Annotated in this window: 95 protein-coding genes and 2 pseudogenes (2 of these 97 running past the window's edge); 44 read left to right on the forward strand and 53 right to left on the reverse strand. The window is 72.2% G+C overall.

Features of this window, described 5'->3' with window-relative positions:
* Window positions 1-253: the 5' portion of a GreA/GreB family elongation factor gene (locus WME98_RS21170; RefSeq protein WP_437316766.1), read on the reverse strand. It extends 239 nt beyond the left edge of the window; only the first 253 of its 492 coding nucleotides appear in the window; its start codon is at window positions 251-253; the stop codon falls past the left edge of the window.
* 36 nt (window positions 254-289) lie between these two features.
* Complete coding sequence (locus WME98_RS21175; RefSeq protein ID WP_437952922.1) at window positions 290-487, reverse strand: hypothetical protein; 198 nt, start codon at window positions 485-487, stop codon at window positions 290-292.
* Between the two features lie 577 nt (window positions 488-1064).
* Here WME98_RS21175 and WME98_RS21180 point away from each other — a divergent pair.
* From WME98_RS21180 to WME98_RS21200, 5 genes are read left to right on the forward strand one after another with little or no spacing between them, the layout of a single operon-like run.
* Window positions 1065-1670, forward strand: a complete 606-nt coding sequence (locus WME98_RS21180) for a response regulator (protein ID WP_437952923.1) — start codon at window positions 1065-1067, stop codon at window positions 1668-1670.
* 55 nt (window positions 1671-1725) lie between these two features.
* Window positions 1726-2466, forward strand: a complete 741-nt coding sequence (locus WME98_RS21185) for an ATP-binding protein (protein WP_437952925.1) — start codon at window positions 1726-1728, stop codon at window positions 2464-2466.
* Between the two features lie 25 nt (window positions 2467-2491).
* Complete coding sequence (locus WME98_RS21190; protein ID WP_437952927.1) at window positions 2492-4009, forward strand: sensor histidine kinase; 1518 nt, start codon at window positions 2492-2494, stop codon at window positions 4007-4009.
* Between the two features lie 21 nt (window positions 4010-4030).
* On the forward strand, window positions 4031-4765 hold the full coding sequence (locus tag WME98_RS21195) for a response regulator (protein ID WP_061623967.1): 735 nt from the start codon (window positions 4031-4033) through the stop codon (window positions 4763-4765).
* 16 nt (window positions 4766-4781) lie between these two features.
* Window positions 4782-5138, forward strand: a complete 357-nt coding sequence (locus tag WME98_RS21200) for a response regulator (protein ID WP_437952928.1) — start codon at window positions 4782-4784, stop codon at window positions 5136-5138.
* Window positions 5139-5155: 17 nt separating this feature from the next.
* On the opposite strand, the gene WME98_RS21205 is transcribed toward WME98_RS21200, so the two are convergent.
* From WME98_RS21205 to WME98_RS21230, 6 genes are all read right to left on the reverse strand, one after another.
* Window positions 5156-5638 carry a hypothetical protein gene (locus WME98_RS21205; protein WP_437952929.1) on the reverse strand — a complete coding sequence of 161 codons (483 nt, stop codon included), beginning with the start codon at window positions 5636-5638 and terminating at the stop codon, window positions 5156-5158.
* Between the two features lie 209 nt (window positions 5639-5847).
* Entirely contained in the window at window positions 5848-6999 is a 1152-nt protein-coding gene (locus WME98_RS21210) for a methionine aminotransferase (protein ID WP_437952930.1), read from the reverse strand.
* 155 nt (window positions 7000-7154) lie between these two features.
* Window positions 7155-8615: a DUF3526 domain-containing protein gene (locus tag WME98_RS21215; protein WP_437952931.1), complete on the reverse strand. Its 1461-nt coding sequence runs from the start codon at window positions 8613-8615 to the stop codon at window positions 7155-7157.
* Entirely contained in the window at window positions 8612-10045 is a 1434-nt protein-coding gene (locus WME98_RS21220) for a DUF3526 domain-containing protein (protein ID WP_437952932.1), read from the reverse strand. Before WME98_RS21220 ends, WME98_RS21215 begins: the two co-directional genes overlap by 4 nt.
* A 39-nt stretch (window positions 10046-10084) precedes the next feature.
* The gene (locus WME98_RS21225; protein ID WP_437952933.1) at window positions 10085-12193 is read right to left on the reverse strand and encodes a TonB-dependent receptor; all 2109 of its coding nucleotides are present in this window, start codon (window positions 12191-12193) and stop codon (window positions 10085-10087) included.
* Entirely contained in the window at window positions 12190-12966 is a 777-nt protein-coding gene (locus WME98_RS21230) for an ABC transporter ATP-binding protein (protein WP_437952934.1), read from the reverse strand. The genes WME98_RS21225 and WME98_RS21230 overlap by 4 nt, the downstream gene beginning before the upstream one ends.
* A gap of 56 nt (window positions 12967-13022) precedes the next feature.
* Between WME98_RS21230 and WME98_RS21235 the strand changes: the two genes are divergently transcribed.
* From WME98_RS21235 to WME98_RS21265, 7 genes are all read left to right on the forward strand, one after another.
* Window positions 13023-13289, forward strand: a complete 267-nt coding sequence (locus WME98_RS21235; protein ID WP_437952935.1) for a hypothetical protein — start codon at window positions 13023-13025, stop codon at window positions 13287-13289.
* A 71-nt stretch (window positions 13290-13360) separates the two neighbouring features.
* Window positions 13361-14086: an SDR family oxidoreductase gene (locus WME98_RS21240; protein WP_020741903.1), complete on the forward strand. Its 726-nt coding sequence runs from the start codon at window positions 13361-13363 to the stop codon at window positions 14084-14086.
* Between the two features lie 145 nt (window positions 14087-14231).
* Window positions 14232-15347, forward strand: a complete 1116-nt coding sequence (locus WME98_RS21245) for a hypothetical protein (protein ID WP_437952936.1) — start codon at window positions 14232-14234, stop codon at window positions 15345-15347.
* A 37-nt stretch (window positions 15348-15384) separates the two neighbouring features.
* Window positions 15385-16017, forward strand: coding sequence for an RNA polymerase sigma factor (locus WME98_RS21250; protein ID WP_437952937.1), 633 nt, complete (start codon window positions 15385-15387; stop codon window positions 16015-16017).
* The gene (locus WME98_RS21255) at window positions 16014-16841 is read left to right on the forward strand and encodes a hypothetical protein (protein ID WP_437952938.1); all 828 of its coding nucleotides are present in this window, start codon (window positions 16014-16016) and stop codon (window positions 16839-16841) included. Before WME98_RS21250 ends, WME98_RS21255 begins: the two co-directional genes overlap by 4 nt.
* Before the next feature lie 155 nt (window positions 16842-16996).
* A complete protein-coding gene (locus WME98_RS21260) occupies window positions 16997-17923 on the forward strand; it encodes a hypothetical protein (protein ID WP_437952939.1) in 927 nt (308 codons plus the stop codon).
* Window positions 17924-18101: 178 nt separating this feature from the next.
* Window positions 18102-18455 carry a hypothetical protein gene (locus WME98_RS21265; protein WP_437952940.1) on the forward strand — a complete coding sequence of 118 codons (354 nt, stop codon included), beginning with the start codon at window positions 18102-18104 and terminating at the stop codon, window positions 18453-18455.
* Window positions 18456-18695: 240 nt separating this feature from the next.
* Here the strand turns inward: WME98_RS21265 and WME98_RS21270 are convergent, their stop codons facing one another.
* Complete coding sequence (locus tag WME98_RS21270) at window positions 18696-19328, reverse strand: HupE/UreJ family protein (RefSeq protein WP_437334828.1); 633 nt, start codon at window positions 19326-19328, stop codon at window positions 18696-18698.
* 16 nt (window positions 19329-19344) lie between these two features.
* A complete protein-coding gene (locus tag WME98_RS21275; RefSeq protein WP_437952941.1) occupies window positions 19345-20052 on the reverse strand; it encodes a DUF6640 family protein in 708 nt (235 codons plus the stop codon).
* A 114-nt stretch (window positions 20053-20166) separates the two neighbouring features.
* Between WME98_RS21275 and WME98_RS21280 the strand changes: the two genes are divergently transcribed.
* Window positions 20167-21072, forward strand: coding sequence for a LysR substrate-binding domain-containing protein (locus WME98_RS21280; RefSeq protein ID WP_437954015.1), 906 nt, complete (start codon window positions 20167-20169; stop codon window positions 21070-21072).
* Between the two features lie 250 nt (window positions 21073-21322).
* Here the strand turns inward: WME98_RS21280 and WME98_RS21285 are convergent, their stop codons facing one another.
* From WME98_RS21285 to WME98_RS21295, 3 genes are all read right to left on the reverse strand, one after another.
* Window positions 21323-22288, reverse strand: a complete 966-nt coding sequence (locus tag WME98_RS21285) for a class I SAM-dependent methyltransferase (RefSeq protein ID WP_437952942.1) — start codon at window positions 22286-22288, stop codon at window positions 21323-21325.
* Between the two features lie 160 nt (window positions 22289-22448).
* Window positions 22449-24644 carry a cytochrome C peroxidase gene (locus WME98_RS21290; RefSeq protein ID WP_437952943.1) on the reverse strand — a complete coding sequence of 732 codons (2196 nt, stop codon included), beginning with the start codon at window positions 24642-24644 and terminating at the stop codon, window positions 22449-22451.
* A 143-nt stretch (window positions 24645-24787) separates the two neighbouring features.
* Entirely contained in the window at window positions 24788-25330 is a 543-nt protein-coding gene (locus tag WME98_RS21295) for a zinc-binding dehydrogenase (RefSeq protein ID WP_437952944.1), read from the reverse strand.
* A 369-nt stretch (window positions 25331-25699) separates the two neighbouring features.
* Here WME98_RS21295 and WME98_RS21300 point away from each other — a divergent pair, with 369 nt between their 5' ends.
* Entirely contained in the window at window positions 25700-26545 is an 846-nt protein-coding gene (locus WME98_RS21300; protein ID WP_437952945.1) for an exonuclease domain-containing protein, read from the forward strand.
* Window positions 26546-26598: 53 nt separating this feature from the next.
* Here the strand turns inward: WME98_RS21300 and WME98_RS21305 are convergent, their stop codons facing one another.
* Both WME98_RS21305 and WME98_RS21310 read right to left on the reverse strand, forming a co-directional pair.
* Window positions 26599-26799: a sigma factor-like helix-turn-helix DNA-binding protein gene (locus WME98_RS21305; RefSeq protein WP_437952946.1), complete on the reverse strand. Its 201-nt coding sequence runs from the start codon at window positions 26797-26799 to the stop codon at window positions 26599-26601.
* Entirely contained in the window at window positions 26730-27017 is a 288-nt protein-coding gene (locus tag WME98_RS21310) for a hypothetical protein (protein WP_437954183.1), read from the reverse strand. The genes WME98_RS21305 and WME98_RS21310 overlap by 70 nt, the downstream gene beginning before the upstream one ends.
* Window positions 27018-28645: 1628 nt before the next feature.
* Here WME98_RS21310 and WME98_RS21315 point away from each other — a divergent pair.
* Window positions 28646-29254, forward strand: a pseudogene (locus WME98_RS21315) (pectate lyase); the annotation flags it as partial.
* An 80-nt stretch (window positions 29255-29334) separates the two neighbouring features.
* On the opposite strand, the gene WME98_RS21320 reads toward WME98_RS21315, so the two are convergent.
* The gene (locus tag WME98_RS21320) at window positions 29335-29964 is read right to left on the reverse strand and encodes a TetR/AcrR family transcriptional regulator (protein ID WP_437952947.1); all 630 of its coding nucleotides are present in this window, start codon (window positions 29962-29964) and stop codon (window positions 29335-29337) included.
* A 103-nt stretch (window positions 29965-30067) separates the two neighbouring features.
* On the opposite strand from WME98_RS21320, the gene WME98_RS21325 reads away from it, so the two are divergent.
* Together WME98_RS21325 and WME98_RS21330 are read left to right on the forward strand one after the other, a co-directional pair.
* Window positions 30068-30649, forward strand: coding sequence for a peroxiredoxin-like family protein (locus WME98_RS21325; protein WP_437952948.1), 582 nt, complete (start codon window positions 30068-30070; stop codon window positions 30647-30649).
* Between the two features lie 513 nt (window positions 30650-31162).
* Entirely contained in the window at window positions 31163-32689 is a 1527-nt protein-coding gene (locus WME98_RS21330; RefSeq protein ID WP_437952949.1) for a PAS domain-containing protein, read from the forward strand.
* A 54-nt stretch (window positions 32690-32743) separates the two neighbouring features.
* Here WME98_RS21330 and WME98_RS21335 read toward each other — a convergent pair whose 3' ends face one another.
* The 4 genes from WME98_RS21335 to WME98_RS21350 all read right to left on the reverse strand — a co-directional run bounded on the left by WME98_RS21335 (window position 32744) and on the right by WME98_RS21350 (window position 39864).
* Window positions 32744-35521: a hypothetical protein gene (locus WME98_RS21335; protein ID WP_437952950.1), complete on the reverse strand. Its 2778-nt coding sequence runs from the start codon at window positions 35519-35521 to the stop codon at window positions 32744-32746.
* A gap of 229 nt (window positions 35522-35750) precedes the next feature.
* The gene (locus WME98_RS21340; RefSeq protein WP_437952951.1) at window positions 35751-37967 is read right to left on the reverse strand and encodes a peptidase domain-containing ABC transporter; all 2217 of its coding nucleotides are present in this window, start codon (window positions 37965-37967) and stop codon (window positions 35751-35753) included.
* Window positions 37964-38908, reverse strand: a complete 945-nt coding sequence (locus tag WME98_RS21345) for an HlyD family efflux transporter periplasmic adaptor subunit (RefSeq protein WP_437952952.1) — start codon at window positions 38906-38908, stop codon at window positions 37964-37966. Before WME98_RS21345 ends, WME98_RS21340 begins: the two co-directional genes overlap by 4 nt.
* Window positions 38905-39864, reverse strand: a complete 960-nt coding sequence (locus tag WME98_RS21350) for an efflux RND transporter periplasmic adaptor subunit (RefSeq protein WP_437952953.1) — start codon at window positions 39862-39864, stop codon at window positions 38905-38907. Before WME98_RS21350 ends, WME98_RS21345 begins: the two co-directional genes overlap by 4 nt.
* A gap of 280 nt (window positions 39865-40144) precedes the next feature.
* Between WME98_RS21350 and WME98_RS21355 the strand changes: the two genes are divergently transcribed.
* The 3 genes from WME98_RS21355 (at window position 40145) to WME98_RS21365 (ending at window position 41391) form a co-directional block, all read left to right on the forward strand.
* Window positions 40145-40309, forward strand: a complete 165-nt coding sequence (locus WME98_RS21355; protein ID WP_437952954.1) for a hypothetical protein — start codon at window positions 40145-40147, stop codon at window positions 40307-40309.
* 204 nt (window positions 40310-40513) lie between these two features.
* The gene (locus tag WME98_RS21360) at window positions 40514-40891 is read left to right on the forward strand and encodes a metalloregulator ArsR/SmtB family transcription factor (protein WP_437952955.1); all 378 of its coding nucleotides are present in this window, start codon (window positions 40514-40516) and stop codon (window positions 40889-40891) included.
* Window positions 40888-41391 carry an SRPBCC family protein gene (locus WME98_RS21365; protein WP_437608813.1) on the forward strand — a complete coding sequence of 168 codons (504 nt, stop codon included), beginning with the start codon at window positions 40888-40890 and terminating at the stop codon, window positions 41389-41391. The genes WME98_RS21360 and WME98_RS21365 overlap by 4 nt, the downstream gene beginning before the upstream one ends.
* Here the strand turns inward: WME98_RS21365 and WME98_RS21370 are convergent.
* From WME98_RS21370 to WME98_RS21380, 3 genes are all read right to left on the reverse strand, one after another.
* Window positions 41361-43400 carry a hypothetical protein gene (locus WME98_RS21370; RefSeq protein ID WP_437952956.1) on the reverse strand — a complete coding sequence of 680 codons (2040 nt, stop codon included), beginning with the start codon at window positions 43398-43400 and terminating at the stop codon, window positions 41361-41363. The two genes, WME98_RS21365 and WME98_RS21370, sit on opposite strands and share 31 nt — an antisense overlap.
* Window positions 43401-43525: 125 nt before the next feature.
* A complete protein-coding gene (locus WME98_RS21375; protein WP_437952957.1) occupies window positions 43526-46552 on the reverse strand; it encodes an outer membrane protein assembly factor BamB family protein in 3027 nt (1008 codons plus the stop codon).
* 333 nt (window positions 46553-46885) lie between these two features.
* Window positions 46886-48961, reverse strand: coding sequence for a hypothetical protein (locus WME98_RS21380; protein WP_437952958.1), 2076 nt, complete (start codon window positions 48959-48961; stop codon window positions 46886-46888).
* A gap of 180 nt (window positions 48962-49141) precedes the next feature.
* Here WME98_RS21380 and WME98_RS21385 point away from each other — a divergent pair, with 180 nt between their 5' ends.
* The 3 genes from WME98_RS21385 to WME98_RS21395 all read left to right on the forward strand — a co-directional run bounded on the left by WME98_RS21385 (window position 49142) and on the right by WME98_RS21395 (window position 51439).
* Window positions 49142-49693, forward strand: coding sequence for a GNAT family N-acetyltransferase (locus tag WME98_RS21385; RefSeq protein WP_437952959.1), 552 nt, complete (start codon window positions 49142-49144; stop codon window positions 49691-49693).
* 157 nt (window positions 49694-49850) lie between these two features.
* On the forward strand, window positions 49851-50417 hold the full coding sequence (locus WME98_RS21390; protein WP_437952960.1) for a hypothetical protein: 567 nt from the start codon (window positions 49851-49853) through the stop codon (window positions 50415-50417).
* Window positions 50414-51439: a 5'-nucleotidase C-terminal domain-containing protein gene (locus WME98_RS21395; RefSeq protein WP_437952961.1), complete on the forward strand. Its 1026-nt coding sequence runs from the start codon at window positions 50414-50416 to the stop codon at window positions 51437-51439. Before WME98_RS21390 ends, WME98_RS21395 begins: the two co-directional genes overlap by 4 nt.
* On the opposite strand, the gene WME98_RS21400 is transcribed toward WME98_RS21395, so the two are convergent.
* Together WME98_RS21400 and WME98_RS21405 are read right to left on the reverse strand one after the other, a co-directional pair.
* A complete protein-coding gene (locus tag WME98_RS21400) occupies window positions 51424-52101 on the reverse strand; it encodes a glutathione S-transferase family protein (RefSeq protein ID WP_437952962.1) in 678 nt (225 codons plus the stop codon). The two genes, WME98_RS21395 and WME98_RS21400, sit on opposite strands and share 16 nt — an antisense overlap.
* A gap of 104 nt (window positions 52102-52205) precedes the next feature.
* Window positions 52206-54977: a DUF2961 domain-containing protein gene (locus tag WME98_RS21405; protein ID WP_437952963.1), complete on the reverse strand. Its 2772-nt coding sequence runs from the start codon at window positions 54975-54977 to the stop codon at window positions 52206-52208.
* 114 nt (window positions 54978-55091) lie between these two features.
* On the opposite strand from WME98_RS21405, the gene WME98_RS21410 reads away from it, so the two are divergent.
* The gene (locus WME98_RS21410) at window positions 55092-56444 is read left to right on the forward strand and encodes an ADP-ribosylglycohydrolase family protein (protein WP_061622309.1); all 1353 of its coding nucleotides are present in this window, start codon (window positions 55092-55094) and stop codon (window positions 56442-56444) included.
* Between the two features lie 46 nt (window positions 56445-56490).
* On the opposite strand, the pseudogene WME98_RS21415 reads toward WME98_RS21410, so the two are convergent.
* The 4 genes and pseudogenes from WME98_RS21415 to WME98_RS21430 form a co-directional block, all read right to left on the reverse strand.
* A pseudogene (locus tag WME98_RS21415) lies at window positions 56491-57207 on the reverse strand (ABC transporter permease); the annotation flags it as partial.
* A gap of 107 nt (window positions 57208-57314) precedes the next feature.
* Window positions 57315-58814 carry a sugar ABC transporter ATP-binding protein gene (locus WME98_RS21420; RefSeq protein WP_437952964.1) on the reverse strand — a complete coding sequence of 500 codons (1500 nt, stop codon included), beginning with the start codon at window positions 58812-58814 and terminating at the stop codon, window positions 57315-57317.
* A 10-nt stretch (window positions 58815-58824) separates the two neighbouring features.
* A complete protein-coding gene (locus tag WME98_RS21425) occupies window positions 58825-59844 on the reverse strand; it encodes an ABC transporter substrate-binding protein (RefSeq protein WP_437952965.1) in 1020 nt (339 codons plus the stop codon).
* 294 nt (window positions 59845-60138) lie between these two features.
* Entirely contained in the window at window positions 60139-61104 is a 966-nt protein-coding gene (locus tag WME98_RS21430) for an endo alpha-1,4 polygalactosaminidase (RefSeq protein ID WP_437952966.1), read from the reverse strand.
* Window positions 61105-61727: 623 nt separating this feature from the next.
* On the opposite strand from WME98_RS21430, the gene WME98_RS21435 reads away from it, so the two are divergent.
* On the forward strand, window positions 61728-62030 hold the full coding sequence (locus WME98_RS21435) for a sensor histidine kinase (RefSeq protein ID WP_437952967.1): 303 nt from the start codon (window positions 61728-61730) through the stop codon (window positions 62028-62030).
* Between the two features lie 48 nt (window positions 62031-62078).
* Here the strand turns inward: WME98_RS21435 and WME98_RS21440 are convergent, their stop codons facing one another.
* Window positions 62079-62672: a helix-turn-helix domain-containing protein gene (locus WME98_RS21440; RefSeq protein ID WP_437952968.1), complete on the reverse strand. Its 594-nt coding sequence runs from the start codon at window positions 62670-62672 to the stop codon at window positions 62079-62081.
* Window positions 62673-63714: 1042 nt separating this feature from the next.
* Here WME98_RS21440 and WME98_RS21445 point away from each other — a divergent pair.
* From WME98_RS21445 to WME98_RS21455, 3 genes are all read left to right on the forward strand, one after another.
* Window positions 63715-64818 carry a hypothetical protein gene (locus tag WME98_RS21445; protein WP_437952969.1) on the forward strand — a complete coding sequence of 368 codons (1104 nt, stop codon included), beginning with the start codon at window positions 63715-63717 and terminating at the stop codon, window positions 64816-64818.
* Window positions 64819-65281: 463 nt separating this feature from the next.
* A complete protein-coding gene (locus WME98_RS21450) occupies window positions 65282-67426 on the forward strand; it encodes a leucine-rich repeat domain-containing protein (protein ID WP_437952970.1) in 2145 nt (714 codons plus the stop codon).
* A 49-nt stretch (window positions 67427-67475) separates the two neighbouring features.
* Entirely contained in the window at window positions 67476-68354 is an 879-nt protein-coding gene (locus tag WME98_RS21455) for a hypothetical protein (RefSeq protein ID WP_437952971.1), read from the forward strand.
* 34 nt (window positions 68355-68388) lie between these two features.
* On the opposite strand, the gene WME98_RS21460 is transcribed toward WME98_RS21455, so the two are convergent.
* Window positions 68389-69129, reverse strand: a complete 741-nt coding sequence (locus WME98_RS21460; RefSeq protein WP_437952972.1) for a 3-oxoacyl-ACP reductase family protein — start codon at window positions 69127-69129, stop codon at window positions 68389-68391.
* Between the two features lie 94 nt (window positions 69130-69223).
* Between WME98_RS21460 and WME98_RS21465 the strand changes: the two genes are divergently transcribed.
* On the forward strand, window positions 69224-69901 hold the full coding sequence (locus tag WME98_RS21465) for a TetR/AcrR family transcriptional regulator (protein ID WP_061628134.1): 678 nt from the start codon (window positions 69224-69226) through the stop codon (window positions 69899-69901).
* On the opposite strand, the gene WME98_RS21470 is transcribed toward WME98_RS21465, so the two are convergent.
* Window positions 69870-70481, reverse strand: a complete 612-nt coding sequence (locus WME98_RS21470) for an NADPH-dependent FMN reductase (RefSeq protein WP_437334860.1) — start codon at window positions 70479-70481, stop codon at window positions 69870-69872. The genes WME98_RS21465 and WME98_RS21470 overlap by 32 nt on opposite strands.
* Before the next feature lie 517 nt (window positions 70482-70998).
* Here WME98_RS21470 and WME98_RS21475 point away from each other — a divergent pair.
* The gene (locus tag WME98_RS21475) at window positions 70999-72978 is read left to right on the forward strand and encodes a PAS domain S-box protein (RefSeq protein ID WP_437952973.1); all 1980 of its coding nucleotides are present in this window, start codon (window positions 70999-71001) and stop codon (window positions 72976-72978) included.
* Window positions 72979-73022: 44 nt separating this feature from the next.
* On the opposite strand, the gene WME98_RS21480 is transcribed toward WME98_RS21475, so the two are convergent.
* The 4 genes from WME98_RS21480 to WME98_RS21495 all read right to left on the reverse strand — a co-directional run bounded on the left by WME98_RS21480 (window position 73023) and on the right by WME98_RS21495 (window position 79604).
* Entirely contained in the window at window positions 73023-76841 is a 3819-nt protein-coding gene (locus WME98_RS21480) for an SDR family oxidoreductase (RefSeq protein WP_437952974.1), read from the reverse strand.
* Window positions 76842-76935: 94 nt separating this feature from the next.
* The gene (locus WME98_RS21485; protein WP_437952975.1) at window positions 76936-77658 is read right to left on the reverse strand and encodes an HAD family hydrolase; all 723 of its coding nucleotides are present in this window, start codon (window positions 77656-77658) and stop codon (window positions 76936-76938) included.
* 111 nt (window positions 77659-77769) lie between these two features.
* Complete coding sequence (locus WME98_RS21490; protein ID WP_061628140.1) at window positions 77770-78126, reverse strand: c-type cytochrome; 357 nt, start codon at window positions 78124-78126, stop codon at window positions 77770-77772.
* 14 nt (window positions 78127-78140) lie between these two features.
* Window positions 78141-79604 (reverse strand): PQQ-dependent sugar dehydrogenase, encoded by a 1464-nt coding sequence (locus tag WME98_RS21495; protein ID WP_437952976.1) that lies wholly within the window; start codon window positions 79602-79604, stop codon window positions 78141-78143.
* Window positions 79605-79982: 378 nt separating this feature from the next.
* Here WME98_RS21495 and tam point away from each other — a divergent pair, with 378 nt between their 5' ends.
* Window positions 79983-80756 carry a trans-aconitate 2-methyltransferase gene (gene tam, locus WME98_RS21500; protein ID WP_437952977.1) on the forward strand — a complete coding sequence of 258 codons (774 nt, stop codon included), beginning with the start codon at window positions 79983-79985 and terminating at the stop codon, window positions 80754-80756.
* Between the two features lie 63 nt (window positions 80757-80819).
* Here the strand turns inward: tam and WME98_RS21505 are convergent, their stop codons facing one another.
* From WME98_RS21505 to WME98_RS21515, 3 genes are all read right to left on the reverse strand, one after another.
* Window positions 80820-81197 (reverse strand): hypothetical protein, encoded by a 378-nt coding sequence (locus tag WME98_RS21505; protein WP_437952978.1) that lies wholly within the window; start codon window positions 81195-81197, stop codon window positions 80820-80822.
* Window positions 81198-81827: 630 nt separating this feature from the next.
* Window positions 81828-82616 carry an SDR family oxidoreductase gene (locus tag WME98_RS21510; RefSeq protein ID WP_437952979.1) on the reverse strand — a complete coding sequence of 263 codons (789 nt, stop codon included), beginning with the start codon at window positions 82614-82616 and terminating at the stop codon, window positions 81828-81830.
* A complete protein-coding gene (locus WME98_RS21515) occupies window positions 82613-82942 on the reverse strand; it encodes a nuclear transport factor 2 family protein (RefSeq protein ID WP_437952980.1) in 330 nt (109 codons plus the stop codon). Before WME98_RS21515 ends, WME98_RS21510 begins: the two co-directional genes overlap by 4 nt.
* Before the next feature lie 101 nt (window positions 82943-83043).
* Here WME98_RS21515 and WME98_RS21520 point away from each other — a divergent pair, with 101 nt between their 5' ends.
* On the forward strand, window positions 83044-83952 hold the full coding sequence (locus tag WME98_RS21520; protein WP_437952981.1) for a LysR family transcriptional regulator: 909 nt from the start codon (window positions 83044-83046) through the stop codon (window positions 83950-83952).
* Window positions 83953-83970: 18 nt separating this feature from the next.
* Here WME98_RS21520 and WME98_RS21525 read toward each other — a convergent pair whose 3' ends face one another.
* The gene (locus WME98_RS21525) at window positions 83971-84459 is read right to left on the reverse strand and encodes a MarR family winged helix-turn-helix transcriptional regulator (RefSeq protein ID WP_437952982.1); all 489 of its coding nucleotides are present in this window, start codon (window positions 84457-84459) and stop codon (window positions 83971-83973) included.
* Between the two features lie 50 nt (window positions 84460-84509).
* Between WME98_RS21525 and WME98_RS21530 the strand changes: the two genes are divergently transcribed.
* Window positions 84510-85187: a DUF4336 domain-containing protein gene (locus WME98_RS21530; protein WP_437952983.1), complete on the forward strand. Its 678-nt coding sequence runs from the start codon at window positions 84510-84512 to the stop codon at window positions 85185-85187.
* 19 nt (window positions 85188-85206) lie between these two features.
* Here WME98_RS21530 and WME98_RS21535 read toward each other — a convergent pair whose 3' ends face one another.
* From WME98_RS21535 to hisC, 3 genes are all read right to left on the reverse strand, one after another.
* Window positions 85207-85506, reverse strand: coding sequence for a hypothetical protein (locus tag WME98_RS21535; protein WP_437334872.1), 300 nt, complete (start codon window positions 85504-85506; stop codon window positions 85207-85209).
* 146 nt (window positions 85507-85652) lie between these two features.
* Window positions 85653-87227: a DUF4832 domain-containing protein gene (locus tag WME98_RS21540; protein WP_437952984.1), complete on the reverse strand. Its 1575-nt coding sequence runs from the start codon at window positions 87225-87227 to the stop codon at window positions 85653-85655.
* A 190-nt stretch (window positions 87228-87417) separates the two neighbouring features.
* Window positions 87418-88506 carry a histidinol-phosphate transaminase gene (gene hisC / locus WME98_RS21545; protein WP_437952985.1) on the reverse strand — a complete coding sequence of 363 codons (1089 nt, stop codon included), beginning with the start codon at window positions 88504-88506 and terminating at the stop codon, window positions 87418-87420.
* A 242-nt stretch (window positions 88507-88748) separates the two neighbouring features.
* On the opposite strand from hisC, the gene WME98_RS21550 reads away from it, so the two are divergent.
* Window positions 88749-89306, forward strand: a complete 558-nt coding sequence (locus WME98_RS21550; protein WP_236644327.1) for a glycine cleavage system protein R — start codon at window positions 88749-88751, stop codon at window positions 89304-89306.
* 34 nt (window positions 89307-89340) lie between these two features.
* A complete protein-coding gene (locus WME98_RS21555; protein ID WP_437952986.1) occupies window positions 89341-90279 on the forward strand; it encodes a hypothetical protein in 939 nt (312 codons plus the stop codon).
* A gap of 184 nt (window positions 90280-90463) precedes the next feature.
* Here WME98_RS21555 and WME98_RS21560 read toward each other — a convergent pair whose 3' ends face one another.
* Window positions 90464-91246: an HAD family hydrolase gene (locus WME98_RS21560; RefSeq protein WP_437952987.1), complete on the reverse strand. Its 783-nt coding sequence runs from the start codon at window positions 91244-91246 to the stop codon at window positions 90464-90466.
* A gap of 174 nt (window positions 91247-91420) precedes the next feature.
* Here WME98_RS21560 and WME98_RS21565 point away from each other — a divergent pair, with 174 nt between their 5' ends.
* The 3 genes from WME98_RS21565 to WME98_RS21575 all read left to right on the forward strand — a co-directional run bounded on the left by WME98_RS21565 (window position 91421) and on the right by WME98_RS21575 (window position 93305).
* A complete protein-coding gene (locus WME98_RS21565) occupies window positions 91421-92227 on the forward strand; it encodes a Uma2 family endonuclease (protein ID WP_437952988.1) in 807 nt (268 codons plus the stop codon).
* Between the two features lie 126 nt (window positions 92228-92353).
* Window positions 92354-92623, forward strand: coding sequence for a DUF2277 domain-containing protein (locus WME98_RS21570; RefSeq protein WP_020741965.1), 270 nt, complete (start codon window positions 92354-92356; stop codon window positions 92621-92623).
* Between the two features lie 103 nt (window positions 92624-92726).
* On the forward strand, window positions 92727-93305 hold the full coding sequence (locus WME98_RS21575) for a Uma2 family endonuclease (RefSeq protein WP_437952989.1): 579 nt from the start codon (window positions 92727-92729) through the stop codon (window positions 93303-93305).
* A 60-nt stretch (window positions 93306-93365) separates the two neighbouring features.
* Here the strand turns inward: WME98_RS21575 and WME98_RS21580 are convergent, their stop codons facing one another.
* Entirely contained in the window at window positions 93366-95825 is a 2460-nt protein-coding gene (locus WME98_RS21580) for a substrate-binding domain-containing protein (protein WP_437952990.1), read from the reverse strand.
* A gap of 267 nt (window positions 95826-96092) precedes the next feature.
* On the opposite strand from WME98_RS21580, the gene WME98_RS21585 reads away from it, so the two are divergent.
* The 3 genes from WME98_RS21585 (at window position 96093) to WME98_RS21595 (ending at window position 99085) form a co-directional block, all read left to right on the forward strand.
* On the forward strand, window positions 96093-97664 hold the full coding sequence (locus tag WME98_RS21585; protein ID WP_437952991.1) for a hypothetical protein: 1572 nt from the start codon (window positions 96093-96095) through the stop codon (window positions 97662-97664).
* 126 nt (window positions 97665-97790) lie between these two features.
* Entirely contained in the window at window positions 97791-98744 is a 954-nt protein-coding gene (locus tag WME98_RS21590) for an esterase/lipase family protein (RefSeq protein ID WP_437952992.1), read from the forward strand.
* Window positions 98744-99085, forward strand: coding sequence for a hypothetical protein (locus WME98_RS21595; RefSeq protein WP_437952993.1), 342 nt, complete (start codon window positions 98744-98746; stop codon window positions 99083-99085). Before WME98_RS21590 ends, WME98_RS21595 begins: the two co-directional genes overlap by 1 nt.
* A 118-nt stretch (window positions 99086-99203) precedes the next feature.
* Here the strand turns inward: WME98_RS21595 and WME98_RS21600 are convergent, their stop codons facing one another.
* Window positions 99204-99929, reverse strand: coding sequence for a helix-turn-helix transcriptional regulator (locus WME98_RS21600; RefSeq protein ID WP_437334886.1), 726 nt, complete (start codon window positions 99927-99929; stop codon window positions 99204-99206).
* Window positions 99930-100011: 82 nt separating this feature from the next.
* Between WME98_RS21600 and WME98_RS21605 the strand changes: the two genes are divergently transcribed.
* Window positions 100012-100743 carry a glutathione S-transferase family protein gene (locus WME98_RS21605; RefSeq protein ID WP_437952994.1) on the forward strand — a complete coding sequence of 244 codons (732 nt, stop codon included), beginning with the start codon at window positions 100012-100014 and terminating at the stop codon, window positions 100741-100743.
* A gap of 71 nt (window positions 100744-100814) precedes the next feature.
* On the opposite strand, the gene WME98_RS21610 is transcribed toward WME98_RS21605, so the two are convergent.
* A complete protein-coding gene (locus WME98_RS21610) occupies window positions 100815-103103 on the reverse strand; it encodes a beta-propeller domain-containing protein (protein ID WP_437952995.1) in 2289 nt (762 codons plus the stop codon).
* A gap of 480 nt (window positions 103104-103583) precedes the next feature.
* Window positions 103584-105437, reverse strand: coding sequence for a hypothetical protein (locus WME98_RS21615; RefSeq protein WP_437952996.1), 1854 nt, complete (start codon window positions 105435-105437; stop codon window positions 103584-103586).
* A 422-nt stretch (window positions 105438-105859) separates the two neighbouring features.
* Between WME98_RS21615 and WME98_RS21620 the strand changes: the two genes are divergently transcribed.
* The gene (locus WME98_RS21620) at window positions 105860-106702 is read left to right on the forward strand and encodes a Uma2 family endonuclease (RefSeq protein WP_437952997.1); all 843 of its coding nucleotides are present in this window, start codon (window positions 105860-105862) and stop codon (window positions 106700-106702) included.
* A 73-nt stretch (window positions 106703-106775) separates the two neighbouring features.
* Here the strand turns inward: WME98_RS21620 and WME98_RS21625 are convergent, their stop codons facing one another.
* The 3 genes from WME98_RS21625 to WME98_RS21635 form a co-directional block, all read right to left on the reverse strand.
* Window positions 106776-107870 (reverse strand): hypothetical protein, encoded by a 1095-nt coding sequence (locus WME98_RS21625; RefSeq protein ID WP_061621235.1) that lies wholly within the window; start codon window positions 107868-107870, stop codon window positions 106776-106778.
* A 321-nt stretch (window positions 107871-108191) separates the two neighbouring features.
* On the reverse strand, window positions 108192-109250 hold the full coding sequence (locus WME98_RS21630; RefSeq protein ID WP_437952998.1) for a tetratricopeptide repeat protein: 1059 nt from the start codon (window positions 109248-109250) through the stop codon (window positions 108192-108194).
* Entirely contained in the window at window positions 109247-110482 is a 1236-nt protein-coding gene (locus tag WME98_RS21635; protein WP_437952999.1) for a hypothetical protein, read from the reverse strand. The genes WME98_RS21630 and WME98_RS21635 overlap by 4 nt, the downstream gene beginning before the upstream one ends.
* Window positions 110483-110677: 195 nt before the next feature.
* Between WME98_RS21635 and WME98_RS21640 the strand changes: the two genes are divergently transcribed.
* Window positions 110678-111346, forward strand: a complete 669-nt coding sequence (locus WME98_RS21640; protein ID WP_020741980.1) for a hypothetical protein — start codon at window positions 110678-110680, stop codon at window positions 111344-111346.
* 104 nt (window positions 111347-111450) lie between these two features.
* Here WME98_RS21640 and WME98_RS21645 read toward each other — a convergent pair whose 3' ends face one another.
* Both WME98_RS21645 and WME98_RS21650 read right to left on the reverse strand, forming a co-directional pair.
* Entirely contained in the window at window positions 111451-112365 is a 915-nt protein-coding gene (locus WME98_RS21645; protein WP_437953000.1) for a DUF4142 domain-containing protein, read from the reverse strand.
* A gap of 443 nt (window positions 112366-112808) precedes the next feature.
* Window positions 112809-113268, reverse strand: partial view of a class I SAM-dependent methyltransferase gene (locus tag WME98_RS21650; protein ID WP_437953001.1) — the 3' portion only. 356 nt of this gene lie beyond the right edge of the window; the window shows 460 of its 816 coding nt (coding positions 357-816); its start codon lies off the right edge, out of view; its stop codon occupies window positions 112809-112811.

Here is a 113268-nt window from a genome sequence, read left to right on the forward strand (position 1 = left end):
GGCCGAAGTCGCGCACCGCGCAGGCGCCGAGCTTCGCGAGCGCCTGCTCGAGCTGATGCACGCGCTCGCTGTGGCCCCGCGCCACGTACGACGCCTCGGTGGCGCGCATGTCCTTGTCGCCCTCGGCGCGGTTCTCCTCGTGCGTCGCCGCGCTTGCGGCGTCGCGCGCCCGCTCGGTCGAGCGCTCGAGCTCGCGGGCGAGCTGGTCCTTGAGGGCCGCGAGCAGCGCACGCTTGTCGATGGCCGGAGGCATGGACGGCCGACACCCTACCAGACCGGATCGCGGCGGTCACTCCGCTGTCAGCCAGGAGCGCTGCCCGGGACGGGCGGGGGCTGGCGCGCTCCGGAGCGCCCCTCGCCCCGGGGCGCTGAGCGCGATGTCGCCGGTATCGGTGACCGACCCGGCGAGCGGGAGATCGACGCCGAGGTGAGCGTAGAAGTGACGCCCGCGCACCGTGTTCCCACCGCGCTCGAGCCGGGCGAGCACATCGACCTTCGGGCCGACCTTCCCGGAGGAGCCGCGCTCGACGGCGGCCGAGAACGACAGGAGGCGACCGAGGACCGACGAGCGACATCGAGGCGCTCCTTGCGGATCTGCAATGGAGGCCTCTTTCGTGGAGCAGAGTTGAAATCACGCGTTCCTTGCAGAGGTGCAATCCATGAGCGCTGGCTGCAGACGCGCTTATCGTTCGCGTGAATCGAGTGTTTCAAAACGGTGAACAACGCAGTGAGCAAGAGCGGCCAGGAGCAGCCCGGAGCGGCCAGGATCAGCCTGGAGCAACGGGCGCTCCTTTCGCGACGAGGCACCCGCACGATGACGATCGCGCACGAGCTCAGGAATTCCTTTACCGAGTAGGGTCGGTGGTGTAGATTCCTAATCTGCCAACGCCGCTGCTCCGAGGTGGAATGCAGCGGCACGAGGGCGCGAGGCCGCGGCGCGGTTGCGCCGTGAGACCTCGCTCTGGCGAGCGATCCGAGCGGCATGCGGGACATGACGCGAGGGCTCCCGTGATCGCTCGCCAGGCCGGCGTTCCATCCCCGTACGAGCACACAAGAGGAGTATCGTGAGCCTGAATGCCCAGGAGCGGCTGCGCGTGCTCGTCGTCGACGACGAGCAGAGGATGCTGGACAGCATCGCGGCGATCCTCGCCGATGACGTCGACGTCACGACCTGCATGTCCGCCCACCGGGCGCTCGAGCTGCTGCACACAGGCCAGTTCCACGTGGTCTGCTCCGATTACAAGATGCCGGGGATGAACGGCGAAGAACTCCTCAAGCGCGTCGCCGCCCTGCCGCTCTACACGAGCTGCCTGCTGATCACCGGCGCCGAGGAGTTCATCCGCTCCAGCGAGGGCGGCCGTCACTACGTCATCCTCAAGCCGTTCGATCCCGCCCGGACCACCCGGATCGTCCTGGAGCTCGCGCGCCTCGCCAGCACGAGGCGGTCGGTCGAGGCGCTCGCGGGCTCGTCGTCCACGCCGCGCGAGACCGTCGCGCCCCCCTCGCTGCGGAGCGCGCCGTCGCACAGGTCGCCGGAGACCCGCGACGCGCCGGAGTCCTCGCAGCGCGCCAGGGTGAGCTCGTACCCGCCCCCGTCCTCCCGCACGTCGATCTCCCTCGGCGGGGCGCGGCTCGTGGACGCCGGGCTCCCGGCCCGAACCCTCAAGTGACGGCCCGCCGCGGCGTGCACGGCGCCGAGAGGGCCGGCGGAGGTGGCGCCCCGCGATGATGAGCCGAGATCCGCTCGGCGCGGCGGAGCAGATCGCGACGGCCGAGGAGATCGTCGCGGCGATGCGCCACGATCTGCGCAACTGCTTCGGGACGATCCGCAACGCGGCGTTCTTCCTCAAGCGCAAGATCGCCCGGGAGCAGGCCTTCCAGGGCGATCCGCGGGTCGAGCAGTTCCTCCACGTCATCGACGAGGAGGCGATCGCGGCGAGCGCGCTCGTCGACGGCGTCACCGACGCGAGGCCGCACCTCCGGCGCAGGCCGGTGAGCGCGAGCGCCCTCGAGTGCGTCCGCCTGGCCGCGGCGTGCGCGCGCATCGCCGAGCCCGAGGTCCGCGTCGATCTCGACGCGGTGGACGGCGTGGTCGAGCTCGATCCTGCCGAGCTGTCCGTGGCGGTGCGGTGCCTCGTGGAGAACGCGGCGGAGTCGATGCCCGGCGGCGGGGTGGTCACGCTGCGCGGGCGCGTGGTCGGCGCGCGCTACCGCATCGAGGTCAGCGACGCCGGGGCCGGCGTGCCCGAGGCGGAGCGCGAGGCGATCGCGCGCCCGTTCTACACCACCAAGCCCGGCCGCCTCGGCCTCGGGCTCAACATCGCCGGGCGCGTGGCGCGCCGCTACTACGGCACGCTCACCATCGCCGACGCCGCGCCCCGCGGCACGCGGGCGTGCATCGAGCTGCCCCTCGCGGCCACGCCGGGGCCGCCGCCCGCGGCCGGCCCCGCGGAGCCGCCGCCGTGACGGCGGGCGCGCCGGAGGCGCCGCGATGAGCATCCGCGCTACCCTCGCGCTGATCTTCGCCGTGGCCGCGGCGGTCGTCCTGCTCGCCTCGGGCGCGCTCTACGTGACGTCCGACCGGCTCTCGCTGCTCCAGCGGCGCTCCGAGCTGTCGTACGAGCAGCTCACCCGCCACATCACGCTCGCCAACCACGCCGGCCGCTACATGCGGGAGGCGGCGGAGATCTCCCTCGGCGGCGGCGACACCGAGGAGCTCCGCTACCTGACCGAGGTCGTCGCGCGGGACCTCGCCGCGGTGGAGGCGATCGAGCGGGCGTGGGTCGCGGATCCGCGCCTCCGCGAGGAGCCGGGCGAGGCGCAGGAAGGGGACGAGCGGCTGCGCAAGATGCGCGCGAGCCTCGCGACGATCGCCGGGGACGTGGGGGAGGTGACCCGCATGGCGACCGGCGGGGAGCGGCTCGCCGCCCACCGGCGGTTCGTGGAGCGACCCGAGGACGAGTACGAGCGCGGGTTCTTGCCCCACATCGACGCGGCCATCCTCGACGCGCGGCGCGACGTCGCGCGGAACGCCGCCGCGGCGGGCCGCGAGAGCGCGCGGATCCGGATCGCCAGCGTCGCCTCGATGACGGCGGCGCTCGTGCTCCTCGTCGCGCTCCTCGGCGGGCTCCTGCGCGCGATGGCGCGGGGGTTCAGCGCGCTCGCCGAGTGCTCGCGGCGCATCGCCGGCGGCGACCTCGACTACCGCGTGCCCGACCTCGGGAAGCACGAGTTCGGGCGCATCGGCGCCGCGCTCCGCCACATGGCCGAGCGCCTGCGCGAGGCCCAGGAGTCGCGGCTGCGCGTCGAGCGGCTCGCCGCCATCGGGCAGCTCGCGGCGAGCGTCGGCCACGAGCTCCGCAACCCGCTCGGCGCCATCCGGAACGCGGCGTACTACCTCAAGAAGCGCCTCGCCGGCACCGAGCTCGGCGCCGACCCGCGCGTCGCCCAGTTCCTCGTCCTCATGGAGAAGGAGCTGCTCTCGTGCACCCGGATCATCGGCGATCTCCTGGACTTCGCGCGGGAGCGCAGGCTCTGCCGCTCCGCGTGCCCGCTCGCGCCCCTCGTCGACGACGCGATGTCGGTCGTCGAGGCGCCCGCGCACGTGCGCCTCGTGAACCAGGTGCCGACCGCGCTGCCCGTGCCGAGCCTCGACAAGGACCAGTTCCGTCAGGTGCTCGTCAACCTGATCCAGAACGCGGCCGAGGCGATCCCGGCCGGGCGCGAGGGCCGCGTGGTCGCGTCTGCGCGGGTGTGCGACGGCGCGCTGGTCCTGACGGTGGAGGACGACGGGGCGGGGATCGAGCGAGAGCACCTCGCGAAGATCTTCGAGCCGCTCTTCAGCACGAAGCTGAAGGGGACGGGCCTCGGCCTCGCCATCACCGCCGGCATCGTCCGGCTGCACGGCGGCGCGATCGGGGTGGAGAGCGCGCCCGGCGCGGGGACGACGTTCATCATCCGGCTGCCGCTCGCGGCGGCGCCGGAGGTACACTCGGCGCAGCCCGCGTGAGCGGGGAAGGGACAGCCGTCGATGGAAGCGACCAGGCGGGTGCTCGTGGTGGACGACGAAGAGGGGATGCGCGCCACCGTCGCCGCGAACCTCGAGCTCGAAGGGTACGAGGTCGTCGAGGCGCGCGACGGCGCGCACGCCCTCGAGCTCGTGCGGCAGCAGCGCTTCGCGCTCGTGCTGACCGACGTGAAGATGCCCGGCCTCAACGGGGTCGAGACGTTCCGGGAGCTCCGGCGGGTCCAGCCGGATCTCACGGTGGTGCTGATGACCGCGTTCGCGATCGAGCAGCTCATCGAGGAGGGCATCGGCGAGGGGGTGTACGCGGTCATCTACAAGCCGTTCTCGATGGATCACCTCATGCGGATCGTCGCGCGGGCGCTCGGGTCGCGCGGCGTGCTCGTGGTGGACGACCTCCCCGCCGTGGCGGAGTCGATCGTGGCGGGGCTCAACGCGGCGGGGCTGCGCGCCGAGGCCGTGTACGACGGGCAGACGGCGATCCAGCGCGCGCGCGACGAGGCGGTCGACGTGTGCGTGCTCGACCTGCTCATGCCGTCCCTGGACGGGATGAAGACGTACGAGCAGCTCCGGCGGATGAGCAGGCCGATCACGGTGATCGCGATGACCGGCCACGCGGCGCCGGAGCTGATCCACGCGTTCACGAGCCGGGGCGGGTACGCCTGCCTGCACAAGCCGTTCGGCGTGCGCGAGCTGATGCACACGATCGCGCGCGCCAGGAGCGATCCAGGGACGTGCTGAGGGCGGAGGGGGTCGCATGCGCTTGACGGTGCTGCTCGTGGACGACGACGCGTCGTCGCGGATGGTGCTCGCGACGCTGCTCGAGGACGAGGGCTTCCAGGTCGACCTGGCCGGCTCGTTCGCCGAGGCCGGCCGGATGCTCGCGGCGGAGGGCGCGGCGTACGATCTCGCGCTGCTCGATCAGAACCTCGGCGACGGCTTCGGCACCGACCTCTTGCCGGCGCTGCGGGCGCGCCTGCCGGCCGTGAAGGCGGTGCTGCTCAGCGGCAGCGGCGGCGACGACCTCGGCGGGGCGCCGCCGCCCGACGCGGTGCTCTCCAAGGGGATCGGCTTCCCGGAGCTGCTTGAGCGGCTCCGGCACCTCGTCGGCTGACGCCTCGGGCGCGCGGCTTATCGCGCTTCGGGCGGCTGCACGTCGCGGGGGTGGAGCGGGGCGGCCCCGGTCTCGGCGCAATCGCAGACCTGGCAGCCGTTCCGGTCGGTCACGCAGCGGGGTTCCAGGCCCGGGCACAGGGGGCGATACTCGGTCGGGCAGGTGCCCTTCGCGGCCGCCGAGCTCGACACCGTGGTCGCGGGGGACACCGCCGGGCACGGCGAGAAGCCGTGGTTGCACGCGTGGCCGCACCCGAGGGCGCCGCCGGCGGCGAGCGCGGCGAGCGCGGCGAGCAGCACGAGCAGCATGTCGGAGCGGACGGCGCGCGCCGTGACGCAGCGCCGCGCGGGGGCGGGCTTGAGGCGGCCCTCGCCGGGCGGGGCGGCGTCGCGCGGGCCGGCGAGCCGCTCCCGCTCCGATCGGGCCGGAGGGCGCGCCTCGGCGCCGGTCAGCGAGAGGTCGTCCAGCGCGCCTGCCTGTGCGTGTTTGATCCTAAGCATGATCCGCCCGTCCTCTCGAAGCGCGGAGGCTCCGCGAGCCCGCAACCGTTCATGCTATGGGGGGCCGGCTTCGCTGGCAAGCAGGCTCATTTTTCCGTTCGCAGCGCCGCTTCCACCGCCGGACGCGCGGTGCGATGGCCGATGTGGGTGATCCTGGGGCTCGACGGGAGCGGACGCCGATAGGCCGCGGGGCCGCAGCGGTGGGCCGTTTAGACCCGGCGCAGCCTCTCCGCCGCGCGCTCCAGCGTCTCGTCCCGCTTGGCGAAGCAGAACCGCAGGACGGGCCCTGGCTCCACGCCGGAGAGGAACGGGGAGATGGGAATCGAGGCGACGCCGTGCTCGCGGATGAGGCGCAGCGCGAAATCGGCGTCTCGCTCGGCCGTGATCGCCGAGTAATCGACCAGCTGGAAATACGTGCCCTCGCACGGCAGCGGGCGGAACCGCGAGCCCTCGATGAGCCTCAGGAAGAGATCCCGCTTCGCCTGATAGAAGGCCGCGAGATCGGCGGCGAGCGGGTCGCGCATCACGACCTCGGCATACGCGTGCTGGATGGCGGCGTTCACCGCGAACGTCACGAACTGGTGCACCCGCTGGATCTCGGCCGAGAGCTGCCGCGGCGCCGCGCAATAGCCCACCTTCCAGCCGGTCGTGTGGTGCGTCTTGCCGAAGGAGCTGATGACGACGGAGCGATCCGAGAGCTCCGGATACCGCGCGAGGCTCTCGTGCCGGCGCCCGTCGAAGAGGATGTGCTCGTAGACCTCGTCGCCGACGACGAGGACGTCCCGCCCGTCCACCACCTTCGCGAGCTCGCGCATGTCGTCGGCCGACAGCGCCGTCCCGGTCGGGTTGTGCGGCGAGTTGATGAGCAAGAGCCGCGTGCGCGGCGTGAGCGCGCGCCGCACCTCGTCCCAGTCGACGCGGTACTCCGGAAAACGGAGCGTGACGAACACGGGGGTTCCGCCGTTCAGCTGCACGGCCGGCGCGTACGAGTCGTAACAGGGCTGGAACAGGATGACCTCGTCCCCGGGCCGGACGAACGCGGTGATCGTGCTGAAGATGCCCTCGGTCGCGCCCGAGGTGACCGTGATCTCCGTCGCCGGGTCGTAGCGGCGGCCATAGAGCCGCTCGATCTTCATCGCCAGCGCCTCGCGCAGGGCCAGCACGCCCTGCATGGGGGCATACTGGTTGTGGCCGGCGCGCATGTGGCGCGCCACGGCCTCGACGAGCTCCGGCGCGCAGTCGAAATCCGGGAAGCCCTGCGACAGGTTGATGGCGCCGTGCTCGTTCGCGAGGCGCGTCATCTCCGTGAAGATGCTGACGCCGGTCGACGGCAGCTTCGATGGGAACGCGGGCGTGGTCATGAGAGGCTCTATATCACCCCTTCTGCGCGGCCGCGCGCCGCGGAGCGCGAGCGCCGCAGCCGAGGCCAGCCCGCAGGCATCCGTCGCGCTCTCCAGACCGGGCGCGCGTGGCGCGGGAGCTCCGCCGCGCGGCTCCGAAAGTCGCCCGTCGCGCGTCAGCAATCCGCAGCGGGGACCCGGGGCTCCTTTCCGGCGGCCTGCCGGAGCGGGCGTCTCAGCGCGGCGTCCGCATCCTCGCGCTCCGGGGTCGCGTCGATGCGCCGGATGGCCCGCGGGATCATGACACCCAAGAGCGCGACGAAGCCTAGGAGCCCCTCGAGCGCGGAGAGGTGCACCGGCTGCCCGGCGCCCGCGAAGCGGTGGCGCGGGACGGCGTCGACGTCGAACGCCGCGAGGCCCTTGTCGTTGAAGATGAGCGGATAAAAATAGCGCTTCAGCTGCTCGTGGTAGGCGGCGATGCTGTCCCGGAAGGCGAGCTCCGTGGCCATGTCCGTGCCCGCCATCCGGTCGAGCAGGAGCTGCAGCGCGAGGGGCGGAAGGGCCAGGGCGGCCCGCTCGGTCCAGCGCTCCCGGCGCGCGAGCGCCGCGTGGTACGCCTCGACCTCCCGGGCGACGTGCGCGTCGCCCATCTCGTGCATGGCGTAGTACCAGGGCCAGGAGAACCGGTCCTCGGGCACGGGGGTAGAGGCCCACTCGGGGCGCCGCGCGAAGAACGGATCGAGCGTGGCGCGCTTCGGCCGGTCCCATCCGGCGTTCATCTCCTGGCGCTGCGCGAGCGTGAGCTCGACGCCGCCGCGGGCGGGAGAGGCCGTGAGGATCGCGAGGTTGACGAGCGCGGGCAGGAGGACGCAAAAGGCCATCCAGGCGCCCACGAGCGCGATGGCGTTCCACGCGGACGAGCGGCGCAGCGAGGCCACGAGGAACACGAGGACGAACCAGAGCGCGACGTACGCGAGCGAGGCGAGCGCGAAGGCGCCGGCGCGCTCGTCGAGCGGGAGCCGGAGCCAGGCGGCGGCGAAGGCGAGCAGCGCGAGCGCGACGGCCGAGACGAGCGCGGCGCGTAGCGCGAGCCGGACGGCGAGCAGGCGCGACAGGCGCGTCGGCTGCGAGCAGACGAGCGCCTCGGTGCCGAGGTCGTCGTCGCGCGAGCGGACGTCGTAGCTCACGCCGATGATGAACAGCGGGACGAGGAAGATGAGGACGAACCCGCAATCGAAGCTGCCGGCGAGCTGCTTGAGCGGGTTGGCGATGTCCGTCTGGTAGAGCTGGGGCACGAGGCCGATGAAGCGCAGGTGCCGGCTGTAGGGGTGCACGTCGCGCAGCCCGGTCGACAGCGCCGTCCATTCGTTCGGCGCGTGCGCGATAGGCATCGCGAGGTAATAGAGGACGAGGCCGAGATCGTCGTTCGGCGCGTGGGTCTCGCGGAGATAGCGCTCCTCCTCCCGGAGCGCGGGCTCGAGCGCCGCGATGACCTCGCGCTCGGCGGCCACGCGGGCCGCGCCGTCCACGATGGCGGCGGCGCCGGCCGCGAGCAGGAGGGCGGCGGTGACGAGGAGCACCCGCGCGCGGAGCAGCTGGCGGAGCTCGAGGCGGGCCCACGCGAGGAAGGGGCTCATGTCGCCTCTCCGTTTCGGCGGGTGAAGAGCGCGACGCCGAGCGAGAGCGCCGCCGCCCAGGCGAGCACGGCGAGCCCCGCCGGGGCGACGCGCGACAGCGCCCAGCCGGCGGGAGGCCGCCTGTGCTGGAAGGGGGAGAACTCGCCCCACTCGGCCCGATCGACCCGCTGCGCCTTGTCGTCGTGCCAGCGGATCTTGGTGGTGTGCAGGTGATTCAGGTGCTGGATGAAGGCGTAGCGGTGCGCCTCGGCCTGCTGCTCGAAGTCGACGAGGTGGTGGGCGTCGGTGCCCGCGAGCCCCATCGAGAACGACCGGATCGCGAGCAGCGGCGTGAACAGGCCCGCTCGGAGCGCGAGCCCGTCCTGGGCGCGGTGCGCGTCGAACAGGCGCGTATAATACTCATTGAACAGCTCGGTGGTGATCCGCTCCCCCTCGCGCATGACGATGCCTCCGTAGTTCACCGGGAGGTCCTCGACCCGCGCGGCGCCGTGCTCGGCCAGGGTGCGGCGCTGCAGCTCCTGGAAATGGGGGTTCTTGGGATCGTGGCTGTCGCCGACGTCGCGGATGGCGCGCGCGAGGTCGAGCTCGACCTGGGCCCGCGAGGGCGTCGGGTGGAGGCGGCTCGCGGCCTGGGTGGCGAGCCGCGGCACGACGATCCAGAGCGCGACCCAGAGGCCGAGCAGCGTGAGGAGGGCGGCCTGCGCGCGGCGGTGGAACGACGAGACGAGCACGCCGAGCGCCGCGCAGGCGACCAGATAGACGGCGTAGCCGCCCGCGAGGAGGGCGGCGCGCAGGAGCGTGTCCCCGGAGGCGTCGAGGACGCCTGTGAGCAGCGCGCCCGCGAACGCGAGCGCGAGGAGCGGCGCGAGCCACAGCGCGACGGCGAGCAGCGCCCCGAGGGCCTTGCCGGCGATGAGGACGCGCGCGGTGACGCCCTGCGAGAGCGCGAGGGCCCAGGTGCCCGCCTCACGCTCGCCGGCGACGCTGGCGAAGGTCATGCAGAAGAGGAGCAGCGGGAGCAGCGCCTGGAGGACGAAGGCGGCGCTCGGGGTCCCGAACCGCGCGAGCTCGCTCGACTGCGCGGCCTCGCTGAAGCTCAGGGCGTTGCGCTGGTGCGGCTCGAGGAAGATGGATGTGCCGGCGAAGGACTCGAGCCCGGGATCGAAGAAGCCGAGCGGGCTCGGGGGGCGGAAGGCGAAGGACCCATAATGGGCGGCGCGGTGCGGGTGGCGGTCGGGCTGCTCGACCCACTGGCGGTGGACGAGCTCCTGGAGGGCGGCGCGCTGGCGGGCCTCGGCGGTGTGGCGCGCGGCCTCGAGCAGGAACGCCGCGACGAGGAGCGCCGCGACGAGCGCGGCGGCGACGCGGAAGGTGCGGTTGCGGAAAGCGCGGATCGCCTCGTGCCGCGCCGCTGTGAAGAGGGCTCTCATGCGCTGACTCCCTGAGGGTCTCGTCGGACCGCGGCAGCGTCAGAAGCTCAAGGTGCCAGTCACGTACGCCGAGCGACCGTTACCCGGGTTGTGCTGGGACCCTACGGCGCCGAAGTCCTTGTACCAGATGGACGTGTCGTACGACCGGTCGAGCAGGTTGTTCACCTCGGCGCCGACCGAGAGGGCCTCGGTGACGTCGTAGGCCGCGCTCGCGTTGACGACGACGTAGTCGCCGACCTTCCGCGCGCCGTGCTCCTCGGTGAAGTTCTCCTTGTTCAGGTAGTAATCGCCCTGCGCGTAGCAGAAGAGCGAGACGAGCAGATCCTGCACGGGGTGGAGGTCGATTCCCCCCTTGGCGCTGAAGCTCGGGACGTGGTTGAGCTCCTTGCCCTTGTTCGCGGCGAGCGCCGGCCCGGGCTCGACCTGCTCGGAGAGGGTGCGGCTGAACGCGCCCCACACCGAGAGGAAATCGAACGGCCGCAGCGTGAGCTCGACGTCGAAGCCGCGCCGCAGCGTCTCGCCGACGTTCTCGACGTCGCCGGAGCCGTCGCCCTTGTCCCGCACCTCGCCGCTCGCGCGCTGCTCCCAATAGGCGAGGTGGCTCGTGACCCACGGGAAGACGCTCGATCGATGGCCGACCTCCCAGCCGTCGTTGATCGACGGATCGAGCGGCGTGCCCTGAACGGCATAGGCGCCCTTGCCCGTGCCGATCTGGAACGTGCGCCCGTAATTCGCGTACACGCTCTGCCCCTTGACGGGCGTGACCATGACGCTCGCCTTCGGCTGCCAGATGAAGCCGTAGTCGTTGAGGTCGTAATCGACCCTGCGGGCGGCCTCGCCCTCGGGCTGCTCGAGGAAGCTGCCGGCGCCGGCCAGGCGATCGGCCCGCAGCGCGGCGACGAGCTTGATCGGCTTGATCGGGCTCGCGCTCGCCTGCACGTAGGAGCCGACGGCGTGGAGGGCGAAGTCCTCGTCGCGGAACGCGGGGCTCTGCCGTTTCCGCTCGACCGTGGGGATGCGCTGGTATCGACTGTCCTGGAGCTGGTAGTCGACCCCCCACTCGACGGTGAGGCCGAGCGCCCGGGGGTCGCGCGCGCGGTACGTGAGCACCGAGATCGCGCCGTACTGCCGGTCGTCCTCGACCCGGAGCTGCTGGTCGAGGTCGGGATCGAACTTCACCCACCGGTCCCGCAGGAACGCCTGCCCATAGCCCTTCAGCTGCCACGAGAGGCCGTCGGCGAGCTCGCGATCCAGGTGGACGCTCGCGTGGAGGGTCGTCTGCCGGCCGCCGTCGGTGGCCGCGTGGGCGGGCGACGTCGTGGGGCGCGCGCGCGCGTCGTCGCCGGACAGGTAGCCGGGGGCGTCGGCGTCGAGGAGCATGCCGCGCAAGATGAGCCCGACCCGGAGCTCCCTGGACGGCTCGTAAAACCACTTGGCCGAGCCGGCGACCCGGTCGGTCCTCGCGTGATCGCGGTAGCTGTCCGAGCCGCGGTAGCCGGCGAAGTAGGTCTGGCTGAGCGCGTCGCGCTCGGTCGCGACGAGCACCTGGGGCTCGACGGTCCAGAAGCTCCCGGCGAGGAGCCGGGCGATGCGCTCGTTCCCCGTCTTGCGGGTGATGACGTTGATGTTGCCAGCGACGTTGTTCAGCCCGTAGCGCGGGTCGTTCGTGCCCTTGACGACCTCCATCCGCTCGATCTCGAGCGGGAAGACGGCCTTCATGTCGGGGAGGCCGACGTGGTGGTTGCTGGGGATGCCGTCGATGAGGAGCTTCGTGTGGGCGACGTCGCCCTGCGTGTTGAAGCCGCGGAGCCCGATGTCGGCGTTGATGATGCCCTGGTTGAAGGACTCGATGGTAACCGCCGGCACGCGCCGGAGCAGCTCGAGCGGCTCGGCCGCGCTCTGCTCCTGGATCTGTTCGCCGCCGAGGATATCGACCGATGCCACGACGTCGGCGCTGTCGAGCGGGCCGATCCGGTGGCCGACGACGACGACCTCCTCGCCGAGGTCGGCGGGCGCCTCGGGCGCCGCGGTCTCGAGGGCGCCTTCCGGCGGCGCCGCGCCTTCGGGGGGCGCCGCCGCGGCGGCGGGGGTCGAGAGCAGCGCGGCGAGCGCGGCGGCGAGGCCGGAGGTGCGCGCGCGCGGGGTCATGACAGGGCCTCGGGCGCGGGAGCGGCGGTCGCGCCGCTGCGCGGGGGGAGCGGGGGAGCGGCGTCGCCGGGAGGGTCGAAGTGCCGGCGGTACAGCGCGAGGACGTCGGCCTCGGACATGCCGGCGGCGCCCGTGACCTCGACGAGCCGGCCGGCCTTCATGACGCCGATCCGGTGCGCGATGCTCGCGACGGCGCCGAGGTCGTGGGTCACCATCAGCACGGCGGCGCCGCGGTCGCTCTCGCGCCGGATCGCGGCGCAGAGCTCGCGGACGGCGCCGGGGTCCAGCCCGGAGGTCGGCTCGTCGAGGAGCAGGGCGCCGGCGCCCTTCGCCTGCGAGAGGGCGAGGACGACCTTCTGCCGCATGCCCTTCGAGTAGCCGCTCGCCGGGCGGTGCACGGCGCGCTCGGGCAGGCCGGCCGCGGTGAGCAGCCGCGAGAGCTCCGCGGAAGAGGGCACGCGCGCCCGCGACAGGCCGAGGAAATACGCGAGGTTCTCGCAGCCGGTGAGGTGCGGATAGAGCCGCACCTGCTCCGGGACGTAGGCGATCTGCCGCCGCGCCGCGATGGGGTCGGGCTCCACGTGGGTGGAGCCCACGTGGGCGGCGCCGGAGGAAGGCCTGATGAAGCCGAGGAAGAGGCTCAGCGTGGTGGTCTTGCCCGCCCCGTTGGGGCCGAGGAGGCAAAACACCTCTCCGGCCGGGACCTCGAGATCGAGCGCGTCGAGCGCGGGGATTCCCCCGTAGGACTTCGAAAGCTTGTTCGCCGTAAGCATGGCAGGTCCGCCGGGGGCGATCGCCGCCGGCGGCGCACGCTATGCGATCGGCACAATTGAAAGTCAATTGCAAATGTTATGCATTTGTATTCACGTCTTTACTGAGCCTGGCGGTCGACGCGGCGCCGCCGCAGCTCCGCCGACCTCCCCTGGACGACGCGGCCCGAGGCCTGTTCGCCGGCGCCTCGCGGCGGGTCCGTTCGCTCCGGACGATCGTGTGGGTCAACCCGGGGAGCGAGGGCGATCGCGCCCGGGCCTGGCTGGATGGCGGCGCTCCGCCCGAGGTCGCCTACCGGCTCCGCCCCGGCGCCCCGCGCGCGTGATACGGTCCCCGCCGCCGGCGCCCGAGGGGAGCGACGCCTCGCTCGCCTCCGCGCGGCAGACAGGGGGACACATGCGGCTCAAGGACAAGATCGCGCTCATCACCGGGGCGAGCAGGGGAATCGGGAGGGCCAGCGCGCTCGCGCTGGGCCGCGAGGGGGCCGTCGTGGTCGGGGTGGCGCGCACCGCGGCGGACCTGTCGGCGCTCGAGCGGGAGCTCGGCGCCGCGGGCGGGCGCGGGCTCATGATCGAGGCCGACGTCACCCGCGCCGCCTCCGTGGCCGCGTGCGTGGAGCGGGCGATCCGCGAGCTCGGGCGGATCGACATCCTCGTCAACAACGCGGGCATCGGCGGCTACCGGCCCTTCCTCGAGTGGTCCGAGGAGGACTACGACCGCATCATGGCGACCAACATGAAGGGGACGTGGCTGTTCTGCCGCGAGGTCATCCCCCACATGCGCCGCCAGGGCGGCGGCCACATCATCAACGTCGCCAGCGTCGCCGGCCTGCAGGGCTATCCCAACGAGGCCATCTACTGCGCGTCCAAGTTCGCGCAGGTCGGCCTGACGCAGGCGCTCGACCGCGAGTTCTGGCAGGAGAACATCAAGGTGAGCGCCGTCTGCCCGGGCGGCGTCGAGACCCACTTCGCCCTCGGCGACGGGCGCACCGCGGGCTCGGAGCGCATGCAGGGCTTCTCCACCGCGGAGGACGTCGCCGAGGCCGTGGTGCTCGCCGCGCTGCCGCGCGACCGCTCGCGCATCGTGCAGATCGTGATGCGGCCGATGAACGAGGCCACGTAGCGCCGCCCGCTCCGCGTGGACGACGGGCACATGACGTCTTCTTCTTCAGGCGATTGGCCGACGGTCACTCGATGAAGACCACGTGCCAGAGCGCCCTTGAATCCTCCATCCCAGCGGACGGCGGCCCGCGGTGGACGAGCGATCCGTGACGCGTCGCCCGAACCGTTCGATCGTCGTCATCCCGGTCCTGCGGTGCCATAGTGGCTTCCACGTGAGGTCACGCTGCGCCGCGGCACGGCTCTTCCTGGTCTCGGCGGCGCTCGCCGGCGGCGCGGTCGCGCGCGCTCAGCCGCCCGCTGCGCCCTTGCGCGTCGAGTATCGCGCGGAGGCTGGATGCCCGACGGAGGCGGATTTTCGCGCGCGCGTCGGCGCCCGCCTCCGCCGGCAGGTCGGGGAGGGGGACGCGGCGAGCGCGTATGTGGTGACCATCGAGCGGCGCGAGCGCCGCTTCACCGGGCGCCTCGGCGTCCGCGCGGCGGGCGGGGCGGTGTCCGATCGCGATGTCGCGGGTGACACCTGCGACGATGTCGTCGCCGCGCTCGCGGTGGTGACCGCGCTCGCCATCGACGCCCAGGCCGGGGAGGCGCCCGCCGCGGTCGCGGCGCCGATGCCTTCCGCGTCCGCGAGCGCCGCCGCCGCGCCGACGCCGCCGGCCAGCGCCCCGCTGGCAGGTACCCCGCGGGAAAGCGCCCCGCGGGCCGACAGCGCGTGGGCGCGGCCGCCCGCGCCAGCGGCGGACGTCGCGGCGCGCCTGACGCTCGGCGCGCAGCTCCTCTTCGGCGCGATGATCGGCCCGCCGTCCTTCGGCGCGCGCGTCTTCGCGGAGCCCCCGTTCGCCGCGACCGATGGCGGCGTCGGCCCGCTGCGCTTCGGCGCGGCCCTCGAGGCGTCCTCCGACACCCCGTCGACGGGCGGCGCGGCGTCGTTTCTGCTCGCCGCCCTCGCCGCCGACGCGTGTCCGATCGGCGCGGGGCTCGGCCCCGTGCGCCTCTCCCCCTGCGCGCGCGTCGAGGGCGGCCTCGTCGCGGCGCGCCGCCGAGGCGTCGCCCCGGCGCGCGAGGCGACGCGCGGGTGGCTCGCGTTCGCCCTGCCGGTGCGCGCTCGGCTGCCGCTCTGGGGCCCGCTCGCGCTCGACGCCGAGGCCGGGCTCCGCATGCCGCTGCTGCGCGACGGCTTCTTCGCCGAGGGCGCCGAGGTCGTCGCCCGCCCGCCGCCGATCGAGGGCGTCTCCGCGCTCGGGCTCGGGCTCACGATTCCGTGATCCCGGCGCCCGCCTCCGAACATAGCTGCAGCAAACCATGATCAGCGCGATCTCAGCCGACCACCCTGTGCGCGCGGAGGCGGCGCGCGACGCGGCCATGACGGCGCACGCGGAGCGCGCCGAGCAGGGCGCGCCGCCGCCCTCCGCGGAGCGCTACCGCGCGCTGGTCGACGCGCATTTCGACTTCATCTGGCGCTCGCTGCGCGGGCTGGGCGTCCCCGCCGGGTCGGCCGACGACGCCGCGCAGCACGTCTTCCTGATCGCGTACCAGAAGCTCGGCGAGATCGCGCCCGGCCGCGAGCGCTCGTTCCTCTTCGGGACGGCGCTGGGGGTCGCGGCGAACGCGCGCCGGGCCGGGGCGCGCCGGCGTGAGCTCTGCGACGACGAGGCGACGGCGATCGCGGCCGACGGCGCGCCGAACCCGGAGCAGCTCGTCGAGATGAAGCAGGCGCGCGCGCTGCTCGACGAGGTGCTCGACGCGATGGAGGAGGACCTCCGCGTCGTCTTCGTCCTCTTCGAGCTCGAGGGCGTGCCGACGGAGGAGATCGCCGCGATGCTCGGGCTCCCGAAGGGGACCGTGGCGTCCCGCCTCCGCCGCGCGCGAGAGGAGTTTCGGGCGATCGCGAGGCGCGTCCAGGCGAGGGCGCTGCACGGCGGAGGCAAGCGATGACCGATCCGAAGCGGCTCGGAGAAGAGGAGACGACCGAGTTCGAGCGCGCGCTGCTCCGCTCGTGGAAGCGCGAGTCGCCGCCTGCTTCGGCGCGCGCGCGCGCGCTCGCCATCGCCGGGCTCGCTGTGGGGACGAGCGCCGCGCCCGGCGCGCCCGCCGCACCCGGCGCATCCGCCGCGCCCGCGCCGAAGGCGGCGGCCGGCAAGCTGCTTTCGCTCGCGAAGTGGAGCCTCGGGGCGGCGATCGGCGTCGGGCTCGTCGGCGCGGGCGTCGCGCTCCTCCGTCCCTCGGCGCCCTCCTCCGCGGCGGCGACCTCGAGCGAGCCGCCGGCCGTGAGCGCGCCGCCCACCGCGGGCGAGCCGCCGGCCGTGAGCGCACCGCCCGTCGCGCCCGCGCCGGCGCCGGCGCCCTCCGAGCCTGCGACGCGCGCGCCGATCCCGGTCCAGGCGAGCGCCCCGCCGGGCCCAGCGCCCGCTGCCGCCGCGAGCCCGCCGCGCCCGAAGAGCGCGGCGCCGCGCTCGCGCTCCGCCCCTGTCGCGTCGACCGACACGCTCGGCGAGCAGGTCGCCATGATCGATCGCGCGCGCGACGCCCTTGGCGCCGGCGACGCGGCGGGGTGTCTCTCGGCGCTCGACGCCTACGACAGGAGGTTCCCCCGGAGCGCGATGGGCGAGGAGGCCACGGTGCTCCGCATCGAAGCGCTGATCCGCCTCGGCGATCGGGCCCGCGCGGCCGATCTCGGCCAGCGATTCCTCGCCTCGCGCCCGACGAGCCCGCACGCCGCCGGCGTGCGCGCGCTCCTCGGCGCGACGACGGAGCCGTGATCGAGCGGCGCGCGCGGACATGGCTCCTCGCGCGCGCGGCGCGCGCGCCGCCGGCAACGTGCTTTTGAGGGCCCCGGAGAGTGGGCCTATCGTGGTCGGTTCGTCTGACGTGTCGAGCGCAGTCGACACGCGGTAGCTCAGCGGAGAGGTCTCTCATGGTTTGGTCATCATGGATCATGCGCCGCGCGCGGAAGGCAGCCGCGCTCGGAGCGGCGGTGGCGGGCCTCTCGCTGCCGGCGAGCGCCGCGGCGCAGCAGGCGCTCGCTCCCGGGTGGGAAGAGACCGAGCTCCGGGACGACATCGCCGAGCGGCGCGAGCGCGCCGCGCTCCTGGCCACGCACTTCCACGACGCGATCAGGCTGCACTCCATGGGGAAAAGGCTGCCGATCCTCGTCAGCGGTATCGGCGGGGTGAGCCTCGCGATGAGCCTGGCCGGGGACCTGGGTGCGCCGCCGCTCATCGCCTTCGCCTCCGGCTCCGCGACGTTGCTCGCCGGAGGCCTCGCCTCGCTGGCCGTGCCGGAGACCTACCGGCTCAACACCCTCGCGGCCACCACGCTGCTCTCGCAAGGGAGCTTGTGGCTCGGGCTCGCGTTCATCGAGGACGCCCCGTCCGCGAGGGTGACGCCGGTCGCGCTCTCGGCGGGCTGTTACGCGGCCGGCCTGCTCTCCGGTCTGAACCTGGCGCTGTCCGACTACACGCCAGTCTCCCGGCTTCGCGAAGACCACGCGCTGGTGGCGACGCCCGCGTGGCGCGCGCGGCTGTCCGGCGCGCAGATCGCGAGCATCGAGCGGGACCTTTTGGGCACCGCGCCTGCGATCCCGAGCTGGGCGATCTACCTTCCGGTCGCTCTCGGCAGTGTCGCGGCCACCGTGCCGGCGCTCGACGGCGATTTGCCGGTGGGACAGCGGATGTGGAGCTTGTCGCTCGGTCTCCTCAACGCCACCTGGTCGATCGCCGCCATGTTCGAGCGCGAGCATCCGGCGCAGTCCTACGAGCGGGACCTGCGCAGGGCCGGCCTGCGCGTCGCGCCGTCGGGACCCGACGGCAGCGCGGGCCTCACGGCCTCGGGCACGTTCTGATGGGTTGTCCCTCGAGCGCCTCCCAAGCTGCTCTCTCCGGGGCCGGCGCCCGGTGGGCCCCTGTCGTGGCCCGCCATCGCTCCGGGCTCTCCTCGGTCGATTGGGGAGGGCCCAGCGGGGGCTGCAGTGATCGTCACCATTTCGCGCCTCTTTGGGCGCTGATCAAGGAGGATTCGTCATGCGCAACATTCTTATCACCGTCTTCGTGTTCATCGCAGGGTGTGGCGGTGATGGTCAGGTCGCGGGCAAGGTCGCTTGCGACTTCATCGGCACCGCCAGCGGTGTGGCGGTCCATAGCTGCGGTGAGATCGACGACGACGGCACGGGTGAACAGGAGAGCCAGTGCAAGAGCTCCGGAGACGTCGAGGCCAAGCTCGTCGATAGCTGCTCTAGGGACGACGTCCTCGGCACCTGCATCCTCACCCGCGACGGCGAGACGATGACGCTGTATTATTATAGTTCGGAGATAGTCACGGAGGATGTCGTGAAGCCGATCTGCGAAGGAGTGAATGGCACCTGGACGGCGAGCTGACCACCTGTCGCGGCGCCGCCGCTCGGCGCACCTCCGTAGGCGCGAGCCCGGGGGCAAAGTGCAGCGATCCTTTCGGCGTGCACGGGAGGGGTGGACGACCTCCCTCTGACCGAGACGGACGTCGCGTCCGAGGCCCGCCGGTGCGGCGCCCTGCGGCACGCAGATGATGGCGAAGTTCATCGCGGATCCCGAGGCCCCCCCTCTTCGCCTTCCGCATCCGTCGCGGCGAGCCGCTTCCAGTCAGATGCCGGCTCCGCGCACCAGAAGGACCATCCCCGTCCCCATCACGGCGGCGCCGGCATAGCGCAGCCCCCGCGACAGGGACTCTCGACCAGCGGCGAGCTCGCCGAGGACGAGACCGCAGAGATGAAGCACGGTCGTGCTCAGCAGAAAGCCCATGGCATACAGCGCCGGGCTGACCGCATGAGGCATCTCCAGGCCGTGGGCATGTCCGTGAAAGACACCGAACATCGCCACGCATCCGGAGAGCAGGAACGGTGAGGAGCCACGGGTCGTGGTGACGATGCCGAGGCCGAGCGCCGCGACCGACGCCGCGATGCAAAGCTCGCCCAGGGGCATGGGCCATCGCGCCATTCCCAGGAGGCCGCCGACCAGCATCGCGGCGACGAACGTGGCGGGGATCCGGAGGAGGTGCTTTCCGCCGAGCTGCGAGCTGACGACACCAACGCTCACCATCGCGAGCAGGTGGTCCGCGCCGAACACCGGATGAAAGAGGCCCTTCAGAAATCCCGCATCGGCGCCGCCCGGGTGCGCCCAGCTCACGGTGGGCCACGAGACGAGCGTGGCGACGAGCAGGGCGCGCGCGCCGGGACGTGAGGCCCATCCCATCGTCTTTTGGATCGTGGATTTCATGAAGCGCCTCTCCTCGTCAGGCGTTCGCCGCGCGCGCTGCCGTCGATGCAGGATCGCTGTGGAAGAGCTTGTAGGCGAGCGCCGCGAGCAAGAGCTCGGTACCTGCGATGAGCACGTTCGGGTAGAGCGGGACGCCCGCGACGACCGGGAGCGGCACGTCGGGTCCCGCGAGCAGGCTGGTCCCCGGGATGAGCCACGTAATGTAGAAGAAGGGCGTCCAGATGATGACGACGATCCAGGCCGCCACGTTGAACCCGACCTGCGGCTCCATGGACCGCCGCCACATCATCCACAATCCGACGATCGTCACGCCACACAGGATGAGCAGCATGAGGGCGTCATGAAAGCGCGCATGCTCATGCCATGCAGGGTTGAACAGGTGGGTTTTATTCCAGTCCACGCCGACAGCGACGATGGCGCCGCTCGCCAGAACGAACGTGAGAACGACTCTTCCAAGGGTACTTCGGTTCATGGTGGTAGGCTCCTGACTCACGTTGTTTGAAATAGCCCGCTTCCCTCGTCGGCGCGGCCACCTTGCGTTGAAATTCATAGTAACCTCGCCGAGGATCGCGAGCGGACCGGCCCCGTCGGCATTGCCGATCTTGATGAAGCCAGCCCCCCTCGAACCAGGGTCTTCGCAGCTGCACAAGGCCAACGTCCCTGAGATCGATGCGACCGACATGGCCGTGAGCCCGACCTTTCCCTCCCGCACATGATTATTCATGGGCTCTCCGCGGTGAGTCGCGAAGACCATAGCCGTCCATTTGCAAAAATAACAATATATTGATCCAATCGATCGATTTGATCTGCTGATTGATCCATGGTACGGTCGAATGTCGTGGACCTACGACACCTTCGCTATTTCCTGGCCGTCGCCGAAGAACGCCATTTTGGCCGCGCCGCGCAGCGTCTGCACATCGTTCAGCCGGCGCTGAGCATGCAGATTCGGGCGCTCGAAGACGAGATCGGCGGCGCGCTGTTCGTGCGGACGAGTCGGCGCGTGGAGCTGACCGAAGCCGGCGCATTGCTGGTCGTCGAGGCGCAGCGGGCGGTCGCGCAGGCGGAGCGGGCCAAGGCGATCGTCCAGCAATCGCTGCGCGGCGACATCGGCAAAGTTCGCATCGGTTACGCGGGCAACGCGATCCTCACTGGCAAGACGACGGACCACCTGCGAGCGTTCCGCAAAGCCCATCCTGCCGCGGAGATCGAGCTGCGCGAGATGCCACCTTCGAGGCAGGCGGAAGCCGTGCTGACCGGCGAGGTTGACGTCGGCTACTGCCCGGCGTTCGCTCTCAAGGCAGATCCGCGGTTGAGCGTCCAACCGATCGGCGCTTGGTCGCTGGTGGTCGCGATGGCAGAGGAGCACACGCTCGCGGCGCACAGGCGCGTGACGCCGAAGATGCTCGCTGGAGAGCCGCTCATCATGTTCCCATCGGAAGAGGCCGGTGGCGACGTGCTGAAGAGATTAACTCTCATGATAGGACGCGAGCCGCGCCGAGTCCACCGCGCCGACACCACCTTGAGCATGCTGTCGTTGGCCGGCGCAGGCCTGGGCGTGGCGCTGGCTCCAAAACCGCTGATTCAGGTGAAGGTTCCCCGCATCGTCTATCGTCCGTTCGTCGCGCCGAAGAACGTCTTCGCCGAGCTGCTCCTGATCGGCCGCGCTGACGAGACCTCCGGCGCTGTACGCGCCTTCGTGAAGCTAGCATCCGGCTCCTCGGATCGCGCCACCTCACGGTCGTAAGCGCCCTTTCGTCGACGTCGTCACGCACGCACAGCGTGGTGGTGTGTCTTCCTCCGTTCGTTTTCACCGGTCGGTCGGCGGCGCGGCGGAGGCTACCAGGGGCCGGCCCCGTTGGGCGCGGGAGGACCCGGAACGTCGTCGAGCTCGAGAAGGCGAAGATGGTCACCGCTCGATTGACCGGTTTCTCTGGCCGGATTTCTGACGCGCGGAACCAGCGCGGGGCCCGGGGTCGGCGGTCACCTCGCCGGCGTCATCGATCCCGGCGCAGGTCCGGGGAGCTCAGGTGTCGGCTCGACGGCGGCGACGGCTTGGTCCCGGACACGATGTATCCGACGCTGCCGCCGGCGCTCGCGTACGTCTTCTGGGCGATCGCCTCCGCGTTGCTGCGGACGGCGGCCATCGCCGCCGCCCAGCAGTCGTCGAACGCGCGCTCCTCGCCGCCGCCGGCGAGGAAATAGCGATGCGTGTCGGCGCGGCTCCAGATCCAGAAGTCGCGCCGGGCGAAGTCGGCGATCTCCTCCACGGTCGCGCGCTGCTCCGCGGACGCATAGGGCGGCAGGACCGCGCCCGCCTTGTCGTTGAGATAGACCTGGATGTCGATGAGACCGTGCCTGGCGAAGAGCTCGGGGACGAGCTCGCCCATCGAGTTGTTCCCTTCGCCGAGGGCCGCCTTGCCCCGCTCGCACAGGAGCTGGAAGCGGACGAGGGTGACGGTCTGCTCCACCGGCGCCCGCAGCGCGGCCGCGTCGAGCAGGGCGCCGGCCAGGTTGTTCGGCTCGGCCGCGGCCACGAGCCCGCCCGGCCTCGCGACCCGGACCATCTCGGCGATCATCGCGCCCGGATCCGCGGCGTGGATCAGCACCGTCTGGCACGTCACGAGATCGAACGTGTCGGCCTCGAACGGCAGCCGCTCGGCGACCGCGATCTGATAGCGAAACCGCTCCGCGTCCCCGCGCGCCGCCGCGCGCTCGGCGGCCTTTTCGACCCAGACGGGATCGCGGTCCACGCCGGTGATGCGGGCCGCCCTGGGCAGAACGCCGCCGAGCACGCGCCCCCAGTGCCCGACGCCGCACCCGACGTCGAGCACCTCGCGCACGCGGCTCAGGCCCCAGCGCCGCGCGAGGAGCTCGACGTAGTCGCGATTCCACCAGCCGTCGCGCGTGTCGCCGAAATACTCGGCCGAATGCGAGGGGTTACCGGAGAACTCATTTCCCATGACAGCACACCTTGGTCGGGCCTCACGAGCAGGGGAGTCCAAGGTATCGCCTCCGGTGCGCTCTCGGCAACTCGTGGCCGCCGGGAGCGCGCGCGTTGGGGCGGCGCGCGGGAGCGCGCGCGTTGGGGCGGCGCGCGGGAGCGCGCGCGTCGCGACGCCGTCACAGGGACTCGAGATAGGCGACGAGGGCGCGCCGATCCTCGGCCGACAGGTGGGCGGTGTGTCCCATGGAGCCGTCCACCCCCTGGAGCAGCGCGAGCAGCGTCGGGTAGCGGCCGTCGTGGTAGTACGGCGCGGACCTGCCGACGAAGCGCAGCGAGGGGGTATCGAAGGCGCGCACGGCCTCGAAGCGGGTCGCGCTCCGCACGTCGTGGCGCGCGCCGTCGGTGGTCAGCTCGTCGCCCAGGTGGCAGCTCGAGCAGCCCGCCTCGCGGGCGTGGAACAGCGCCTCGCCGCGCGCGGCGAGGGCGGCGCGCGCGCTGGCCGCCATGGCGCCCGCGTGTGCGGCGCCTGCCCCGTCTGCGCCGGCCGGCGATGGCGCCACGAGCGCGGCGCGCTCCTCGGCCGTGAGGTCCTCCGCGCCGCCGGGCGGATCCATGGCGCGGAGGTAGGCGAAGATCGCGTCGCGCTCGCCCGCGGTCAGCCCGGCGCCTCCGAGCCGCGACAGGGTCCGGGCGAAGTGGCCCTCCAGGTCCTTCTTGTCCCCCAACCACCCGTACGGCGCGGTGCCGACGAGCCGCCCCATCAGCATCGGCGTCTGGCGCGGGCCCTCGGGCGTCGACCACGTGAGCGCGTCGTCGCGGCCGTCGGGGTGGCAGCTCGCGCACGCTCGGCCGTCGAACGCGATGCGCCGCCCGCCGGCCGCGTGAAAGAGCCGCTGGCCCTCCGCGCGCTGCTCGTCGAGGCGCGACGCGCGGGGCAGGACCACGACCGGCAGCTCGCCCGAGAGCTCCTTGCTGGGGGCGCTCATCACGGCCGACGCCGGGGCGCGGACGGCGGGCAGGATCGTCAGCTCGCCGTCGAACCGGGTGAAGACCACGGCGCGCCCGCGCGCGCCGTCGACGGCGATGGCGGTGGGCCCGAAGCCCACGCGGGCGCGGTAGAGCTCGCGATCCCGCGCCGACCCGGCCGCGCCCGGCTGGCCGGGGATCGCGGCGCGGGCGTCGTAGGCGATCACCTCGTCGCGGCCGAGGCAGGCGACGAGCAAGACCTCCTCGGCGGGCGCGATCGCGGCCGCGCGCGGGAGCTGGCAGCCGTGGGTCCCGAGGTGGGTCGACACCGGCGGGACGTCCGCGCGCTCGCCCGCCGCGTCGACGACCGCGATCTGATGGATCACGGTCTGGGCGAGCGCGGCCCCGTAGCCGCCGCTGCTCGCCTCGCGCCCCGGGTCCACGAGCGCGATGGGCGCGAACACCGCGCCGCTCGGCGCGCGCGCCAGCGCGAAGCCCTGCGAGCCGCGGCGCTCGACGCGCACCCGCGCGGGCGCGTCGGACGGCAGGAGGCCCTCCAGCCCGCGGGGCGCGCTCCGAGCCGCCTCGCTCGGCATGAGACGCGGAGCCGTGGGCTTCTTCCCGACGACGGCCCGAGGGCGCCACTCCACGCCGTCGGTCGAGAGCTCCCGCGCCGCGGTCGGGGCGCCGCCGTCGCCGAGCGCCACGGCGCTGATGCGTCCGCCCACCGCGTGGGCGACGAGCGCGCGCCGGCCGTCGGCCGACGCGACGACCGCGGCGGGATCCCGCGCGAGCGGGAGCTCGCCGAGGCGCCGGAGATCGGCGGTCGCGAAGCTGGTGAGCGCGGGCTCCCACCGGCTCGCGACGAGCAGCGTCGCGCGGTCCGGCGTCATCGCGAGGCCCACCGGCTCGCGCGCCACGGGCACGAGGCAGCGGCGCGCGAGCGGGGCGGCGGCGCCGATCGGCTCGAGCACCTCGAGCAGGCCGCGATCGCGCAGCGAGGCCACGACGCGGCCGTCGCCCAGCACGATCACCTGGGCGGGCCGGCCCGCGAGCGGGGTGCGCGCGAGGGCGGCGCGGGCGTCGAGGTCGACCGTGTGGAGGGCGCGATCGTCCTCGTCGGCGACGAAGGCGAGGGTGCGGCCGTCGAGCTCGGCGAGGGCGACGCCGGAGCCGGTATGGGTCGGATCGAGCGGCGCGGGCGCGGGGGCAGGGGCGCGCCGGGCGCAGGAGGGGGGAGGGGAGGGCGGAGGCGGCGAGCCGGCGGTGGGGGCGCTCGGTGGGGTCGAGCCGGCCGCGGCGGGGGCGCTCGGCGGAGGTAGCGGCGACGGCGGGGACGCGTCGCGCGGGGCGGGGGTGCAGGCGGAGAGGACGAGGGCGAGGGCGGTCGGGGCGGCGGCTCTCATGCCCGGACCATCGGGGCGGCGGGCGGGAGTGTGACCGGCGTCCCGACGGATCTGGTGTGAACCGCGAGCAGACGGTCCGGCGGCTCATTCCCTGCTGGGTGGCGCGAGGATGGCGATCGCCCTCGCCCTTCGCTGGAGAGGCCTCACATCGTCACGATCACCCGTCCCGAACCGCGTCGTGTTTCGAGGTGCTCGTGTGCGTCGGCGATCTCCGCCAGGGGAACGCGCCTGTCGATGCTGAAACCCGGCCATCCAGCGCGGAGCATCTCGTTCAGGGCGTCAGCCGCCGCAGCCTTCGTTTCCGGCTGGAAGTCATCGCTGCCCAGAAAGAAGACGTGGATGTTCTTGAACAGAAGCTGCCAGAAGGGGATCGCGGGCGTCCCGTTTCCCGTCGCGTACGTGGCAAGGGAGCCACCGACCTTCAAGAGCTTCTCATCGACGCCGATGTTTGCATCGAATGCGACCTCCACGACATGACTTACGCCATCGGGAGCCAGCGCACGAATCTGGTCGACGACCTCCTCCGTGGAAAGGCCGTCTGTCCGAATGACCTCGTGGGCGCCCGCTCGCGCCGCCACCGCCGCATCGGCTTCGGAGCGGACGGTTGCGATGACGCGTGCGCCGGCCTGCCGTGCCAGGCCCACGGCGCAGCAACCGACTGCGCCGGCTCCGCCCTGCACCAGCACCGGACGCCCCGCGACGAGATCGGGGAGGCGTGATGCCTTGCCTCGAGGCAGGCGGGATCCGGAAGCCCCACATACGGCTACATCGGAACGACCAGGAACCGCTCGACGGGAGCACGGTGCTGGCAGCCTCCCCCTGCGGGAGCACCGGAGGTAGATGCACCTCCTCTTGACACGGGACGGCATCTCGGATGGCCTCAGAGCAGGTGGCGCTCATGGGGGGTAGCGGGAGAGGCAGCGAGGCTCGGGCGGGGCCTCAAGCACACGCGTCATCAGATGAGCGCTTCCCCGCTCCCGTTCTCTCCTGTCTGCCTCACCAGCCATGTTGTCCCGACCAGCCCGACTGAAGATTCAAGGGAAAAGGAGCAGTGGATGAGCTTCGTAGTGATTGACGTCGAGACAGCGAATCCCGACCTGTCGAGCATTTGCCAAGTTGGCATCGCTTCGTTTCGGGATGGCAAGCTACACGAGTCGTGGGGTTCGTTGGTCAATCCAGAAGACTTCTTTCATGCGATCAACGTCTCTATTCATGGCATTGACGAGAGCTCGGTTTGCTCCGCTCCAAAGTGGACCTCGGTCTATGAAACGCTGAGACCTTGGCTAGCCCAACGCCTCGTGGTGAGTCATACCGCGTTCGATCGTGCTGCCTTGCTCCGTGCATGTCAGAAACACGGTCTCGCCCCACACCAATGCAGTTGGATTGATTCGGCGAGAATCGCAAGGCGTGCATGGCCATCGTTCGCTAGGTCGGGATATGGTCTCGCCAATGTTGCAAAACAGCTCGGCATAACGTTCCGCCATCACGACGCGCAGGAAGATGCTCGTGCAGCCGGGGAGATCGTGCTCCGCGCAGCCGCGGACACAGGGCTTAGCGTTGAACGCTGGATCGAACGCGTACTCCAGCCAATCAATCTGTCGGCCCCGTTAGAAGCGAATCCTAATGGGCCACTCTACGGCGAGGTGTTGGTCTTTACAGGCACACTGTCGCTTCCACGCCGTGAGGCTGCTGAGGCGGCCTCAGCCGCAGGTTGTGAAGTCACCGACAGTGTGACGAAGCGCACTACACTGCTGGTTGTCGGCGATCAGGATATACGTCGCCTCGCAGGCGAAGAAAAGAGTTCAAAGCATCGGAAGGCCGAAGAGCTGATCGCGAAGGGGCAGCAGATTCGCATCCTGTGCGAGAGCGACTTTAAACACCTCTTGCAGTCTGCTCCATAAATAATGGAGATCCGCTCTGCCTAGGTGAGGGCCGCGTCAGGAGAGATAGACCATTAACGGTTGCGACGCCACCGCTTGAGCACAGCAGCGAGGCGGCGACGGCCCCGGCGGAGCCATGAGAAGGCGGTCTCGAGAGACAGCCCGAGGCTCCGGGCGACCTCGCTCACCTGCTCGCCCTCGCCGATCAGGAGCAGTACACGGCGCTCCTGGGGTTCCACCAACCAGAGCAGCTCCAGGAGGGCGCGCGCCTCCACCTCCCCATGGGGGACGGCACCCGGCCGGCCACGTAGGCCCGCGGGTCCGGCATCGCGACCTCGTGCCGGCGGTAGGCCTCCGTACACGGCCGGTAATGTAGACCCGTGGGTCCGCCGACGGCGACCTCATGCCGGCGATACGACTTTTCGTGGTACTTCGCGCCCTGCTGGACGGCGATCTCGATCAGCCAGCGCTGGAGGATCCGACGTGGGTGCAAGCCGGGCTACGGCCGCTACCCGCCCTCGCGGACGGCCACGACAGCTCCGATGCGGTACTCCTGCAGCATGTCGTCGCGATCGTGGGCGGACACGCCGCACCTGGAGAGCATGGCGCGCAGCAGACTGCTCTCGGCGAGGATTGCCTCAGGCGGGATAGTGGTCGGCGGTGGTTTTGTCGGCACGGCGGGCGGGCACTTAGCCCCCCTCCGCCGCTTGCTCACGCAGCCGTTCCGCGTTCAGCCGGTCGGGCGGGCGTCGAACAACTGTGGGGTTCACTGGGTGACCAGTGCGGGCCCTAGCCCGACTATCGACCCGAGTGTGCTCGCCTCTCTGGTGCTGCCAGTAGGCCGAGCAGTTGCTCCATCGCTTCGTGATTGACCCGCGGTGCCGGGTCATCTCCAAGCGGCGGCTCGGGTGACCGTCTCGGCGAGCGAGGCGACCACCGCAGATCGAGGCGGCAGCTCGATGGGCGCGAGCGCAAGAGGCCCAATGCCTGGCGGCTGGACCCGGGTCGGGTCCGTGCCCTCCGGGGGGGGATCCTGGTTCAGGCGTTCCAAAAAAACGTGGAGAAATGGGACCGTCAGGCGCCGCAAATTCGGCCCAACGGATCGCGCCCGCTCGGAACGGCGCGCTTCAAGCGCCGCATGGGCTCGCGCGGTCGAGCGCTTCATGTGTCCGCATGTGCCCGCATGTGCTCCCATGCCGTCGAGCATGCCGTCGAGCGCTCCACGCGGTCCGACGCGGTCGAGCACTCGCCGCGTCAACTCCGGGTTGACACTGTGTACTGCCGCGCGTGACGACCCCGGGGGCGCCGCTGGTTCCAGGGAGCGTGATAGCGCATTCCTGGCGAAATCATCCAACGATATCGAATATCTGCCGTCATCGCCGGCGAGCTACCGTGTGGACCGTGCCTTGCTAGAAGCACGCTGTGGCGAGCGAAGCGCAGAGCTCCTCCGGACCGGGGGCGCTCGCGAGGCGCCGTCAGATCTTCAACTTACTTGGACAAAGGATTGGAACGATGAACCTTCGATCGACGTTCGCTCGTCATCTGCTGCTCACCCTCGGCGCCGCCGGTATCGTCGCGACCGGCTGCCTCTCCGAAGAGGAAGCCCTGCTCGAGATGGGCACCGTGGAGGGCGCGGCGAGCACCGCGCGCCTCGAGGGCGAGTCGCAGTCGTGGTCCACCTCGTCGGGGGACGGGATCGACGCGAGCTCGAGCTCCGTGCGGCTCAAGGCGAACGCTAGCGGCGACTACTTCCAGTTCTCGAAGTCGGTGGCCGCGGGTGAGTACAGGGTCGTGGTGCGGTATGCCCAGCGGAACATCTACGGCAACTACCGGCTCGATCTGAACGGCTCCTCCGCGGGGAACCTCGACGGCTATTCCTCCTCGTCGAGCGACAGCTGGAAGACGGTGACGCTCGGCACGAGGAGCCTCTCGGGCAACGTCGCGTTCAAGCTGGTCTCCACCGGCAAGAGCTCCAGCGCGACGGACTACGATATCAAGATCGATTACATCGAGCTCGTGCCGACGGGCAGCAGCGGCACCGGCGGAAGCGGCGGCAGCGGATCGACCAGCAGCAGCTCGACGTCGAGCTCCTCGTCGAGCGGCGCGGGCGGGAGCGGCGGCAGCACCACGACCGGGAGCGGCGGGGTCGTGGACTCGACCATCGTCGTGCGATCCGGCCAGGTCTACGACGGCGGCGGCAGGCGGTTCATCGCCGGCAGCGCGCTCGGCGACGGCAGCCAGTCCGAGAGCCAGAAGCCGGTGTTCAAGCTGGAGGACGGCGCGGTGCTGAGGAACGTGGTCCTCGGCGCGCCGGCGGCCGACGGCATCCACACCTACGGGAACGTCACGCTGGAGAACATCGTCTGGGAGGACATCGGCGAGGACGCCCTCACCGTCAAGGCCTCCGGCACCGTCGTGCTCAACGGCGGCTCGGCCGTGAACGGCGAAGACAAGGTGTTCCAGATCAACGCGGCCAGCACCTTCCGGGTCTCGAACTTCCGGGCGTCCAACGCGGGCAAGTTCATCCGGCAGAATGGCGGCACCACGTTCAAGGTCGACGTCGTCATCGATGGTTGCGACATCTCCCACATGGATGAGGCCATCTTCAGGACGGACAGCAGCACCAGCACCGTCACCATGAGGAACACGCGCTACAGCGACATCGGCGACGCGCTGTTCATCGGCCTGTCGTCGTCCCGAATCACGACCTCGAACAACACCGAGTACTGACGCCTCACAAAGGCTCGACGCGCCCCACGCAGGCTCGCGCGTCCCACGGCAGGCTCGCGCGCCCCCGCAGGCTCGCGGCGCTACCGCGAGCGCTGCTCGCCTGCGTGGAGGCCGCGCAGCACGATCGAGAGCCCACCGAAGAACTCCTGCTCCGGCGGCACGCGCCGCGCGTCGCGGGCCGTCGCCGAGAGGAACGGGTAGTCCTCCTCGGAGAGCGCCGCCAGCTGCGTCGTGCCCTCGCCCGCGAGCGGCCCGAGGTGCTCGGCCTGGAGCGCGCCGATGACGTAGCTGATCAGGCTGCGAAAGGCGATGACCCGCTGCGCCCCGGCGAAGCCCGCCTCGGTCAGCACCCCGAGCAACGCCTCGCCGAACCGGCGCACCCCCTCGGAGCTGTGCCGATGCGTCAGCGTCAACGGGACCACCGACGGGTGCGCGCGCACGGCGTCGCGCACGCGCGCGACGAGGAGCGTCACCCGCTGCGTCCACGCGGCGCGCGCCGGCACCTCGACGTCGACGGCGCCGAGCACCAGGTCGAGCACCAGCCGCTCGAGCTGCTCGCGGTCGCTCACGTACCGGTAAAGCGCCATCGTGCTCATCCCCAGCTCCCCGGCGACCGCGCGCATCGAGAGCGCCGCGAGCCCCTCTCGGTCGATGACCGCGAGCGCGGCGGCGGCGATGCCTGGCTGAGAAAGCGAGCGCGGTCGGGGCATGACCTTGACAGCGTACCGCGTACGCGTATGTTGAGTAAGTATACACCGTACGCCTACGGACCGCCGACAAGTGACGAGGCGCGTGCGGGAGGAGGAAAGCTCGATGTCCGAGCGGTTGAAGCCCGGCGCCGTCGTCGCCGGTCGGGATCTCGTGAGCGTCACCGGCGCGCCCGTCCGCGTCCCGGATCCGGCGCGGCTGACGCACCTGCAGTTCCGGCGCTTCGCCGGCTGCCCTGTCTGCAACCTGCACCTGCGCTCCTTCGCGCGTCGCCACGGCGAGGTCACCGACGCGGGCGTCGTCGAGGTGGTGCTGTTCCATTCGCCCGCCGACGAGCTGCGCGCGCACGTGGCCGACCTGCCGTTCGCGGTCGTCGCCGACCCGGACAAGCGGCTGTACGGCGAGTTCGGCGTCGAGTCCGCGCCCCGCGCGCTCCTGGATCCGCGCGCCTACTGGCCGATCCTCAGGGCGATCGCGGCGAGCCTGCCCGCGGTCCTGGCGCGGCGGCAGCCGGCCCCCTCGCGCAATCCGCACGGCGGCCGGCTCGGCCTGCCGGCCGATCTGCTGATCGCGGGCGACGGGCGGGTGCTCGCCGCGAAGTACGGCGAGCACGTCGACGATCAGTGGTCGGTCGACGAGCTCGTGGCCCTCGCGCGCGCGGAGCGGAGCCGCGGGAACTCGATGTGACCCTCGCGCGCCGCGCGACTCTGCAGGTCACGAATTCACGAAAAAATTGCGCGTCAGGGCGGGCTCGCCGAGCCCTGCACCCATGCGACGTGTGACGCCAGGGACCAGCGTGTGGGCTCCTGCGAAAGCAGGAGACCGAGGGCGTGACCGCCGAGCCGACCCCCGATGCCCACATCCGAAATCGACATGAGCGCGAGGAGAACCTCTCAACGATCTCCCACCTTTCGTCGCGCTCCCGGAGCGGGGCGGGCGCCACCCGGGTCGACCGCGCTCCATGGCAATGGATCTAGCGCCCGCGCGCTGTCAAATGGTATCACCGTGTCACGGCTCGCTTGCTGCTAGGCTCGACCGTTCCAGCATCAAGGTATTCACGGTAGTCTCCTACCTGTTCGCACCTGGTGTCTCGACGGCGATCGGCGCTCGTTTCGATCGGCGCTCGGTTGTCCCCCCATCGCGAGGGGCCTGCGGAGGCGCGCCGGGAATCGCCACTTCTGGCCGCCTTGCAAGGAACCGATGGACAACAGGCTCGGCTCGCTCTCGTCGACGACGCTGCTGAACGGCACGCCCACGCCGATGGCCCTGCTCTCCGGCACGGGGCAGGTGATCGCCTGCAGCCCCGCCTGGGAGCAGCGCGTCGGCCCTCCCGGGCTGCTCCTCGAGCGCGTCCACGAGGGCGATCGCGGCGAGCTGTCGGCGCGGATGGCGGCCGCGCGCGACGCGGCGGGCAGCACCTCCGCGACGGCGCGCCTCGTGGACGCCCGCGGCAAGGTCACCTCGATGCAATGGACCCTGTGGCGCGCCGACGACACGGCGCTCTGGGCCGCCGTGAAGCCCGATCGCGAGGCGTGGGAGACGCAGGCGCGCATCCTCGTCGACGTGTTCCAGACCATGGATGCGGTGATCTGGGCCGCCGACAAGGCGGGCGTCCTCCGGGTCTCCGACGGCAACGGGCTCGCGCACTTCGGGATCAAGCCAGGTCAGATCGTCGGAATGGCCATGCGCGATCTCTACGGCGAGGGCTCGCAGGTCCTCGAGCTGTGCAGGCGCGTGCTCGCCGGCGAGACGATCCGTACGGACACCGTGGCCGACGGCGTGCACTGGATCGTGCACTACGCGCCCCACCGCGGCGACGACGGCGAGGTCGACGGCGTCCAGACGTTCGGTATCAACCTGGCCGACCACGTGACCCTCGCCGCGCAGGCGGAGCTGCTCCGCACGTGCATCGACAGCATGCCGATCATCATTTGGGCGTTCGACAAGGACGGCATCTGCATGGTGGCGCAGGGCGGGGCGCTCGCGCAGGTCGACGCCGTGGAGCGAAACGGCGTCGGCAAGCACATGCTCGAGCTCTGCGGCAGCTCGCCCGACGTGCGCGAGGCGTTCCAGCGCGCACTCGCCGGGGAGATCGCGCACACCGAGCAGATCCGGCAGGACAGGATCTGGCGGACCAGGTTCGTCCCGCAGAAGGACGTCCTCGGCGAGATCATCGGCGTCGGCGCCATCAGCGAGGATGTCACGCAGCAGCGCCGCGTCGACCAGCAGCTGCGCGAGCAGCTGCGGCTCACCCAGCAACAGCAGGAGTCGATCGCGCGGCTGTCGAGCCCGATCATCGAGGTCTGGCAGGACGTGCTCATCGTCCCCTTGATCGGCTCGGTCGACGCCGAGCGCGCGGCGATGGTGATGGAGTCGCTGCTCGCGGCCGTCGTGGAGCGGCAGGCTGCCTTCGCCGTCCTCGACCTCACCGGCCTCGATTCGGTCGACACGACGACGGCGCAGCACCTCATCAAGATCACGAACGGGCTCACGCTGCTCGGCTGCCGGGCCGTGGTCACCGGAATCCGGCCGCCGGTCGCGCAGACGATGGTCGGGCTGGGCTTCGATCTCTCGCAGGTATGCACGCTGCGCAGCCTGAAGGAGGCGCTCCGCTGGTGCATGAGCGAGGCGCGCCGCGGGTCGAGCGACGCGCGCCTCGGGTCCGGCGCGGCGCGCCTCGGGTCCGGCGCGGCGCGCCTCGGGTCCGGCGCGGCGCGGCGCGGCTGAGGCCCCGCGCCGCGCCGGCCGGGTCGCGCGCGCGGCGAGGCGCGCGCCGCCCGCTCACCCGGGGCTCGACGGATCCGCCGGATCCGTGCCGGCGTCGCGCTCGTCGCCGTCGCGGATGCCGTCGCCGTCGCGGTCGACGCCGCACCGCGGGCCCGCGCCGGGCGGCATGCACGTGTACGTCACGCGGTGGCCGGTGAGCACCGAGAACCAGCGCAGGCCGACGTCGCCGACCGGCGGGGCCGCGCTCCGATCCGTGATGAACTGGCCACCTCCGACGTAGAGCAGGCCGACCTCCTCCAGGAGGAAGGGGACCTTCGCCACGAGATCGCACTCCCCGGCCTCGGCGCGGTCGACGAGCAGGTCGACGCGCGGCCAGGCCGCCGCCGCGTTGTGCGCGCCGAGCGTGACCTGCTGGCCGACGATCGGCGCGAGGTTCGTGTCGAACGCGAGCATGAACTCCACCGCTTGCCGGCGCAGGACCTCCCCGGAGGGGCCGAGCGGGAAGCCGTTCGGCGAGAACACGCTCTCCTCGAACCCGATCGCCTGGTGGAACCGGAAGAGCGTGTCCATGACGCCATCGTGCATGAACCCGAAGCCGCGGATCTGGTCGCCCATGAAGCCGTTGTCCCCGGGGTGGAAGAGGCTCGGGACCGCGGCCATGCCGAACATACCGACCTTCTGGTACAGGTTGCGCAGCTGGGGGTTCTTGAAGCTCTGGCCGTTCTCCTGTCCGATGCTCGAGCCGTCGGACCCGAAGAAGCCGGGGGACGGCTCGCCGGCGGCGGCGTTCCCGTCGGGGTCCAGCGTGTGGCAGGTCGCGCACGAGAACGTGCCGTCGCCGCCCTCGCGGACGAAGTGATCGCGCCCGGCCTGCTGATCGGGGGTGAGGGAGTTGTCGAGGTTCCGGATCGGGTTCGGCGGATACGTCAGCTGGAGGATGAAGTCGGTGAACGCCTCCATGTCCTCGTCCGGGATGGGCGCGTGCCGGCCGAGCAGGTTCGTGAAGCCGGTCTGGAACTTCTTGAACGCCGCGCGCTCGTCGAACGCCCCGCTGTCCGGCTGCGCCGTGGGCTCGTCGTTGCCGCCCGTGCGGTCGCCGCGCCAGTGCATCGGCCCGTGGTTGGCCATGCCGCGCAGGCTCTGCGTCGTCATCGGCCCCTTCATGGGCTTCAGCGAGGTGTCGGCGGGGAACGGCGGGTTGATGCTCGTGAACGGCCCGGGGTTCGCCTGGGTGGTCGCGTCCGGGTTGCCGAGGTCCCAGGCGATGCTGTCGAGATCGCCGAACACGTGGCAGCTCGCGCACGACGAGTCGCCGTGGCTCGACGAGAGGCGCGCGTCGTGCAGGAACACCCGCCCGCGGACCACGCTCTCCGGCTCGGGGTTGTGGAGCGGGAGGTGCGCGAGCTCGGCGCGCGTGGCCGTGTCGACGATCGAGATGGAGTTGTCGAAGCGCGTGAGGACGTACAGCCGGCCGCGCGGCTGATCGAGCGCGAGCCCGCTCGGCCCGCCGCCCGTGACCTGGATCTGGCTCGCGAGGCTCGGCGTGAAGGTGTCGCTCTCCAGCTGGGCCGTGTCGAACACGCCGACCTTGCTCGACCCGAACGCGGCCACGTAGAGCTTCGAGCCGTCGCTGGTCACCGCCATGTCGACCGGCGTGGCCAGGCTCTTCTCGCTCTCCGCGTTGGGCACGGGGGCGCAGCACGTCGAGTAATCGATGTGCTTGTTCAGGTGGCGCGGCAGGGCGGCGCCGCCGCCGAGCACGGTGATCCGGCTCTCGTGCAGGTGCCCCCGGACGCTCGAGCCGGCGAAGATGCCCGGGCCCTCGAAGCGCTCGAGGTTGAACGCCTCGGTGTTGGAGACATAGACCTTTCCGTTCGCCGGGTTGACGACCATGTTGTAGAGGATGGTGCCCACGCCGGTGAAGTAGCCGGCGCTGCCCGGGCGCTGCTGCGGGGGCGTCGCCATGGCGTCGATGACGAAGACGTCCTTGTCCGGCAGCGAGAACATGACCTCGTCGTCCCAGGCGCGGCCCGCGATATCGACCCAGTGGTCGCCGTCGTGGCGGACGATGAGCGACGTCGACGGCTGCGGCTCGCCGAGGAAGTTGGTGAGCGGCGGCGGCAGCCCGCCGCCCTCCTCCACGAGCACGCGGTGCACGGCCGTGGTGCGGTTGCCGGTGTGGAAGCCCGCGGCGTACACCGAGGCCCCGTCCGGGCTGACGGCGAGCGCCCTCGGGGTGTCGGTGAAGAAGGTGAGGATCGAGAGGGGCGAGCCGCCGAGCGAGGCGTCGTTCACGACCGTGCCGGCGTCGAACACCCAGACGTCCGCGCGGCCGACCCCGGGCGTCGTCAGCTGCGGATCGAACGGCGCGTTCTGGCCGCGGTGGGCGGTGGTGATGAAGGCGCGCGAGCGCTCGGGGCCCGCGAAGACGATGTCGCGCGGCTCGTCCCCGACGAGGAGCGTGCGCACGACGCGCGGATACCGCGGGAACGACACGTCGACGACGCTGACGCTGTCCGAGAGGTGATTGACGACCCACACCTCGTGGTTGCTGCGCGCGGCCACGGCGACGGGCTCGAGGCCCACGCTGACGGAGGAGAGGTGGGAGAGGCCGCCCGAGGTGACGCGAAAGATCTCCAGGCGATTGTCGGGCGTATTGGCCGCGAGGAGCAGGGTGCGGTCGGGCGAGAGCGCGAGCGGCCTGACCTGGCCGCTCTCGAAGAGCGTATACGAAGGCGCGGCCTCCGCCTGGCGCCCGGCCAGGAGGCCCGCGAAAGCGGCGGCGGTGACCAGCAGGGAACTGGGAGAGCGTGCATGACGATGTAGGAGCATCCTGACCTCCTTGCGGGGTTAAGAACGGGATATCCCCTCAGGATAGAACCGCACGGCTGCGCTCTGGAATCAAGTGTTTCGTGCATTCGTCGATGCGCGCGGCCCCGCATTCGTCCCCCGCGGGAGCGGCGCTCCTGGATCGACGTATGCATTGGCGGAATGAGCGCGGGCGCCGATTGCGCCGCAGAGTCGCCCGCTTATCGTGCTCACCCCGGGCAGGACGGGTGGCTCAGGTTACAACTTCGCGCGCGGCGAGCTGCCCCGCGATGAGCTCCGCATACACGCCCTGCTGCGCGACCAGCTCGGCGTGCGTCCCCCGCTCTACGAGCCTGCCCTGGTCCATGACCAGGATGACGTCCGCGTCCCGGATGGTGCTCAGCCGATGGGCGATGACGATGCGCGTGCAGCGGAGGCCCGCGAGCTGCTCTTGCACCTTGCGCTCGGTGATCGCGTCGAGCGCGCTCGTGGCCTCGTCGAGCAGCAGGATGGCCGGATCGCGGACGAGCGCGCGGGCGAGCGCGACGCGCTGCCGCTGGCCGCCGGAGAGCGAGCCGCCCCCGTCGAGCAGGAGCGTCTCGTAGCCCATCGGCATCTTCACGATCTCGTCGTGGATCTGCGCCCGCTCCGCCGCGCGCTGGACCGCCTCGAAGGTCAGATCCGGATCGGAGAAGGCGATGTTGTCCCGGATCGAGGTGCCGAAGAGATAAGGGCGCTGGGCGACGATGCCGAGCTGGCGCCGGACCGAGCGCAGCTCGAGCTCGCGCAGGTTCGCGCCGTCGTAGAGGACGCGGCCCGACGAGGGCGCGTAGAGGCCCAGGAGGAGGCTCGCTAGCGTCGATTTGCCCGACCCGGAGCGCCCCACGACGGCGACGAGCTGGCCGGGGGCCACGCGCACCGAGACGTCGTCCACGACGAGCGGATCGAGCGGCCCGTAGCGGAACGACACCCCGTCGAGCTCGATGGCGCCGCGGAGCCTCTGCGACGCGCGCGCGGCGGACGGCTCCTGCTCGAGCGGCGCCCGGAGCACCTCGTCGATGCGCTCCGCATAGCCGTCGAGGAGCTGGAGCTGCGCGGCGGTGGCGGCGAGGCTCGACAGCGGGCCGAGCAGGCCGACGGCGAAGGTGTTGAGGGCCAGCATCGATCCGAGCGAGAGCTCGCCGGTCAGGACCTGGCCGGCGCCGATCAAGAGCACGACGAGCGGCGCGCCCATGGTCACCGTGGCGTTCACCGACTCGGAGAGCGCGCTGAGCCGGCCGCCCCGCAGCGAGGTGTTGAGGACCTCGACGAAGAGGTCCGACCAGTGGACCTCGGCCCGCTGCTCGCATCCCATGCCCTTGAGCGTCTCCATCCCTGCGAGCATCTCGATCTGATAGCCCTGGAGGCGCGCCTGCTTCGTGAGCAAGGTGGCGTTGATCTCCTTCTGCTTCGGGCGCACCAGCAGCACGGCCGCGATCTGGAGCGCGCCGAGCGCGATCACGACGGCGCCCAGCGTGGCGCTCACCAGGAGCAGGAGGAAGAGGTAGAGGAGGACCATCGCTCCGTCGAGCAGCGCCGAGAAGACGCTGGCGGTGAGGATCTCGCGGATGGTCGTGTTGCTGTTCAACCTCATCATGAGATCGCCCGCGGATCTCCGCTGAAAGAAGGCGTAGGGGAGCGAGATGAGGTGATCGAGGAAGCTCGCGGTCATCCTCGCGTCGAAGATCGCGCGGAGCTTCAGGAGCAGGTGCGAGCGGACCATCGACGCGAGGAAATGGAAGCAAACGATCGACGCCAGCCCGACCGACACGACGAGCAGCAGGTGGCGATCGGCCCGGGGCACGACGCGGTCGACGACGGCGCCGGTGAGCAGGGGAAAGGCGAGCGCGAGCAACTGGAGGAAAAAGGAGGTGGTGAAGATGCGCGCCCAGCTGCCGGAGGCGAGGAGCATCTGGTGGACCGGGCGGCGACCCTTGGCCGCGGCGCCCAGCTCGAACCGCTCCGACGGCTCGAAGACGAGCGCGACGCCGGTGAAGAGCCGGCTCGCCTCCGCGAGCGGCACCCGGCGGCCGCCCACCGCGGGATCCACGATGTCCACGCCGCGCCCGCCGAGCCGCTCGAACACGACGAAGTGGTTGAAGCCCCAGTGCAGGATCGCCCCCGGGGCGAGGTGCGCGAGCGCCTCGAGCTTCAGCCTCACCGCGCGGGCGCGGAGGCCGAAGTGCTGAGCGGCCTGGACCAGCTTCCGCGCGGTCGTCCCGTCGCGCCCGGCCGCGAGGACCGCGCGCACCTCGTCGCGGCCCACGCCCTTTCCGAGGTAGGCGAGCACCATCGCGAGGCAGGCCACGCCGCACTCGGTGTCGGTCAGCTGCTGCACGAACGGGATCCGCCTGGGTCGCGCGGTCATCCGGAGCCCCTTGAGGGCCGGCAGCCGGGCCACGAGCCCGCCGGCGTCGCCGGGGGCGGTCATCGGCCGCCTCGGTCGAGCAGGCGGAGCCCGGGGATCAGCGCGACGAGCAAGCTCTCGGAGCGCACCTTCACCTCGGCGACGCCGCTCATCCCCGGGTAGAAGTCGAGCGACCGCTGGTCCACGCGGAAGCCGCCGAAGGGCAGGCGCGCCTCGACGAGCACGACGGGGCCGTCGATCTTCACCGTGTCGGCGATGGGCTGACGCAGCGACCGGCGCACCTCGCCCGGGCCGATGAGCTCGGTGCCCACCGACCCGATCTCGAGATCCAGGTAGGCGTACTTGTACCCGGTCACCTCGAAGCGGAGCGGCATCCCCGGGCGGAGCTGCGGGCGGTGCTGGCCGGGGAGCATGGCCACGACCGAGCCGCGCGCGTCGTCCCCGAGCAGCGTGAGCACCACGTCCCCCGCCTCGAGGCGCTGCCCGCTGCGGATGCGGAGATCGCCGGCGCGCCCCGCGTGCGGCGCGCGGATCGTCTTCTCCTCGAGCTTCGCGGCGGCGAGCGCTCGCTCCGCGCGCAGCGACGCGAGCGCCTGCTGCGCGGCCTTGTCGGCCGGCTCGCGGAGCAGCTTGACGAGCTGGACGTCGAGCTCGCGCTGGAGGCGGTCGAGCTCGGCCGACTCGCGCGCGGCCTCGAGGCGGACGAGCGGCTGCCCTGCCTCGACGCGCTGCCCGGCGCGGACCTCGATCGCGCTCACCGAGCCGGGCACCGCGGCGGTCACGTCGCTCCTGCCGGCGATCTGGACGACGGCGGGGCCGCTCGCGATATGGTGGACCTGGGCGACGGTGCAGAGCAGGAGCGCGGCGGCGAAGGCGAGCAGCACGAGCCAGTACGCCCAGCCGGTCCAGGGGGAGGCGAGGGCGAGCACCTCGCCCTCGGCGCTCCTGCCGGCGGCGGTGAACTCGAGCGCCTCGGGGCGGAAGATCCTGGCGGCGCGGCTCACGGCGCGCCCGCTGCCGGAAAGACGCGCGCCATCGCGCCGGCCACGAGCAGCTCGCGCGGCGCGTCGCCGGGCTCGATGCGCGCCTCGACCACGACGGCGCGGGACACGGCGTCGATCTCCGGCGCGATGGTCTCGACGGTGCCGCGGAGCTCGACGCCGCCGGCGCGGACGCGGACGCTGGCGTTCTCGTCCACCTCGCCCCGTTGCTCCTCGGGCACGCCGAACCGGACGAGCAGCCCGTCGTCGCTGATGAGCCGCAGGATGGGCAGCGTGGTGCCGACGCTCTCGCCCGGCTCGGCGTAGCGGGCCACGACCCGGCCGGCGAAGGGGGCGCGGATCTCCGCGTCTGCCTCCACCTTGCGGAGATGGCCGACGCGCGCGCGCTTCTCGCGGAGCTCTGCGGCGGCGGCGTCGACCTGGAGCCTCGCCACGGCGGTCTGGTGCTCCGCGGTCGACAGGTCTTCGCCCGAGGCGAGCCCCTCGACGGCCAGCGCCTGCTTTCGACGGTGGCGCTCTGCGGCCTCGGCGAGCTCCTCCCTGGCTCGGCTCAAGGCGACCTCCGCCCCCCGGAGGGCCGCTGTGGCGATGGCGGCGTCGGAGCGGAGGGTCTGGAGATCGAGGGTCGCGAGGAGATCGCCGGCAGCGATCCGATCGCCGAGGCGCACGTGAACGGCGCGGAGGCGCCCCTCGTTGCGCGCCGCGAGGTCGACCGATCGATGCGAGAGGAGGACGCCGACGAAGCCGCGGTGAGCGGGCGGCGGTTCGCTCTTGTCCGGGGGAGATGCATCGATGGTAGGAGCGGCCGGCAGGGCCGCTGCGCGGAAGGCGCCGAGGTGCGGCTCGAGGACCGCGACGTCCGGCGCGCGGAGGCCAGCCAGGGCGAGCGCGCCGGCGAGCGGGACGGCGACGGCAGCGCCGGTAATGGCGAGCTGCTGATTCCTGAAGGGCCAGAGCATGGCGGCCGGGGTTGCAACGCGTGTGCCGGTGTGGGTGGGCTGGGGAGCGCCGCTCGCGCAGGGCGCTGAGCGGATGAGTTGCTCTATCGCGCAACGGATTGCTCTCGTTCACGGGGTACGCCGCGCTCGGCCGGCGGAAGCGATCGCGCGTGCGAGCCAGCCTACTAGGCACTGCGATCGCGGGGATCGGCGGCGCGCGGCGCGAGCTTCGATCGCTGGCACGAAGCTCGCTTGGGGAGCCGCCGCCGGATCGAGGTGATCCGGCAGAGAGGAGATCACCATGGTGGACAAGTCGATTGGAAGGACCGAAGAGACGGTGATTGGAATGGAGGAGGTCGCGGAGATCGAGCTTGAGCTCGACGATCTCGATATCGTGGCTGGTGGCGCGGTCGATCTGCATGGCTGCGGCTGCGGCTGCCCCAATCTCAAGAACCCCAACCGGTGAGATGCGGTATCCCAGCGCCGCCGGGTTCGTCCGGACCTGGCGGCGCTGGGAGCTCCAGCGTCCTGCTCGACGAGCTGCACATCGCGCCTCGGAGGGCGCGGCGCTCATTCGCGCGCCGATCGGGAGCCGCCCGAGCGCCGCACCCGCCGCCGGGGTGCGCCGCGCCGCTTGACGACGCGTAACATATCGGTTACACGTTTGCCGATGGACGCGGTTGCCCAGGCGCTGGCGGATCCGATCCGGCGGGAGATCCTGCGGATGCTGCGCGGCCGTACCGCCTCGGCCGGCGCCATCGCCGGCGCGTTTCCAGTCAGCCGTCCGGCGGTCAGCCGGCACCTGCGGGTCCTGCGCGAGGCGGGCCTCGTGCGCGACGTGCAGCGCGGCCGCGAGCGCGAGTACAGCCTGGATCTCGGCGCGCTCGCCGAGCTCGAGGCGTTCCTGCGAGAGCTGCGCGAGGAGAGCCCGTGGCACCGCCGGTTCGACGCGCTCGAGACTGAGGTGCACCGCGTCGGCCGGCAGCGGCGCATGGCGGCCGCGACCCCGTCCCAGAACGAGACGAAGCGAAGAAAGGAGACAGCATGAGCCCCCGACCCACCGGCCGCGTCCGGAGCACGGCGACAGGCGCCGATCTCGTGATCCAACGAAGCTTCCGCGCCCCCATCGAGGACGTCTGGCAGAGCGTCACCGCGTCGGAGAGCACGGCGCGCTGGATCGGCCCGTGGGAGGGGGAGGCGGGCCCCGGCAAGACGGTGCGCCTCCAGATGGCGTTCGAGAAGGGCGCGCCGTGGTGCGACATGACGATCGACGCCTGCGAGCCGCCGCGTCGCCTCGCGCTCACGGCCAAGGACGATTACGGCGAGTGGCGGCTCGAGCTGTCGCTCGCGGCGAAGGGCGAGACCACCGAGCTCACCTTCATCCAGCACCTCACCGACCCCGCGCTCGCCGGCGATACCGGGCCGGGCTGGGAGTATTACCTCGACATGCTGGTCGCCTCCCGGCTCGGCGCGCCGCTGCCGAGCTTCGCCGACTATTACCCGTCGCAGCGCGATTACTACCTGGGCGACGCGCGAACGCAGGAGTAGCCGGCCGCGCGGGGGCTCGGCGGGTCCGAGCCCTGCTGCGGCGTCGCTCGCCTCGACGGCGTGGCGTCGGCTCCTCCGCGATCTCGCCTGAGCCTGGGTCGCCGCCGCGCCGCCATGGCCAGGCCGAGCGTCGCGAGGATGGCGGCCTCCAGGGCGCCGCCGAGCCCGGGCTTTTGCGCCGCGAGAGCGCAGCCGCTGGACGCCGGAAGCTCGTCCTCTGGAAGCTCGGGTGGCGCTGCCGCGGGCGCGCTCGCCACGCGCGCGCCCGCTTCCCCGATCCTCATCGTCGACAGGGCGGCGCGCGCGCTCGCGAACGACGCGCCGGTGGAGCCGCCCGCCTCGCCGGCGCCCTCGCGCTCGCCGTCGCCTTCGCCCTCGCCGCTCGACCCGTCATCGACCCGGAACAGCGTGTTTCCCATCACGACGTACCAGGCGCCCTCGAACCAGCGTGCGTGTCCCAGCTGCGAGCCAATCTCGCGCGGAGCGGCGCCGGCGGCGCCGAGGTAGCGCTTCGGCGGGGTGAGGAACATCACCTCGCCGGTGTCGCTGATGCCATCGTGTCCCAGGCGCGCGGGCGGATCGTCGAGCTGGCTGGGGGTGCTGGAGCTGAGCTGGTGCTGCGCGCCGCTCGGGGTCCGGAGCCAGACCTGCTCCGCGCCGCGCGAGCCCTTGAGAAACGCGATGTAACCCGCGTGGAGCTGGTAGGCGCCCGTCTGGGCGCCCTCGGGGCGCGCGACAGGGACGACGCCGAGCGGCACCTGCCCGGAGGGCGTGGCCAGGATGCTTTGAGGCTGGCCGGATCTGAGGATCTTCGTGAATACGACATTGATCCCGTCCGTCACGGGGCGCGTTATTTCATCTCCGCTCGTGGCCAGCAGCGTGCTCGTTCCATTCCTGCGCGTGTAGAGCGACCAGCGGCCATTCACATACGCGAAGAGCCCGTCGTCGGCGACATCCATGCTGGGGCGGTCCAGCGCGGCCCCGAGCGCGAGCTCGTCGGTGCCCGACGCGAGATCGCGCACGTACGTACCGCTGCCCGAGTAGGCCATGGCATCGCCGCTCACGAACGCGACGCGGCCGTTCTCCGCCAGCTTCAGCAGGGCGCCGTGGCGCCACTCGTAGACGGCGCTCGGGGGGCGATCGATGGCGGGCGGCGCCGGCACCTCCATCACGGCGCCGGCGCCGGTGAGGAACGCCCTCGTGGCGTCGTTGAACTGGTACGGATAGGGCAACTTCATGACCCGCGTGGTGGCCCGCGTCGCCCGATCGAGCACGAAGAGCTCCTCTCGCCTCTTGACGAACAGGATCCGCGTCCCGTCGAAATCGAGGATGCGCCCGGGCACCTCGTCGATCGGCTCGAGCAGCGGACTGGTCTCGACCTGGATCGTCGGCCCGAGGAGAATCATGCTGCTATGGATGTCCACCATTTGGAATTTCAGATCGAATTTACGGCCGCTGTACGCGCTGAGGTCGACGACGGTGTCGAGCGCCGCGGTGGCCCGCGCGAGCTCGACCGAGGTCGACGGGTTCGTGTCGTAGAAGTTGGCGGTGGCCCGGATGGAGCAGTCCGCCGGGTGGTCGTCGACGCAGGTGGCGGCGAGCCGGAGCGACGGATGGGCGACCGCCTCGTGCGTCGGCGCCAGGACCTGGGCGGTGGGTATCTGGTCCTGGAACACGGTGCGCTGCGCGGACACGCTGGTGCCCTCGACGTCGGTCGCCGTGACGGTCAGGACGTGCTCGCCATAGGGCAGCCCGAAGGTCGAGATGCCCGCCTTGTAGGTGATGCCTCCGGTGTTCGTGAGGATCACCGATCCTGCGCCGAGCTGCGCCTGAACGCGCGCGATCTGGAGCGTGGAGCTCACCTCGACGTGGATATTGACATACGTGTGGCTCCATGCGCGCTGCCCGGGCTCCACGAATGTCACAGCGATGGCTGCCCAGGCCGCGCGCGCAGGCAGCATGGCGAGCGCGCAGAGCAGCGACGCCAGCAGAAAGCGGATGACTCGCATACTTGTCCTTACCTCCCGCACCTCACCGGTGCGTCCCTTCGGATGATCGTTCGAGAATTCCTCTGCTCCGCGGCCGTACGGCGGACCGGGCGCGGTGGTAGCGCCCGCCGCCGCCGCCAGGGCGCTCAGGGGGTCATCGTGGCGACGAAGACGTCGGTGCCGGCCGCGTACGGTATGGGCCCGCTGCCGAAGTCGGTGGCCCCCTCGACAGCGCCGGTGAGGGCGATGGTGCCGTTCGGGGCGAGGGCGATGTCCTTCGCGCTGGCGTCGAAGCTGCTCGTCCAGAGGGCGGTGCCGCTGGGGTCGAGCCTGGCGAGGCCGTCGCCGGCGATGACGATGCTGCCCGAGGGCTCGAGGGCGAGCGCGTCGCCGAAGGGGATGGGGAGGCTGAAGACGTGCTCGCCCGCGGCGTCGAGCTTGATGAGGACGGGCCCCTCGGGGAGCACGCCGCCGCCGAAGTCGACGGTCCCGTCGGTGTAGCCGGTCAGGAGGATGTCATCGTCGGCGTTGACGGCCAGGGCGAGGGCGGACGCTCCGATGTCCGTGTCGGCGGGGTCCGAGGGGCCGAGCTGGCGGCTCCAGACCACGTCGCCGGTCGGGGTGAGCTTCTGGACGGTGAACCGGTGAGCGCAGGGGCAGGACGGGTCCTCGGCGATGGACGAGCTCGCCGTGATCACGAAGCCGGCGCTGTCGACCGCGAGGAGGGCGCTGTCGCTCTGATGCTGGCCATCGACGTGGTACGGGACTGCCGCCGTGAGCGGCTTGCTCCAGAGCAGGTTCCCTGCGCTGTCCAGCTTCACCAGGGTGGGCACCAACCAGCTCGTGCTCTGCGCGATGACCGTCACATAAGCGTTGCCGAGCGCGTCGACGGCGAACGCTTCGAACGGTCGGTAAAGGCGCGCGCCTGGCGTGACGGACCCCCGGCTCCAGAGGTGATTCCCCTCGGGGTCGAGCTTGGCGACGAAGGTCGCGTCGAGGTAGTCCGTGGACAGGAGCTCGCAGCCGCCGAAGCTGATGCCGGACGTCGCGTTCGCCTTGTGGGTGCCGGCCAGCAAGACGTTGCCGCTCTCATCGACGGCGACAGCCCGGCCTGCTTCCGGGAAGCGGCTGCCGAAGCGCTTGCTCCAGAGCAACGCGCCGGCGGGATCGAGCTTGAGGAGGAACACGTCCGTGAGGCCGGCGCTGGTCAGCGGGCCGGCGCCGAAGTCGACGGTGCCTTCGAAGGAGCCGGTGACATAGTAGTTGCCGGCGGCGTCGCTCGCGATCGACCAGCCTGCGTCGGCGCCGGTGTCGCCGTAGCCTCGCGACCACGGCGGCTGCAGAGGACAATGGGGCTCGCCGTCGCAGTCCTCGTCCTCCGGCGTCGCGCAGTCCTCCGCGGTGGGCGTCACCTCGCCGACGCAGGGACCGTAGCCAGCGCCGTCGGGAAGACAGGTCTGCGCGCCAGGAGCGCAGCGCCCGACGCCCCGGGTCCCGGCGGGGCCGGCGTAACACGCGACGACGGAGCCCGGCGCGCACGTCGCAGGCGGGTCGCCGCCGCCCGTGCCGGTCGACCCTGCGCCGTCGCCCTCGTCGCCGTCGCCGCCCTCGTCGCCGTCGTCGCTCTCCTTCGGATTGAAGGTGGCGACGTAGGCGTCGAAGAAGCCTCCTGCATGGGCGATCGGGCCGGTTCCGAAGTCCACGGGGCGGATCGCGCGGCCGGTGACGGCGACCGTGCCGCTCGGGGACCAGGAGATATCCTGCACATCGGCATCGAAGTTGATCGACCAGAGCTCCGTCCCGCCCGCGTCGAGCATCGCGAGGCCGCGCCCCGCAACGACGATGTCGCCTGTGGGATCGAGCGCGATCCTGTCGCCGAACCGGACCGAGCGGCTGGAGATGGGCTCGCCTGCGGCGTCCAGCTTGACGAGCACGGGGCCGACGGGGAGAGTCCCGCTGCCGAAGTCGACGGATCCATCCGTCTCGCCGGTCACGAGGATCTCGTCTGCCGCATTGACCGCCACCGCGTCGGCGGTCGGGCCGCTGTACAAACCGTACGCGCTGGACATGAACACTCGCTCCCAGAGCACATCGCCGGTCGGAGCGAGCTTGGAGACGACGAAGCTGGGCCCGTCATAGGTGGAGCCTTCCCCGGGCAGGTTCACCACCACGACCGGGTTGCCGGCGCTGTCGAGCGCGAGCCGCGCGTCGTGCACGTCGTGGCTGAAGCGCCCGGGCAACCTCCGCGTCCAGACGATGGCCTTGCTCGCGGCGTCCAGCTTGACGAGCGTCGCATGCGACTCGAGGGCGACGATGTAGATATCGCCGGCAGCATCGATGGCCATCTGCGGGACGGAGCGCACCGAAAGAAGATCATAGGGGCCATCGCTCCAGATGTGGTTGCCGTCGGGATCGAACTGGGCCACGAAAAAGGACGTGAAATTGGCGGAGATGGGACATCCGCCCAGCTCGGGGCCCAGGTTCGAGCTGCCGCCCGTGTACACGCCGGTGAGGAAGACGTCGCCGTTCTCGTCGACGGTGACGGCGCCTCCGCGCTCGTCGTTGTCGTAGGTCCCGAAGCGTTGGCTCCAGAGCACCGAGCCCGAGGGATCGAGCTTGAGGAAGAAGATGTCCGACCGTCCAGCGCTGGTCAGCGGGCCGGCGCCGAAGTCGACGGTTCCTTCGAAGGACCCCGAGACGTAGAAGTTGCCTGAGCCGTCGCTCGCGATGGACCAGCCCTCGTCGATGCCAGGGCTGCCGAAGCCCCGCGCCCAGGGCGGCGGCTGAGCGCAGCGGGGCTCGCCGTCGCAGCTCTCGTCCTCCGGCGTGGCGCAGAGCTCTCGAGCGGGCGTCACCTCGCCCGTGCATGGGCCGAAGCCGAAGCCGTCGGGGCGGCAGGTCTGCGTCCCAGAGGCGCAGCGCCCGACGTCCCTGGTCGCTGCAGGGCCGGTGTAGCAGGCGACGACCGAGCCCGGCACGCACGTGCTCGGCGAGCCGCCGCCGCTGCTCGAGCCGCTGCCGCCGGTGCCGGGCGCGCCGCCGTCGCCGCCGGTTCCAGGAGCGCCGCCGGTTCCAGGAGCGCCGCCGGTTCCAGGAGCGCCGCCGGTGCCAGGAGCGCCGCCGGTGCCAGGAGCGCCGCCGTCGCCGTTCGAGCCTCCCGCACCATCGGTCACGCTTCCGCCGCTTACCCCCGGAGAGCCGCCGCTGCCGCCAGTGCCTGCTTCGCCGCCGCCGTCCCCGCCGGGGCCGGTGGGCTCGCACGCTGCGAGGCCGACAAGGGCCGTGACGGTCAGGGCGGACGCGGACCGCAGGCGACCCCTGCGGCTCGAACCGCTACGTTCATTGTACCCGGCCATACCGGCTTCGTTGCCCGGCAGGAGCGCCGCATTCATGCGGCCTCGACGAGAGAACGGTTCGAGTCCTCGTCTGGTCCCGCAGCTGCGAGCATCGCTGTGCAGTCGTATTCCCGTGCTGGAGCTCGACACAGGTCGACGGCGCCGGGGCGCTCAGGGGGTCATCGTGGCGACGAACGCGTCGGTGCCGGCCGCGTACGGTACGGGCCCGTCCCCGAAGTCGGTGGCCCGCTCGACAGCGCCGGTGAGGGCGATCGTGCCGTCGCCGCTCCTTGGCGGGTTGAACGTGGCGACATAGGCGTCGGCATACCCTCCACCATAGGTGATCGGGCCGGTCCCGAAGTCCACGGGGCCCGCCGAGCGGCCGACGACGGCGACCGCGCCGTTCGGGGACCAGGAGACATCCTGCGCATGGGCATCGAAGTTGACCGACCAGAGCTCCGTCCCGCTCGCGTCGAGCTGCGCGAGGCCGACTCCGCCGATGATGATATCACCGGAGGGAGCGAGCGCGATCCTGTCGCCGAAGCGGACGGAGCGGCTGAACATGGGCTCGCCCGCGGCAGCCAGCTTGAGGAGGACGGAGCCGGCGGGGAGGACGCCGCTGCCGAAGTCGATGGATCCATCCGTGTCGCCCGTCACGAAGATCTCGTCTTCCGCATTGATCGCCACCGCGTGCGCCGTCACGCCGCCGCCCATCCAAGGGTCCGAGCTGGATTGGTAATGTTGCAACCAGAGCAGATCGCCCGTCGGAGCGTACTTGGAGACGACGAACTGGCTCGGAAAGAGGTCAGTGATGCTCGAGCCTTCGGTCACGACCGCCACTGGGTTGCCGACGCCGTCGAGCGCGAGCCGCGCGCCGCCGACGTAGTATCCTGGCAGCCCCTCTACCCAGAGGGTGCTCTTGCTCGCGGCGTCGATCTTCAAGAGATAGGCGCTCTCCCACTGGAGGTACACGACGTACATGTCGCCGTGAGCGTCGACGGCGATTTGCTCGACGGAGCGCGTGTCCGAAGAAGGATAGGGGCCATTGCACCAGATGGGGTTGCCGTCGGGATCGAACTGGGTAACGAAGAAGGCGGTGTAATAGTCGTTGACGGCGGGGAGATGACACCCGTTCAGATCGAGGCCCGGCTGCTCGGGCAGGACGCGGTACGTGCCGGTGAGGAGGACGTTGCCGTTCTCGTCGACCGTCAGGGCGCCTCCGTGCTCGTTGTCCTCGGTCCCGAAGCGATGGCTCCAGAGCACCGAGCCCGCGGCGTCGAGCTTGAGAAAGAAGATGTCCGACCGTCCGGCGCTGGTCAGAGGGCCGGTACCGAAGTCGACGGTTCCTTCGAAGGAGCCGGAGACGTAGTAGTTGCCGTAGGCGTCGCTCGCGATGGCCCAGCCCTCGTCGATGCCAGGGCCGCCGAAGCCCCGCGCCCAGGGCGGCGGCTGAGCGCAGCGGGGCTCGCCGTCGCAGCTCTCGTCCTCCGGCGTGGCGCAGCGCTCTCGAGCGGGCGTCACGTCGCCCGTGCATGGGCCGTAGCCGGAGCCGTCGGGGCGGCAGGTCTGCGTCCCGGAAGCGCAGCTCCCGACACCGTTCGTCCCGGCAGGGCCGGTGTAGCAGGCGACGACCGAGCCCGGCATACACGTGCTCGGCGAGCCGCCGTCGCCGCCGGTGCCAGGGGCGCCGCCGTCGCCGCCGGTGCCAGGGGCGCCGCCGTCGCCGCCGGTGCCAGGGGCGCCGCCGTCGCCGCCGGTGCCAGGGGCGCCGCCGTCGCCGCCGGTGCCAGGGGCGCCGCCGTCGCCGCCGGTGCCAGGGGCGCCGCCGTCGCCGCCGGTGCCAGGGGCGCCGCCGTCGCCGCCGGTGCCAGGGGCGCCGCCGTCGCCGCCGGTGCCAGGGGCGCCGCCGTCGCCGCCGGTGCCAGGGGCGCCGCCGTCGCCGCCGGTGCCAGGGGCGCCGCCGTCGCCGCCGGTGCCAGGGGCGCCGCCGTCGCCGCCGGTGCCAGGCACGCCGCCATCGCCGCCGGTGCCAGGCGCGCCGCCATCGTTGATCGATCCACCCGCGCCATCCGCGCCGCCGCCGCTGCTTACCCCCGCAGAGCCGCCGCTGCCGCCCGGGCCTGCTTCACCGCCGCTGTCCCCTCCGCGGCCAATAGGCTCGCACGCGGTGAGGCCCGCGAGCGCCGCGATGGTCAGGGCGGACGCGGCCCACAGGCGAGCCCCGGGGCGCGAGCCACGACGTTCCATGTCCTCGGCCATGGTCGCTTCGTTGCTCGATGGGCGCGCCGCATTCATTCCGACGCCACGACGATGCGCCACGACCGTTCCTGCCCTGGCGCGGCGACCGCGCGCCTTGCTACCCTGCGATATCGTCCCGGGGGCCCTTCAGGCGGATCGGTCGGGTCTGAGCAGGCCAGAGGAATTGCCATGGCGGATTTCATCTCAGTTGCTCTCGAGGAGGCGACCTCGGCCGATGCCCTGCTGCTGTCCAACCTCCTCGAGCTGTACATTCACGATCTCAGCGACGTGTTCCCCGGCCTCGAGCTGGGGCCGGATGGGCGCTTCGGGTACGACAAGCTCCCTCTTTACTGGTCCGAGCGGGAGCGCCGGTTCGCCTTCATCGTTCGATGTGGCGGGCAGATCGCGGGCTTCGTCCTGGCGACGCGGGGCTCGCCGGCGGCAACGGACCCGGAGGTCCTCGATGTCGCCGAGTTCTTCGTCCTGCGTCGATACCGCCGTTGCGGCGTGGGCCGCCGGGCGGCCGTCCTGCTGTGGCAGCGCCTCCCGGGCAAGTGGACCGTGCGCGTCTCCGAGGGGAACGCGGGGGCGCTCGCGTTTTGGCGCGGCGTCGTCGCGGCGCTCACGGGCGGCGCGCTGAGAGAGGCGACGCGCCCTGGCCATCCGCATCCCTGGCGGGTGCTATCCTTCGACAGCGAGCCGCTCGCGCTCGCCAAGGCGCACCTCGGCCAGGATCCGTAGCGCACGGAGCTCGACGCGGCGACCGCGTGAGCGCCCCGGATCCCCGGGCGTCGCCGCGCGCGCGGAGGCACACCCCCGCGCGCTGGGCTATCTTCGAGGGGACATGACCGCCGGCGAACAAGGCACGCCCAGAGGCCCCTCTCTGCGGATCGTCTGCGTGAACGACGTCTACGCGCTCGACAACCTCCCGCGCCTCGCGAGCCTCGTGAGGCATCACGCCGCCGGGCCGGCGGATCGCTTCATCGCCGTGCTGGCCGGCGACTTCCTCGCGCCGAGCCTCCTCTCGAGCCTCGATCACGGCAGGGGCATGGTCGACTGCATGAACGCGGTGCCGATCACGCACACCATCTTCGGCAACCACGAGGCCGACATCGAGCTCCCGGAGCTCAGGGCGCGGGTGCAGGAGTTCCGGGGAACGTGGCTCAACACCAACATGCCCTCGTTCTCTCCGGCGCTGCCCACCCACGAGATCCTCGAGATCGCGAGCCCCGGCGGGCGCGCGGTCCGGGTCGGCCTCCTCGGCCTGCTCGTCCACGCGCAGGGCCTGTACCGGCGGGGCGCGTTCGGAGGATGCGCCATCGAGCCGGCGAACGAGGCGGCCGTCCGCTGGGCCGAACGGCTCGTCCGCGAGGAGCGCTGCGCCTGCGTGATCCCGATGACGCACCAGAGCCGCGACGCGGATCTCGCGCTCGCGCGGGCGCAGCGCGATCCGCCCTTTCCGTGATCCTCGGCGGCCACGAGCACGAGGTGCTCATCGACGACGTGGACGGCTGCTGGGTCGTCAAGTCCGGCACCGACGCCGAGAGCGCGGCCGTCATCGATCTCGCGTGGCCCGCCGAGCCTCCGCCCGCCGGGGGGCCCGACCTGCCCGCGGTCACCGTCCGGCTCGAGGACGTCCGCGCCTATCCCGAGGATCCGGCGATGCGCGCGCGCGTGGACCGCCACATGCAGATCGTGCGCGACCTCGACGCGGCCACCCTCCTCCGGCTCCCCCCGGGGAGCGCGCTGTCGTCGATCGGCACGCGGACGCGGCAGACCTCGCTCGGGACGCTCCTCTGCTCGCGCATGCGGGACGCGCTCCAGGCGGACGGGTGCCTCTTCAACGGCGGCGGCATCCGCGGGGGCCGCGAGTACCGCGAGCGCTTCACCTACGGGGATCTCAAGGCCGAGGTGCCCTTCAGCAACGAGGTCGTGGTGGCCCGCCTGCCCGGCCGCGTCGTGCGCGAGGCCGTCGCCGCGTCGCGGTCGCGCGCCCCCGCCCAGCACGCCGGCTTCCTCCAGATCGACGACCGGATGGCGATCGACGATCGGGGCGTCCTGACCGCGATCGGCGGCCTGCCGCTGGTCGACGATCGCGCGTACCGGATCGCCCTCCCGCGAGCGCTCCTCGGCGGCATGGATGACATCGCCCCGCTGGTCCGCTTCGCCGAGGCGCACCCGGAGGAGGTGCCGCCGGCGGACACCGGGCGCGAGCCGAAGCTCGTCCTCGTCGAGTCGTTCGCCGTGGAGCTCTGGCGCCAGCTCGGGCCCTTCGACGCGATCGACGTCGACCGCGACGGCCGCGTCTCGGCCGACGAGCTGCGGGCGGCCGTTTCGCGGGCGACCGCCGAGACGCCGTCCGAGGTGGTCGTCGGCGAGCTGCTGAGGGTGCTCGATCGGGACGGGGACAGGCTCGTGACGCGCGGCGAGGCCGGCGCGCGCGCCCCCGCGCCGGCCGCGGGGTCGCGCGGTCAATCCGACCAGTGATAGGTCTCCTCGGGCCTCCCGCCGAACGTGGCGCTCGGGGCGGTCCAGGTGCGGAACCGCCGCTCGCCGCGCACGTAGCCGCGGACCCCCTCGGCCGCGAAGAACGACGTCATCGCGTGCCGGAGCTTCGGGAACTCGTCCAGGAGGCCGGGCTGCACGGGCCACAGCGACTCCAGGGCGAACGCCATCGTGGCGTCGGCCAGCGTGTAGCGGCCGGGGAGGGCCCAGTGCTCCGCGCTGGCGGCCGTGCGCGCGAAGTAACGCTCGAGCAGGTCGAGCTTCTGGCCCATCGCCGCCCGGTGCGCGGCGCGGATCTCGTGGAAGCGCGGATCGAAGCACGTCACGCCGAGGTCGCGCAGCATCTCGTTCGCGACCTCGGTCACCTCGTCGATGCGCGCGGCCTCCTCGAGCGTGCCGCCGTAGAGGCCGAGCTTGCGGGCCACGTAGCGGCCGATCGCCTGCGACTGGCAGAGGACGAACGCCCCGTCCTCCAGCACCGGCAGCTGCCCGAACGGCGTGATCGGCAGGAACCGCTGCTTGCCCTGCGGCCCCTGCCAGAGCTCGATCGGGATCGTCTCGAGCTCGTACCGCGCGCCGGCCAGCTCGAGCAGGAGCCGCGCCGGCTCGATGAGCCCGCGTATCGGGAAGTAAATCAGCTTCATCGCCGTCCTTTCGGTGGTCCCAGTCGGGGTTCCCGGGGATCCCTACCGGCAGGGTGCCCGGACCTCAACTTCTCGGGGGGCGCCCTGTCCCCTCGCGGCGCGGCTCAGAGGCCGAAGAGCTCCTGGAGGAACACGCCGCCCTTGCCGGCCCCCGCGTGCGTGAAGAACAGGCGCCCCGCGTCGAAGCTGCCCCTCTCCGCGACCCACTCGGCCGCGTGCGCGCGCAGCCGGGCAACGGGGTGCGGGGGGAACGCGAACGGCGAGCGCGAGCGGTAGACGAACGTGGCGTCGTAGTCGACGGGATAGCTCGTGACCGTCAGGTAAAACCACCCCTTCCGCGCGAACACGAACGGGGACTCGGTATGACCGCTGTTGTTCATCGCGGTCTCCGGCCCGAGCGTGAGCGCCATGGCCGGCGGGCTCCAGTGGACGAGATCCAGCGACGTGCGGTAAGCGACGCCGCTCCGGCGCGATTCCCGCGACGCGCAGCGCGTATAATAAACCACCCACAGATCGCCGAGCCGGACGAGCATCGGATCGCGGGCGACGCAGATGTCCTCGAAGAGCGTACCTCCGTGGCGGGTCCAGGCGATCCCGTCGCGCGAGCGCGCGATCCGGAAGCCGGATCGGTCGGGGTCGGGCGTGCCCACGTGAAAGATCATGACCAGGCTGCCGTCGCGGTCCCGGACCACGTGCGGGGCCCAGATCCAGCGTTCGTCGGGGAGGGCACGGGTGGAGAAGCGCTCGGGCGCCAGCGCGAAGCTCGGCGAGGCGGCTTCGACCCAGCGCGCCGGCCCGGGCCCGGCCGCCGTCGCCAGGACGAACTCGATCTCGGTGTCTGGCCGATAGGGCTCGCGGTTGAAGATGCCCGTGAGGAGCCAGCGGCCGTCGGAGAGCTGGACGATCGCGTGATCGTTCACGTAGGACGGTGCCTCGCGGCGGGCATTGGCGTCAAAGATCTTCCTCGCGGGGCCCTGCGTCAGGTGCGGCGCGGGGGGCCCGGAGAAGAACCGCAGCGTGTAGCCGCGCTCGCTCCACGGCGCGGGGGAGCTCCGCGCGTCGATCTCGAGGACCGGGCGCCGGTCTGCGCCGCACTGGCCGGGGAGCAGCTCGACCCAGAGCGCGTCCTCCGCGAGCGGCCGGACCGGGTTCGCCTGCATCTCGTGGATCACGCCGACCTCCCGCCCGTCGAGCCGCACGCGCGCCGTCTGGGGGGCTTTCGCCGCGGAGTACGCGCGGAGGAGCAAGAGCCCGCGCGCGTCCGGCGGGCAGTCGACCTCGATCCGGGTGATCCCGCGGCCCTCGCGCGACCGGGAGACCCGCCGGAGCTCCGAGCGCTCGGCGTCGAAGGCCGCGCGCGCGCGGCGCCGCATCCCTTCGAGGCGGACCTCCTGCTCGCCGATCTCCCGAGGATCCGAGAAGGCGTAGGCGAGGCCCAGCGAGCGCGCCCGCAGCGGCGTATAGGCGCCGGTCGGGCCGGCCTCGATGCCGAAGCGCAGGCCGGAGCGGCTCACGATCGGGTCGGCCACGTGCAGGCGGTACAAGGAATGGTCGAACAGGGCGTTCCGCCAGCGATTCTCGGGATGGATGACGATGAAGCGGAGCAGGCCGCTGAACGGGTTATGGTGCGCGCCCAGGAAATAGAAGCCGCCGTTGAAGTAATCCTCGGTGCCGGTCCCGATCTGCAGGGGGTATGACATCCTGTCGGTCCGGATCATCTCGTCGCCCTCGAGATAGGTCCGGTCGTTGGGGCGGCCGCCGCTGAGGTGCTCCAGGACGGCGACGAGCTGGAGCGGCCCGTCGCCCTCGAAGAGGGGCATCGTCGTCTCGCGTCCGGGGGCCACCTGATCGCGGTATTGCGCGAGGAGCCGCACGCCGGGGCGGGCGGGCGCGAGATCGACGGCCGCCTCGAGGCCCGCGATGGACGACCCGGGCGCGGCCCCGAGCGACAGCACCTCTCCCTCGGCGAGCGGAATGGGCAGGCGCGTCGCGAGCCTGCCGAACCCCGCGGCGTCGGGCGCCCGCGCGGCGTGCAGCGCGCTCCGGAACGTGGTCCATCCGCCGTCGGCCTCGGCGCCCGTGCTGGCCAGGCCGAAGAAGAACGACGCGGGCACCGGCGGCTGCTCACCGATCCTCACGTCCAGGTCTTTCAGGCTTCCCGCAGGGATCCGGAGATCGAGGCCCGATACCGTCGCTGGGCCGATCGCCAGGACGAGCGGTGCGCCGGGGCTCGGGGCCTGCCGGTGCGTCGGGGCGGGCAGGGCGGCGGTCCAGTCCTCGGTCATGAACCCCGCGAGCTCCTCGGGCGTCGGCCCCGACGCGGCGCCGGGGCCCTCGCGGTAGGTGACCTGGTAATAGATGGGGACGCCCCGGAAGCGGACCTTGGCCTCGCTGGACCAGGCGAAGGGGACGTAGCTGGTGAACGCGCCCGAGCTCGCGTCGACGCCGAGCACGAGGGGCGGCTTCCAGGGGCCGCGGCCCTCGAAGAAGTCGTGGGGTGAGCCGCGGAAGGCCGTGCGCCCGTCGATCTCGATCCAGATCTCCTGGCCCGGCTTGTCGAGCTCCGCGCGCGGGGCGGTCATCCATATCCGCGTGATTCTCCCCTCGCCGCGGGCATGGAACAGGACCCGGTGATCCCCCTCCTGCGCGACGCCAGCGCGATATCCATCGTTGTTGCCACCCGCGGGGTCGTGGGTGGTCACGCTCCGGGATATCCACCCCGGGTGAAAGGAGAGCAGATTCTCCAGCACCGGAGCGATGGACGCGACGCCCGGCGCGACGGCGAGGGCCCCGCCGAGGAGATGGTGGCCCGCGCGCGAGACGAGGGTGTCCAGCCGTGCGCCCGCGGCGCGCGCGATGTGCTGCCCGAGGTTCATGAGCACAACCTAAGGGGGAGACCGGCGCCGGGGGAGCGGGCTCGGCACCTCGCTTGCATTAACGCGAGGCGAAACCAGGCGCGACGCTCCCGGCGCGCATTCAAGGAGTGATTCATGCGCACCCGTGGCGGCCCTCGCCTCCTCGAAGGAACATGCCGCATCGCGCCTTCTGCGCGCTGGCGCGGCCTGCTGCTCGCGCTTCTTTCCATCCCGTCGCTCGCGGGCGCGGGCGGCGCGCCGGCAGGCCCCGTGGAGCGACGCGACCTTCCGGGAATCTCCTCCAGGGCGCGCGGGCAGCTCGATCGCGCCGCCTACGCCGAGCGGCTCCGCGCGATGTGGCTCGGCGAGTGCATCGCCAACTGGACGGGGCTGACGACGGAGGGCGTCCGCATCGAGCGCCCCTTCTTCACCGACGCAGACTGGGGGACACCCCAGGGCCGCAATGGGGCGCGGATCGACTTCGTGCTCCTCGACCCGTGCCCGGCCGATGACGACACCGATATCGAGTATGTCTATTTGCACCTCATGACCGAGGCGCGGACGCTCTTCCTGTCTCCCGAGGCGATCCGGGACGGGTGGCGAGCGCACATCAACGATTTCATCTGGGTCTCCAACCGGAGGGCGCGCGACCTCCTGGAGCGAGGCGTGCTGCCCCCCAGGACGAGCCACCCGGCGCTCAACCCGGACGCGCTCCACATCGACGCGCAGCTCACCACGGAGATCTTCGGCGCCCTCGCGCCCGGCATGCCGGAGCTCGCGCTGCGGATCGCCGACCTCCCCATCCGGACCACGGCGCGCGGGCACGCCGCGCACGCCGCGCAGTTCCATGTCCTCCTCTTCTCGCTCGCGGCGACCGTCGATCCGGAGAAACCGCGGCGCGAGGAGATCGTGCGCATCGTCCGCGAGGCCAGGAGCTACCTGCCGGATGCGTCGAAGGCCGCCGATGTCATCGATTTCGTGCTCTCGGCCTATCTATCGGCGGACGATCCCGAGGATTGGGAGAGCGTCCGCGACGCCATCGCGCATCGCTATCAGGAGCAGGCCCGGGCGCACGGCTTCGTCTATCGAGGGTTCACGGAGTCCGCGATCAACCTGGCGACCGGGACGATGGCCCTCCTGTTCGGCGGGGGGAGCTTCCGGCGCACCGTCCAGATCGGCACCCTGTCCGGGTGGGACTCCGACAACGGCACGGCGACGATGGGCGGGCTCGTGGCGCTGATCGGCGGCATGGAGGAGCTGCACCGCGCCTTCCCGGGGGCGCGGCTCGCCGAGCGCTATCGTATCCACCGCACGCGCCCGACCCTGCCGGACCGGCTGCCGGAGGACCGCGAGGCGGAGGACACCTTCACGGCGATTGCGCAGAGGATGGTCGCGCTGGTGGATCTCGCGGCGCAGGCTGACGGCCCGCGGCCGCGCGGGCCCCGCGCGCGCGGCGCACCCGATCGACGGCCACCGCGGCCACGATGATCGCGCCCGTCGCGATCTCCTGCACCCAGCTCGGCAGCCCGAGGTGGACGCCGCCGGTCCGGATGACCGTGATGAGCAGCGCGCCGACCACGCTCCCCGCGACGCTCCCCTCGCCGCCCGAGAGCGGCGCGCCGCCGATGACGACCGCCGCGATGACCTCGAGCTCGAGGCCCACCGAGTCCGTCGGGTCGCCCACCGTCAGCGTCGAGAACTCCATCACGCCCGCGACGCCGGCGAGGAGGCTCGACAGGGTGTACACCGCGATCTTCACGCGCCCGATGTCGATGCCGCAGAGCCGCGCCGCGGCCTCGTTGCTGCCGACCGCGAACACGTGGCGCCCGAAGCGCGTGAAGGTGAGGACGGCGAAGACGAGGAGCGCGAGCGCCGCGGTCATCCACAGCCCGGGCGCGGCGAGGTCGGCCGAGAGCAGCGCGTCGAGGCCGCGCGGGTCGGCGTCGACCTTCTGCTCGGACGCGAGCCCCTTCGCGGCGCCGCGCAGCGCGCTCATCGTGCCCAAGGTCACGACGAAGGGCATCATCCGCGCCCGCCCCACGAGCGTCCCGGCGACGACGCCCGCGAGGCCCGCCGCCGCCGTGGCGGCGAGCGCCGCGGGCAGCGCCGGCGCCCCCGCGCGCAGGAGCGTCGCGAGGACGACCGTGGTGAACGCGACAAGCGAGCCCGTGGAGAGGTCGATCCCGCCGGTCGCGATGACCAGGGTCATGCCGAGGGCGCAGATGCCGACCACCACCGTCTGCCGCGCCATCGTGAGCAGGTTCTGGCTGCGCAGGAAGGTGTCGGGCGCGAGCGCCGCGAAGAGCGCGTAGACGAGCAGCAGGGCGACGAGCGGGCCGAGCCACGGCGGGCGCTTCTTCACGAGGAGGCCTCCAGGAGGAGCGACGCCGCGGTCCACGACGCCGCGGGCCGCGGCGGATCGAGGGTCCCCCGCCGGAGGACCGCGATGCGGTCGCACGTCGTCACGAGCTCGTCGAGCTGGCTCGACACGAGCACGATGGCCTTGCCGGCGCCCGCGAGCTCGCGGAGCAGCGAGAGCACCTGCGCCTTGCTCGCGACGTCGATGCCGCGCGTCGGCTCGTCGACGAGGAGCACGTCCACGTCCTCGCGGAGCAGGCGCGCGAGCTGGACCTTCTGCTGGTTGCCGCCCGAGAGCTCGCCGGCGCGCTGCTCCGGCCCCGCCGCGCGGATCGCGAGCGCCTCGATCCAGCGCGCCGCCTCCGGGAGGAGCGCCCTCGGCGCGGCGACGAGGGGCGCGCGCGGCGAGAGCCAGACGTTCTCGGCGATCGAGCGGCCGAGCATCAGCCCTTCCCCGCCGCGATCCTCGCTGAGGAGGCCGACCCCGCGGGGAGCGCGCAGCGCGACCGTGCCGCTCTGCTTCGGGTCGAGCCCCGCGAGGATGCGGAGGAGCTCGGTCCGGCCCGAGCCGACGAGGCCGGCGATCCCGAGGATCTCTCCGCGGCGCAGGGTCAGCGACGCGCGCCTCGGCCGCTTCACGCCGGAGACGTCCCTGACGTCGAGCACCACCTCGCCGCCGCCCGACGGCGGCCCCTCGGACGCCGCGCGCTCGCGGGCGTCCTCGAGCGCGCGGCCCAGCATCTCGCGGACGATCTGCGCCGGCTCGGTCTCGCGCGGATCGCCTTCCCCGGCGACGCGGCCGTCGCGGAGCACCGTGTAGCGGTCCGCGTGCTCGCGCACGTCCGTGAGGAAGTGCGTCACGAGCAGCACCGCGAGGCCGGCGTCGCGCAGGGCGCGGACGCGGTCGAACAGGCGCGCGGCGTCCGCGTGGCCGAGGCTCGAGGTCGGCTCGTCGAGGACGAGCAGCCGCGCCGCGAGCCGCCCGCCCTCGCGGAGGCCGCCTTGCGCGAGCGCCCGCGCGATCTCGACGAGCTGCTGATCGGCGACGCCGAGCTCCCCGGCCGGCGCGTCGAGCGGCACGCGGTCCGGGCCGTCGGCGACGAGCGCGAGCGCTCCCCGGGCCATGGCGCGGGCGCGCGCGCGGTCGCGGATCCCGGGCAGCGCGCGCGCGGCCGGCTCGATCCCGAGCACCACGTTGTCCGCGACCGAGAGGTGGGGGCAGAGCGTCCGCTCCTGCGGGACGAGGACGACGCCCGCGCGGCGCGCGCCTTCGGCCGAGGCCGGCGCGTACGGCGCCCCCCCGAGCCGCAGCGAGCCCGCGTCGGCGCGCTCCATGCCGAGCAGGATGCGGGTCAGCGTGCTCTTGCCCGCGCCGTTCTCGCCGAGGAGCGCGTGGACGCTCGCGGGCGCGATCCGCAGCGAGACGCCGCGAAGCACCGCATTGGGGCCGAACGCCTTGGCGAGGCCGGTCGCCTCGAGGAGGGGCGTGCGCGCTGCCATCACGAGCCGCTCACTCCCCGAGCCACCGGGCGAGGTCGGGCCTCACGATCTCCTGCACCGCCGGGTCGTCGAGGTCCTGCTTCGTGACGACGCGCGCGCCCGTGTCGATGCGCTTCTCGACCGGCTCGCCGCGGAGGTGCGCCGCCATCGTCTTGACCGCGACGTACCCCATATAGAACGGGTTCTGGACGACGAGCGCCTCGACGTCGCCCTCGCGCAGGGCGCCGAGGAGCTTCTCCGAGGCGTCGAAGCCGATGAATTTCACCTTGTCGGCGGCGCCCGTCTTGCGGAGCGCCTGCAGCATCCCGAAGGTCGTCGATTCGTTCGGCGTGAACACCCCGGCGATCGTCCCCTCCGCGGCCTTGTGCGCGAGGAGCAGGCTCTCGCTCTTGTTGAACGCCGTCTCGGTGGTGGCGCCGCCGTACTGGTTCTCGCTCGCGAGCGTGATGTCGGGCATCGCGCGCACCGCGTCGAGGAACCCCTTCTCGCGGCCCTGCGTACTCGCCGAGCCCTCCTGATAACGGAGCATGAGGACATTGCCCTTCCCGCCGATCGCCTTGGCGAGGTGCTCTCCCGCGAGCTTGCCGGCGCCGTGGTTGTCGGTCGCGACGAAGCTCACGTGCTCGTCGCCGGCGAGGTCGGAGTCGAACACGACCACCGGGATCTTCGCCTGCGCCGCCGCGCGCACCGGCGACCTCAGCGCCGTGCCGTTCAGCGGCGCGAGCACGATGCCGGACACGCCCTGCGCGACGAAGCTCGAGACCACATCGATTTGCCCCTTGAGGTCGTCTTCCCTGAGCGGCCCCTTCCATACGATGTCGACATCGAGCTCGCGCGAGGCCTTCACCGCGCCCGCGTGCACGCTCTTCCAGAACTCGTGCGTCGTCCCCTTCGGCACGACGGCGATGCGGAGTCGCGCGCCGCTCTTCGGCGCCGCGCCTGCGTCCGTCGACGTCGTATCCGGCGAGGTCTTCGAGCATGCAGCGAGAACGGTGATCGCGAAAACGCACGCGAGAATACTGACGTTCATCGGTGCGCGAGGATAGTCGACGGAGCGCGGTCGCGCTCGCGCTGGAGAGCGCGTCGGTGTCATGAAATCGGCCGCAGGCGCTTCGCGCAATGGCGATGCAGGCCGGGGAGAAACAATGGCGATTCGGGGGAATGCGCGTCGTTTACGAGCGGATCCCGAGGGCGTCGAGGAGATGCGCCGTAGCCGGACTGTCTGCGCCGGAAGCGCCCGGGCAAGATCCAGTTGCGCGAGGGCTGGATGAAAGGCGGCCGCCAGGTCGTCGACGCGGGGCAGAACGCGCGCGAGGCCCGGAGATCACCGGCAGGGCCACCGGCCGCCGTCGAGGTCGAGCGGCATCTCCATGCTGTTGAAGTTCCACGCGTTCGTCTGCTCGCAGAAGAGCGACCTGTCCGTCATGTGCCCCGAGAACGGATCGTCGTACTCCACGTGGAACACGGCCTTGCCGTTCGCCACGAAGGTATCGACGAGGATCTCGCACTCCTCGAACTCGAAGCACTGCTCGTTCAGCGTCCAGTCGAAGTACGGCCACAGGTCCTCCGCCTGGTCGATGTCGCCCTTGAGCCCGACGGACATGCCCATCCCGTGCGCGAGCTCCGCGATGAACCGGTTGTAGGCGATCTGGTCCTCGTAGGTGAGCGGGAACCCGGATTCGTTGGCGTACCCGTCGACCTCGTCGGGCTCGATGGCGTCGAAGCCCTTGTCCTTGCAGGTCTGGAACCGGGCCTGCATGATCGGCCCGAGGACGTCGATCTGCCGGATGTCGAGCCAGAACGAGCCCTCCCAGTGGTAGTCCGGTTCGCCTTTGACCGACTCCGGGAAGTCGCCGGCGTCGGACCGATAGTCCTCGAACGCGCCGACGTCGACATAGCAGATCACCTTGGCGCCCCTCGCGTGGAGCGCGGCGACCGTCTCTGCCGGCGTGAACTCCCAGTCGATGTCGTAGACCACGGGAGGCGGCAGCTCGAGCGCCGCGCCGGTGGGATCGACAAGGCCCATGTCCTTGGGGTCGTCGAGGTCCAGGGGATGGTCGATCATCCAGTGCCACGGCGTGTCGAGCGCCGGGATCCACAGGTCGGAGCCCCCGCCGGCGGCCGACGTCGAGGAGGTGGCCGCCGGGGCTGGCGAGCTCGATCCGCCGCGCGCGTCTCCGCCCGCGCCGCCTGCTCCGCCAGGATCCGCGCCGGCGTCGCCGCACGCGACGTGCATCGCCGAAAGGAGGGGAATCAACCAGGGGACCACCGCAGGCCACGATCGATGCATGATGGCGCTCCTCTCATCGCTCCGGAGCTCGATCGCTCCGGGGTGTGCGCCTCGACGCCCACCCGGCATCGTGATGCCGTGCTCCTGGAGCTTCACCCAGGTCGCGCAGCGACGGAACCACAGAACGCGCAGCGCGCCGGGGCGGCCCCTGCGGCTCCCGCCGACCAGCGTGCCTCGCCGCCCGTGCCGCGGGTCCCCCCGCTCCGCCAGGCCGGGCGACCCACCGCCCAGCCCGGGGATCCACCTGCGACGAACCACGGACGCCCACCCGCGCACAAGATGGACGCCTGCAGTGAAGTCGGGCGGTGCGATCCGAGCGCCCCGCCCGCGCTGCGGAGGCTCGCGGACGCCATCGGGCTCGAGGAGTTCCTCTGGCTCTCTTCCAACGTGCGAAGGGGCAACGTGCGAAGGGGCAACGTGCGAAGGGGCAGCGTGCGAAGGGGCAGCGTGCGAAGGGGCAGCGTGCGCAGCGGCTCACGCCTCCTCCGTTCTCCACGGCCGATCGCGCCTCGAAGATCCTCAATTTCCTGAGGGAGCTCTCGGCGCACCTCGCGACCGAGCGCGACGAGATCCTCTCGGAGGTCACGCGGCTGCAAGAGTACGTCTCTCACCTCAAGGCGATCGTGAACAAGCAGCAGAGCTATGCGACCGCGCTCGGCCGGGAGGGCGGGCGCATCGTCGCCTCGATCCGCGGCGACGGCGGCGCGCGGTTCCAGCTCATGGTCGAGGACAACGGCGCCGGGATCGACGAGCAGCTCGCCTCGAGGCTGTTCACGCAGGGCTTCACGACCAAGCCGAGCGGGCACGGCTTCGGCCTCCACACGAGCGCGCTGGCCGCGAAGGAGATGGGCGGCACGCTCACGTGCCAGAGCGCTCCTGGGCGGGGCGCGACGTTCATCCTCGACCTTCCGCTGCGCCCCCGATGACGAGCGTTCTACGCGGCCGCGCTCCCGCGGCGGCCTGCGCCGAGCGTTCTACGCGGCCGCGCTCCCGCGGCGGCCTGCGCCGTTTCCCCCCTCGGTGAGCTTCGCTTCGTGCTTCGCGATCCACTTGCGGAGCCGTTGCGAGAGAGGAGACCGTCCGTTCTCGTAGTTGGCGACCGAGCTGCGCGCGAGGCCGAGCTTTCCGCCGAGCTCGGCCTGCGAGAGCCCGAGCTTCTCGCGGAGCTCCTTCAGCGACGTCGAGCCCGTCGTCGCTTGCTCGCGCGCCGCTTGCTCGCGCGCCGGTGCGCTCGTCGCCGGTGCGCTCGCAGGGCGAGGCCGCGCGACCTCGATCGCACGCACTTCCCGCGGTGCGGGCTCGGCCTTCACCGGCGGCTGCTCGGCACGGGCGCCTTCCGACGCGGCGCGTCGCGCCACGGTCGCTCGGACGCTCGTCGCGCTCCCCGCGAGCTCCCCGCCGCAAAACGGGCAGTGATCGAACACGAGGACCTTGCCCGAGTCAGCGCGGAATTCGATGCCCTGGATCGACGCCGGGAGCCCTTTCGCGCGGCGCTCCTCGCTCGACCACCCGTAAACGACCGTGAGCCCGGGCCCCTCGAGGTTGACCGGAAGATCGGCTTGACTCATCCGAAGGCAGACCGTCCTGCCATCGCGTGTGCACTGTCGTCCGATGATGGGCATTGTCTTCTCCTCGCTTCGAAGGGGGGGCGAGCGCGGGCCTACCCGGTCGAACTTTGCGCAGTACTGTTCACCTGTCAAGTTAGATATGCACCGAGTGCGTCGGGCGAAGCCTGGGCGAGGGATTTCGGCACAGCGGTCGGGTCTTGGCGCGGGTCTCCTCGGGCTGGACCGTGACCGGTGGGGGGGTGTGCCGGCGCAGGCGGGCACTTGGCCCCCCGTCCGCCGCTTGCTCGCCCGACCCGCGCGCGTTCGGGCGGGCCGGCGGACGTCGAGTCGCTTCCGGGCTCCGGGCTCGTGGGCTACCGGGGCGGCATCGGGCCCGGCTGTCGGGGCCGGCGGCCCGTCATGGTGGCGTCTCTCGTCGAGAGCGATGACAAGGACACGGCATGGCATACGAAGTCTCCGACGATGCCATCGCCGAGCAGGCCAAAGGGGGCGCCACGCCGAGCAATCCCGCCAGGGATCTGTCTCGCGGGCGAAGAGAAGATTTTAACGCAAAGGCGCAAAGGGGCAAAGGCGCAAAAAAGAGCACATCATAATTTTGTTTTGCGCCTTTGCGTCTTTGCGCCTTTGCGTTGAACTCTCTCTCCGGATCCCTGGTCGGACTCCTGGTGGGCGGAACCAGCCAGCAGGCGCGACGGGTGCGCGGCGGCGCGTCGGGCCGCCGGTCGGCACAGCAGGAAAACGACGCCGTCCCGCGCGGTTCGAGCGAAGGATGACCGAGGGCGCCGGCATCCACAGGACAGCCGAGCAGCGACGCTGGGCCCAGCTGGACCTCTAAGGTCGAGCCCGCCGGCGGCCATTCTTCTGATCGAGGCGCCCCGCGCCTCGCGCAGGGGGAGGGACGCCGCGGGCGGCATCCTTGCGGGGCGCCGCATCGACTCGGAATCGTAGCGACACGCGGACAGCTGCGGCCTGCGAGCCGCCGTGGGCGCGCACCGTTCCGCGCGGCACGCGCGGCGAAAGGAGCATCATGGTCGTTGTTGGTATGCGAAGCGCAAAAGCCTTCCTCGCGGTGGCGATGGCCGCGAGCGCCATCCTCGGGTGCTCGAGCCCCCCCGCGGCTGCACTGGGACAGGATCCGGATGGGGTCGAGGCGTCCGACATACCGCTGGCCGGCGATGAGCCGGTGTCCGAGGACGACGTGAAGCTCCTCATCGAAGGCGTCGCGGCAGCCTATGCCCCTGAAGCGCAGGCCCACGGGGCGCAGTTCACCGTGCGCGTCACAGGCTCGTTGACGCGCATCGAGTTCGCCGCGGACCGCACCTGGAGCATCCTCGTGGGGTCCGACCTCTTCCGCCCCGGCCTCACGCGCGACCTCGCGACATTCATCGGTTGCCACGAGGTGGGCCACGCGCTCGGCGGCTTCCCGTTCAAGGACGGCCCGCCGCAGCGCATCCAGGTCGAGGGGCTCGAGCAAGGCCAGTTCGGCACGGTGAGCTCCTCCGAGGGCCAGTCCGACTACTTCGCATCGAAGGACTGCCTGCCCCGGATGTGGGGCGATGACATCGACGAGAACAGCGCGTACCGGACGCGGGTGTCGCCGGCGACAAAGTCCCGCTGCGACGGCGTATGGGCGGGCGGCGCGGAGCGCGATCTCTGCTACCGCATCGCGGCGGTCGCCAACGACTTCGGGGTCTGGCTCGGCCGGGCGCAGGTGTCGACCGACACGCCCTCGACGACGGTCGTGACGGGCACCAACGTCAACAACATGGGGGGTCAATGCCGCGTGGACACCATCTTCGCCGGCGCCCTGTGCCAGGTGCGAAACCCCGGCACCGACATCCCCGGCCTCGTCCCGCCGTACGCGCGCCTGGTCGAGATCGATCCCACGGTCGAGGCGGACGCCGCGTACGCCGCCTGCGCGGAAGGACCCGGCGCCCGCCCGCTCTGCTGGTTCCGGCCGAACTCCACGCCGTACGACTGCTCGTCCCTGCCCGAGCTCGGCGACTGCGCCGTCACCGAGGAAGGCGTGTCCGCCACGCGGTTCTGTTCGCCGCGGACGGGGATCGAGATCTTTCCGTGCTTTGAAGGCACGAGCTGCGCGCTGGACGAGGAGGGCTTCCCGATCTGCGAGCTGCAGACGAACTGAGGCAGCACGCCGAGCGACGCCGCTCCCGGGTGAGAGATACCCGCCCTCCTTGTGCGGGTCTCGGGGCGGTGTGCAGCCATTAACGCTGGACGGGCGCATCGCGCTCCGCGTCTCCTGTAAAGTTTCGGTGTTGCAATCGCGCAGTTTCAGCGTGGCCCTGGCCGGTCTTGACGCCGAATTGGGGTGAGTCCAGCGTCGCGACATGCGAATGCCGTGGTGGATGGGGGTGCTTGCCTCGGTTGCGCTCGCGCCGGCTTGTGGGGGCCGGATCGATCGTCATATCGAGGAACCGCCGGCGGACGGAGGCGAGGTCGGATCGACGACAGGCGCCGACGGTGCCGGGGGCGCTGGCGCTGCCGGGGGCGCTGGCGCTGCCGGGGGCGCTGGCGCTGCCGGGGGCGCCGGCGGCCCAGCGAGCGCCGTGGAAGCCTCCAGCTCAGGCGGCCAAACCTCGTCGACAGGCATGCCGAGCGAGCCGGACGCGGGCGCCGGCGGCGCCGAGCCGGGGTGCGATCCGAGCGTGTACAGCGGCTCATTGAGCGTCACCCACCAGGACGGTCTCGAGGACCTGCGCGGCGTCACCGTGCTCGATGGCACGCTCACTATCGGCGGCGACGTCTCCGACCTGTCCCCTCTCGCGTGTCTGAAGACGATCAAGGGTAAGCTCCAGATCATCGACGCCACGCGGCTCTCCAGCCTGGATGGTCTCGGCTCCCTCTCCTACGTCGGCTTGCAGCTGCAGGTGATGCGGAACCCCTCCCTGCTCAGCCTCGGCGGGCTTCGGAGCCTGCGAGAGGCCGTGGCGGTCCTCATCAGCGAGAACCCGCTCCTCGAGAGCATCGTCGGCGTCGGGGTGAAAGCGGCCGAGTGGCGCATTGTCGACAACGATGCCCTCGAGTCCTTGTCAGGCCTCGAAGACGTCGAGGAAGGCGTGTTCTGGATCGAGGGCAACGACCGGCTCGCGACGCTGGACGGGCTGCGCAGCCTGCGCCGGGGGTGGCTCAACCTTGTCGACAACGACGCGCTGACCAGCCTCGAGGGCCTCGGGGCCGTCGACGGCCTCGAGGAGCTCTTCATCTCCGAGAACGACGGGCTCGTCAGCTTGCAAGGCCTCGAGCGGCTCACGGCCGTCAAGAAGCTCACGTTGCGGGAAAACCGGCAGCTGAGCTCGCTGCGCGGCCTCGACGGCCTCGTCTCCGCAGGCGTCATCGGCATCTCGTCGAACGAGCGGCTCGTGGACCTGACCGGGCTCGCGGCGCTCGAGACCGCCGACGCTCTCGTCGTCAGCGGCAATTCAGCGATGAGCAGCCTGGACGGCGCGCCCTCGCTCCGCGGTGTCCTGCGAGCCACCGTCGACTCGAATCCCGAGCTGGTGAGCGCCAACGCCTTCGCGCATCTTCGCTCGGACCTGGACCGCGCGCCGTCGCTTTCCTTCGCGAACAACCCCAAGCTCACCACCATCGATCTCGGCGACGTGACGCGGCTGGGCGAGGTGTCCGTCACCCGCTGCGGCTCCCTCTCGGACCTGTCCGCGTTCGCCGGCATCACGGAGATGTCGACCCTCATCCTGGGAGAGAACTCCGGGCTCGTGAGCCTCACGGGGCTCGAGCTGGTCTCGGAGCTCGATGGGCTGCAGATCATCGACAATCCTCGGCTCACGAGCCTCGTGGGCCTGGATGGCCTCGTTTCCACGCGCCGCATCGCCATCTACTCGAACGAGCGGCTCGTGGACCTGACCGGGCTCGGAGCGCTCGAGACCACCGACGTCCTCATCGTCAGCGGCAATTCAGCGATGAGCAGCCTGGACGGCGTGCCATCGCTCCGCGATGTCGTCCAGGAAGCCGTCGTCGAAGCGAACCCCGAGCTGGTGAGCGCCAACGCTTTCGCGCGCCTTCGCTCGGATCTGGACCACGCGCCGTCGCTTTACTTCTCGAAGAACCCCAGGCTCGCCACCATCGAGCTCGGCGACGGAGCACGGCTGGGGCAGCTGTCCGTCACCGGCTGTGGCGCCCTCTCGGACCTGTCCGGGTTCGCCGGCGTCACCGAGATGTCAGCCCTCGCCGTGAGCCATAACTCCGGGCTCGTGAGCCTCACGGGGCTCGCGCAGGTCTCGGAGCTCGATCGGCTGGAGATCTACGACAATCCGCGGCTCACGAGCCTCGCGGGCCTGAGCGGCGTCCGCAACGTGCGAAACGGGCTCGATATCTCCAACAACACCGCGCTCACGAGCCTCGACGGGCTCGGCGCGCTCGGCGCGGGCGACGGCGCGATCAGCCATGTGACGCTCGCCGACAACCCGGCGCTCGTCGACATCGACGCTCTGCGCGGCCTGGCTCGCGTGGGCCAGTTGAGCATCCGAGACAATGACGCATTGGTCGGGCTGACCGGGCTCGAGGACCTGACCACGATCGATCACCTCGACGTCGAGGGGAACCGGTCGCTCGCGACGCTTCGCGATCTGGGAGCTCGATCGATCAATATCACGATGGAAATCCGGGACAACGAGAGCTTGCCGAGCTGCGAGGTCGAGGCGCTCGTGGAGCGCCTCGACTGGCCGCCTCTCATGGTGCTCCAGGAGAACAACGGCGCCGGCGCCTGCCCGCCCTGAGCCGGGGAAGCGCCTGACGCGCCAGCCCACCCGTGATAGCCATGCCGGCATGACCGTCCGTTGCGCCGAGCGCTTCGCCATCCGGGGCCGCCAGGGGCGCGGGCTCTTCCCCCCGGGAGCGTGGGTGTTTCCGGCAGATCTCGAGGTCGTGGAGGAGCTCCACGCCGCGCTGCAGGCGACCTTCCGCGAGCGGCACGTGGTCACGCCGGCCGAGCTCGAAGGCCAGGTGCCCCGCGCGTTTGCCTTCGACGACCTGCTCGGGTTCCTCGCGCGGCGGCGGCCGGCGTTCGACCGCGCGCTCGCCGGCATGCGCTCGCCCATCGAGGCGTCGCGGATCGCGACGCTCGCCGCGGTGCTCGGGCTCTCGCGCGACCAGGTGACGGCGGCGCTGCGCGCCCGCGCGACAGGCGCCGACCTCGTCGAGGGGTCGACCGTCGTCGACAACTCCCTGTCGCTCGCAGCGCAGCGCGTCGAGGTGCTGCGCGAGCTCGGTGCCGACGATGCCATCATCGATCTCGAGCTCGAGCTGGCGCGCCTCGTCGCGCAGCCCTCGTGGACGCCGCAGGTCGATTGGAGCGAGCTCGTGCCCGACGCCGTCGAGGTGGCCTCCTATGTCGATCCTGCGTCCGGGGCCGCCGAGGTCGACGTCGACATCGCGCACCTGGTGCTGCTCGCGGCCCAGTGCTGCGTCGACCCGACAGCCCATGCGGTGGGCGGCGACCACGACGGGCTCGTGTGGACGTCGCTTGCCGAGCTCGACGGCGATGCGCCGGCGCCGGAGCGCGCTCCTGGCTCGATTCTGGTGCGACCCTCGGTCGTCGGCGAGGAGGTCGAGCGCCTCGAGTTCGCGGCCGTCCCCGCGGCGCTGCGGGCGATCGCGCCGGCGGGCGCCCTGCTCGCCGTCACGCTGGTGGACGACGAGGCGTAGCGTCACAGCCTGCCTGGGCGGTCAACCGGCGCGATCAGGCGGTGATGCCGCCGTCGATGTTCAGGTTGGCGCCGTTGACGAAGGCGCCCTCGGGGCCGGCCAGGTACGCCACCATGCTGGCGACCTCGTCGCCTTGTCCGTAGCGCTGCACGGGGATCTGGCCTTTCAGCCCGGAGGCGAGCGGGCCGTCGGCCGGGTTCATGTCGGTGTCCACCGGGCCAGGCTGGACGTTGTTGACCGTGATGCCGCGTGGACCGAGATCCCGGGCCCAGCCGCGTGTGAGGCCGGCGACCGCCGCCTTTGTCGCGCCATAGACCGACATCCCGGGCATGAGCGCCACGTCGCCGGAGACGCTCCCGATGTTGATGATGCGCCCGCCCTCGCCCATGTGGCGGACAGCCTCCTGCGCGGCGACGAAGAGGCCCCTGACGTTCACCGCCATGACGCGATCGAACTCCGCCAGCGAGAACTGATCGAGGGGCGCCATGGCGGCGACGCCGGCGTTGTTCACCAGCACGTCGAGCCGGCCGAGGGCCTTCACCGTCTCGGCGACGGCGCTCCTCACCGCCTCGGCGTCGCCGCTGTCCGCCCGCACGGCGATCGCCTTGCCGCCCGCCGCCTCGATGGCGCCCACCACCTCGTCCGCCTTCGCGGGCGACGCGGCATAGGTGATGGCCACGGCGGCGCCCTCGCGCGCGAGGCGCCTGGCGATCGCCGCCCCGATACCCCGCGAACCCCCGGTGACCAGCGCAACCTTGCCCTTCAACGTACCCATGGCCAAGTCCTCTCTTTTTTCTGGAACGATCGTTCCTGAAATGGAAGCTAAGTAGGGTACTGCAGTCCGTCAAGCGATTTATGGAACGACCGTTATGAAAAAAGCGACGGGGGCGCTCCAGCGGGGTCGAGGGCGGCCGCGCAGCTTCGATCAGGAGGCGGCGCTGGAGCGGGCGATGGTCCTGTTCTGGGAGCGGGGGTACGAGGGGACGTCGCTCGACGAGCTGAGCGCGGCGATGGGCATCAGCCCGTCGAGCCTCTACGCGACGTTCGGGGGCAAGGAGCAGCTGTTCCGGGCGGCGGTCGACCGGTATCTCGCCGGGCGGGGCGGGTACATCGACCGCATCGTCGCCGAGGAGCCGACGGCCCGGGGCGCGGTGCAGCGGCTGCTCGAGACGGCGGCCGACGAGCTCACCCGGCCCGATCACCCGCCCGGGTGCATGATCGCGCTGGCCGGGACCCAGTGCTCCCCGGGCGCCCGGCCCGTACAGGGCTTGCTGCGGGGGTACCGAGAAACCTGGCACAGCGGGTTCGAGGCGCGGATCCAGCGAGCCGTCGAGGCCGGCGAGCTCGCGCCCGACACGGACGCCGCCGCGCTGGCCACGTTCTATGTGACCGTCTTGCTGGGGATGTCGGTCCAGGCGCGGGATGGCGCATCGCGGGAGAGCCTCCGCGCGGCCGTCGAGGTCGCGATGCGGGCATGGCCTGGCGCGCCGGGATCTCCGGCGCTCGGGCCGGCGGCTACATCCCGTACGGGTATCGGGCCAGGTTGACGGCGCCGCTCGCGCGGACCTGCTGCAGGGCCTTGCCGTACTGGAGGAGGAGGCCCAGCGCGTACTGGAACCGCTCGCGGATGCGCCCATCGTCGGGCGATTGCGGCGTCGCCGGATCATTGAGGAGCTCGCGGACGTTGCGCACGATCACGTGATCCGGGATGTAGCAGAGGTAGGAGTTCTTGTAGCTGCTCATGCGCAGCTCGGCGATCGGGTAGGCGCCTCCCGGGCCCGCGGAGACCGCGACGATGAGCGCGGGCTTGTGCGCGAGCTCGCCCTTGGTGCAAAAGAGGAAGAAGTTCTTCAGCCCCGCGGGGACCATGCCGTGCCACTCCGGCGCCACGATCACGAAGGCGTCCGACGCGGCGAGCTCGGCGGAGATGGGCGACCAGAGGCGCTCCCATTTCTCCGAGGGCTGCCAGGCCTCCGGGTCCCAGAGCGGAAGCGGGTTGTCGGCGAGATCGAGCTGGTAGACGGAGGAGACGTCCGGCGCCGACGACAGCTGTTGCTGCACGTAACGGGCGACCTTCCCCGATTCGGAGCCATTGCGGTGGCTACCTGAGATGACAGCGAGCTTCATAGGGTTTGCGTGCGGCGGTCGAGCCGCCGCGGGGCGCTCCTTGCTATCGGTGAATTGAGGCGCGCGATGCTACCCCGCGCTCGCGCTGCGCGTCGAGGGCCTCGACGTCGCGCGAACCCTGCCCGCGCGCCGTCCGCGAGCGCCGCGAACGTCGCGACGACCTCGCGGCGCGGGCGATCCGCCCGCTCGACGGAGCGGGCGCCGACCGCGCTGGCCCGGGCGGCGCCCCGTGGAGGTGAGAAGACTGGAAGATCATTGAGCTTTCTCCCTCGCCATCCCACGCCCGGCGCGGCGCCGACCCGCGCAGTCGGCAGGCGCCGTGTCGAGGGAGCGCTGTCGCTGGCGCGTGGCGACTCCCGTCCACGGGGCGCCGCGTCCATGGCGCTTCTGCGACGCGCCGGGCCGGCTCGTTTCGTCACTGTCAGGAGCGCCCCGTTGGTCTACGATGGCCGCGACGCGCGCCGGGCCGCCGGCCCGCTGGCCGGAAACCCGGCGGGGCGTCGCCGGGGGAGGGCGGGTGACGGGGACTCGAGAAGAGCGGAAAGACGCGGAGAATGCATCGTTCTCCGGGGCAGAGAGCTCCGGCGACGGCGCCCTTCGACGTGAGCTCGACCGGGCCCCCGCGGCGCTGTTGAGCGAGCGCGATCTCCACCTCGCGCTCGAGCTGGCCGGCGTGGCCGTCGTCGCGGGCGAGCCGTCGACGACGCGGATCCTCTCCGCCAGCCGGGAGTTCTGCGCGCTGACGGGCTACTCCGAGGCGGAGCTCCTGGAGCGCACCTTCGTCGACCTCACGCACCCCGACGATCGCGCGCGGGATCTCGCCGTCTTCCAGCGGGCCGTCCACGGCGCGAAGCGCGAGTGGCGCAGCGAGAAGCGGTTCGTCCGGAAGGACGGCGGCGTCCGCTGGGTGGTGGTGCGCGGCGCGGTGTTCCGGGACGAGCGCGGCAAGGCGGCGCGGGCGGTCGGCGTGGTCGAGGACATCACCGACCGCAAGCAGGCGGACGAGGCGCTGCGCCGCAGCGAGGAGCGCTTCCGCGCGGCCCAGGAGCTCTCGCTCGACGCGTTCATCGTGCTGCGCCCGGCGCGCGACGAGGCGGGCCAGATCGCCGATTTCCTCTTCGACTTCGCGAACCCGGCCGCCGGCCGGCTCCTCCGCGTGCCCGTCTCGGCGCTCGTCGGCCGGCGGCTGCTCGACCTGATGCCCGAGCAGCGGACGGAGCTCTTCCCGCTCTACGTGCGCGTGGTCGAGACCGGCGAGCCGCACGACAAGGAGATCGCGTACACGGCCCGCGGGCACCGCGTGTGGGTCCGCAACATGGCGGTGAAGGTCGGCGACGGCGTGGCGGTCTCCTTCAACGACATCACCGCGCGCAAGCAGGCCGAGCAGGCGCTCCTCGACGGCGACCGCCGCAAGGACGAGTTCCTCGCGATGCTCGCGCACGAGCTCCGGAACCCGCTCTCGGCCATCCAGTTCGCGCTCCGCATCTCGCAGATGCCCACGGTGCCCGAGCCGCGGCGGGCCTGGGCGCAGGCGGTCATGCAGCGGCAGCTGGGCCAGCTCGGCCGCATGGTCGACGATCTGCTCGACGTCTCGCGCATCACCCGCGGCAAGATCACGCTGAAGCAGGAGCCGCTCGATCTCGGCCACATCGTCTACCAGGCGGTGGCGGCGGCCGCGCCGCTGATCGACGCCTCGAAGCACGAGCTCGCGCTCGACGTGGGGCCGCGGCCGCTGCCGGTGTTCGGCGACACCGCGCGCCTGGAGCAGGTGATCGTCAACCTGCTCACGAACGCCGCGAAGTACACCCGCGAGGGCGGGCGGATCTGGCTCTCGGCGCGCCAGGAGGGGTCGGAGATCGTCGTCCGGGTGAAGGACACGGGGTACGGCATCCCGGAGGAGATGCTGCCGCGCATCTTCGACCTCTTCGAGCAGGCGCACCCGACGCTCGGCCGCGCGCGCGGCGGCCTCGGCATCGGGCTCACGCTGGTGAAGCGGCTGGTCGAGATGCACAGCGGCTCGGTGTCGGCGGCGAGCGAGGGCGAGGGCCGCGGCAGCGAGTTCACGGTGCGCCTGCCCGCTGTGGAGCCGCCGGCCGAGGCCGAGGGCGCGGCCGGGCCGGTCTCCGGCATGCTCGCGCGCCGGATCCTCGTCGTGGACGACAACCGCGATCACGCGCACGCCCTCGTCCTCCTCCTGGAGCAGGCGGGCCACGTGACCGCGCTGGCCCACGACGGTCCCTCGGCGCTGGAGGCGGCGCGCTCGTTCGCGCCCGAGGTGGTGCTGCTCGACATCGGCCTGCCGGCCATGGACGGCTACGAGGTCGCCCGGAGGATGCGGGGCGAGGCGGGCGCCGGTGCCCTGCGGATCCTCGCGTTCACCGGGTACGGCCAGCAGGACGACGTGCGCCGATCCAGGGAGGCGGGGTGCGACGCGCACCTGGTCAAGCCGATCGCCCCCGAGGTGCTGTTCGCGCACATCGCGGGCGGCGAGCGGTAGCGAGCTCGGGCGGGGGTCGAGCGCGCCGGGGCGATGCGCCCGCGTCAGGACGCGGCGCGCACGGCGGCGGGCCCGATGAGCTCCAGCGCGACCATGTCGTCCAGGTACTTGTGAATGAGCTGCTCGCTGACGTGCGGCAGGGTCGCGAGATCGCCCGCCCCGCCGCGCGCCGCGAGCTGCCGCAGCCGGGCGAGGAGGCGCTCCGCGTCGAACACCTCTCCGTCGGCGCGCGCCGGGCGCTCCCACGCGTTGAGGATGGGCAGCGGCGAGTGGCGCCTGAGCGGCTCGCTCAGCTGCATCAGCCGGTCGCGGAACGCCGCGTACCACGCGGCGTAGTCGTCGACGCGCTCCACGGGGTAACCCGCCGATCGGACCCACGAGACGATGACGTCGAGCGAGATGCCATCGTCCCAGTGGGGGTTCACGACATGATAGGTCGCGCGGCTCGCCCTCTCCCCCTCATCGCCCGTGGGGGGCCGTTGCTCGACGGCGACGGTCCCCGTTCGGGGCCGTCGATCGACGGCGACGGTCCCCGTGCGGGGCCGTTGCTCGACGGCGACGGTCCCCGTGCGGGGCCGTCGATCGACGGCGACGGCGGCGATGCTCCGCGCCACGGCGTCCACGGGCAGGCCGTCGTAGTGGCCGTCGCGGTGCGGGCGGCCGCCCTCGTAAAACGATCTCGGGGCGAGGCCCGTGTACACGACGCCGCACAGGAGCCGCGTGAAGAAATCCGGGACGTTGATCTGGGAGCGATACAGGCTGTGCGCCATGATGCCGCTCGGGCGGTAGACGTTGACGGGGAGGCCGAGCGCGTCGTGGGCGTCCTGCAGCAGCACCTCGCTCGCCCACTTGCTCGTCGCGTACCCGACGGCGTAACCGGCGCCGAGCGCGCGCTCCGGCCAGAGCTCCCGGATGTCCTCGTCCTCGCGGATGGGGCCGCTCCGGTCGAGGCCGCCGACCGCGGCGATGGTCGAGATGTAGTTCATCGACTTGACCCGGTGCGCGAGCGAAAGGCGGATCGCCTCCACCGTGCCGAGGACGTTGGGCTCGAAGAGCTGCGGATAGCTCAGGGCGTGGTTCACCAGGGCGCCGTTGTGCACCACGCAGTCGAGCTCCACGCAGAGGTGCGCGTAGAGGTCGTCCGCCAGGCCGAACCTCGGCTCCACGAGATCGCCGGCGAGCACGACCAGCCGGCCGTGCGCCGACAGCGCGTCGAACCGCTCCAGGAGGGCGGGATCGGACTCGTAGGTCGCGCGGAGCCGATCGAAGGCGAGCGCGTCGTCCGGCGAGCGCACGACGCAGTACAGCCGGCCCTCCTCGGGCAGCCGCTCGAGGAGCTCCAGCGCGAGGAACCGGCCGAGGAACCCGTTGGCGCCGGTCAGGAGCGCCACCCGGGCCTGCGCCGGCAGGGCGGCGGCCGGCGTCGCGCGCCTCGCGGCCGCGAGCTCGTCCGGCCCGAGGAACCGGTCGAGCCGCAGGTCCGCCGCCCGGACCACCTCGGCGCCGGCGCCGTGCACCTCGTCGAAGCGCGCGGCGCGGCGGGGGGCTTCGCCCGCCAGGGCGTGCTCCAGGTGATCGGCGATCGCGCGGACGCTGCTCGTCGGGTTGAGCACGAGCCCCACGGGCACGGCCACGCCGGAGATCTCCTCGATGAGGCGGCTCAGGCGGACGGCGCTGAGCGAGTCGCCGCCGAGCTGCGCGAAGCTCCGCGCGCTCCGCGGCTCGACGCCGGTGATCCCGAGCGTGGCTTCCAGGGCCTTCTTCACCACCAGCGCGGCGGACGCCGGCGTCGCCCCGCCCTCGCGAAGGCTGCGGAGCTCCTCGAGCTGGGTGCGCTCGATCGTCGCGTAGAGCGCCTCGAGGCGGGCGCTGTACCTGGCCTTGAGCCGGGCGCGCGCCGGCTTTTGCGTCTCCGTGAGCAGGCCGCTCGCCCGGGTGAACGGGGCCGGCTCGATCAGGAAGTCGCGCGGGATCTCGTAGCCGCGGAGCTGGTTCTCCCGGGCGATGCGGTCGATCTCCGCGCGGAGCAGCTGCCTGACGGGCTCGCCGTCGGGCTTCACGTCGCGCTGCCGCAGGTGGGCCGAGATCTCGCGCATCTCGGGGACGACGACGGCCAGGAGGTACGAGCGGGTGCTGTTGCCGTAAAGGAAGATCTGCTGGATGAAGAGGCTGCCCGCGCTGTAGAGGACCTCGAGCCGCGAGGTGGCGACGAACTCTCCTTGCGAGAGCTTGAGCACGTTCCGCGCGCGATCGATCCAGACGACGGTGTCGGGCCCGCGCTGCTCGACGATATCGCCTGTGTTCATGAGCCCTTCTTCGTCGAAGAGCGCCCTCGTGGCCTTCTCATTCTTGTAATAGCCGGGCACCATGAGGCTCGATCGGACATGCAGCTCGCCGCGCGGGTACGGCTGGTCCGCGGCGGAGTAGCCGAGCTCCGGGACGTCGACCAGCTTGAACTCGGTCACGAACGCCCTATCCATCCGGCCATCGGACGTGAGCGAGGAGGCCTCCGTGGAGCCGTAACCCTCGAAGACGGGCACGTCGAAGCAGCGCTTCAGGAACGAGAGGACCTCTGGCGGCGTCGGCGCCGACCCGATGGCCGCGAGGAGCAGCCGGTCGCCGAGCAGCGACCCGCGCATCTCCGCCATGATCTCGCGCTCGATCCGCCGTCGGGCGGCGTCGTCGTCGCCGGCGCCCTGCGCTCGGGCGCGCCTCAGGAGCTCGGCCTGGAACTGCTGGTGAATCAGCTCCGCGATGCGCGGCACCAGGAACAGCGTTGTCGGCCTGGCCAGGCGGAGGTCCTCGAACAGGGTGGACATGTCGCTCTTCAGCACGAAGTGCGTGATCCCGCCGCGCATGAGGGAGCGGCCGACCTGGCTGCGCCCGATGAAGTGGTTCATCGGGCTGTAGTTGAGGCCCACGTGCGGCAAGAGGTCCAGGCGCGGGTCCTGGCTCCTGGTGAACGCGATCTGCCAGTACCGATGCCAGAGGCTCTCGGGGACCATCGCGCCCTTCGGCGAACCGGTGCTCCCGGACGTGTACATGAGGGTCATCAGCGGATCGGGCTCGCCCCGCTGCGCCGGCAGCACCTTCGGCGCGATGCCCTGCTGCCGGCCGAGGCGCTCCACCTCGTGCATGGCCCGCACGGCGAGGCGGCGGCCTCGCGCCTCCAGCGGTCGCAGGGCTCGCCTCGCGCGCTCGAGCTCGCCCTGCCCGCAGCGATCCCCTTCCAGCAGGTCCATGACGACGATGCTCCGCACGGACGGGCACCGCGGCAGGATGTCCTCGATCCGCGCGAGCTGGCCCACGCTGCAAACGACGCAGGCGAGCTCGGCCTCGGTGACGATGAGCTCCAGGTCGGCGGGGGTCAGGTCGGTTTGCAGCGGCACCGAGACGGCGGAGAGGTACATGCAGGCGAGGCCGGCCACGACCCAGTCGGTGCTGCCGAAGCCCGAGATGCCAACGAAATCGCCCGTGTTCGCGAGCTTCTCGTGCTGGAGGCCGCTGGCGAACGCCTCGACGCGGGACCACACGTCCGCGTAGCTGACGGCGCGGAACTCCGGCAGATAGCGCGGCGCGCTGCCGCCGTCGGCCGCTGTCGCCGCGGTGTCGAGCGGGCGGTGGCCGACGCAGGGGCGGTCCGCGTAGAGCTCGAAGGCCGTCGCGACGCACTCGATGGTGGTGTGACAGCGCCGGATCTTCTCCAGCGCCACCGGGGAGGGCAGCGCCCGGCGGAGCTCCTCGTCCGTCTGCACGAGCCGGGCGCATCGCTCCAGCGACCTCGTGAGGAGCAGCTCGTTCGAATCGTCGTTTTGGGTGATCTCCGATTCTTGAGGATCGCGGGTATCGCTCGACGGGTCCATGCGCCCGCACGTTGAGCGGAGCGCGGCCCCGGGCAAGCCTCGGTCGGACATCGGCCGTCGCGCCGCGCCAGGCGGCGATCGGGCGAGCGCCTGCCTAGACGTATCGCTGCTGCGGGGTCTTCTCGGCCTGGGGGGCGGTGCTCGCGTTCCCCGGTCCGCCGGCGAGGGGCGATGCATCGAGCTGCGCCAGGAAATCGGCCGGGCCGTCGTACACGGCGATGGCTCCCTCGAGGGCGCTGTCGGTCCAGCCGCCCGAGCGGAAGCCGATCGTGCGCAGCCCGGCGCGCGCGGCCGCCTCGACGTCGTAGGGCGTGTCGCCGATCATCACGACCTCGCCGTGCGGCAGCTTCAGGTGGTCGAGCGCCGCCTGCACGATGTCCGGATCCGGCTTGGACTGCTCGGCGTCGCTCGACGACGTGGCGCTCTCGATGACCCCGTCGGCGCCGGTGAGCTTGAGGAGCTCGCGGAGCTTCTCCTTCTGGGCCGAGCTCGCGATGACGATCCTGAGGCCGCGCCGGTGGAGCTCCTCGAGCAGCTCCTTCGTGCCGGGGAAGGCGCGGAGCTCGGGCAGGAGCTGCTTCATGAAGATCTCCGAGCAGCGCCCGCTGATCCTCTTCCCTTCAGGGCTCTCGATGGAGATCCCGGTCACCTCGGGGAGGAGCTTGTCGCCGCCCATCCCGATGAGGCGCCGCACCTCCTCGAACCGGACCTTGTGCCCGAACTCCTCCAGCGCATCGACCCAGGCGCGGGCGTGCGCGTCGTTGCTGTCGATCAACGTGCCGTCGACGTCGAAGATTACGCCGCGAATGGCTGCCATGACCGGGTCCTCTCCTGGTTTTGTCGATTTCTCTGCGTGTGATACCGGTGCTTCGAGCTGGTCTGTCCGGCGGCGGCGCGCCGAGGGCGGCTCGGCGCCGTGGCTCTCCGCTCAATCGCCCTTCTCGTAGCTCCTGATGGACAGCATGTAGGCGATGATCGCGTCCACGTCCGCGTCGGAGATCTCCTTCTCCGAGAAGGAGGGCATCGCGCCGAGCCCGCTCCGGATCTGGAGCCGGATGGCCGCCGCGGGCGCCGGCTTGTTGTTGAGCCCTGGGCCGAGCCCGCCTGCTCCGCCCGGGTGGCACTGGTTGCATTGCTTCATGAAGACCACCTCGCCGCGCCGCTCGGGCGGCTCGTCGAGCGGGGGCGGCCCGAGGATCGGCTCGCTCCTGCGGGAGGAGCCGCACCCGGCGGCTAGCCCGAGCGACGTGGCGAGGAGACCGCAAACGACAGCGCGCAGGACCATGATCGCCTCCTCCTTCAGCCTGCGGCCGCCGCGCGGGTGATGCGGAACAGCGCGCCCGTGCCCTGCTTCGGTTTGGCGCCCTTCTCATCCATGAGCATGACGCCGAAATCGACGACGTAGAGCGACTTCCCCGCGCGATCGAAGCGCACGGTGATGGGCCGCTCCAGGCCGCCTGTCTTGAGCCGCGACGCCGGGCCGTTGTCCTTGCCGCGGTTGACGGCGAAATCGCGGATGACGCCGGTCTTGAGGTCGACCCGGACCACCTTGAAGCCGACGGGGTGCAGGACCTTGCCGACGTCGGGCGCCTGATCGCCGAACTGCGCGACGAACGCGTCGCCGACGAAGCCGAACGACGGGTCGCGCGAGATGTCGATGCCGTTCGACGAGCTGTGCACGGCGAAGAGCGCGACCGGCTGCGGCGGCGGGTTCGGCAGCGTCTCGAGGAGGGCAGGGGGCGCCTGCCCGCCGGGCGGGGCATAGCGATCTTGCGCGACGGGGCGGCCGTCGGCGAAATCGGGCCATCCGTACCAGGTGCCCGGCGTCACGGCCCACAGGGAATCCGCGTTGCCCCAGACCGGGCGGCTGCCGCGCTCGTCATAGCCGTTGTCCGTGACGAAGAGCTTGCCGTCCGGCGAGAACGCGAGCCCGAACGGGTTGCGGAACCCCCAGGCGACAAGGTTGAGCGTGCCCCCGCGGGCGGGCACGCGCATGACGGCGCCGCTGCACGGCACCTTCCCGGGGATGACCTGTCCTTTCTGCGTCTGCGTGCCGAACCGGACGAAGGCGCCGGTCGTGGCCTCGTCGTCCTCGTCCTTGGTGAGCGGGTTCGGCGAGGTGAGCGCGGCGCCGGTCAGCGTCACGTCCTTGCAGGGGACGTCGTGGAACTCGGGGTGTCGCTTCAGCCAGCCGAACTTGTAGTTGTCCTCGCCGACGACACCGGAGTTCGTGGCGGTGCCCTGACCGAAGTAGATGAAGCCGTCGGGGCCGACGACGGGCCCGTTCGTGTGGTGATCTCCGAAGCTCGGGAGCCCTGCGACGAGGGTCTGCTTCTCGCCGCCGGGGGTGATCCGGAGGATCCGGCCGCCCTCGCTCACGCCGCCCTCCGAGACGATGAACGCGCCGTCGGCCCAGGCGACGCCGGTCCACGGCGGGTTTTTCCCGGTCGTGACGACGGTGGTGCGGCCGCCCGGCTCGATCCGGAGGAGCCGTGGCGTGGTGAACACCTCGCCATAGGAGTACCCGGCCTCGGTGACGTAGACCTGCCCGGCGTCGTCGAACGCGACGCCGGTCGGGAACGTGAGGCCGGTGGCGACCACCTCGATGACGTATCCGGCGGGCAGCTCGATGTCCGCGGTGCGGATCGACCGGGCGGGGGACGGCGGCGTCGTCTCGCCGCCGCCCGAGGAGGCGCGGGCGCTGAAGCAGCCGGGCGCCGCCGCGAGCGCGGCGAGCCCAAGGAAGAGGAGCGTCGGTGTCATGCGAGGGCGCGGCGGTGGACGGCTCGTGGCTGGGGTGTTCAAGCGTTCTCCTGTGGGTCGGTGCGAACGAGGGGCGGCGGCCGGCGGCCGCGTTCCCGGACCGTGCTGCCAAGAAGTCGCAGGACTCCGGGCGCGCGTCGAGCAATGCATATGCCGAGCGCGGTGGGCGCAGCGCGGGCGAGCGCCGCGACCGGCGCCGCCGTGGCGACCTGGCAAGGCTGTGGCAGATCGCCACGCGGCGGGCCGGCGGTCGCCGCGGGGGAGCGGGCAACCCTGATTTCTGCGTCGACAGGCGCGTCCGGATCTGGTGGAACGGGAAGGCATGACACGGGCCGCGGGGAGCTCACGAGCTGCAGCGCTGGTCCGATGGAGGGCGGCATGGCGAGCTGGGATCCTGCTCAGTACCTGAAGTTCGAGGACCAGAGGGCGCGTCCGGCGGTCGATCTGCTGGGGCGGGTCGACGTCACCGTCCCGGGCGACATCGTCGACCTTGGCTGCGGGGCGGGCAACATCACGCGCCTCGTGGCGCAGCGCTTCCCGGACCGGGGGATCCTCGGGGTCGACAGCTCGCCGGAGATGCTGGCGAAGGCGCGCGCCGCGCTGCCGGGGGCGCGGTTCGTCGAGGGTGACATCGCGCGCTTCGCGCCGCCCGCGCCGCCGGCGCTGATCTTCAGCAACGCCGCGCTTCACTGGCTGGACGACCACGCGGCGCTGTTTCCGGCGCTCCTCGGTCGGCTCGCGCGCGGCGGCGTGCTGGCGGTGCAGATGCCGCGGAACCACGGCGCGCCGTCGCACACGGCGATGGTGGAGGTGAGCCGGATGCCGCGCTTCCGCGACAGGCTGGCGAGGTTGGTGCGGGAGAGCCCGGTCGCGGCGCCAGCGGCGTACTACGACGTGCTTGCGCCGCACGCGGCGCGGATCGACCTCTGGGAGACGGAGTATCTGCACATCCTCGAGGGCGAGAGCCCGGTGGTCGAGTGGACCCTGGGGACGGCGCTGCGGCCGCTGCTCGCGGCGCTCGACGGCGAGGACGAGCGGGCGGAGTTCCTGGAGGCGTACGGGACGCGGGTGGCTGCGGCGTATCCGAAGGCGGCGGACGGGAAGACGCCGTTTCCGTTCCGGAGGTTGTTCCTCGTCGCGACGGCGCGGTGAGCGGCTGGGCCACGGCGCGGTGAGCGCCTGGCCGCGCCGGAGCGGCGCGGACGCGGCGCTGGATCAGCGCGTGTACTCGATGGCGCCGACGCCCTCGGCCTGGGGGAGGACGGTCACGAGCGCCTGCGCCCCGAAGGAGCTGGACGACAGCGAGGAGCGGACGGCGACGAGCCATGTCTGGTCGCTCTGGCGCGCGACGAGGATGACGCACCGCTCGCCCTGAGGCGAGCCCGCGCGCGCCTCGGCCTCCGGGACGACGCGCGCCTCGGAAGCGGCGCAGCCCTGGATGTCGAACTTGCGGTGCGAGAGCGCGGTGAGCGCCGCGCTCGCCGCCTTCGCGGCGCCCTCGTCGGCCGCCGGTGCGGCGGGGGCCGGCGCGGGGGCGCAGCCGGAGGAGAGCGCAGCGAGGAGGGGGAGCCAGCGGGCGATCGTGCGGGTCACGGCGATGTCGTATCGCGGAGGCGGGTCCGGGGGAAGCGCTGAGCTCCGGGGAGAGTCGCTGGGGCGGTGGGGCGAGCGAGAGGCGAGAGGTCGCCGAAGCTCGTCCGCTGTTTGGGGGGAGGTGTTGACACGGAACGAATCTGCGGTGCCGAACCGTCGCGATCCGTCGCTTCCTCCGGGATTTTGGGGGCACCAGGCCGCTGATCGCACCCGTTTGGAAGGCATCGACCCAACCCGGGCCCAACGAATAGGCGTTTGCGGGACTGCGCTTGAGCAGCAGCGGCGGCGAGGTCCCGGCGCAGTCCCGCAAACGCCTATTCGTTGAACGCGAGCCGTCCCGCAACCGAACTCTGTCCCAACGGGATCGCCATCGCGGGCGGCAGCTTCGCGCGGCGAGAGAGCTTCAGGTCAGGTCCGCGACGTAGAAGCCGTCCCGCTCAGGGCGCCGAAAGAGCCACCAGCGGGCCGCGCCGAATCCGGAGTCTTCGTTCGCCTGCGGCTCACTTCGCCTCCGAAGGAGGGATTTGGGCGGGCGCTCACCGGTCTCGGGGGACCGGATCGTCCTTCACCAGAACGCCGTGCAGCCTATCATGCCGCCACCGGTACAGCGTCCCGGCGCAGACGCCCACGTCAGACGGTCCGGACGGTGCCGCCGTCGATGATGAACTCGGCGCCGTGGATCGCGGCGGCGCGATCCGAGGCCAAGTAGGCAATGAGATCGGCAACCTCTTCGGGCTCGGCTGGACGCCCGATCGGGATACCGCCCAGAGCAACAAGGACTACTTGCCGCGCCTCCTCGACCGTGCCACCATTGGCGGCCTGCAGACGCTTCAGCATGTCGACGGACGACTCGGTCATGATCCAGCCGGGGGAGACGGCGTTGACCCGCACGCCCTTCGGCCCCAGCTCTTTGGAGATCGACTTGCTGTAGGTCCTGAGCGCGGCCTTTGCGGCGGCGTAGGCAGTGGTCGATTCGGGAAGCGGCAGGATGGATTGGATAGAGGTGATATGCACAATCGCGCCGGCACCCCGTTCCATCATCTGCGGAGCCAAGAGGCGATCAAGGCGGACCGTGGCCATGAGGTTCAGGCTCAGTTCGGCGAGCCAGTGATCGTCCGTCAGCGCGAGAAAGCCGCCGCCCGGCGAGGCCGAGCCACCGATCACGTGGGCGAGGATGTCGACGCCGCCCAGACGCTCGAGCGCCGCCTTGGCCAGGGTCTCGCCGCCTTCGGCCGTCGTCAGATCCGCGCGGACGAACTCGACGCCGTCGATGGGCTCCAGGGTTCCGCGGGCTGCGGTGATAACCCGGGCGCCCCCGGCCAGGAAGCGGTCGACGGTGGCGCGGCCCAGACCCTTGCTGCCGCCGCTCACGAGCACACGTTTTCCAGCGAACTCCGCGGGATCAGCTTTGATGTTCATATCGTGATCTCCAGTGCTTTGATAGCGTCGTTTTCGAGCGTGAAGCGATAGGTGAAGCGGATCGGGCTGCCCTTGAAGTCGCCATGGGCAAGACCTTCGACCACGAGCTGACCGTCCTCGTGGCGAACGGCATCCGGCGTGAAGATCGCCTTGACGGCGATCACCTCGTCTTCAAACAAGGTTCGCAGCTCGGCGTGGCCCTCGTGACGTTTTCCGTTGTCCGAGAGGACCGCATCGGCGGCAAAAGGCTTCAGCATGCCGTCCACATGGAGTTGTGCGTTTGCCTCGACATAGGCGGCTATGGGTTTGGGGAGCGCGGGCGTCATGAGTGTTCTCCTCTGCGTTGTTCGCTTCGGAGACACTAGTCTCGCCAAACAAAAAAGAGAACGCGCGGAATCGTGCATGCTATAGGTAGCCAGGCTAAACAATGCGTGACGACCTATCCGGGCTTCGGGCCCTCCTCTGCGTGGCCGAAAAGCGGAGCTTCCGTGCGGCGGCCGCCGAGCTGGGGGTGACGCCATCTGCCGTTAGTCAGATCGTTCGCGCCCTCGAAGAGCGCGTCGGTGTGCGCCTGCTTCAACGAACCACACGCAACGTCGGTTTGACCGAGGCCGGTGAGCACTTCATCGGGCAGCTCAGGCCTGCATTCGACGGCATCGACGCCGCGTTCGAGTCGCTCATGGCCATGAACGGACGCCCATCGGGTCTGTTGCGCCTGACGATGCTCCGAACCGGCTACAACGACGTCATCAAGCCGAAGCTCGCGGCCTTTCTCGCCGCGTACCCCGACATCCGAGTCGACATCTGTCTCCAGGAGGCGCTGTCGAACATCGTAGTCGAAGGCTTCGACGCGGGGATTCGCCTCGGCCACAGCCTCGATCGCGAGATGATCGCTGTTCGCGTTAGCCCGGACCAGCGCCTCGTGGTCGTCGGCTCACGGGACTACTTCGCGCGCCGAGGCAAGCCCACGCATCCGCGCGAGCTTCACGGGCACGAGTGCATTGGTCTGCGTATGTCGACGGGCGCAGTCGCCCGGTGGAAGTTCGTCGAGGGCGACAAGGAGTTCGAGCTGGTCGTCGACGGCCGCGTCGTGACCAACGATGGATCGGTATTGGTAGACGCCGCCGTCGAGGGCGTCGGACTCGCCTACGTCTTCGAAGACATGGTGAGCGGGCTCGTGTCCGAGAAGCGACTCGTGCGGGTGCTCGATGGGTATTGCCCGCACATCCCGGGCTATTTTCTCTACTACCCGAGCCGGCTGAACCTCGCCCCCAAGCTCGAGGTGCTGATCGACTTTCTAAAGATAGGTAGAAGGCGCGGCAAAAAGTACGCGTGACGGGGACCGTCGCGGCGCTCACCCTCCCTCGGGCGGCTCTTCCAACGCCGCCAGCAGCGCCGCGAGCCCCTTCTTCAGCGACGCCATCTGCTTCTCGCCCAGCTTCCGCGTGAGCTCCTCCTCCAGCTCCATGAGCACCCCGAGCCCGTGGAGCAGCGCCTTCAGCCCGTGCGGCGTGAAGCGCACCCGCTTGGCCCGCCGGTCGTCCGGATCGGGCGTCCTCTCCACGACGCCCATGGCCTCGAGCTCCTCCACGAGCTGACCCACCGCCTGCTTCGTCACCCGGGCGCGCTCGGCCAGGTCCGTCAGCCGCGTGCCCTCGAGATCGATGTACGGCATGAGCGCGGTGTGCGCCCGGCGCACCCCCGTCGCCCCGCGCCGCGCGATGCGCGCCACCGCCCGCTCGTCGAGCAGCCGCGCCGAGCGCAGGAGGAGCTGCCCGAGGCTCGCGCGCTTGCGCCGCTCGAGCTCCGCGACATCGCTGGGATCGAGGTCGTTCTTGGTCATGATGGTAAAGCTGCTTGACTAAATGGTCAAGCAGCTTTACCAATTGGAGCATGCTGCGACAACTCGATCAAGCCCTCTGGGTTGCGGAAGACACGTTGAAGCTGCCAGCCATGCATTTCCCGGTGCGGTCTCCGGTCGTGCGGCTCGGGGACGGCGGGCTGCTCCTCTTCTCGCCGCTGCCGGGCGTGGAGCAGGTGGCGGGCGAGATCCGGGCGCTCGGGGAGGTGCGGGCGATCGTGGCGCCGAACCTGTTCCACCACCTCGGCCTCGCGCCGGCAGCGCGGGCGTTCCCGGGGGCGCGGCTGTACGGCCCCCGGCGGCTCCGCGAGAAGCGCCCCGACGTGGCCTTCACGGACGAGCTCGGCGACGCGCCGGACCCGCTGTGGGCGGCGGAGTTCGACCAGGTGACGGTCGGCGGGATGCCCAAGGTCGACGAGGTGGCCTTCTTCCACCGGCCGAGCAAGACCCTCTTTCTCTGGGATCTCTGCTTTCACATCATGCAGAGCGCGCACTTCCCGACGCGCCTCTTCATGCGCCTGAACGGGGCGTATGGGCGGTTCGGTCCGTCGCGCTTCGCGCGCTCGATGATGCGCGATCGCGCGGCGGTGGGCGCGGCGGTGAAGCGGATGCTCGCGTGGGCGCCGGAGCGCATCGTGGTGGCGCACGGCGACGTGATCGAGCGCGGCGGGAGAGCCGCGCTGGAGAGCGCGTTCGCGCGGGTGCTGTGAGCGCTGCGCCAGGCGGCGATCACGCCACCCCGACGCGCCCTTCCCGCCGCAGGTGATCGAGCCGGTGGGCGAGATGCGCGGTCTCGAGCCACTGGCGGAAGGCCGGGTTCTTGGCCACGTAGGCGGCGAAGGCGGCGTTCGTGAACGACTGCGGGTCGCACCCGCGCGCGGCGGCGATGGCGGCGGCTTGCTCCAGGAGGCGCACGGCATCGGACCAGGAGGTCTCGACGGTCTTCTCGCTCCCGGACGGAGCTCCCTCGCCGCCCTCGGCGGTGACGGCGGGGTTGTTCTCGACTTCAAGACGATCGACAGCGCGCATGCGTGACTTCCTTTCCGGTTCCTTTCCGACGATCCGCCTGGGCCCACGCGCGAGATGAGGGCCGGGATCACGCGATGAGGTAAGCCCGCGCGCCGGAGATGCAAGGGCATGGGGCGCCGTCCCGGCGCCGACGCGAGGGGAGCCGCCTACTCGACCACCCGGACCGTGGCGTCGAGCAGGTTGACGCCGCTCGCGCCGTCCCACGCCGCGCCGCTCGAGAGCTGGATCGCGTAGCGCGGGTCGTCGCGAAGGCGCTCGGACGCGTCCGGGAGCCACAGGCCGAGCCGGTAGTCGCCCGGGGGGAGATCCGCCGGGATCTGCGCCTCGAGGCAGAGGTCGCTCTCCTCGCCCGGCGCCCAGCGGCGCGGATCGGCGTCGACCTGGACGACGCGCCGCGCTTCGCCCTGCTGGAGCACGAGGTAGACCGGGCGCGGATTGTAGGCCCGGGCATACCCATCGTTGAACAGGCGCAGCCGCAGCGACAGCGGCTGTCCGCGCTCGACCTGCTCGGGCGACGCGTGCCCCATCACCGCGAAGCGATATCCGAGGCGGCAGGCGATCGTCTCGAAGCAGCCCTCGGAGCGCCAGCCGTCGATCACGTCGGTGTGGTAGTCCGTGTTGATGAAGCTCCAGTGGTGCAGCGAGAGCTCGTCGAGCGCCGAGCGGCACTGGCTGCGCGGCGGATTGGGGGCGCACGTCTCGCCGCCGACGGGCGTGAACGCGGAGTCCGCGATGGCATAGTCCTTCTCGCCGGGCAGCTGGTAGGTGCCGACGTCGTCGGCGCTCGCGAGGAAGCAGTCGTTGAGGTGGCCGACGCGAGAGAGCGGCGCTCCGGAGAACGCCGTCTCCTCGGTCAGCGGGCCGCCGTACGCCTCGAGCTTGTGCGAGGGGCGGCGCGCGAGGGTCATCCGGTCGCTCGGCAGCGCCGCGAGCAGCGCGTCGAAGATCTGCTCGCGGCTGGCAGGGCTGGTGAGGTCGTTCGTCGAGGAGTGCCACTCGCCCCAGGCCCCGACGAAGCCGGGGTGCAGCACGGCGATGACGTCGGCGTTCTGCTCGAGCACGGGCTTGAGCTGGTCGATGTGGGACAGCACGCGGTCGAGCGGCGCGTCCGGCGCGGTGCCCGTGTCCGCATAGTAGAAGCGGGGGAGCACCTTCAGCCCCGCCGCGCGCACGGCGGCGAAGCTCGCGTTGAGCTGGTCGACGAGGTCCTGGTCGATGTCCCGCGTGCGGTAGTCGTCGATGAGCACCTTGCCGTAGATCAGCGTGTAGCCCTCGCCCCGAAGATGCGAGAGCGAGCCGAGGCTCCGGAGATCCGTGAAGCGGAAGAGGCCGCGCTCGGGGTTGAGCACGCCGCTGCACTCGGCGTCCCCGGAGGGATCCGCGCCCGCGGCGAACAGCTTCGGCGAATAGGAGCGCTCCACGGTGGCGCCGCTCAGCCCGCAGGCGCCGGGCGGACCGCCCGCGCCGCTGCTGCCGTCGCTGCCGCCGCCGTTGCCGTCGCCGCCGGTGCTGCCAGGGCCGCCGCCGCTGTTGCCATTGCCCGCGTCCTCACCGCCGCCGCCCGCGTCGCTCACGCCGGAGGTCAGCGCGCCGATCGGGCTGCCGTCGCCGGCGTCTGGACCGCACGCCGGCACGAGCGCCAGAGAAAGGCAGGCGACGCTCCCCCCGCGAAGCAGGCGCGACAGGACGTGACGTGATGACCGGATGCTGGGGTGGCGCATGAAGCGATCTCCTCTCCTCGTGAAGAATGAAGCTGGATCAGCCGACCTCGCGGGCGCGCTGTCCGATGCGCGCGGCTCGTTGCACGGTCGAGGCCAGCGGGGCCGCTCGGCGAAATGCGAGGCAGGGGAGGTGAGGAGCTGCGCAAGGATCGTACACTCGCGCACGAAGCGGACAGCGAACGGGGGCTGTCTACGCCCCAGCCGCCGCGCGCGACACGTCGGCGATGGCCCCGAGCAGCGCGTCGTTCTGCTCGGGCGTGCCCACCGTGATCCGCAGCTTGTCGTGGAGGCGCGGCGCGTCCCAGTAGCGCACGAAGATCGCCCGGTCGTAGAGCGCCCGGTACATCGCCTGCGCCGACAGCCCCCCTGCCGGCGGCGTCGCCAGGACGAAGTTGGTCTGGCTCGGCGCCACCGTGAAGCCCCGCTCGCGCAGCGCCGCCGTGAGCCGGACGCGCTCCGCGATCACCCGCTCCCAGCTCTCGCTCGCCTGGTCCCGCGCGGACAGCGCCGCGGTCGCCGCGGCCTGCGCGAGGATATCCGTGTTGTAGCTGTCGCGCGCCTTGTCGAGCGTCTCGATGAGCCGCGGGTGCCCGAGCCCGTACCCGAACCGGAGCCCCGCGAGCGAGTACCCCTTGCTCAGGGTCCGCAGGAGCAGCACGTTGTCGAGCCCCCGCGCCGGATCGAGCAGCGGGATCGCGTCGGCCTCGGCGAAATCGACGTACGCCTCGTCGATCAGGACCACGCCGCGGAACGCCCGCGCGGTGCGCTCGAGCTTGTCGAGCGGCTCGCGCCGCCCCGACGGCGCGTGCGGGTTGACGAGGAGCGCGAGCCGGCAGCCGCGGTCGTTCAGGCGGCTCGCGAAGTCCTCCGGGACCGACCAGTCCTCCTCGAGGGGGACCTGGGTGATCGTCGTGCCATGGATCTCGGCGAGCACGTCGTAGAGCGAGTAGGTCGGGTACGTCTCGCCGAGGCCGAGGCCGCCGGGCTCGCAGAACACCGTCACCGCCATGCGCAGCAGCTCGTCGCCGCCGTTCGTGGCGATCACCTGCTCGGGCGACAGGCCGTGGAGCCTCGCCGCGGCCTCGCGGAACTGCTGCGCGCGGGGCGGCGGGTACCGGCGGAGCTGATCGGCCGAGACGCCCCGGATCGCCTCCAGCACCGCGCTCGGCGGCGGGTACGGGTTCTCGTTGGTGTTCAGCTTGACCACGTCGGCCCGCTGCGGCTGCTCGCCGGGCGTGTAGGGCGTGAGGCGGTGGATGTTGTCGCGTTCGTACGGCATGGGGATGGCCGTCCTCTCGCCCACCGCCCCGCCGGAGACAAGCGCCTCGTCGGCCGCGGCGCGCGGCCGCTCGATCCCCGCGGACGCGCGCGCGCCGACCTGGACGGCGCTGCCCGGGCGCTCGCCGCCGCGGACGCGCGCCCGCGATGGCCTGCGCCGGTCGCGCCGGTCGCGCCGGTCGCGTCGGTCGCGTCGGTCGCGTCGGTCGCGCCGGTTGCGCGGATCGGACTAAGATGCGCCGCATGACGACGACGCCCGAGCCCGAAGCCTTCCTGGTCCTCTCCTGCCTCGGCCCTGACCGAACGGGCCTCGTCGCGGAGGTGACCCACTACCTGACCGAGCGGGGCGCCAACGTGGAGGACAGCCGCATGGCGGTGCTCGGGGGCGAGTTCGGCATCCTCCTGCTCGCGTCGGGCCCCCCGGGCGCGATCGAGGCGGTGGAGCGCGACACCGGGGCGCTCACCCGGGCGACGGGGCTCACGGTGCAGAGCCGCAGGACCAAGAGCCCCGAGTCGCACCGGCGCGCGGCGACCATCCCCTGCGTCATCTCCGTCGACGCGCTCGATCACGAGGGGATCGTCCGCGCCGTGTCGCGCGCGCTCCACGGCGCGGGCGTCAACATCGTCTCGCTCGAGACCTCGGCCTACGAGGCGCCGGTGACCGGCTCGCAGCTCTTCCGGATGGAGGCCCACGTCGACGTCCCCGTCGGGGTGTCGCTCGCCCAGCTCCGCAAGGCGATGGACGCCGTCGCGGAGTCCGAGAACCTCGACATCGAGGTCCGCTCGCTCATCAAGGGCTGACGCCGCCCCGCGAGAACCGGTATCTTCGTCGGCCATGCCCTTCAGCAATCTGAGCTCCCCCCGCAAGGTGCACGGCCTCGACGCGGAGATCCGCGGCGCCGCGTTCCTCGCGAGCCCCGGCCTGGTCGCGATGGTCTCGACCGACCCCGTGCGCCTCAGCGTCTGCCCGATCGGCGGCGCCGGCGCGAAGACGACGAACCTGTCGCTCTCCTCGGCGCACGACGTGGCGCTGCTCTCGAAGGACGTGGCCGTGGTCCGGAGCGACGACGCGGTCTGGGCGCTGCTCGGCATCACGCACGGCCCGAAGCTCGATCAGGTCGGGCGGGACGCGCGGCAGCTCGCGACGCGCCCGTCCGGCGAGACGGCGCTGTCGCTGGGCTGGGACGGCAGCGCGACGGAGCTGAAGCTCGACAAGACCGAGGTGAACGGCCGCACGTTCGCGGTGCGCGGCGCGGCGCGGGCGTTCGACGTGACCGACACCGAGACGCACGCGGTGATGGACGGCGCCGGGGAGGGGGGCGAGCTCCGCGTCCACCCCGGCGCGACGCCCGAGCCGGGCCCGACGCTGCGCGCCTCGCTGCCGCGCGCGGCCCAGAACCTCGACCGGGTGCGCGGCGGCCCGAAGCTGACGGCGGTGTACAAGCGCGGCGCGAGCGCGGCCTGCGCCGTCGTGCGGTCGTCGGGCAAGCTGGCGGCGAAGATGCTCGCCTTCAGCGATCCGGTCGCCGATGTGGCGGTCCTCGAGTCGAGCCTGTTCGCCTGCTTCGCCGACGGCCGCGTCGCGGTGTTCGACGGCGCCGCCATCGAGGCCGCCTCCGGCGCGCCGCTCGCGCCGACGGCCAGCGTCGCGCTCGGCGCCCGCGGCGAGCCGACCGTGCTGGTGGCCGCCGGCAAGGGGTCGCCGACGCTGTGGGTGGGCACGAGCGCCGGGGAGATCTGGAGCCTCGCGGTCGTGCGCAAGCAGGGCGGCTGAGGAGCGGCCTGTTCCGGCGCCCGGGGGCGTCACGGAGCGCTGCTGGATCAAGATATCGATTCGTCCGGTTCTGCGTCCGCAAGCGCCAAACTGTCTTGCTTGAGACGACCCAGGTTTGCCGCTCCCGGGGCAATCGGCAGATCACAGAGCGACGCACCGCGCAGGCTTGAACTGCACGCCCCCCTCACGCCGCCCGCGCCGCGATCCGCCCCTCGACCACGGCGTCCGGATCGACCGCGTCGAGCGTCGTCACGACCCGATCCGCCCCCGCGGCGGCCAGCAGCGCGTCGTCGGCGAGCCGCGCCACGCCGAGCGCGGTCATCCCGGCCGCCTTAGCGGCCTGCACCCCGGCGGGGGCGTCCTCGACGACGAGGCAGCGCGCCGGGGGCACGCCGAGCGCGCGCGCGGCGGCCAGGAACAGGTCCGGCGCCGGCTTGCCGTGCGCCACCGCGACGCCGCAGAGGTCGGCGTCGAACAGGTCGAGCAACGTCGTGCCGGGCGCGACGGCCGGGCGGCGGATGCGCTGCTGCTCGGCGAAGGCGTCGGCGCGGATCCTCCGGAGGAGCTCGCCTGCGTTCCTGGACGACGACGCCGCCGCGATGGGCACGCCGCGCGCCTTGAGCCCCAGGATCAGCCGCATCGCGTCAGGGAAGACGACGAACTCCCCCGCCTCGATCTTCCGGAGCAGCGCCTCCTGCTTGCGCTCGGCGTAGAGCCGCGCGCGCTCGGCGGCGTCGGGCACGCCGAAGTAGTCGAGCGCCGCGCGCGCGCCGCTCTCGCGCGCCTTGCCGGCGACCTCGCTCTGGTAGACGGCCGTCGTGAACCGCTCGGGCGCGTAGCGCGTCTCGGGCGCGATCGCGCGCCACTCGGTCGCCATCAGCGCCTCCAGCGCCTCGCGCCAGGCGCGCTCGTGCGGCGAGTCGACCACCACTCCGTCGACGTCGAAGAGGACCCCCTCGAAACGCATGCCGCCGACATGGCACCCGTGCGCGGCACCGGGAGCCCCGAGCGCGCCCTGGCGATGCGATGCGCCGCCGTCCGCCCGCGCCGGCCGGCGGCCCGCAACGCCTGACGCGCCGCTCGCCCGCGCCCGCCCGCGCCGCTCGCCCGCGCCCGCCCGCCTCCCGCCGCTGCGCCGGGGGTGCTACGGTCGAAGCTCGTGCCGCCCGTCCGCACCGGAGCCAACCCCCACGCGACGCGCCTCCCGCGCGCGCTCGTCGTCCGCGATCCGGAGCCCGAGGAGCTCCGCGCGACCATCGACTGGTCGGACTGGTACCTCGACGACGCGGACGGCATCGGCGCGTGGGGCGAGCACGACGAGATCGCCCGCCTGCTCCTGTCCTCGATCGCGCAGCTCGCGCGCGAGCGCGGCTGGACCGACCACCACGCCGGGTCGGACCGGTTCTTCGCGTGGGTGCGCGAGGAGCCGCTCGTGCGCGTCTCGCCGGACGTCTACCTCCTCGATCACCGGCCCGCGCCGCCGCTGCCCAAGCAGTGGCAGACCTGGCTGCCCGGCCACCGCCCGCCGCGCTTCGCGCTCGAGATCGTGGCGAGCGACTGGCAAAAGGCCTACGAGGACATCCCGCTCAAGTACTGCCAGCTCGGCTGTCCCGAGCTCGCGATCTTCGATCCGCTGGCCGCCGCGCAGCGGCCGCCCGCCGGCAGGGTGGCGCTCCAGGCCTACCGGCGCGACCCCGACGGCGCGTACGTGCGCGTGCACGCCGGCGCCGGCCCCGCGTGGAGCCCCGCGCTCGACAGCTGGCTCTGCGTCGTGGGCAGCGGGGCCGACGCGCGGCTCCGGCTCGCGCGCCCGGACGGCAAGGGCGAGCTCGTGCCCACCCAGGAAGAGGTCGCGGCGACCGAGGCGCGCGCCAGGGAGGCCGCCGAGGCGCGGGTGCGCGAGCTCGAGGCCCGGGTGCGCGAGCTGGAGCAGCTGGAGCCGCGATAACGCACGTCGCGCCGGGCGCAGCGCCGCAGCGCAGGACAGGAGCGCCGCGCCGATCGACCGCGCCGCTTTGGCCGTGTTTTCGCCGCGCTGGTTCCACCGCGCCGCGTTCGGCGGTACGCTCGCGGCATGTGTCGGAACATCCGTCCTCTATTCAACTTCGAGCCGCCGGCGACGGAGGAAGAGATCCGGGCGGCCGCCCTGCAATATGTGCGCAAGGTGAGCGGCACCCGCAGCCCCAGCGGGAAGAACGTCGCCTGTTTCGAGCAAGCCGTCGACGACATCGCCGCCATCACGCGCCGGCTCGTCGAGTCGCTGGAGACCACCGCTCCGCCCAAGAACAAGGAAGTCGAGGCCGCGAAGGCCCGCCTCCGCAACGCGCGCCGCTTCGGCACCTGACGCGCCGGTCTGCTCCCCTCGGGCAGCGGCGGCAGGCAGGCGGCCGCACAGCCTGAGTCGCTGAACCTGGCTCCGGCGCGGCTGCTACGTTATGTTCGCGCGCATGGGCGACGCCGCCGCCACCCAGCGCATGAGCGCTTCAGCGTATCTCGAGTGGGAGCGCGCGCAGGTCGCAAAGCACGAATATCATCTCGGCGAGGTCTTCGCGATGGCGGGCGGCAGCCCGCGGCACAACTTCCTCTCGAACGCCGTGGGGGCGGAGCTCCGCGCGGCCGTTCGCGGCAGGCCGTGTCATGTCCTGTCACCGGACCAGCGGATCTCCGCGAAGCAGGGGGAGCGCTACGTCTACGCGGATGCCGTCGTCGCGTGCGGCGGTGTGCGGATGGAGCCGGGCACCAGCGACGTGCTCGCGAACCCGAGCGTCGCCGTCGAGGTCCTGTCGCCCAGCACCGAGGCGTACGACCGCGGCGAGAAGTGGGCCGCGTATCAGCGCATCCCGTCCCTCACCGACTACCTGCTCGTCTCGCAGACCTCGGTGCGTGTCGAGCACTTCCGGCGCGAGGCCGACGGCTCCTGGCGCTACCTCGCGATCGAGGCGGGAGGCGCGATCTCGCTCGCGATCGGCGCCGCCGTTCCGGTCGACGCCATCTACGAAGGCGCCTTCGAGCTCGACGCCGGCTGAAGGGGCGCGCTCGGCGCCGCCGGCCCGCCGAAGGGCCGAGGGCGCGCCGCGGCGCGCGGCTCACGACCGCGCAGCGTGGGGCGAGCCGCCGTAGACGAGCCGGCCGCCCGTCTTCGACAGCGCGTAGGCGAACCCGAGCTCGAGGGTCGAGCGGGCGACGACGCCCCCGAGGTCCAGCCCCTGCTCCACCATCAGCTGCGCCGCCGGCGGCGTGATGCCGACGAGCACGACCTCGGCCCCGAGCAGCCCCGCCGCCCGCGCCGCCGTCATGAGGTGATCCGCAGCCGCGGCGTCCACCGCCGCCATCCCCGTCACGTCGATCAGCACCACGCGCGCGTGCCGCTCGGAGATCTCCCGCAGCATCGACTCGAGGAAGCGGCCCGAGCGCTGGCTGTCCATCGCCCCGACGATGGGCATCACCAGGATCTGGCGCGCGACCGGGACGACCGGGCTGGAGAGCTCATGGATCGTGCTGAGCAGCGCCGCCTGCTGCCGGTTCGCCTGCTCGAGCTCCTGGGTCCGCTCGGTGACGCGGCGGAGGAGCTGCGCGTTCTCGAGCGCCACCGCCAGGGTGTCGGCGATGCGCTCGATCAGCTCGAGGTCCTCGGGCGAGCACGCCGCGCGCCGCTCGCTGTCGAGGACCAGGACGCCGAGCGCCCTTCCCCGGGCGAGCAGCGGGACGCCGGCCCGCGTGCGGCTGCCCTTCCGGCGCGCCTCGACGACATCCGGCCAGAGGTCGTGCTCGCCCGCCAGCGTGTCGATGACGACCGACCGGCCGGCGCTCAGCACCCGGCCGACCAGCGACTCCCGCTCGAGCCGGGCGCGCCCCTCGACGAGGCCCTGCTCGTCGGCGTCCAGGCTGATGACGAGGAGCTCGCGCGAGCGATCCACCGCCGCGCCCCCGCGCCTCCGGCTCGCGGACTTGCGGCTCGTCTCCAGGGTCAGCCGCTCCGACAGCGGACGAGACCAGGGCGTGGACTCGACGGTCACGAGGTCCACGCCGGTGTCGATGAAGCGCGGGAGGCGCCGATCCTCGGCCTGCCCCGGCGCCGGGAGCTCGGCCAGCGCCGCCTCCACCCCCCTCGACACCATGTCGTAGAGCAGCGCGACGGCGCGATAGCCCATGTCGTGCTCGCGCTGGACCACGGCCGCATGGATGGTGCCCTCCCGGAGCATCGCGATCGTCTCGGGGATCAGATCGAACGCCACGATCTTGAGATCTCCCGCCCTCCCCAGGGCCCTCGCGGCCGCGCCCCAGGCCGGGCCGTTCTCGGCGCAAGCCCCGAAGGCGCCGGACAGCCCTCCTTCGCGCAAGGCGTCCAGGGCGAGCTGCATCGCCGCGGAAGTATCGTAGTGGCTCTCCAGCGGAGATCGCATCGAGATGGACGTCCCGAAGGCCGCCGCGCCGAACCCCGCGACCCGATCGCAACCGTTCATGGCGCGGAGCGACGAGACCTGCGCGCCCACGACTCCGCCGTCCGGGAGGAGCCGCGCCATCGTCTCTCCGGCGAGCCGGCCGGCAGCCACGTTGTCGGTGCCGACGTAGGCCAGCGCCCTGCTGCCGTCGGCCGGCGGCGTATCGAACGTGATCACCGGGATCCCGGCCTCCGCCGCTCGCCGGATCGCCGGCTCGAGGGCCGCGGCGTCGGCCGGCGCCACGGCGATGCCGCTCACCCCGCGGCGCACGCCCTCGTCGATGAGCGCGCTCTGGCCGCCCTCGCCGCCGGCGCTGCCGCACCGGTGGATCACGCCGACGCCGAGGGCGCGCCCCGCGACGAGCGCGCCTTCCCGCAGGTTGTTCCAGTAGACCACCGGCGCGCGCCGCGGCGCCCGGTAGACGCGGAGCTCACGGTCCGGGCCGCGCTCGCCCGCGGGCGAGGCCCCGCAGGTGTCGTCCTCCACCAGGGCGAGCTCCACCGCGCTCCATTGCGGCCGCAGCTGCACGCTCTTGATACCGCTCGAGATGATCTCCACGAGCTCCTGCGGGCTGGCCTGCGAGGCCACCGCGTTCAGCACCTCCTCGAGCACGCGGTTCTCGTGGGCCGACCGCGCCTTGTCGTCGAAGAGCTCGCGCCGCTCGAGCGCCGCGCCGGCGCTGCCGGCCAGGGCCATCAGCCGCAACCTGCGCTCGTCCGAAAGCGGCTCCGCGGCCGGCTGCTCGACGGCGAGCACGCCGACCGGCCGCCCGCGCATGCGCACCGCCGCGAGGACCACGACCGCGTCCGCGGGCAGCCAGTCGAGCGCGACCGCGCCCGGCAGGTGCTCTCGGTACCACGCGGCCGCCGCCACGGCGCGCGCGCCGTCGCCCGGGTCGAGCTGCGAGACCGCGCTGACCGGCCCCGCGTCCGACGGGATCGGCAGCGGGCCTGAGAGCAGGCTCTCGAGGCCCACGGCGGCCCGGTAGAACAGGCGATCTCCCTCTCGGATCAGCAGGCCGCCGCGCCGCGTTCCAGGCAGGCTGTCTGTGGCGTCCTGTACGATGCGATGCAGCGCTGCGAAGAGGTCCAGACCGGTGATCATGCGTGTTCGACCTACACCCCACCGGCGGAGCGCGGCGCGGGGATCGTGCCAGCAGGCGCGATCGGCCGGTCCGTTGTCAAGCCATCCATCCGGCTCCGCCCCGTCATGCGCTCGAAATCGCGTCGGGCGTCGAGCGCTTCGCGCTGGTCGCTCGAGGCCGTCCGGCAGCGGGGAGCGGGCTCGTCCGAGGCGGCGCGCTGGGCGGCATCGGCTGACGATCGCGGTGCGATAGCAACGGACAGCCGCGCTCCGGCACCGGAGAACATCATGAGATGTTCTATTCCTCAGCTCCTCCTCGTCCTCCCTGTGCTCTTCGCGATCCCCGCCGAGGCGGCGTCTCCGCCCTGCGCCCCGATCCGCCGGGGCGGTCCCGGGGGCGTCGAGGACGCCGCCGTCCCCCCTCGCGGGCCGCGCCGCGACGTGGACGGCGCGGTCCCGAGCCGCGGCGCGCCCCCGCCGCCGTGCCGCGCGGAGGACGCGGAGCCCGCGCGCCGCGAGGCGCCGCGCCCGCCCGCGAGCTACGTGTGCCACCGCTCGTGTCCCGGCGCCGCCCACCTCTTCAGCCGGCGGTACGGCGATCATCGCGAGCAGATCGGGTACTCGGTCGCCGCCGACGGCGCGGGGAACATCGTCCTCGCGGGCTCGGCCGCGGGCACGGTCGACTTCGGCGGCGGGCCGGTCTCCGCCTCGGGGGCGTTCCTCGCGAAGCTCGACGCCGACGGAGATCTCCTCTGGGGCCGCGCCTTCGACGCCCCGTCATCGTTTGCCTCTGCCGTCGCCGTCGACGCCGACGGCGGCATCCTGCTCGCGGGCGGCTTCCGCGATCCCATCGATCTCGGCGGCGGCCCGCTGATGAACCCCTTCGGCGGACTCCAGATCTCGTTCGTGGCCAAATTCGACGCCAGCGGCGGCCACCTCTGGAGCCGCGCCGCGTCCGGCGACGAGCGCCACTCCCCGCGCGCCATCGCCGCGGACGGCGCCGGCAACGTCCTCGTCTCGGGCTCGTTCGAGGGCTCCCTCGACTTCTCCGGCGGAGCGTCGCCGCTCGTCAGCACAGGAGGCCTGTTCGACGAGGATATCTTCGTGTCGAAGCTCGACGCCTCCGGCGATCACCTCTGGAGCAAGGCGTTCGGCACCGTGGATATCGATCGCGGCGAGGGCCTCGCGGTCGACGGCGCGGGCAACATCGTCCTCGCGGGGTTCTCCCTGGGCGGCGGCCTCGATTTCGGCGGCCGGCCGCTCCCGAGCGCCGGGAGCTCCGACATCTTCGTCGCCAAGCTCGATCCGGACGGCCATCATGTCTGGAGCCGGAGCTATGGAGATCCCGGCAGCCAGAACGCCTCCGCCGTCGCGGTGGATCCGCGGGGCAACGTCCTCGTGACCGGGGGCTTCGCCGGCAGCGTCGACTTCGGCGGCGGACCGCGCCGCAGCGCGGGCGACAACGACGCGTTCGTCCTGAAGCTCGACCCGAGGGGCCGTCACGTCTGGAGCCGCCGCCTCGGCGGCGCGCTCCGGCAGGACGGCACGGCGATCGCCGCCGACGCGGACGGCAACGTGGCGGTCGCCGGGTTCTTCCGCGGCGCGCTCGATCTCGCGTGCGGGCGGATCGAGAGCGCGGGGGAGGAGGACGTCTTCCTCGTCAAGCTCGACGCCGCCGGCCGCGCGCTGTGGGGCGATCGCTTCGGCGACGCGCAGAGCCAGACGCCCACGGACGTCGCGTTCGACCCGGGCGGGGACGTCCTCCTCACCGGCTACTTCGACGGCGCCCTCGACTTCGGCGGCGGGCCGCTCGCGGGGCAGGGCGGCCGCGACGCGTTCCTCGCGAAGCTCGGGCGCTGAGCGGGCGGGCCGCGCCCCACCCGCCGAGCTCGGCATGCGGCGCCGCTCCGACCTGCAGAGTCGCCCGCCGCCTTGCAGCGCTGCGCGAGGCGCCGATCCGTGCCACGATGCGGGCCGGATCGGCGCATGGGAAACAACCTGGAGCGGGTCGTCGGGGTGCTCAACGGGCTCCTCGGCGACCATCTACAGCGGACCAGCAATGGCCTCGCGACCGCGATGCAGCTCGTCCGCGACGGACGCCGCCTGCCGCTTGCCCGGGCATTCCCCGCGGCCGCCGCTGCTCGAGCCACACCCCGTGTCGTCGTGCTCGTGCACGGGCTGATGAGCACCGAGGAGATCTGGACGATGCCGGACGGCGAGACGTACGGATCGCGTCTTGCGCGCGACCTCGGGTACACGCCGTTTTACGTGCGGTACAACAGCGGCCTTCGCGTCTCCGAGAACGGCGAGGCCCTGGATGTCCTCCTCGAGCAGCTCGTCTGCGCCTCTCCGGTCGCCGTGGAGGAGCTGGTCCTCATCGGCCACAGCATGGGCGGCCTCGTCGCGCGCAGCGCCGCGCACGCGGCGAGCGACAAGCCTCGAAGGTGGCTGCCCCTCGTCAAGCGGGCCTTTTACCTCGGCACACCGCACCTCGGCGCCCCGCTGGAGCGCTTCGGCAACGCTGTCACGTGGGCGCTCGCGAGCATCGGCAATCCGTACACGAAGCTCATCGCCGATATCGTCAACCTCCGCAGCGGCGGGATGAAGGACCTGGGCTACGCCAACCTCCGCCGCGAGGACTGGGAGGGCGCCGACGCGGACGCCCTGCTCCAGAATCGCCGTCATCCCGTGCCCTTGCTCCCCCACATTCGCCATCACCTCATCGCCGGCGCGCTCACGGCCGACCCGAGGCTCTCCCTCTTGTTCGGCGACGCGATGGTCTCGCTGAGGAGCGCCACGGGCCGGGCGGTCGCCGAGGACCGGTGCTCGCCCTTCCCTCAAGCGCACGCGCGGATCATGCCGTCGCTCGGACACCTGCGTTTGGCCCACGACCCGGACGTCTACGCGCAGATCCGCGCGTGGTGCGAGGAGGCGGTGTGATGGAGCGGTGGCGCGGCTTGAAGGATCTCGTGCAGGAGGCGGTCGAGCACGGCTCGCGGGCCGTGGAGCGCCTGCAGAAGCACGCGGCGAAGCTGCCCTTCGATCTGCTGGAGCAGATTCCCCCGATCCAGGCGCCCGTGAGGGGGATTCGGGTCATCCACGATACGACGCTGTCCGGCGTCCACGGGACGATCCGCCTCGTCAACCGCGCTGTGGGGGCCACGGTGGATGTGGTCCTCGTTCTCCTGGAGCAGAAGGCACGGCCGGCGGAAGCGCCGGACCGCAGCGCGGGCGCCGCGCCGGACGCGCCCTCCGGCGGCCCGGACGCCGAGGCGCCCTGAGCCCGGGGGCTGCCCGCTGCGCGCGGCTCCGCCGGCGCCGAACGACGCGCTGGCACGGCCGGCGGCGCGGGCGGAGCGGCCCCCACGGTTCAGCTCCCGGCCAGGGTCGAACGCCGCGTCACTCCCCGGCGCGCGGCGCGCCCGTGCGCTTCCACAGCTCGCGGCGCGCGGGCAGGGTCGCGCGCCACCGCGCGCGCAGCGCGCTCGGCCTCTCGCCGTAGCGCTCCTTCAGGAACGTGGCGCCGACCACGCGGTCGGTGCGAAAGGAGCGGAAGTCCTGGCGGACCTCGCACCACGCCACGAGGAGGCGCGTCGACTCGCGATACCCGACCACGACGGGCCACACGACGCGCTCGCTCTCGCGGCCCGCCTCGTCGCGGTAGCGGAGCGCGATCTTCGTGCCGGCGCGGATCGACGCGCGCACCTCGGCCAGGTCGAGCCCGTCGGGGACCTGGTCCAGCGCGGGGGGCGTGCCCGTCGTCGGCTCGAGCACGAGCGGGCGCAGCCGCTCGGGGACCGTCGCGGCGATCTTCGCGATGAGGTCCTGCGCCGCCCTCCGCAGGGCGGCGTCCCCGCGGCCGGCGACCCACTGCGCGCCGAGGACCGCGACCTCGATCTCGTCGGGCGTGAGCATCAGCGGCGGCATGTCGAAGCCGCGCTCGAGCACGTAGCCGGTGCCGGCCTCGCCCCGGATCGGGACGCGCTGGGCGAGGAGATCCGCGACGTCGCGGTACACCGTCCGCTTCGACGTCTCGAGCTCCTCGGCGAGCGCCGCCGCGGTGACCGGCGCCCGCTGCCGGCGCAGGATCTGAAGGATCTGGAACAATCGGTCGGCGCGCCGCACGAGGATGCTGACACCAGGTTGTCAGCAGGGCGAGGCTACATCAAGCGCGGTCCACGGCGGACCCAAGCTCCCGGAGGTTCTCATGATCACGCTCTACGGCTTCGGCCCCACGTTCGGCTTGCCCGAAGCCAGCCCCTATGTGACGAAGACCGAGGTCCAGCTCAAGCTCCTCGGCCTGCCCTACCGGAAGGAGCGCGCGCGGCCCGACCTGTCGCCGAAGGGGCAGCTCCCCTTCATCGACGACGACGACGGCGCGCGCGTCGCCGACTCGCACTTCATCCGCGAGCACCTCGAGCGGAAGTACGGCAAGGATCTCGACGCGGGCCTCGACGCGCGGCAGCGCGCCGAGGCGTGGGCCATCGAGCGCATGCTCGAGAACCATTTCGTCGCGACCTCGGGGTACGCGCGCTGGCTCATCCCCGAGAACTTCGAGAAGGGCCCGGCGCACTTCGTCGACGGCGCGCCGGAGGAGCAGCGCCCGAAGCTGCGCGAGGAGCTCCTCGCGCGCGTCCGCGAGAACTACCGCGCGCTCGGCATCGCGCGTCACTCGAACGAGGAGATCGTCGCGCTCGGCGTGCGCTCCCTGACCGCGCTCTCGGCGCTGCTCGGGGACAGGCTGTACCTGTTCGGCGGGCGCCCCGCGGGCGTCGACGCGACGGCCTTCGCGGCGCTGGCCGGCATCCTCACGCCGTTCTTCGACTCGCCGCTCAGGCGCAGGGCCGAGGGCTTCGCGAACCTCGTCGCGTACACCGCGCGGCTCATGCGGGAGTTCTACCCGGATCACCCGTGGGAGGCGCCCCGGCAGGGAGCCTGAGCGCCGCGGCGCCGCCGCGGCGCCCCCGCTCGAGGGGCGGGGCGCCGCGGCCTGCGTTCCGCCGCCCGGCGCTACTCCTCGCCGCGGGGAGCCGGCGTCGGCGCGGGCTCGGCCGGCGCCGGCTCGGCGACGTCGACGCCGCCGCAGGCGGACCCCCACGAGGTCGGGGCGGGCAGGGGCAGCGACGCCACCGGCGTCGCGAGGTCGTCGAGCGCGTTCACGAGCACGCCGCCGTGCGAGATCGAGTAGACGTAGTCCTCGATGAACACGCCGCGCTTCACGTCGGCGCCGCCGTAGTAGTAGCACCCCGACGTCGCGCTGAAGAAGCCGCTGTGGTCGACCGCGCCGAGGTGGCTGAACCCTTCGGCGACATCGACGTTGAAGAGCTCCAGCGTGCTCGCGACCGCGCCGGTCTCCCGGTCGTAGCTCACGACCGGGAAGGCGAGCACGTCGCGTTCACCGTAGTACGTGAACGCCTTGTGGTTGTACTCGGCCTCGGAAGACGTGTAGTCCCCCTCGAGCGACTTCTTGTGCAGGAGCTCCGGCGCCGACGGGTCCGTGACGTCGAAGATCTGCAGCGCCAGGCCGGTCACCACGCCGCTCTCGTCGCCGTCCCTGCCGATCGCCAGGAGGTGCCCGTCGTCGAGCGGGTGCATGTACTCGCTGAAGCCGGGGATCTTGAGCTCGCCCGCGACGGAGGGCGACTCGGGGTCGGAGAGATCGAGCACGAAGAGCGGGTCGACCCGGAGGAACGTCACCACGTAGCCGCGATCCCCCATGAACCGGGTCGAGCGGATCTGCTCGCCCGGGGCCAGGTCGGTGATGGCGCCGATGCGCGAGAGCTCGGCCCCTTGCGCCTCGAGGACGAACACGCCGTTGCGGGTCGTCCACCGCTCGGTCCCCGGCACCATGGCGGTCGTCGAGACGCGGAGCTTGCCGTTGTGCTCGTCGAGCGAGAACTGGTTGAGGATGTGGCCGGGCACCGAGCCCGACGCGACGTACCGGGGCTGGCTCGGGTCGGCGACCAGATCGAACTTGTGCAGGTGCGTGACGTCCGTGCTCGCGTTCACCGCGCTGGGCGCCGTCGGCGCCTGCCAGCCGCGCGCGGCGACATAGAGGGCGTCGTGGCTCGAGTACACGGTGTCGGTCGCGCCGATGATCGAGGTCGACGCCGGCGCCTCGTCGAGGTCGGCGAGGTCGATCGACTCGATCTGCGTCAGGCCGTACGACGTCGTGCCCGCCTCGGGGACGTAGAAGTCCGCGCAGCTCGCGCCGAGCTCGGTGACCGTCTCCCCCTGCTTCTCGAAGCGGTACGGCAGCCACGCCGACAGCGACGAGCCCTCGATGATCGCCGTGTTCTCGGCGCGGAGCTGCTCGAACGCCGCGGTCCACGCCTCGGCGGTCTCGGGGAAGGCGGTGAGGTCGGCGGGCCAGTAGTTGAGCGCGGGGCCGTGGGCGCCGCCGGACAGCACCGTGCGGACGTCGTCGCCCGCGCGCCGCGACGAGGCGTAGCCGCCCTCGAAGTAGAGCTCCCTGGCCACGCTGGGGGCGCCGCCCGCGAGGCTCAGGACGGTGAGCTTCGTGAGCGGGGCGTAGGCGTCGGGCGGCGGGGGCGCGTCGGTCGCCGGCTCATCGGGGGAAGGGACGCCGTCCGTCGGTGTGGGCTCGGTGTCGCCGTCCGGCAGGGGCTCCGCGGGCTTGTCGGCGCCGTCCGGCGGCGGGTCGGCGTCTCCCGGGTTGGGCGGCGCGCCGGCGTCTCCCGGGTTGGACGGCGTGCCGGCGCCCTCCGGGGGGGCCGGCGCATCGTCCTGGTCCGGCCCGCTGCCCGGCGCGCTGCCCGGCGTGCCGGCGGGCGCGCCGGCGCCTGCGGGCAGGGCGATGCCGATGTCGATCCTGTAGTCGTAGTACCCCGGCCGCGGCTCGACGCCCGCCTTCTCGTAGATCGCGGCCCCGTTGACCGACGAGTAGACGACGACCTTGTCGCCCGCCACGAACATCTCGAGCGGGCTGCCCTCGATCGCGAGCGAGCTGCCCACCGCGAGCGACGACGCCGGCCACGCGGTCAGCGTGTAGAAGCTCTGGTCGTGCAGGATGTAGAGGTTGTTCCCGTCGGTCTTGACGATATCGGCCTCATCGACGCCGGCGACCTGGGTGTTCGTGTCCGAGTGGGCGGGGGCATCGCTCTCGCCGCCCGACGCCGCGTCCTCGGGGCTGCCGGCCACGGGCGGCGTCGGGGAAGGTACGCCGGTGGGGTCCGCGGCCCCCCCGGGCAAGGCGACGCCGGGGCCGCCGAAGCCGACGCCGCGGCCGTCGCCGATCGCACCGTAGCTCGCGATCATGGCGTCGATCTGGGCGTTCATCTTGGCGAGCGCGTCCTGCTTCAGCAGCGCTTCGAGGTCGTCGCACGACTGAGCCCGGTGGAGCGCCGCGCGCTGCGACGCGCTCTCGTCGGGTCCGGGTGACGAGGACTCCGTGACGCATCCGACGGCGAGGAGGCCTGTTGCTAGGAGAAGCCAGAGAGAGGAATGGGCGCGGTGGGTTCGCATGGTGCCCGCCGGCGTCGCAAGGCCCGCGCCAGCCGCCCGCTCGCTCGATTCACCGCGAAATGCGGCGGTTCGCGCGCGCGCACGGCCCGCCGCGCGGCGCGAGGCACGACATGCATGCGCTGGCGGGGGCCGCCTGGCACACGTGTGCCATGGATGGGTGATGAGACTGGCTATTTCCGCCAACACGCGATGAGACGGAGGTTCATTGGGCCCGGACGGACGCGCCGTATCGGGGGGCACGTGTCCGAGGGCGGCGGGGGCTCGCTCTCCCGGCCGGGACGCCTGCGCGCGGCGTCAGAGGGGAACGGGCGCGGGGGGGATCTTGAACACGTCCCATGCGGGCGTGTGGTTGCTCGTGTTCGTGGTCTGGTTCCAGAGATAGATCGACGGGTACGTGGTCACCGTCGTGCCCTCCACGACGACGCCGGTCACGTAGAGCTGCGACGCCTTCTTCTGCGGGTCCTTCTGGAGGGTGTAGCCGTCGCGGGACGACGAGAAGATGACCCAGTAATACGTCTTGCCGTCGACGGTCGTGGCCTCCGGCGACCACCTGGGCCAGCTGTTGTGGATCCCCGGGCTCGTGACGCCGACGCAGGCCGGCGGATCGTTGGCCGCGAGCCGCGTCGCCGCGCCGCCGGCCGCGGGGACGACGTAGATGTCGGACGCGGGGTTGTAGTACATCTCCCCCGGGCTCGGCGTCCGGTTGAACGCGATCAGCCGGTCGTCGGGCGAGAAGGCGGGGTAATACTCGTTGAACGCCGGCTCTGCGGCGCCCTGCAGCGGCGTCGCCGCGCCGCCCTGCCGGTCGTTGTAGGGCACCGTGTAGAGATCGCCTGCCCCGGCGGCGATCCGCCCGTCCTTGCCGGCGTCGGTGGACACGTAAACGATGGTGTCGCCGTCGTGGCTCCAGTCCGGCATCAGCGCTCCGCGCGTGTCGCCCTCGCACGTGATGAAGCCGTAAGCGGTCCCCTCCGCGGCCGCCATCTCTTCCTTGACCAGGTTGGGGTTGGCGTCGAGCGGGTAGGTCGGCACCGGCGACTCCAGGTCGAACCACGCGAGGCGCGCGTTCGGCATGGCGCTGTACGACTGGCCGTCCCAGACCGTGCCGCGATCCCGGCCATAGGAGGTGACGACGATCCGGTCTCCCGGGGAGAAGTGCGCTGCCGACATCCTTGGCGCGCCGAGCCAGGCCTGGCTCATCGCCTCCGAGCCGCCCGGCGTGACGTACGAGGGGACCTCGCCCACGGAGTCCTTCTGCACGGAGGCGATGGCGAGCCCCCACGGCCAGTGATCCGTGAAGATGACGGACTCGCCGTCGGGCGTCGACGTGTGGCACCCGATGCACCTCACCGCGCCGTCGTTCCGGAGGCCGCCGTTCTCGGTCCTGCGGCCGCCCTGCTGCACCTGCTCGACCTTGAGCGCGTCGACGACGCCCTCCTCGCCCACGCCGAACCCGGCCAGCCACGCGTCCGCCGGCCCTTCGCCGATCGCCGCCCAGTACACCATGCTGCCGCCGGCCGGGGCCGGCGCGATGGTGATCGGCCCGGAGGTGCCGACGAGCGGCGCGCCCGGCGCGCTCGTCGACACCGAGCGGATCGTGATGGTGATCGGCTCGTTCCGGACATGCGACGCCAGCTTCTCCCACATGTCCTTGGGCATCTTCCATTCGCGGTTCGTCGTGTAGACGACCAGGTCGTTCTTCTCCCGGTCGGCGTGCACGCGGATCTCGAACAGATCCTGCCCCTCGGGCGCGGTCCACCGGAACCTCGGCCGCAGCCAGTTGTTCGGGAAGAGCGCCCCGATCTCCGGCTCGGCGAGGCACGGCCCGCCCGGCGCGCCGCTGCCTGGGGCGCCGAACAGCTCGGGCGCGTTGGCGGGCGGCGGCGTCCCGGCGTCGTCGAGCACCGGGGCCGCGGGGAAGTCCTCGCAGACCTCGCAGGGAGGCGGCTCGACGGGGCCGCCGCTGCCCACGTCGAAGATGTTCCCCGTCCCCGCGCCGAACTCGTCCGGCGCCCCGCCCGCGCCGCCGGCGCCCTGGCCCTGCCGCGGGGAGCCGCTCGGGCTTGCCGAGCAGGCGACCACGAAGGCTGCGCCGATGAAGGCAGCGCCGACAAATCGAGTCCCGATCCGATGTTGCAAGGTTCTCATTCAGGTTCCTCCGTGCGCGCGCTCAGGGCTCGATTCGCCCGGACCACCACGCGGATCGGCGCGCCCGGATCCGGGCAGACGCGATGGTCGCGTGGTCACCGTGGTGCTGTTGTTTGGTCGCGCCGGGCTCCGGCGGCGGCCAACCGCAGATAGCGAGATCGCTCGGCGCGACGCGCCGCCCTTCCCGGCGTGAAAGATGTAAAGAAAGCTCTGAGCAGGTAGGAAGACATGGAACCTTTGCCCCTGTCAAGCGAGCCGCAGGTACATGTCGCCTGAAGGGGGCGCGCAGGGAGCGCTCAGGGGGCAGCCCATGCCGCCCGACGAGGCGCTCGGCGAGGGCGCCCGGGTCGTGAGGCGTCCGCATCCGACGCCGGCGCGCCGCTGCGTTCCCGCGGGACGTGCCGGGGTGCTAGTTTCCCCGCGTGGCCTCGCCGAACCGCATCGGGTACCCGCTCAGCCCCCGGCGGCCGCCCCGCGCGCTCGTGCTCCGCGATCTGTCGCCCGAGGAGGCCAGCGCCGCGATCGACTGGTCCGGCTGGTACTTGCCCGATGATGCGGAGCGTCACGGCAAGGCCGAGCGGTCCGGGATCGTCCGCCTGCTGCTCTCGGTGCTCGCGCAGCTCGCGCGCGAGCGCGGCTGGGTCGACTGGTACGCGGGCGCCGACCACGCCTTCGCCTGGGTGCGGGCCGAGCCGCTGGTGCGCGTCCTGCCCGACCTCTACGTCCTCGATCACCGCCCGTTGCCGCCGCTGCCGCGGCAGTGGCAGACGTGGCTGCCGGGCCACCGCCCGCCGCGGTTCGCGCTGGAGATCGTCACGGGCGACCATCGCCGGGCGTACGAGGTCGCGCCGGCCAAGTACTGGCAGCTCGGCTGCCCCGAGCTCCTGCTCTTCGATCCCGAGGCGGCCTCGGCCCGCGCGCCGCTCTCCGAGGAGCGCGTGCCGCTCCAGCTCTACCGCCGCGATCCGGACGGCACCTACCTGCGCGTCCACGCCGGCGCCGATCCCCTCTGGATCGAGGCGTTCGACGCGCACGTCGTCGTGCTGAAGGACGGCCCGCACCCGACGTTGCGCGTCGCGCGGACCTCCCGCGCGACCGACCTCGTGCCCGCCGAGGAGGAGGCCCTCCGCGCCGAGGGCGAGGCGCGCGCCCAGGAGCAGCGCGCCCGCGTCGCCGAGCAGCGCGCCCGCGCCGCCGCCGAGGCGCGCGTGCGCGAGCTCGAGGCGCGCGTGCGCGACCTGGAGGCCCGGGTCACGCGCAGGTGAGCGCGCTCGCCGGCGTGCGCGAGGCGGGCGTCGCCGCCGAGGCGCGCGCCGCCGGAGGCGCGCGACGCGGGCGCTACGCCGGCCGCAAGATCTGCCGCACCGAGTCCACGTCCGCGACCCGGTGCAGCACCGGCTGGAGGCCGGCGCCCGGGGCCTCGCCGAAGGCGCCGCTCGCCGCGACGGCGCGGGCGCGGGGGCCGTCGAGCACGAGGAACACGTCGCGGAGGCCGCCGGCGCCCGGCGCGTCGATCACGTCGACGATGCGCGAGCGATCGAGGTGCAGCTCCTCGTCGCCCCGCTGGATGAGCACGCGCCGGTCGGTGATGAGGTACCGCGTCCGCGCCGCGAGCCGCGCGGGGCGCACGACCGACACGTAGAGCATCGCCGCGCCCGCGGCGACGAGCAGCACGATCGTGAGCGAGAGCGAGGCGACGAGCGCCACGAACGACACGCTCTCCGGATCCATGCCCGCCGCGGTCACGATGCGGATGCTGCGCACGGCGTGCACCGCCGTGACCACGGCGAAGCCGCCGAGGAGCACGCCGAGCAGCACCGAGCCGACCCCGCGCAGGCCGTTCGGGAGCCACTTGTGCCAGCCGTCGGCCGGGTGCGCCGACCAGAGCACCCGCTCGCCCTCGTCGAGGCGCTGCGAGAGCAGCCGGTGGCCGTCGCCCGCGGGCGCCGACGGGACGACGCCCCGCAGGATCGCCCAGACGCGATCCGGGGCCACGACGCCGCAGAGCACGATCGACAGCCGCCGCCGGAGGGCGCCCGTGGGCACCGCCCTCACGAGCTCGAGGTCGCCCACGCCGGGGTGCTTCGGGTGCCAGTGGATGCGCGCGTAGCTGATCGACCGCCGCTCGATGGAGCGCCGGAGCTTCCCGCGCTGCACCACGATGTGCCGGTCGGTGAGCAGGTACTCGAGCTCCGACCGCCACCAGCGCGGCAGGTAGCTGAACGCCACCGCGAGGCTCGCCATCCAGGCCGCGAAGGCGAGCAGCTGGGTCGGCGACGCGCCGAGCGCCTTGCTCACGACGATGGCGGACGCCGTGCTGATCGCGGAGGTCACGCCGCAGACCACCGCGCCCACGACGTACAGGAGCGGCGTCGCGACGACCTTGGGGCGTCCGGACCAGAGCACGGGCTCATTGAACACCGAGTCGCGCATCTCGACGGATCTCCGTTCGGGGTGAGCTGGCCGGCGCCGCCCCCGCGCGCGAGGGCGACCACGCTAAGGTGAACCCGCCGGGCGGGGTCGTAAAGGGGCGTCCTCGCATCCCGCCGCGGCGCGACGCGCGTCCGCTGCGGCGCGATCGGAGCGCGACCGGAGGCGGCGTGCAGGAACTCCCGGAAGCACCTGCGGGAGCGGCCGGAAGCGCGGCGCGATCGCGACCGGAGCGCGGCGCGCGGCCCGGCCGAGCGCCGCCCGTCAGCGCCGCAGCGGCGCCGCGGGCGCGGGTCAGCGCCGCAGCGGCGCCGCGGGCGCGGGTCAGCGCCGCTGCGGCGCCGCAGGCGCGGGCTTGCGCAGGCGCTTCATCGTCTGCTCCCGCTCCCGATCGCACTGCGCGCGCCGCGCCTTGGCCAGCGCCACCCAGTGGTCGTTTCCGGGGGCGCGCGCGATGTACGACTCCCACGCAGCCACGGCCTGCAGGTAGGCCTCCGCGCGCGCGGCGCCGAGCTCGGCGCTCCGCGCCGCGGCCCAGTGGCCGAGCGCCGCGTACCAGGCGTCGTCGTACGGGGGCACGTAGAACCAGCCGGCGCCGTTGATCTGCTGATCGTTCCGGTCGTAGGTCCTCGCGAGCCGGATGTGCTCGATGGCGCCCTCCAGGTCGCCCGACCGGTCGAGCGCCACGGCGAGCCCCCACAGCGTGGTCACGCCGTAGCGGAACATGTCGAGCGACCCGAGCGTCGAGAGCGCCGCGCGGTAGCCCTCGACCGCGGCGGTGATGTCACCGAGCGCCATGTGCGCCTCGGCCTGGTTGGCCAGCAAGAGCGCCCGCGACGCGGCGTGCGGCTCGAGCGCGAGCGCCTCGTCGTACGCCTTGATCTCCTCCGTGTACCTGCCGATCCGCGCATAGCAGACCGCGAGCGCGTGCCACGCGTCGGCCCGGGAGGGCGCCGGCGGGTGGGCGCGCAAGAGCCCCTCGAGCGTCGCGACCGCGCCCTCCACGTCGCCGAGGTGCTCCAGGATGTCGGCGTAGCGCAGCCGCACCGACGGATCGCGCGAGGCCGGCGCGCCGGCGCGCTCGTACAGGCTGCGCGCCTCGCGCAGCCAGAGCGGGCCGATCTCGTCGACCCGCTCGAGGAGCGGCGAGCGCCGGAGCCGGTCGTACCGGGCGAGGAGCGCGTCGGCCTGGGCGATGAGCGCCGCGCGCTCGTCGGCCGCCGGATCCAGCGCGCGGGACCAGACGGTCGGCGCCGCGCGGAGGGGCGCCGCCGCGAGCGCGAGCGCGAGGAGCGCCGCGAGGCCGGGCAGGAGCGGCGGCCGGGGCGAACGAGCCCGCCCGGGCGAGCGAGCCCGCCGGGGCAGCCGCGGCTCCTGGCTCATCGCGCGCCCCCTGCGCCCGGCGCGGGCGCCGCGCCGCGCTCCTGCGGGGCGCGCCCGGCCGCTCCCGTCGCCGCGGCGCGCGCGGGCCGCTGGCCCCCGCCGCCGCCTCTCCGGAGCGCGTCGAGGCGCGCGCGCGCCGCCGCGGCCCACGGCCCCTGGCCGCCGGCGCCCGCCAGGTACGCCTCCCAGCGCGCGATCGCCGCCGCCGTCATGGTCCGCTCCAGCGCGAGCGCCTCGAGGGCGAGCCTGTCCTCCGGGACCGCGAGGTAGTCGAGGCTGCGCAGGCGCGCCGCCGCGCTGGCGAGATCGTCGGCGGCGTGCTCGCGGGCGGCGGCGCCGGCGTGCTGGTCGGCCGCCCGCGCCGCCGCCTCGGCGCGGTGGTCGGCCGCGCGGGCGCGTGCGGCCTCCGCGCGGGCGCGCGCCGCTGCCTGGGCGCGGGGGTCGCCCCCGGCGCCCGCGTCGGCCGCCTCGCCGTCGAGCGCGGCGTCGGCCTGGGCCTTGTCGCCGGCGCGGTCCAGCGCGAGCGCGAGCGACAGCGTGACGTCGCGGGCGAGCTGCGTCTGCGCGCGCTGGCGCGCCTCGCGCAGGTAGGCGATCGCCTCGTCGAGGTCGCCGCGGGCGCCCTGCGCGGCCGCGCCGGAGGGCGGCTTCGCGGCCGCGCCGGCGGCGGCCATCGACAGGTGCGCCGCCTCGAGCAGCACGAGCGCGCGCTGATCGGCGGTGCCGAGCAGGTCGATGCGCGGGACGAGCGCGCGGTAGATCGCGATCGCCTCGTCGTGCTTGCCGGTGCGGGCGAGCGACCGGGCGAGATCGTGCATCGTGTGCGGGTCCTCGACGCTGCGCGGATCGATGCCCCGCGCGCGATCGAAGGCGCGCGCCGCGTCCTCGGGGGAGCCGAGGGCGAGGGCGGCGCGGGCGAGCAGGACCTGCGGCGCGGCGTGCCCCGGGAGGAGCTGGTCGGCGAGGCGCGCCGCCTCGCGCGCCGCCTCCGGGTTGCTGCCGAGCTGCGCCTGGCCGCGCGCGAGCAGGTCGCAGTAGCGCGGGAGCTCCGGCGCGCGCGCGCGCTCCCAGACCGTGGGCCCCCGCGCGATGGCCCGGCTGGACCGCGCCGAGCACTCGGGCGGCCGCCCCGCCGCGGCCGCCGCGGCGACGAGCTCGCCGCCCGCCTGGCCGGCGTGGGCGGTGAGCGGGAGGGCGAGCAGGGCCGTAAGCAACAGCGGGCCGGGGTGCACGGCCGGAGTGTACCAGCGACGCGCCCCGGAGGCCCACGTCGGGCCGGCGTCGGCGGGCTGCGATCCGGTTGATCGGGCGGGCGATGGTCCGTTATGGTGCCCGAGGTGACAGCGCCGACGGGGGGCGTTCGCGGGTCGTGCTTCGATGGACTCCGCAGCCTTGGAGCCTCGTGAGGCCAGAGGAGGATCGACATCATGGGCGAGGTGATTCGCAAGGATGCGCCGGCGGACGACATCATCGGTGACGTGCGCGCGACGCTCCAGAGCGCTTCTGCGAAGGGGGGGTCCCTCCGGGAGCTCGCCGAGCAGCGGCTCGTGCCCGTGCTGACGCTCTTCGACGGGGTCGAGGCCCAGCGCAACGCCGCGCGGTCGGAGGCGGAGCCGCTGCTCGCCAAGGTGGAGGCCGAGTCCGCGCGCGCCGACGACGCGCTCGGCAAGGTCGCCGACGACGTCTGGAACGCCGTGGGCCGCCCCTCGGCGGATCCTGCGCTGTCGATCCTGTTCCCCGGCGGCGCGGCGTATTTCGCCGACTACGAGGACGGCGACATCACGGGGCAGCCGGATCGGCTGGAGGTGCTCGCGCAGCTGCTCGGCTCGGGGATCCACCCCAAGCTCAGCCTGGACAAGGCGCAGGCGGCGGCGGCCGAGGTGAAATCGGCGGCCGCGGCGCTGCGCTCGACGGTCGAGGCGACCCGGCTCCCGCTCGAGCGGCTGAGCGTGCTCGACCGCATCCGCGCCGCGGTGGCGAAGAGCGCGCACATCGAGCTCGTGCACCTGAAGCGCCTCTACAAGGCGGCCGGCTTCACCGAGGCGGAGATCCACGGCGTCATCCCGGATCGCGGCCGGGCGCGGCGCCGGCTGTAGGGCGCCGCGCCCGTCTCGTCGACGGATCGGCGGAGCGGCCGGCGCCGCAGCTCGTCAGACGGCGTCCGGCGCGGGCGAGCGCGGCGCCGGCGCCCTACGCCGGCTCACGGGCGATGGCCGGGGGAAGGGGGATACGGGCTGGGCGTGCCCGAGCCGAGCGACGTGCTGCGCCCGTAGCCGCCGTAGGGCGGGTAGGCCGGCATGTAAGGCCCGTTGGCGCCGTAATAGACGGGCCCGTAGTACGGGGCGCCGTTGCCGTAGTACGGGGCGCCGTTGCCGTAGTACGGGGCGCCGTTGCCGTAGTACGGGGTGCCGTTGCCGTAGTACGGGGCGCCGTTGCCGTAGTACGGGGCGCCGTTGCCGTAGTACGGCGCGCGCGGCGGATTGCCGTTCTCCGGGACGTACGGTGTGCCGATGAGCGAGGTGAGCGACGTGGCGAACGAGAGGTGCCGCGACGTGGCCTCCCGGATATCGGGGATGAGGTGAGAGATCCCCGGGTGCAGCTCGGGTCCGACGACGACGAGCTGCTCCTTGAGATGGGCCAGGAACTCCTGGTGCCGGACGATCTGGAGGTTGACGTACGTCCAGTCGAAGCTGAGTCCGCTGAGCCCTTCGAGCGTCTGTTGATCCGAGGCGCCCTGCTCGATCAGCGCCCGGCTGACCTGGTTGTCGTCCGGCGTCACGCCGGTCTGCGCGAGCGCGGCCCGGAGCTGCTGGTTCGCGGCGGTGTGGTGATTGAGCAGCTCCTGGGCGAGCTCGACGACGTGCGCGTCCGTCGCGCGGGTCAGGGCGGTCTGCGCCTCGGCGATCTGGACCGTATCGAAGGCGTCGATCACCGAGGCGAGCTCCGGGATCGAGAGCGTGAAGGCCAGCGATGCGGATTCGACCGCCTCTTCCGCGCTGTCCTGGTCCGCCGCTGCGAGGCCGCCGTCTCCCGCAGCGACGGAGCAGGCGCTGGTCCCCGCGAGCGCCAGGGCTGCGATCCATGCAAAACGAAGAGAGTCGATTCGAAACTTCATACTTCCCCCCATGTCAATGACGGAAGCGGCGCCGGCGCCGGAGCGCTTGGCGGTGATGCCTGGCCCGCCCCGTCACGTATCTTGAACTGCTCTGGGGATATGCAAGCGCGAGATCGTCAAATCGATGATGCTCACGAGCGCACAGGATCGGTTGAATCGTCGGCGTCGCGCGACGGACCGGCGCGCGGGTGCCACCTCTCGATGTGGCTGAACGGACGAGGGCGCTGCCAGGGCGGCGGCGCCCGCGTGGTCACGGGAGGTCGAAAGGGGCAGGGGAGCGGCGCTGTCGGGGGATCGGCGAGGTGCCATGTCCAGCCGCGGCGGAGGCGGCGGGACGGACATCGATGCTTTCCTGGAGGAGGCCCGCGCGCGGGCGACGTGCTCCCGGCAAACCGTGCGTGAACGGCGCGTGAACGGCGCGCAAACGGCGCGCGAACGGCGCGTCAGTCCGCGGCCTTGGCCGGTTTGCGGGCCACGACGCCGACGGTGCCGTAGTAGATGCCCCACGCCGCGGGGTCGGCCGCGAACCTGGCGTATCCGGCGAGATCTTCCGCGCTGATCCGCCCGGTCGCGAGGTACTTGTCCTGGAGCTGGGTGGCGGAGAGGCTCATGATCTCGGACAGCGGGTGGCCGCCTGGGCACAGCGGCACCTCGTTCTCGACGGCCTCGATGGCGAGCCCTCGCGACGCGAGGATCGCGGGCAGGCGCAGGCCCAGCCCCGGGTCCTTGCCTTCGGCCTGGAACATCGCGAGGATCGACTGATTCACCCGATCGAAGGCCTCGATATCCGGGCCGGACGCGCCCCGGGCCGCGGTGAAGTCGGGCTCCTCGAGCACGAGGCGCCCGCCGGGCTTCAGCGCCGCGAGCATGGCGTCGAGGAGATCCTGGAAATGGGCGTTGTGG

It is taken from the genome of Sorangium sp. So ce296 (assembly GCF_051529605.1).
Lineage (GTDB): Bacteria > Myxococcota_A > Polyangia > Polyangiales > Polyangiaceae > Sorangium > Sorangium cellulosum_D.

Bases quoted from the DNA above. Each gene is read 5' to 3' on its own strand.
- WME98_RS21185 (WP_437952925.1), top strand. From the start codon at position 1,726: ATGATGAGCCGAGATCCGCTCGGCGCGGCGGAGCAGATCGCGACGGCC.
- WME98_RS21190 (WP_437952927.1), top strand. From the start codon at position 2,492: ATGAGCATCCGCGCTACCCTCGCGCTGATCTTCGCCGTGGCCGCGGCG.
- WME98_RS21195 (WP_061623967.1), top strand. From the start codon at position 4,031: ATGGAAGCGACCAGGCGGGTGCTCGTGGTGGACGACGAAGAGGGGATG.
- WME98_RS21200 (WP_437952928.1), top strand. From the start codon at position 4,782: ATGCGCTTGACGGTGCTGCTCGTGGACGACGACGCGTCGTCGCGGATG.
- WME98_RS21205 (WP_437952929.1), bottom strand. From the start codon at position 5,638: ATGCTTAGGATCAAACACGCACAGGCAGGCGCGCTGGACGACCTCTCG.
- WME98_RS21210 (WP_437952930.1), bottom strand. From the start codon at position 6,999: ATGACCACGCCCGCGTTCCCATCGAAGCTGCCGTCGACCGGCGTCAGC.
- WME98_RS21215 (WP_437952931.1), bottom strand. From the start codon at position 8,615: ATGAGCCCCTTCCTCGCGTGGGCCCGCCTCGAGCTCCGCCAGCTGCTC.
- WME98_RS21220 (WP_437952932.1), bottom strand. From the start codon at position 10,045: ATGAGAGCCCTCTTCACAGCGGCGCGGCACGAGGCGATCCGCGCTTTC.
- WME98_RS21225 (WP_437952933.1), bottom strand. From the start codon at position 12,193: ATGACCCCGCGCGCGCGCACCTCCGGCCTCGCCGCCGCGCTCGCCGCG.
- WME98_RS21230 (WP_437952934.1), bottom strand. From the start codon at position 12,966: ATGCTTACGGCGAACAAGCTTTCGAAGTCCTACGGGGGAATCCCCGCG.
- WME98_RS21240 (WP_020741903.1), top strand. From the start codon at position 13,361: ATGCGGCTCAAGGACAAGATCGCGCTCATCACCGGGGCGAGCAGGGGA.
- WME98_RS21250 (WP_437952937.1), top strand. From the start codon at position 15,385: ATGATCAGCGCGATCTCAGCCGACCACCCTGTGCGCGCGGAGGCGGCG.
- WME98_RS21255 (WP_437952938.1), top strand. From the start codon at position 16,014: ATGACCGATCCGAAGCGGCTCGGAGAAGAGGAGACGACCGAGTTCGAG.
- WME98_RS21260 (WP_437952939.1), top strand. From the start codon at position 16,997: ATGGTTTGGTCATCATGGATCATGCGCCGCGCGCGGAAGGCAGCCGCG.
- WME98_RS21265 (WP_437952940.1), top strand. From the start codon at position 18,102: ATGCGCAACATTCTTATCACCGTCTTCGTGTTCATCGCAGGGTGTGGC.
- WME98_RS21270 (WP_437334828.1), bottom strand. From the start codon at position 19,328: ATGAAATCCACGATCCAAAAGACGATGGGATGGGCCTCACGTCCCGGC.
- WME98_RS21275 (WP_437952941.1), bottom strand. From the start codon at position 20,052: ATGAATAATCATGTGCGGGAGGGAAAGGTCGGGCTCACGGCCATGTCG.
- WME98_RS21285 (WP_437952942.1), bottom strand. From the start codon at position 22,288: ATGGGAAATGAGTTCTCCGGTAACCCCTCGCATTCGGCCGAGTATTTC.
- WME98_RS21290 (WP_437952943.1), bottom strand. From the start codon at position 24,644: ATGAGAGCCGCCGCCCCGACCGCCCTCGCCCTCGTCCTCTCCGCCTGC.
- WME98_RS21300 (WP_437952945.1), top strand. From the start codon at position 25,700: ATGAGCTTCGTAGTGATTGACGTCGAGACAGCGAATCCCGACCTGTCG.
- WME98_RS21320 (WP_437952947.1), bottom strand. From the start codon at position 29,964: ATGCCCCGACCGCGCTCGCTTTCTCAGCCAGGCATCGCCGCCGCCGCG.
- WME98_RS21325 (WP_437952948.1), top strand. From the start codon at position 30,068: ATGTCCGAGCGGTTGAAGCCCGGCGCCGTCGTCGCCGGTCGGGATCTC.
- WME98_RS21330 (WP_437952949.1), top strand. From the start codon at position 31,163: ATGGACAACAGGCTCGGCTCGCTCTCGTCGACGACGCTGCTGAACGGC.
- WME98_RS21335 (WP_437952950.1), bottom strand. From the start codon at position 35,521: ATGCTCCTACATCGTCATGCACGCTCTCCCAGTTCCCTGCTGGTCACC.
- WME98_RS21340 (WP_437952951.1), bottom strand. From the start codon at position 37,967: ATGACCGCCCCCGGCGACGCCGGCGGGCTCGTGGCCCGGCTGCCGGCC.
- WME98_RS21350 (WP_437952953.1), bottom strand. From the start codon at position 39,864: ATGCTCTGGCCCTTCAGGAATCAGCAGCTCGCCATTACCGGCGCTGCC.
- WME98_RS21355 (WP_437952954.1), top strand. From the start codon at position 40,145: ATGGTGGACAAGTCGATTGGAAGGACCGAAGAGACGGTGATTGGAATG.
- WME98_RS21360 (WP_437952955.1), top strand. From the start codon at position 40,514: ATGGACGCGGTTGCCCAGGCGCTGGCGGATCCGATCCGGCGGGAGATC.
- WME98_RS21365 (WP_437608813.1), top strand. From the start codon at position 40,888: ATGAGCCCCCGACCCACCGGCCGCGTCCGGAGCACGGCGACAGGCGCC.
- WME98_RS21370 (WP_437952956.1), bottom strand. From the start codon at position 43,400: ATGCGAGTCATCCGCTTTCTGCTGGCGTCGCTGCTCTGCGCGCTCGCC.
- WME98_RS21380 (WP_437952958.1), bottom strand. From the start codon at position 48,961: ATGGAACGTCGTGGCTCGCGCCCCGGGGCTCGCCTGTGGGCCGCGTCC.
- WME98_RS21385 (WP_437952959.1), top strand. From the start codon at position 49,142: ATGGCGGATTTCATCTCAGTTGCTCTCGAGGAGGCGACCTCGGCCGAT.
- WME98_RS21400 (WP_437952962.1), bottom strand. From the start codon at position 52,101: ATGAAGCTGATTTACTTCCCGATACGCGGGCTCATCGAGCCGGCGCGG.
- WME98_RS21405 (WP_437952963.1), bottom strand. From the start codon at position 54,977: ATGAACCTCGGGCAGCACATCGCGCGCGCCGCGGGCGCACGGCTGGAC.
- WME98_RS21410 (WP_061622309.1), top strand. From the start codon at position 55,092: ATGCGCACCCGTGGCGGCCCTCGCCTCCTCGAAGGAACATGCCGCATC.
- WME98_RS21420 (WP_437952964.1), bottom strand. From the start codon at position 58,814: ATGGCAGCGCGCACGCCCCTCCTCGAGGCGACCGGCCTCGCCAAGGCG.
- WME98_RS21425 (WP_437952965.1), bottom strand. From the start codon at position 59,844: ATGAACGTCAGTATTCTCGCGTGCGTTTTCGCGATCACCGTTCTCGCT.
- WME98_RS21430 (WP_437952966.1), bottom strand. From the start codon at position 61,104: ATGCATCGATCGTGGCCTGCGGTGGTCCCCTGGTTGATTCCCCTCCTT.
- WME98_RS21440 (WP_437952968.1), bottom strand. From the start codon at position 62,672: ATGAGTCAAGCCGATCTTCCGGTCAACCTCGAGGGGCCCGGGCTCACG.
- WME98_RS21445 (WP_437952969.1), top strand. From the start codon at position 63,715: ATGCGAAGCGCAAAAGCCTTCCTCGCGGTGGCGATGGCCGCGAGCGCC.
- WME98_RS21450 (WP_437952970.1), top strand. From the start codon at position 65,282: ATGCCGAGCGAGCCGGACGCGGGCGCCGGCGGCGCCGAGCCGGGGTGC.
- WME98_RS21455 (WP_437952971.1), top strand. From the start codon at position 67,476: ATGACCGTCCGTTGCGCCGAGCGCTTCGCCATCCGGGGCCGCCAGGGG.
- WME98_RS21460 (WP_437952972.1), bottom strand. From the start codon at position 69,129: ATGGGTACGTTGAAGGGCAAGGTTGCGCTGGTCACCGGGGGTTCGCGG.
- WME98_RS21465 (WP_061628134.1), top strand. From the start codon at position 69,224: ATGAAAAAAGCGACGGGGGCGCTCCAGCGGGGTCGAGGGCGGCCGCGC.
- WME98_RS21470 (WP_437334860.1), bottom strand. From the start codon at position 70,481: ATGAAGCTCGCTGTCATCTCAGGTAGCCACCGCAATGGCTCCGAATCG.
- WME98_RS21480 (WP_437952974.1), bottom strand. From the start codon at position 76,841: ATGGACCCGTCGAGCGATACCCGCGATCCTCAAGAATCGGAGATCACC.
- WME98_RS21485 (WP_437952975.1), bottom strand. From the start codon at position 77,658: ATGGCAGCCATTCGCGGCGTAATCTTCGACGTCGACGGCACGTTGATC.
- WME98_RS21490 (WP_061628140.1), bottom strand. From the start codon at position 78,126: ATGGTCCTGCGCGCTGTCGTTTGCGGTCTCCTCGCCACGTCGCTCGGG.
- WME98_RS21495 (WP_437952976.1), bottom strand. From the start codon at position 79,604: ATGACACCGACGCTCCTCTTCCTTGGGCTCGCCGCGCTCGCGGCGGCG.
- tam (WP_437952977.1), top strand. From the start codon at position 79,983: ATGGCGAGCTGGGATCCTGCTCAGTACCTGAAGTTCGAGGACCAGAGG.
- WME98_RS21510 (WP_437952979.1), bottom strand. From the start codon at position 82,616: ATGAACATCAAAGCTGATCCCGCGGAGTTCGCTGGAAAACGTGTGCTC.
- WME98_RS21515 (WP_437952980.1), bottom strand. From the start codon at position 82,942: ATGACGCCCGCGCTCCCCAAACCCATAGCCGCCTATGTCGAGGCAAAC.
- WME98_RS21520 (WP_437952981.1), top strand. From the start codon at position 83,044: ATGCGTGACGACCTATCCGGGCTTCGGGCCCTCCTCTGCGTGGCCGAA.
- WME98_RS21525 (WP_437952982.1), bottom strand. From the start codon at position 84,459: ATGACCAAGAACGACCTCGATCCCAGCGATGTCGCGGAGCTCGAGCGG.
- WME98_RS21530 (WP_437952983.1), top strand. From the start codon at position 84,510: ATGCTGCGACAACTCGATCAAGCCCTCTGGGTTGCGGAAGACACGTTG.
- WME98_RS21535 (WP_437334872.1), bottom strand. From the start codon at position 85,506: ATGCGCGCTGTCGATCGTCTTGAAGTCGAGAACAACCCCGCCGTCACC.
- WME98_RS21540 (WP_437952984.1), bottom strand. From the start codon at position 87,227: ATGCGCCACCCCAGCATCCGGTCATCACGTCACGTCCTGTCGCGCCTG.
- hisC (WP_437952985.1), bottom strand. From the start codon at position 88,506: ATGCCGTACGAACGCGACAACATCCACCGCCTCACGCCCTACACGCCC.
- WME98_RS21550 (WP_236644327.1), top strand. From the start codon at position 88,749: ATGACGACGACGCCCGAGCCCGAAGCCTTCCTGGTCCTCTCCTGCCTC.
- WME98_RS21555 (WP_437952986.1), top strand. From the start codon at position 89,341: ATGCCCTTCAGCAATCTGAGCTCCCCCCGCAAGGTGCACGGCCTCGAC.
- WME98_RS21560 (WP_437952987.1), bottom strand. From the start codon at position 91,246: ATGCGTTTCGAGGGGGTCCTCTTCGACGTCGACGGAGTGGTGGTCGAC.
- WME98_RS21570 (WP_020741965.1), top strand. From the start codon at position 92,354: ATGTGTCGGAACATCCGTCCTCTATTCAACTTCGAGCCGCCGGCGACG.
- WME98_RS21575 (WP_437952989.1), top strand. From the start codon at position 92,727: ATGGGCGACGCCGCCGCCACCCAGCGCATGAGCGCTTCAGCGTATCTC.
- WME98_RS21580 (WP_437952990.1), bottom strand. From the start codon at position 95,825: ATGATCACCGGTCTGGACCTCTTCGCAGCGCTGCATCGCATCGTACAG.
- WME98_RS21585 (WP_437952991.1), top strand. From the start codon at position 96,093: ATGAGATGTTCTATTCCTCAGCTCCTCCTCGTCCTCCCTGTGCTCTTC.
- WME98_RS21590 (WP_437952992.1), top strand. From the start codon at position 97,791: ATGGGAAACAACCTGGAGCGGGTCGTCGGGGTGCTCAACGGGCTCCTC.
- WME98_RS21595 (WP_437952993.1), top strand. From the start codon at position 98,744: ATGGAGCGGTGGCGCGGCTTGAAGGATCTCGTGCAGGAGGCGGTCGAG.
- WME98_RS21605 (WP_437952994.1), top strand. From the start codon at position 100,012: ATGATCACGCTCTACGGCTTCGGCCCCACGTTCGGCTTGCCCGAAGCC.
- WME98_RS21610 (WP_437952995.1), bottom strand. From the start codon at position 103,103: ATGAACGCCCAGATCGACGCCATGATCGCGAGCTACGGTGCGATCGGC.
- WME98_RS21615 (WP_437952996.1), bottom strand. From the start codon at position 105,437: ATGAGAACCTTGCAACATCGGATCGGGACTCGATTTGTCGGCGCTGCC.
- WME98_RS21625 (WP_061621235.1), bottom strand. From the start codon at position 107,870: ATGCGCGACTCGGTGTTCAATGAGCCCGTGCTCTGGTCCGGACGCCCC.
- WME98_RS21630 (WP_437952998.1), bottom strand. From the start codon at position 109,250: ATGAGCCAGGAGCCGCGGCTGCCCCGGCGGGCTCGCTCGCCCGGGCGG.
- WME98_RS21640 (WP_020741980.1), top strand. From the start codon at position 110,678: ATGGGCGAGGTGATTCGCAAGGATGCGCCGGCGGACGACATCATCGGT.
- WME98_RS21645 (WP_437953000.1), bottom strand. From the start codon at position 112,365: ATGAAGTTTCGAATCGACTCTCTTCGTTTTGCATGGATCGCAGCCCTG.